We start from the raw sequence: 114,540 nt of genomic DNA on the forward strand, positions 1-114,540 counted from the left end.
GCCGTCCGTTCAGCGCGATCGCGGCACTCGTGCACGCTTGATCGCAGCAAACGCGGCGGCTCAGGAGTTCTACGCCGCTCGTCTGCGCGAACCCGATGCCCAGGCGGCTCGCGACTACCTCACCGAGAGAAACTTCGACGGTGCCGCAGCACTGCAGTTCGGGTGTGGATACGCGCCCGAAGGTTGGGACACTCTCACAAAACACTTGATGTCCAAGGGCTTCGAATTCAAGGAACTCGAAGCAGCCGGGCTGTCCAAAGAGGGGCGACGAGGTCCGATCGACCGGTTCCATCGCCGTCTTCTGTGGCCGATCCGCAGCGTCGCCGGTGACGTCATCGGCTTCGGTGCCCGCAAGCTTTTCGACGACGACACCATGCCGGGTAAGTATGTCAACACGCCGGAAACGATTCTCTACAAGAAGTCTCAGGTCTTGTTCGGCTTGGACCTCGCCAAGCGCGACATCGCCAAGGGACACCAGGCAGTAGTCGTCGAGGGCTACACCGACGTCATGGCGATGCACTTGGCCGGCGTCAAGACTGCCGTCGCTTCGTGCGGAACCGCCTTCGGTGAGGAGCACCTTGCGATGCTCCGCCGACTCCTGATGGACGACAGCTACTTTCGCGGTGAGATCATCTACACCTTCGACGGTGATGCCGCAGGGCAGGCCGCTGCGATGAAGGCGTTCGAGGGTGATCAGAAGATGGCCGGGCAGACGTTCGTCGCCGTCGCGCCCGATGGAATGGACCCGTGCGACTTGCGTCTGAAGTCTGGTGACGCCGCCGTTCGCGACCTCGTGGCACGGCGCACTCCGATGTTCGAGTTCGTGGTGAAGTCCATCCTCACCGAACACGATCTGGAGACCGCTGAAGGTCGCGTCGAGGCACTGCGTCGTACCGTTCCCGTCGTTGCGCAGATCAAGGAATCAACTCTGCGCGACAGCTATGCGAATCTGTTGTGCGGATGGGTCGGTTGGGACGATCTTCCGTCGGTTCGACGACGAGTGCGTGACGAAGCTCGCAAACGGGCGTCGACGCGCGGATCTTCGCCGGCGCCCAAGCGTCGTCAGGTTGTCGAGGCACCTGCTGCCGATGCGCTCGCGCTGCCGATCGGAATTTCCAGGCCCCGGCCCAACGATCCGGCGCTCTCGACGCAGCGAGCTGTCCTCAAGGCCGCATTGCAGCACCCTGGCATCGCCGGCAGTGTCTTCGACTCGTTGCCTCCCGAGACATTCACCCACCCCGCCTACGTTGTCATCAGACAGGCAATGGCTGACGCCGGTGGAACGAGCAAGGGGCTCGGTGGCGCCGAGTGGATCGAAGTCGTCACCAAGGGCGTCGAGGACATGACGGTGGCCTCGGTTGTATCTGAGCTGGCCGTCGAACCGATGCCGTGCGACGAAGACACGGTTCCGCGCTACATCAACGGAGTGCTCGCACGACTGCAGGAAGCGTGGGTGGGCGAGCAGGTTGCCGACCTCAAATCCAAGCTTCAGCGCGTTTCACCTGCTGCGGCCCCGGAGGAGTACAACTCACTGTTCGGAGACCTCGTGGCGCTGGAGCAGTATCGCCGACAGCTGCGTGAGCAGGCTGTCGGCGACCAAAGCGTCTGACCTAGCGGTTTTTCTTCAACTGGTCGTGGGGGACCAGAATCGTGGTCTCCTCGTTGATCGGCTTCATCGGCTCGAGCTTGGGCTGAGTACTCAGTGAGTCGGCCAGCTTCTGCCGTGACGCGTCCAACACCTTCTTTGTGGCCGGACTAGTGGCCACCGCCTTCGCGGCCCGGCTGATCTGCTCGTATCGTGCGCGGCCCGCTTTGGTTCCCAGGACGTACCCAGCTGCAACACCGATCAACAAACGCATCATTCCTGCTTCCCTCCAGCACCGATCGTCCTGACTCCATCCTGCCTGATGACTCGCTGGGCAGGCGATTTGGTACTTCGGTGGAGGATTCGCTACAGTTTCTCAGGCAACGCCGGAACGGGCGAAGCGAGCAAGACAATCCCCTGTAGCTCAATTGGCAGAGCTTCCGACTGTTAATCGGACGGTTGCTGGTTCGAGTCCAGCCGGGGGAGCAGCAAAGCCCCTCACCTGAGAAATCGGGTGGGGGGCTTTCTTGTATTCGTCGCCGCTAGTGCGTTTGCAGCAGACCCACCGATCGAAGTGCCGATCCGACGTCTGCCGCTTTGTTTGCTTGTTCTGCGAGAATTCCCAGCCGTCGAGCGCTGAGGACGTTCACCGGGTTGTCGTCGACGAAGAAGGTCTGCTGTGGACGCGCATCGAGAAACTCCAGCGCAGCCAGGAAGGCCGCAGGGGTCGGGTTTGGTAGCTCCGAGCATGCAGGAGAAAACATGCTTGTCGATTGCCACTGGAGTTACAACACTTTCGATGGCGGCCAACAGGACAGGCCCGTTGTCGTTTTCAGTGACGCCGATGGCCGCTGCACCCGTGAACGCGACGCGTAGATATTGGCGACAGATACACCAAAGCCCGACGCAAGTGTCTGCGTCGGGCTTTCGGTGGAACCGTCGAACTGTTTGACGGGTGCGCTTACTTCGCTGCGCGATCCGACGGCTCGAACAGCCGGATGATGTGGCTGGGGTTGATGTAATAGACACCATTCGGAGAATTGAGGACGAGAGTGTCTTCGGTGAAATCGGTGACGGTGCCGTTCAGCTTCGCGCCGTCGGACATGATGATCCGGATCGTGGCCTTCGAGTTCTTGAATTCGGTCAGTGCAAGCTTCATGTGGTGATCCTGTTCCGTGGGGTGTGCACTCCCACGGTATCGGCTCATCGCTCCTGTGCCGACCAACCTTGGAAGACTCGACTCGAAAGAGTGCAACGCGTCACCGCCTGCCCGATTGTGATCCGCGTCGGATGTGCCGGTAACATTCGGATTCGCCGCGATGCATCGCATCCGGATGGGGCGGTAGCTCAGTCGGTTAGAGCCGTGGACTCATAATCCATTGGTCGCGGGTTCGAGCCCCGCCCGCCCCACGTTCAGGTGCCGTGAGCCCGCGGGTCAGCCCCAATGACTTTTGTCGAAGATCATGCTGCAGACGATCGCCAAGGCGACTAGTGCGCAAAGTGCAATCACCAGGACAGTTGCCCACACGTTGTTGGGATTGAATCGCCTGGCAATGCGCCTGCGGTTGCGTCTGAGTCGAGCGTTCGTGGTCACACAACGAATCGTCGCATCATGATCGTCGATCGCAGATGAGGTGAAAGTCTCGGATCCAGATGACCAATTTCCCGACAGTGTCGGATGTGCAACGCTTCTGGACGTGACCGAGATGGCGACCACTCGGAAGACGAAGGAAAAGTAGGTACCTATCCAGGTATTTCAGCGTATGTGCTCAACCAGCCGAAGTGTCACGCTCTAGATGTACCTACGCACGGCGATCGAAGGTGATTTCGACGATCGAACTCAGGGGTCACTGAACAATTGTCTGTACCTGCCGACGCGAGCCCGGCCCACAGGTGACGACGATGCGTTCCAGTGACCCCCTGAGCGTCGACGCACGCTGGTTAAGCAGATAGCTGGCACGAAACCTTCTTCGCCTGGTGTAGGTGCAGGCAGTCGAGCCGACCCCCCGCGGCTCGGCTGCCCTCAACACGCGATGTGGGGTCCGAATGGCGGCGCCGAATTGGCGATTAGGGCGCCCGTCTGCGAACCGAATGTCAGTGAATGTAGAAGTTCTCGGAATTTCATTGGGAGACAGTAGGTTTGTTTGATCCCCAGGTTGAGGGAGTCTGGGGATCGCCTACCTGTGATTGGGGCACTCACGAACTGTGACGGAAAGGTCCGCTCCCGGATATTAGATTTACGGTGCGTCCGAACTGGCCGGAGATACTTGACGTGGAGTTTCCGGCGCCGACGTTCTACCGATATCGGGCCTTCTGCCCAGGACTCGCTTGGTGACCCATACGGCAGGTGCCGACAGGAACGGCAGATACACGAAGATATAGCTGTCGAACTCGATGCCCAACGCGAGATAAACCCCAAGGTGAAACCCGAGTAAGACGACGATCCCGATTCTGAACAAGACAGGGAAGAGCACGGCAACGATCAACCAGCCTTCAGCGAAGACAGTGGCGTAGTCGAGTGCTTTCCATAGCCACTCCGAATGGATGTCGAATAGTTCGTGGGTCAGCGGACCGAGCTTGGTGGGGTCAGCGACGTCTCGCGCAACGTAGCCCCGGGTTGCCTGCAATTCGGGGTTCAGCCAGCCCGACGCAGCTTTGGGTAGTGCCGCTGTAAACAGGGCGTAGGCGACCGTCACTGCCCAGATGAGCATGGGCAGTCCGCGGGTTTGAAGTGCTTTGCGTTGTGTGCGTGAACGTCGTGCGTCGAGGGACCATGCGGCGCCCCATCCAGCGGCTGCCATGGCCACCGGCAAGATTTCGAAAAGAATGAAGTGGTCGACCTTGCCGAAGGAATTGACCAACCCGCTGCCGGTCATGAGCGTGAGGGTCATTGCGATGGACGCGGCCGTCGTTCGATATCCGACCAAGATGGCGATCGCCAGGATGAATCGGGCGACCTCGAGTCCGACGAGGAAGTTCTCGGAGGGTAGTGACGACAGCAGGGAGAACGGACCGGATTGCGGATGAAACAGAATCGAGGGAACCTCGCCCGCCCACGTGTAGTCGATGGGAAACGCGATCACATATAGCGCGAAGAGAATTCGAATGACAGCGAGGAACCTCGCATCCCCGCGGTATGCCTCGCACAACTGATCGATGTGGTCGCGCAGGAACAACAGAGTTCCCGCACGGGCACTCAGAGATCAACCCTTGTCGTTTCGCACGGGTCAGTTGACGCATCGGTTCCGTCGGTGATGTCGATAATTGTTTTGCGCCAGCAGAACTCGATACTGTCCGGGATGGCACCACTTCCGACTTAGACGCTGCGGTTTCGGAGCCATTCGACCAATTCAGGGTCCGCGGTTCGGGTGTTTCGGTCGCCTGCCCCGCTGGGGCGGAACGCATAATCGAGTGATGCTCTCGCGGATGAGTAGCGAATATCGCCGGCGAGATCCACTGGGTTGGGACTGATCGTGGATCCGTCGGTGTAATGGAGAGTGATATCCAAGCCACTTCCACTGAACTCGCCGTCTGCATTGGGCACGCCACCGAAGCTGGGCATGCGAATTGTCGGGTACGGCTCAGGGCGGACACCGAACGAGTAGGCGCCTTGCACGAGGAGTGCGACTGCGAGTGCTGCGATCGCGATCAGTCGCCGATTGCTGCGCTTTGCTTCTGTTTCCGGCATGTCGACGTTCTTCCTGGCACCTGGTGCCGGTTTCTTCGAATGAGAAAAATAGAGGGGATTGCCGAGCGAGGGGACTGGGTGTTGTCGCGCGTCCGTGCAGATGTGCCGAAAGTAGTTGAAGTGTCGACGAAATATAGCTGCGCGATTGCCGCTTGTCGCAGTGTTGATTTGAAAATGGACTTTGGTCCGTCGAATGGGGGACGGTGTGCCCTGAATGCTTTGCCGCGCCTTAACTTCCAGCAAGCTTGGCCCCAGTCTGCTGTGAGAGCGGGATTTCACTCCTTCGTTGATGGCCGATTCAAGCGGAACGACAGATGCTTGACACTCGCTCAGAGGCAACATGATTCGACCCCGTATGTTTACGGGGTGACCAAACCCAACAAGCGAACTGTCGCCGTCATCGGTGCCATGGTTTTCACCGTCGTAGCGGTGATCGTAGGATTTGCGTACGAGCAATCCCGAGACAGTCGGGCAACTGCCTCTGTATCGCAGCCTGACAGTTCGGCGCCGGCGCTGAATGCCCCTACCGACGACTTCGACACGGTCGCAATTTTGGGGGACTCGTACTCGATTCCGAACACGACGGGAGATCATTGGCCGGCGCTGCTCGCCTTCGATCGTCGCTGGTACCTGGCAGATTTTGCGAGCGGTGGCACCGGCTACGTCCAGGGAAACGAGGAAAAAGGCAAGCTACCGTTCGGTGCGAAAATTGATCAGGTCGTTGCGGTGAATCCCGAGGTCGTCATCATCGCCGGCGGTCGGAACGATGTTTCGTACCCGCTCGAGGTGCGAGATGCGACTCGGGAGTTGTATGCGCAGCTACGAGATCGGCTTCCTCACGCCAAGGTTGTCGTCATCGGCCCCATCATGGACAACCGGCCTCCATCCGAGACCGCTGTCAATGTCAACGATCGAATCCGTTCCGCCGCTGAGCAGTACAAGCTGCCTTTCATTGATGCGCTCGCCGAGAACTGGCTGTCGGACCCGACGTTACTCAAGGAAGACGGCATGCATCCCACGCCGGCAGGTCAAAGGCTCATGTTCGAGAAGATCAGCGAGCACCTTCACTCGCTCGGTCTCTAGCTCTGAAGGAAAGCGAAGAGGACCCCGCAGGCGCGGGGTCCTCTTTTTCGTGAAAAGTATTGTCGGACTTAGGTCATCAGTAGCGAGGACTTTGGGCGCAGTCTTGGCTGGCCGGCTGCCTCGCACGGTGATGGAAAAGTTCGGGTAAGAAGGCTCTCGCGGGCTGTGTCGCCGCCCCTATCCGCGTTGCGGCTTTTGTGAATCGCAGTTCACCGCAGGTGATGCACGCGCGGCGATACCTACGCTGGGAGGTCGTCGGCGGAATGTCGTTTCTTGTGCCTTGCCGGTGGCTCGACCATCACTGCAGCCTGAACGGAGATGGAAGGGGCGGCGTAGATCATGTCGACAAGTTGGCCACCCTTGATGTTCTGCGCCACCCGTGATCAAACCGGGCAATCGGAACAAAGTGCTTGTCGAAGAGTTACAGTTGATGTTAATATGTAACGATAAGTCGCAAAATGAACATCGGCTTCGAGGTCGCGCTACCGGAAGCCGATGGGCGCCGGGGGAGATTGGTCTGCTGTCGATGGACGCGACGCCCGTTGGGTGGCACAGATCAAGGCTCTGCGAGTTGCTCCCGGTCGCACCTCTGATCAACCTGACAGACCAACGTAACGGAGAACATACTGTGGCAATCAAGAACTCGATCGCGCCTGGTGTCATAGCGGATCATGGAAACAGGCTGTTCGGCAACACTATTCGATCAGCTGAAGGTGAGGAACTCGTCCAGCGGCTGAATGCCATGTTCGAGCGAGCGAACAGCACAGGTCAGGTGGTGAATCAACGAGAACTCGCGACCGTGCTTTCTGCGCGGAGATCCGAGGATTCCCCGGGCGACCGGTCGATTCCGGCGCCTGACAGGCTGATGCATGCAACCGAGGGACTCTCGTACGAATCCCTCTCCTTGTTGATTTGTGCGGCCGAGCATTTGCTGCGTTCGGAAGGCGTACATGTCGACTCGGCGCCCTTCACCTGAGGGACGACGAGACTCGCCGAAGCCTCGGCCACGAACGCGTCACAGAATCTTCGAAAAACGAATCGAAAACCCTGGAAAATCGAAGTGGCCGGTCCTTCGCTGACGAACGAATATTTGTCACGAACGGAATGACGTTCATACGTCGTTGTTTGTAATTCCGTTGTGCGATAGGCGAATCGGACGCCCCGCGTTGCTCAACCGCAAGATCCCGATTCCGCAGCTTCGAAGGCTTCCTGGATGCGCTGACGCCCCTCAGCGTCGAATCCCCTCCAGTCGCGGTATGGTCCGCTCATGTATTCGCGGACTCGATCGATCGGTGACGCGGAATCGCTAGGAGTACGTCCCAATTCTTCGGCCAATCCGAGTATCGACTGGCAGATCTTTTCGACGGAGTCTGGTACTTCGAGCCTTCGGACCCACGTTCCGCCCGTTTCGGTTGTTGTCGTTGCGGTGTCGGGTTGCTGCACTGTCTGCGACCCGCAGCCCGCAATCAACAAGCCGGCAGCGAGAGTGGACAAGGCGAGCGAAGAGCGCATGTTTCGAATCAAACCAGATGCCGCAAACGATGATGGAAATACGGATCAACATTCGCCCCGGGCACTCGAATGAAGTGAATTGACGACCACCGCCTGCTCTTGCTGTTGCGCGGCTAGGGTGCGCCCACTTCCGCGCCACACGCGGAGAGCGTCAGCACGAAGGTAACCGCAATACCGAGCATGATTCGCTTCATCGGCCGATCGAAGCAGACTGACCCCGCCCTGGCGGACTATTCTCGATCCATGCCGATCACCCCGGATACAAAGAACTGGACCTGGGTCCTCGAACGCCCATGCGGCGAGTGCGGGTTTGATTCGTCCGCTGTTGCGTTCGCGGATGTTCCAGATCTTGTGCGTAGCAATGCCGTCTCGTGGGCCGAGGTACTGGAGCGCGAGAATGTGACGGAGCGACCGGACACCGAAACATGGTCAGCGCTGGAGTATTCCGCCCACGTACGCGACGTGTTCAGGATCTTCAAGGTGCGGTTGGAACAGATGCTCGAATTCGACGATCCGCGATTCGAGAACTGGGATCAAGACGCAACAGCTGAGGCCGAGCGGTACAACGACCAAGATCCGGCAACGGTGGCATCGGAATTGTCCGACGCCGCCGCGGAGGTCGCGAATGCCTTCGAAACCGTGCCAGAGGGTAGCCGCCAACGACGGGGTCTCCGCAGTGACGGATCGGCGTTCACCGTCGAATCGTTGGCGGCCTACTTCATTCACGATCCGATCCATCACCTGCACGACGTCTCGGCGTAGTCAGAGCCCGCGCACCTCCTCGAGGGTTCTTCTGGCTCCGACGGAGTGCAACGAGTCGAGGGTCTTTCGGAAGCTTGCGACAAATCGGCGATCGTCCACGAGATCGCCGAACACTTGGCGGTACCCGATGAAGGCCAACGGGTCGCTCGACTGTTTCTGGGCGAGCGGCACTAGAGCGTCCGACAGCTGATCGACGACGGTGATGGGATCTCCGTTCTCGTCTGTGCCCTCGGCGTAGCGGGCCCAGCTGGCGACAATTGCGGTGGACAGGTTGATCGACCCACCGGTGTCGAGTTGGGTCCGGATGACGGGCAACAGCCACTTGGGAATTCGATCGGACGACTCGGCGCACAGACGCGCAATCGTGTCGCGGACCTGGGGGTTCGAGAATCGTTCGATGAGGGTCTTCTTGTACTGATCGAGGTCGACGCCGGGTACCGGATCAAGGGTCGGCGTCGCTTCCAGATTCATGTAGTCGAGCAGGAACCCTGACAAGAGTTCGTCCTGGCATGCCTCGTGGACCAGGCGGTATCCGGCAAGGTAGCCGAAGTACGCGATGCCTTGATGGCTGGCATTGAGAAGGCGCAGTTTCATCAGTTCGTACGGGCGAACATCCGGCACGAGATTGACGCCGGCATTCTCCAGAGGTGGCCTGCCTGAGGTGAACTCGTCCTCGAGGAACCACGCGGTGAACGGCTCAGCTGCGACCGGCCACTGATCGTTCACACCAAACGTCTCGGCGATCTCGGTGGTCACCTCGGCTGTCGTGACGGGTGTGATCCGGTCGACCATGGAGTTGGGGAAGGCGCCGTTCTCTTCGATCCACTCCGCAAGTTCGGGATCCTTCAGAGCGGCGAACGCTCCGACTGCCGTCCTGGCGACCGATCCGTTGCCTTCGATGTTGTCGCAACTCATGATCGTGAACGGGGTGAGGCCCCGGTCGCGACGGAGTGCGAGTGCCGCACAAATCAGACCGAAGGTGGTGCGGGGGAGTGTTCCCGGCTCGAGATCGTGCATCACATCGGGATGGGACGCGTCGAACTCGCCCGTGGTGTGCGAGATGTTGTATCCGCCCTCGGTGATGGTGAGAGATACGATTTTCGTCGATTCGGATGCCATCTTTTCGATCACCGCCTCTGGATCCTCCGGAGCGAACAGGTACTCGACGATCGACCCGATGACCCGGCCTTGGAGGGTTCCGTCAGCATGCTTGAGCGCCAGCGTGTAGAGGCCGTCCTGCGCGCGGAGAGCGTCTTTCATTTGCTTGTCCGACGGCATCACTCCCACTCCGCAGATTCCCCAGTCGAAGGCTTCACCTCGTCGCAGGAGGGTATCGATGTACATGGCCTGGTGTGCACGGTGAAAGCCTCCGACACCGAAATGCACTATGCCGGTAGTGACTTTGCTCCGGTCGTAGGTCGGCACTTCGAGTGCAGCATCGAAGTCGAGCAAGGTCTTCGTATTGAGTTCCATGAAAGTTCTAGTCTCCTTCGGCGACGATGACTACGGCTTTGATGCTGCCGGGAATGCGATCGGCCACCAGGGCCTCTTGCGATTGTTCGAGTGAAAAGCGTGCTGTGACCATCGAATCCAGGTCGACGCGCCCGGCAGCGACCAGTGCGGCGGCGATCGGCCACGTGTTGGCGTATCGGAACACTCCGGTGAGCATCAGTTCGCGATTCTGAATGATCGGGACCGGCAACGGTATCTCGTCGGCACCCATTCCGACCAGAACGACGGTCCCAGCGGGCCGAACTGCGTGAATCCCGTCGATCACTGCGGCCGTGGCACCCGAGGCGTCGATGAACGCATCGACGGCCAGCGAGCGTACGTCGCTTTCACGAGGATCAACGACGGTTGTTGCGCCGAATTTCAGTGCCACATCACGCCGGGCCGCATCGATGTCCGAGACGATGACTTCCGTCGCGCCGAATGCCTTGGCCACCTGCGTCGTCACGATTCCTACCGGGCCGGCGCCGGCGATCAACACACGAGAGCCGGCAGTGATTCCCGCTTTCTGGGCTGAGGCGATCCCTACGGAGAGTGGCTCGAACAGCGCAGCTGCCTCGTAGGACACGGAATCTGCGATGGGATGGGCGAAGTCGGCACCGATCGTGACGTAGTCGGTCAGCGCACCGTCGATCGGCGGCGTCGCGAAGAACTCCATCTGAGGGCAGAGGTTGTATCTGCCTGCCTTGGATTCGGAACTGGTCGGATCCGGCTTCTGAGGCTCGATGGAGACGCGCTGCCCGATGCGTCTTGGGTCGACGCCGTCACCGACTGCGGCGATGCGTCCAGATGCTTCGTGTCCGAGAACGAGCGGTGAGTTGACTACGTAAGGGCCGATGCGACCTTCGTGAAAGTAGTGCGCGTCCGACCCGCACACGCCCACTGCATGGATGCGAACGAGGACTTCACCCGTCTTCGGGGACGGTCGTGGTCTCTCGACCATCTGCATCTTTCCGGTCTCAACGAGGACATTTGCCCGAATTGTCGCAGGTAGATCGACGGATTCTCCGGAAACTGTTGTGTGGGTCACAGCGTAGATGTTAGCTTAATGAGCATAAGAACATCTAGTGAGCATTTGCTCACGATCGAGAAACTTTGAACCTGATGCACAAGGAGACCGTGTGAACCAGTCGGCTCAGCCCACAGGACTCAAGTCGTCGAAGTTGCCGGCTTCCGAGGATGTGCGGCTCGCCTTGCGGGCAGCGACCATGTATCACCTCGAAGGCGCTACTCAGGCGGAGATTGCAGCGAAGTTGGGCGTCTCGCGGCCTACGGCCGGGCGGCTGTTGGCCAGGGCGCGGACGCAAGGTTTGGTCAGGGTCGAGATTATGGTGCCGCCGGAGCTCGAAGGTTCGGTGAACACGGAGTTGGAATCGAAACTGGAGAAGCACTTCGGGTTGGCCGAAGTTTTGATTGTGCCCGAAGCAAATTCGGACTCGGACGATCCGGACTTCGACGCGCTCGGCCGACGAGCAGCGGAAGTTCTGGTTCGTCGTCTGCAGCCGTCGAGCGTTCTCGGGTTTACCTGGGGTCCGGAAACCGTTGCGGTAGCAGGATCTTTGCCAGACAAGGCGGCGAAGTGCTCGGCTGTGGTACAACTTGACGGCTCCATGACGGTGACCGACTACCAAACCGGTGTCGACTTCACCATCGGCCGATGTGCACAACAGTTGCAGGCCAATCCTGTTCGCCTCAATGCTCCGCTATATGCCGACCCGGCGACTGTGGAGTCGATGCGAAACGACTCGGTCATCTCGAAGGCGCTGCAAGCCGGAACTGATTCCGACATCATGGTTTTCGGAGTCGGTGCCGTCTCGACTGCCACGACCTTGTTTGCCGGTAGCTTCGTCGACTCGACCATGCTGGACGAGTTGGAAAGTCGAGGCGCTGTCGGTGAAATCGGCGGCCGTTTCTACACGATCGACGGCAATCCAGTGGAGGGGCCACTGCCTGAGCGAACGGTCTCCGTATCGCTCGATGCAGTGAAATCCTGCGATCAGACGATTCTGATTTCGGGGGGAACACACAAACGCCAGGCCGTTCTGGGCGCATTGCACGGAGGTTTGGCAAACGTACTCGTCACCGACGTCGAGTGCGCCCAGTGGCTGCTCGAAGGCTAGCGATCTCACGAGTTTCGCTGTCCGAGCGCGCGACTGACACGCAAGTGTGAAGGAAGGTAATCCGTGAAAACAGGAAGACGAGTGTGGGGCGCTGCCGCGGCGGCGCTCTGCCTCCTGGTGTCGGGATGTGCGGGCGCTGGTGCGCTCGGTGGTTCCGGCGAACGAACAGTCACCATCGCGATGGTGTCGAACTCGCAGATGCAGGACGCCATCAAACTGGCGCCGGCTTTCGAAGCCGAGAACCCTGGCATCGACCTCAAATTCGTCAGCCTTTCCGAGAACCAGGCGCGTGCCAAGATCACAGCGTCGACGGCAACCGGCGGCGGTGAGTTCGACGTCGTGATGATCAGCAACTACGAGACACCTCAGTGGGCCGCCAACGGTTGGCTCACGAACCTGTCCGAGTATGCAGACAAGACGCCCGGTTATGACGAGGACGACTTCATACCGTCGATCAAGACTTCTCTGTCATACGAGGACAGTATGTACGCGGTCCCGTTCTACGGGGAGTCGTCGTTCCTGATGTACCGCAAGGATCTGTTCGATCAGGCGGGGATAACAGTTCCCGAAGACCCGACGTGGCAAGAAGTTGCAGGTTGGGCAGCGCAGTTCGACAACCCGGATGCCAAGATGGCGGGAATCTGTTTGCGTGGAAAGCCTGGCTGGGGTGAGGTACTCGCACCGCTGAACACCGTGATCAACACCTTCGGTGGACGCTGGTACGACGAGAATTGGAATGCGCAGTTGACCAGTCCGCAGGTCGAGGATGCGGTTCAGTTCTACGTGGACACGGTCAAGGAGCACGGTCAGCCAGGTCCTGCCACAAGCGGATTCGGTGAATGTGCAACACAATTCGCGCAAGGCAACACGGCGATGTGGTACGACGCGACGTCGGCTGTGTCGGTTCTCGAGGACCCTGCGTCGTCGAAGGTAGTCGGCAACATCGGATATGCGAAGGCCCCAAGGTCGAGAAGTCCGATCCTGGTTGGCTCTACACCTGGGCGCTCGGAATCCCGGAGTCGGCAAAGAACAAAGATGACGCCTGGAAGTTCATTTCCTGGATGACGAACAAGGACTACATCCAGAAGGTCGGAACCGAACTCGGCTGGTCGAGAGTTCCTCCGGGAAGTCGCCTATCGACCTACGAGATTTCGGAATATCAAGAGGCCGCACAGGCATTCGGTCCGATCACCCTCGAATCGATCAACAATGCAGATCCGAAGAACCCGACAGTGCAACCGGTTCCGTACACCGGCGTCCAGTTCCTCACCATCCCTGAGTTTCAGGACCTGGGCACTCGCGTCAGCCAGCAGATCAGTGCTGCCATCGCGGGTCAGAAGAGCGTGAAAGAAGCACTCGAACAATCCCAGCAGTATGCCGAGGTGGTCGGCAAGACCTATCAGGAGAACCGATGACTACGGTTGCCGAGCCCAGAACTACGGTGGACGACGCGCCACCGGTCCGTGTCGAAAAGAAGATCTCCCGCGCCGAGGGTTGGCGTCGTAGAGGTCCCCTGTTGCCGGCGTTGATCTTTTCGATCGTCGTCACCCAGATTCCGTTTCTGTTCACCCTCTACTACTCGACGCAGTCGTGGAACCTTGTCCGGCCGGGATCGCGGCACTTCAACGGGTTCGACAACTACATCGAGGTTTTCAAGGACAGTCAGTTTCGGGAAGTCGCGGTCAACACGGTCATCATGATCGTGGGTACGGTCATCGTTTCGGTGATCCTCGGACTCGCGTTGGCACTGCTACTCGACAGAGCCTTCCTCGGTCGCGGGATCGTGCGGACACTGCTGATCACGCCATTTCTCATCACCCCCGTCGCTGGCGCGTTGCTCTGGAAGACAACAATGTTCGACCCGGTGTTCGGTATCGTGAACTTTGTCCTCCAGCCGTTCGGTGTCGGCCAGGTCGACTGGGTCAGCAAGTTTCCGCTCGCCGCCGTCATGATCAATCTGATCTGGCAGTGGACGCCTTTCATGATGCTGCTCATTCTGGCCGGCTTGCAGTCCATGCCCCGAGACATCCTCGAAGCCGCACGGGTGGACGGAGCCAAGCCGTTTGCGATGTTCCGCGAACTGACACTGCCGCACCTGCGCCGCTTCATCGAACTCGGTGCAGTTCTGGGTGCGATCTACCTCGTGAACACCTTTGACGCGGTGTACATGATGACGTCGGGCGGGCCCGGCGTGGCCAGTTCGAATCTGCCGTTCTACATCTACCAGCGCGCGTTCCTCGGCTTCGACGTAGGTCAAGCTGCGGCGATGGGTGTCGTGACAGTGATCGCGACCATCATCGTCTCGACACTCGCGCTCCGATTGATCTTCAAGAGCTTCACCGGCAACGAGGAGGCGGCGTGATGACTGCCGTAGAGACGACAAGCGCGACGACCGACAAACCCGTCGTCAAGAAAAAGAAGAGCAGTAAGTTCAGTCCGTGGTCGGTCGTGGCGTGGATCGCCGCTCTCGGATTCTTCTTCCCGGTCTTCTGGATGGTCCTGACCGCGTTCAAGACCGAGGCAGACGCCTACACGGACCCGCCGAAGCTGTTCTTCACTCCCACCCTCGAACAGTTCCGTGCCGTCCTCGATTCCGGTCTGGGTACAACGCTGGCGAACTCGGCATTTGCCACAGGAATGTCGACGATTCTTGTTCTGCTACTGGGTGTTCCGGCTGCGTTTGCATTGTCTCTTCGCCCGGTGAAGAAGACGCAGGATGTGCTGTTCTTCTTCATCAGTACCAAGATGCTCCCAGTCGTCGCCGCAATCGTGCCGCTGTACGTGATCGTCAACGACATCGGATTGCTCGACAACATCTGGGCGCTGGTCATCTTGTACACATCGATGAATCTGCCGATCGCAGTGTGGATGATGCGTTCGTTCTTTCTCGAAGTCCCCGGCGAGCTTCTCGAAGCCGCCAGCATGGACGGCGCGAGTTTGTGGACCTCGGTTCGAGAGGTGATCCTCCCGCTGATCTCGCCCGGAATTGCTGCGACTGCGCTGATCTGCGTGATCTTCTCGTGGAACGAATTCTTCTTCGCAGTCAACCTGACAGCTGTTCAAGCGCAGACGATTCCGGTCTTCCTGGTCGGGTTCATCACCGGCGAGGGCCTGTACTGGGCTCGGCTCTCCGCGGCAGCGACCATGGCGGCATTGCCCGTCATCCTGGCCGGTTGGTTCGCCCAGAACAAACTGGTGCGCGGCCTGTCCTTCGGTGCAATCAAATAATTCTCCTCACCCTCTCAGGAGTTCGTCATGGCTGAAATCTCGTACCAGAAAGCGTCTTGCATCTACGAAGGTGCCGGGACCCTCGCTGTAGATTCACTCGATCTTGACATCAAGGACGGGGAGTTCATCGTGCTCGTCGGTCCGTCAGGTTCCGGAAAGTCCACGGCCCTGCGCATGTTGGCAGGGCTCGAGGACATCGATTCCGGTGCGATCACCATCAACGGCAAGGACATGACCGATGTCCCGTCGAAGGATCGCGACATCGCAATGGTCTTCCAGAATTACGCGCTGTACCCCAATAAAACCGTCGGCGAAAACATGGGGTTCGCGTTGAAGATGCGCGGTGTGCCCGTCGAGGAGCGTAAGAAGAAAGTTGCCGAAGCGGCCAAACTGCTTGACCTGACGGAATACCTCGACCGCAAGCCGGCCAAGCTTTCCGGCGGTCAACGGCAGCGAGTTGCCATGGGCCGAGCAATCGTTCGTGAACCGCAAGTGTTCTGCATGGACGAGCCGCTCTCCAACCTCGACGCAAAGCTACGCGTCCAGACCCGCACGCAGATCGCGGCGTTGCAGCGTCGTCTCGGAACCACCACCGTCTACGTCACGCACGATCAGGTGGAAGCGATGACGATGGGTGATCGCGTGGCAGTGCTCAAGGGCGGCAAGTTGCAACAATTCGCTTCTCCGACAGAACTTTACGATCGGCCGGCCAATGCGTTTGTTGCCGGCTTCATCGGATCTCCAGGTATGAACTTGGTAACGGCGCCGGTCAGTTCGGGTGGGGTGCGTTTCGGCGACGTCGAGGTTCCGCTGGACCGCGAGCAGATGGCGGCAATCGCCGCGGCCGGTCTGGCTTCGGTCACAGTAGGAATTCGGCCCGAGCAATTCCAGGTGGTTGCTGCCGGAGACGGAATCGCAGCTCAGATCGACCTGGTAGAGGAACTGGGCAACGAGTCGTACATCTACGCACACGTGCCTGGAACCGAAGCCGACCCGATCTCGCTCGTTGCACGCACCGGCGGGCGATCGAAGCTGCAGTACGGCCAGACGCTGGGCTTCGAGCGGGTGGACGGTCCTGTTCACCTCTTCGACCCGACTACGGGTGAGCGCGTGGGTAGCTGAATCCCACCACAATCGTGACCTGCTCGGCACCCGAACTCGTTCGTGCCGAGCAGGTCACATCCATCTTCGACTGGTGAGAAGGTTAGGGTCTACCGATGAGTGATACACGCGAACGATCCGTCGTGGTGTGTGGTGAGGGACTGGTTGATCTGGTTCCGGTGGGGGAGAACTTCTCACCCAAGTTGGGCGGTGGACCGTTCAACGTTGCGATCGCGGTGGGTCGACTCGGATCCGACGTGGGATTCGTCTCTCGCTTGTCCACCGACGCGTTCGGAGATCGGATGATCGACTCGCTGGCCGCGTCGAATGTCGACACGACCGGAGTCGAACGTGGGTCCGAGCCGACAACTCTGGCCGTCGTGAACCTTGCAGCGGACGGAGGTGCGCGGTATTCCTTCTACCTCGAGGGAACGGCGGATCGACAGTTCGCGCTGCCGAAACTTCCCTCTGCCCGGGCATTCTCGTTCGGAACGCTGTCGCTGGTGCTCGAGCCCGGGGCCTCCGCTTACGAAGCCATGCTGCACGAAGCACACGCCCGCGGTCGACTCACCATGGTGGACCCCAACATTCGTCCGGCGGTGATCTCGGACCCGGAAGCATATCGACGACGATTTCGTTCGTGGTTGCCTGCCATCGATATTCTCAAAGTGAGCGACGACGACGCGAAGTGGTTGGGTTCGGTCGACGGCGCCGAGTGGCTCGACGAAGGCGTCGGCGCCGTACTGCTCACCCGTGGCGGTGACGGGTTGCGGTTGATCACCAAGGAACTCGATGTTTCGGTGCCGGCGCCCGCAGTTGACGTCGCGGACACGATCGGTGCGGGCGATACCGTTCACGGAGCCCTGCTGGCCTACCTTGATCGTCACGATGCACTCGACGTCGCCGTTGTGCGTGCGTTCTCCGAGGCAGATTGGTCGGCCGCGTTGACCTTTGCCGCACGCGCGGCAGCCGTCACCGTGTCACGACCAGGGGCGGATCCGCCGTGGTCAAGGGAGTTGGGCCTGCCCGTCTAGCACTGGGGACCACCGCCCTACTGCGAGCGCAGTACGTCGAACTGCCTACCTGTGCACGATGTGCGACGGGGTCGTGTATCGGCACAGTGATACGCATGTCGATATTCCTGTACAAACTCTCGCGACTCGCGTTTCGTCGTCGCTGGGCAATGGTGGGCTTCTGGGTCGTCCTGCTGGTGGCGGGCGGAGTAGGCGCAGCAACGCTGTCCGGTCCGACCGTCAACACATTGTCGATCCCGGGCACAGAATCGCAAGCGGCACAGGACCTTCTGGCTGAACGGTTCCCGGAATCGTCCACCGGCGGAGCCAGTGCTCGCATAGTCTTCGAATCTCCGGCGGGCACGACGCTCGCCGATCCGGCCATTCGACAATCCGTCAGTGAATTGGTCTCTGCGCTCGGGAAGGACCCCGAGGTTGCAGCGGTATCGGATCCGTATGCATCCGGCGGAGTGTCGCCGACCGGGACGATCGGATACATGCAGGTCTCCTATACCGCCGACTCGATGGACTTGCCGGACAGTTCGAAAGAACTGCTCGAGTCCGCTGTCCACGACGCCTCGGATTCAGGGCTGGCAGTCGATGTTGCCGGCAACGTGCTGATGGAAAGCAGCGCCGAATCGATGGGAGAGGTGATCGGAGTCGCGATCGCCGCGGTGGTGCTGACCGTCACCTTCGGTTCCTTGGTTGCGGCGGGGCTTCCTTTGATCAGCGCGTTGATCGGCATCGGCATCGCGATCTGCACGATCACCATCGCAACTGGTTTCATCGAATTGGGTTCGAGCACAACCGTCCTGGCAATGATGCTGGGGCTCGCCGTGGCGATCGACTATTCGCTGTTCATCGTCTCGCGCTACCGCTCCGAACTACGTGACGGACATGATCCGGAAATTGCTGCGGGCCGCGCAGCGGGGACTGCGGGTTCGGCCGTAGTGTTCGCGGGGTTGACCGTCCTTATCGCACTGGCCGGACTGTTCGTCGTGAACATCCCGTTCCTGACAAGCATGGGTCTGGCTGCAGCATTCGCAGTTGCTGTTGCAGTGGTGATTTCACTGACGCTGCTGCCCGCCACACTCGGATTTGCAGGGTCGCGCGTCCTGAGTCGGTCTGATCGTCGACTGCTGGCGTCCGGCGGTGAACTGACACACCGGAAACAGTCGGAGGGGGCGGGCTCGCGATGGGCCAAGTTCGTGATCCGGCGTCGAGTTCCGGTTTTGCTCGCGTCAGTCCTCGGGTTGGGATTGCTGGCGATCCCCACCTTCGGAATCAACCTGAGTTTGGCGAGCCCACCAGTGCCCGACACAACTGCCGCCAGGGCTACCGACCGACTATCCGAGGGGTTCGGTGCCGGGTTCAGCGGTCCGCTCATGGTGGTCGTCGACGTTGCCGACGCCGCAGATCCGGCAGCGGCATTGAGCGGCGCCCAGGAAAAGCTCGGTGCTCTGCCCGACGTAGCGGCAGTGACGCCGCCAGCACTCAATCAGGCCGGCGATACAGCAGTCATCACGGTGGTTCCCTCGAGTGGCCCGGAAACCGAGGCAACAAAGGCGCTCGTCGCAGATATACGTGAGGTCGCCGGATCACTGACCGACGAGACCGGGGCCACGATGTCGGTCACCGGTCAGACAGCGTTGACGATCGACGTCTCGGACCGCTTGGCTGATGCCCTCGTTCCCTACCTCGCATTGGTCGTCGGCCTCGCCTTCATTCTTTTGATGCTGGTGTTCCGCTCGATCTTGGTACCGCTCAAGGCAACTCTCGGATTTCTGCTCTCGATCGGCGCGACGTTCGGTGTGCTGGTCGCGATCTTCCAGTGGGGTTGGTTCGCCGGCATTCTCGGAATCGAAGGCCAAACCGGATCAGTTGTGGCGATGTTGCCCATCTTCATGATCGGCATCGTCTTCGGGTTGGCGATGGACTACCAGGTGTTCCTGGTGACCAGAATGCGTGAAGCGTTCGTCCACGGTGACGGACCGGACGAAGCAGTCGTGAAGGGCTTCGACCAGGGCGCCCGAGTCGTCACGGCCGCGGCGCTGATCATGATCGCCGTTTTCGCGGGCTTCATCTTCGGCGGCGACGCCTTCATCATGCAGATCGGACTCGGACTCTCGTTCGCGGTTCTGTTCGACGCCTTCGTGATTCGTATGACCGTCGTACCGGCCGTCATGTCCCTGTTGGGCTCGAAGGCATGGTGGTTCCCCTCATGGCTGGACCGGTTGGTCCCGAACGTCGATGTCGAGGGGGAGCAGTTGACTGCGCTGCTCGCAGATTCGAAGGAATCCAGTGAACCCACGAGCGACAAGTTGTCGGTATGACCCGGATACGGTAGATCGATGACTTCGACATCGACGTGGGGTCGATGGTGTGCGGAACACCCGCGCACCATCGACCTGGCACTGACGATCCTCGTGCTCCTTGCCACGTGGACGGCGCACCGCATCGCGCTCGATGGCAATGACACCCGCGAAGTAACAGTTGTGGGAGTCCTTGTAACAGCGATCGCAGCGGCAACCATCGTATTCCGGAGGCGCTACCCGTTCTCGGCGCTGGCGGTGGCAGTACTTCTCGGCGTATTGATGATTGCACTGTCAGCGCCGCCGAATGCCGGCACAGGTTCCGCGGCGATGGTGTGCCTCTACTACGTTGCCAGCACGAGTGACCGCCGGAGGACCTTCTTCGCAGCGGCGAGCACAGTCAGCTCGCTGATGCTCGTCACAATCTTCCTGGGAGTGGGGAACAATCTCCTGCAGGAGGCACTGGGGTTGTTGGCCTGGTTGCTGATGGCAAGTTTCGCCGGCGCCGAGGTCCGTTCTCGCCGAGCCTATCTGGAGTCCGTCGAGGCGCGCGCGGTGCAAGCGGAAAGAATGCGCGAGGACGAGGCCCGACACCGCGTCGTCGAAGAAAGGATGCGGATTGCGCGAGACCTGCACGACGTTGTCGCGCACCACATTGCCTTGGTCAACCTGCAAGTCGGGGTCGCGTCGCACTTGATCGGGAAAGACCCCGAGAAGGCGACGACTGCACTACGCGGAGTGGAGGAAACGTCCAAGGCGGCACTCGATGAAATTCGGGCCACGGTCGGAGTTCTCCGTGACGCTCAGGACGGTGATCGCTCGATGAAACCGGCACCGGGGCTTTCGGATCTACCGGCACTGGTGGATCAATTCGTTAGTGCGGGAATGGAAATCGAAGTGCGCGCAGTGGGTTCGCTGCGCCCTCTCGGGCCAGCAGTAGACCTCACGGCGTACCGAATTATCCAGGAAGCACTCGTGAATGCGAGCAAGCATGCGTTGCCAGGGGCCGTCTCCGTGTCGTTGTCGTACGAAGCCGAGGTTCTGGTGCTGTCGGTCGAAAACTCCGGAACGGCAGTGCCTTCGACGTCACCGCCCGGGTACGGACTGCTGGGAATGAAGGAGAGGGCACAGGCAATGGGAGGCGAGGTCTCAGCAGGATTCCGCGCGGACGGGGGATTTCGTGTGGACGCCCAACTGCCGCTGGTCTCGGTCTCCAGCGGTTCGGAGCGTGAGGAGTCGTGAGTATTCGGGTGGTAGTGGCAGACGATCAGGCGCTCTTCCGTCAAACGCTTGCGCTGCTAATCGGTTCGGAAGACGACATGGAGGTGGTCGCCGAGGCGGCAGACGGAGAGCAGGCATTCCAGGCGGCGCTCGAGCACCGGCCCGACGTTGTTCTGATGGACATTCGCATGCCGGGCACCAGCGGAGTCGAAGCGACCGCCATGATCGCCGATCATCCGGATTTGACCGACGTACACGTACTGATCCTGACGACCTTCGAAGTGGATGAACATGTGGCACAGGCGATCCGGGCGGGAGCGAGCGGCTTCATCGGCAAAGGAATCCGAGCTGAGGATCTACTCGATGCTGTTCGGACGGTCGCAGGTGGGAACTCTTTGTTGTCGCCGATTGCGACCAGTGCGTTGATTTCTCGATTCCTTTCCACTCCGTCGCGGGCCGACTCGACTTCCGGGATTTTCGGTCAATTGACACCACGCGAACTCGAAGTGGTCACCCTCGTTGCCCTCGGGATGTCCAACGACGAAATCGCCGCGGAATTGGTGATCAGCGCGGTCACGGCAAAAACCCATGTGAACCGGGCGATGACGAAACTGGATGTCCGCGACCGCGCGCAACTGGTGGTTCTCGCCTATCAATACGGTGTGGTGATTCCGGGACGCTCGGTGGATTGACTCGAGAAACTCTTGACTCGAACGAGTGTTCGAGTATTGTTTGGGGTGGGGATCGGGGGATTCAATGAGTGTTCTGTTGTCGGATGTGGTGTCTGGTTCTGCGGTGGGGTTGCGCGGACGCCTGTGGCGGTTGTCTGCTTCTGAGTTGCGTGCTGCTGCTATCGAGGCGAGTGCGGAGGTTCTGCGTCTCGAGGCTGTGCGTGTGGCGGTGGTGGACGAGTTGTCGTTGCGGCCGGATGATCAGGTGATTGCGAGCCGCGGGGTGGGTTGCTGGTTGGCGGCGAACACGATGCTGCAGGTTCGGGACGGGAAGAAGATCGCCGCCCTGGGTGCTGCGCTTCGGCCGTTTCCGGCGGTGGCGGCCCGATTCGATGACGGGGACTGCTCGTTCGATCATGCGGTGTTGATCGTGGCGTTCTGCGAGTCACCTCCGAAGGGGATGCCGGAGGAGGCGTTGCCTCGCTGTGTCGATTTGTTGTTGGCTGCTGCGTCGGGGGTGGAGGCGACGACCACGAAGGTGCGGAGTGTGATCGCGACTTTGGAGCGAGTGTTCGAGTCCGATGAGATTCCGCCCGCCGAGGATGTGGATCGGAATGAGTTGCGGATCGCGTCGACGTTGAATGGTCGGGTGGTGGTGCGCGGTGATTTCGATGCTCTCACCGGGGAAATGTTGTTGTCGGCGTTGTCGAATCTGACGATGCCGACCCCGGCACCGGATGGAACGCCGGATTCTCGGTCGGCGGCGAAGCGGACCGCGGATGGGTTCACCGAACTGATCCGCCGGTATCTGGACTGCGCGAAAACCGGTGTCGATGGGGGTCAGCGGCCGCACGTGAACGTGCACATCAACGCCCGTGATCTGGCGGAGCACCGGGACTGCGCCGGAACACCCGCTGCTCCTGATGGTGGAGCGGCTGTGCCGGATCTCGATGTCGGGCACATGCCCTGGCTGGGGCCGCTGTCGGTGTCGCAGACCAGGCTTCTCGGCTGCGACTGCTTCCTGTCCACTGTTCTGCTCGATGATCACGGCGCACCGCTCGATGCGAAACCCGGGAAACGGTTGGTCACCGCGGAGCAGCGAGTGGCGTTGATCGCCCGCGACAAAGGCTGCGCCTTCCCGGGCTGCACATGTGTGCCTGCGTGGACGGATGCGCATCATATCCGGCACTGGGCGAACGGTGGCCCGACCGTGATGAACAACCTTGTCCTGCTGTGCCGTTCACATCACCGGCTGATGCACCGAAAAACGGGTTTCGTCGGGAAGTGGGTAATCCGCATCGGCGTCGACAACAAACCCTGGTTCATCCCGCCGACCTCGATCGACCCGCAGCAGCACCCGCGACCGGCCAACACCACCTTCAAAACCTGAGGGGTTAAACCTCACACGCACCAGAACATGGCCAGGCCTGTCTCGGACCCGCTGCTCTGTGTCCGACCGATTGGTGGGAGGTGGAGTCGAATGGGTGCGTGCTTTCGGGGCGGCTCTACTTTCGGGCGCCCGTGTGGCCTGTCCCACTCAGTGGGTCATTCTTTCGTCGTCGCCAAGCCGGTTGTGCCAGGTCATTTGGACGTCTGACCTGCAGTGCAAAATCTTTCGTTAGAACACGTTCCAATTTCGCGGATTTGTGGCTATGGTCACAGAGATAGATGCGGGTGTGCGAATGAAAGGGTGAAGTGACGTGAAGACCAAGGGTGCAATCCTGTGGGGCCTCAATGAGAAGTGGTCCGTCGAGGAGATCGAGATCGGCGAGCCGGTGGCCGGCGAAGTTCAAATTCGCATGGAAGCGGCCGGAATGTGCCACTCCGATCACCACATCGTCACCGGCGCGACCCCGATGCCGTCGTTCCCGGTCATGGGCGGGCACGAGGGTTCGGGCGTCATCACCAAGCTCGGCCCGGAGGTCAAGGGACTGGAGGTCGGCGACCACGTCGTTCTGTCCTTCATTCCGGCTTGTGGAACCTGTCCGGCGTGTTCGGCCGGACATCAGAATCTTTGTGACCTCGGGATGGGCCTCCTCAGCGGCCAAGCCATCAGCGACGGCACGTACCGGATCCAGGCTCGCGGCGAAAACGTGATCCCGATGTGCCTGCTAGGGACGTTCTCGCCCTACATGGTCGTGAACCAGTCGTCAGTGGTGAAGATCGACAAGGACATTCCGTTTGAGGTTGCCGCACTCGTCGGTTGCGGCGTCCCGACCGGTTGGGGATCGGCAACCCACATCGCCGATGTGAAGCCCGGCGAAGACGTTGTGATCATGGGCGTCGGCGGCGTCGGTATCAGTGCGCTACAGGGTGCGGTTGCATCGGGCGCCCGGTACATCTTTGCCATCGACCCCGTGCCGTGGAAGCGTGAGCAGGCTCTGAAGTTCGGCGCAACGCACGCTTTCGAAAGCGCTGCCGCTGCCATTCAGCCGATCATCGACGCCACGTACGGACGCATGGCGCAGAAGACGATCATCACCGTTGGCGAAATGAAGGGTGAGTACGTCGAAGAAGCGATGATTCTGACGGCAAAGGCCGGTCGTTGTGTTGTCACTGCAATGGGGCACCTGACGGACATGGATGTGAAGCTGAACCTGTTCCTGATGTCGATGCTTCAGAAGGACCTTCAGGGCAACATTTTCGGCGGTGGCAACGCTCGTCAGGACGTGCCTAACCTCCTCGCGATGTACAAGGCAGGCAAGCTGAACCTCGACGACATGGTCACTCGGACCTACACGCTCGAAGGCGTGAACGACGGGTACCAGGACATGTTGGATGGCAAGAACATCCGCGGCGTCATCCGCTACACCGAAGCTGACTGGTGATCGAAAGCGCAACTCTTGTGCCAGTAGTCTGATCGGGTGCCCAGTACTCACAGTCTCGACGTAATCCAGCAGTGGCCGGTCGACAATGCGGCAGCGGTCGTCCTCTCCGGGAAGAATCCGGGTGAGGGCGACCGCATTCGTGGTTTCAGCGGCGACCAGTCGCATGTTTTCCCCCTTGCTTCGGTGACAAAACTGTTGTGCGCCTACGCGATTCTGGTGGCGGTGGAGGAAGGGGCGGTCGAGTTGGAGGGGCCGGCCGGGCCGGAGGGGTCGACCGTTCGTCACCTCCTCGCACATGCTTCCGGGTTGGCATTCGCCGAACGTGTTGTTCAGGCGCCGGTGGCGTCGAAGCGGATCTACTCGAGTGCGGGATTCGAGGTGCTTGCCGAGTTGGTTTCCCGGGAGACCGAGATCGAGTTTGCCGACTATCTTGCCGAGGCGGTGTTCGCGCCGTTGGGGATGACCAGCGCGGCTCTTGTCGGTCCTGCCGGTCACGGTGCGCAGGCGTCGGCAGACGACTTGGCCAAGTTCGCGGCTGAACTGCTCTCGCCGACCCTGATCTCGACGCAGACGTTCGCAGAGGCGACAACCGTGCAGTTCCCGGGGCTCAACGGAATTCTCCCGGGTTACGGCTCTCAGCGCCCCAACGACTGGGGACTCGGATTCGAAATTCGCGGCGACAAGCGTCCGCATTGGACAGGTCTCGAGAACTCGGCCGCAACCTTCGGTCATTTCGGCCAGTCCGGGACGTTCCTGTGGGTCGATCCCACGATCGATACTGCATGCATCGTGCTAACCGATCGCGACTTCGGTGATTGGGCCAAGCCTTTGTGGACTGAATTGTCAGATGGCGTAGTCGGTGAAGTTTCGAGATAGAGCACAAATTTCTCTCCTTCCACTGGCGCAACACGGGTAACACAAGGCACACTGTTCAATCGAGCGTGCTGCACGAACTCGACAGAGGTCGTTGGGGAAGACGTCCCTCGTCGAAGCAGGAGGCTCGAGTGCGCGAAATGAATCAATTCGCGGACGTGACGACTGGTGTGGTTTACATCCACTCGTCGCCCGCGGCGCTGTGCCCGCACGTGGATTGGGCTTTGTCCGCCACGTTGGACAGCCCTGCCAAGCTCAGATGGACCTCACAGCCTGCCTACGACGGGCTTCTGCGTGCGACGACGGACTGGACAGGTCCCGTCGGAACCTGTGCCCGCCTGGTCGATTCGCTACGCGCGTGGCCGATGTTGCGGTTCGAGGTCACGGAGGACCCGAGCCATGGCGTCGACGGCGAACGGTACAGCCATGTACCCGGTCTGGGCTTGTGGCGCGGATCCACCAGTGCGAACGGTGATGTCGTCGTTGGGGAGATGAAACTGCGGTCCATCATGAATTCCGGTGGAGACATCGCCGCGGAGATCGATCGGGCGATAGGCGCACCGTGGGACGAGGAACTCGAACCCTTCCGGAGTTCAGGCGAAGGTGCCGAAGTGACATGGCTGCGAAGGCGTGTCAGCTGACCGAGGTCCATCCTGAACCCTGAGTGCTCTCGCGGATTGAACGACAAAGACTTGAATGACAAAGGTGGGCCCCGCCGTATCGGCGAGGCCCACCTTGCTATCCGGGGTTGTCAGAGCGGAATGTTCTTGTGCCGCGCACGGACAGATGGCGCAGACGCGAGCGCAGCGGTGACGATGCTGCGAGTCTTCGCCGGGTCGATTTCCTCGTCGACGACGCCGATTTCGACAGCGCGGTCGACGCCGCCTGCGATCGCCTCGTGTTCGGCAGCGAGACGGTCGTGCAATGCTTCACGCTCGTCGTCCGGTGCCGCAGCGAGAGCCCGCTTGTGCAGGATGCCGACAGCAGCCTTCGCGCCCATCACGGCCACTTCGGAGTTGGGCCAAGCGAAAACGGCCGTGGCTCCCAGTGCTCGCGAGTTCATTGCGATGTATGCGCCGCCGTAGATCTTTCGAGTGACGACGGTGACGCGGGGGACAGTCGCCTCGGCGAAGGCGTGAAGTAACTTCGCGCCGCGCCGAACCACGCCCTCCCACTCCATCGACACGCCAGGCAGATACCCGGGAACATCGACGACGACTACGAGCGGCACGCCGAATGCGTTGCACAGTCGCACGAATCGAGCGGCCTTCTCTGCACTTTCGGAGTTCAGGCACCCCCCGAGTCGCAGTGGGTTGTTCGCGATGACGCCAACCGTGCGTCCGGCCATCCGGCCGAAACCGGTGACGATGCTCCGCGCGTAATTGCCTTGCAGTTCTTCGAAGCTCGACTCGCCTTCGACGTTGTCGAGCATTTCGTGAACGATGGGACGAACGTCGTATGCACGTTTTGCGGACGCAGGCATCATGGCGCGCAGATCGCTGTCGCCGAGTTCCGCTGCCCGCTGATCGAATTCGCCCTGCTCGCACATCATCGAGACCAGGCGGCGTGCGCGGTGCAATGCGTCGGCCTCGTCGTGTGCGGCGATGTGCGCGACACCCGACTTCTTGGTGTGTGTGTCCGGACCGCCGAGTGACACCATGTCGACCTGTTCACCGGTGACACTGCGAACTACGTCTGGGCCGGTGACGAACACTCGGCCTTCCGGCGCCATGATCACGACATCGGTGAGGGCTGGACCGTACGCGGCTCCACCAGCGGCAAAGCCGAGCACGACGGAAATTTGAGGTATGAGACCCGACGCACGGACCATGGCCTCGAAGACCAGTCCGACTGCGTGGAGTGCTTCGACGCCTTCAGCCAGACGCGCGCCACCGGAGTGCCAGAGACCCACGATGGGGGACTCTTCCTCGATGGCGGTATCGATGGCTTTGACGAGGTGTTTGCAACCGTCGACGCCCATTGCGCCGCCCATGACGGTGGCATCGGAGCAGTATGCGATGGTGCGGACGCCGTCGATGTTTCCGGACGCAGCGAGCACGCCGGACTTGTCACGGGCGTGGAGCGGCACTGTTGTGCCGGGGTCGAACAGATTTTCCAGGCGCGCAAGAGGATCGCGCGGGTCTGTCGATGATTCGGACTTTGTCACGGGGGCCAGGATGGTCATCGCGTCCTCCTTCAGTACGAGCCTTGGGTGGAACGAAAGGTCGGTGTTGTCCGCGGGTGACGTTGTGTTGCAACGACACCCGCGGACAGGTGCAAACCGCGGTTCGGGCTAGGCCCGACCGAAGGCGAGCGCGACATTGTGCCCACCGAAACCGAACGAGTTGTTCAGTGCGAAATCGAAAGAGCCGGTTCGGGGTTCACCCTTGACGACATCGAGATCGATTTCTGGATCCTGGCTGTCAACATTGAGCGTGGGCGGGATGATCCCGTCACGCACCGCCAGAACCGTGAGGACTGATTCGAGGGCGCCGACAGCGCCGATCGAGTGTCCCAGCGCGGATTTCGGGCCGTACACCGCAGCGTGATTGCCGACCGCTGCGTTGATTGCCTTTGCCTCTGCGATGTCACCGATCGGCGTCGCAGTGGCGTGGGCGTTGATGTGCTTGATGTCGGACTTCGTCAGTCCGGCCATCTCGATTGCTCGGGTCATGGCTCGCGCCGCGCCCAGGCCTTCCGGATGCGGTGCCACGATGTGGTACCCGTCCGAAGTGATTCCGGAACCGAGCAGGCGGGCATGAATGGTGGCCCCGCGTGCCTTTGCGTGTTCCTCGGTTTCGAGGATCATCAGTGCGCCGGCTTCGCCGAAGACAAATCCGTCACGGTCCTTGTCGAAAGGACGTGAAGCTGCGGCCGGATTGTCGTTGTTGGTGCTCATTGCACGCATCATGGCGAAGCTCGCGATCGGAACCGCGTCGATGAAGCTCTCGACTCCACCAGCCACAACCATGTCCGCGTCACCCATGACAAGCATGCGGTGAGCGTGAGCAATTGCCTCGGAACCTGACGAACATGCCGACACCGGGGTGATGACGCCGCCGCGGGCCCCGAGTTCGAGCCCGACCGTTGCGGCCGGTCCGTTGGGCATGACCATCTGCACCGAGAACGGGGACACCTTGCGGTATCCGCCGCCACGGAGCTTGTCGACGGCGTCGATGAGAGTGTCGCCGCCGCCGAGTCCGGTGCCGATGACAACCGCGAGGCGGTCCTGATCGACTTCGGGGCTGCCGGCGTTGCTCCAGACCGTGCGACTCAACGTGAGGGCAAGGCGTTCCACCCAGCTCATCCGTCGAATTTCGACGCGGGACAAGCCCTCGTCTGGTGAAACCTTCAGGTGCCCGCCGATGCGAATGGGAAGGTCGAACTCGTCGATGAACGGGTCATCGAGGATTCCGATGCCGCTTTCGCCGGCGAGTAGCGCCTTCCACGTGCCATCCACATCACCAGCCACCGAGGTCGACGTCGCGAGGCTCGTGACGACGATGTCGGGGAATTTCCCTTTGCGGGTAGAAGCGGAAGTCACGGTCGGCTCACTCTGCGTTCTTGGCTTCGGCGCCTTCGGCTTCGAGCTTCTGGATGTACGCGACGATGTCGCCGACGGTGCGCAGGCCTGCGAGATCCTCGTCGGGGACCTTCACGCCGTACTTGTCTTCGGTCTGAACAGCGATCTCGACCATGGACAGGGAGTCGATATCGAGGTCGTCCACGAAGGACTTGTCAACGGTGACCTCGGAAGGCTCGATACCGGTGACCTCCTCCACGATCTGGCCGAGTTCCGCGATGATTTCTTCCTGAGTGTGGGCCACTGGTGTGGCTCCCTTCTTGATCGATTGAGGTGGGGTGAAACGTCCGGCCGCCGTTCGGGCTGATCGGCCGGGTGGGCGTCCGAGCTAGGTCAGCTCGGACAGTGCGGAGATATCCTCCGGGTTCTTGAGGGCCACCGTCGGTGTGCCACGCATTTCGCGCTTGGCAATTCCGACGAGGGTTCCGGCCGGCGGGAGTTCCACGATCGCGCTGACTTCTGCTGTCCGCAACGACGCGGAGCAGAGGTCCCAACGAACGGGGCGGGTTACCTGCGCGGCAAGTTTGGTGAGGGCGTCGGCGCCCGAGGAGACGGGTGCGCCATCCGAGTTGGAAAGCAGCGTGCGCGTCGGATCGGACGGGGTGATCTTGGCGGCAGCAGCTGCGACGGCGTCCTGTGCAGGTGCCATGAAGCGGGTGTGGAAAGCGCCGGCGACGGGCAGTGCGCGGACTCGGGCCTTTTCGGGTGCGTTTGCTGCGAGTTCTTCGAGCGCGGTGAGCAGTCCGGCAGCCACGATCTGGCCGGCCGCATTGCGGTTGGCCGCTTCCAACCCGAGTTCTTCGAGTCGTGCGAGCACTTCGGCTTCGTCGCCACCGAGAACGGCTGACATGCCGGTGGGCTCGAGCGCACAAGCCTTGGCCATCTCGGCGCCGCGGAGGGCGGCAAGCGCGACCGCGTCGTCAGCGGAAATAACACCGGCGACCGCAGCAGCGGCAAGTTCACCCACTGAATGGCCGGCAGCGATGACGTCGGCGCCGAGGAGCCCACGTGATTCGATTTCCTCGTACGCCAGCAGAGCAGCGGCAACGACGAGGGGCTGGGTTACCGAGGTGTCGGTGATTTCTTCTGCAGTCGCGGTCGTGCCGAGTCGGACGAGGTCAAGGCCAGCCGCCTTCGACCACACTTCGAGGCGGTCTTGCGCTCCGGGCAGTGCCAGCCATGGGCTGAGCATGCCGGGTGTCTGAGAGCCCTGTCCCGGGGCGAGCAACGAAATCACTTATTAAGAGAACACCGCCGCGAGTGACCTGCGAGATGTCGGTCGCGATGAACTCTGGCGAAGTGTTTTGTAGGGTTCCCACAAAATCCCACGTCGCGCCCGGCCATCGAAATTGGACGCTCGGGGGTTACAGGTTTGTTTGTCCGGATGTTAAAGATGTGACTGAAGTAACCGAATTGTTCGATTTGAGATCGATTTGTGTCAATCGGCCCACGGTAGCGGCGATCCGTAGTACGTATGCGTCGCGTGGATTCGTAGGATCCCGGCCGGTAACTTCCGCGATTCGCTTCAAGCGGTACCGAACGGTATTTGGATGAACAAACAGAAGACGTGCACAAGTCTCAACCGCACCTCCACAGTCGAGATAACTGTCTAAAGTATCGGTCAAGACTGTGCCGGATTCCGCTAAAGGTGCGACCAGGAAATCGCGAAGAGCCTTTACGGCAGCGTCGTCTCCCAGTAGTGCCCGTTCCGGGAGCAGTTCAGTCGCGAAAACGGGACGAGGTGCGCCGCGCCACCCGGCGACGGCCTTGATTCCCGCGAGAGCTTCGGACGCACTGAAGTGTGCTGCGCTCAACGAGGGCGTTGTCGGGCCGATCACCACCGGCTCGTCGGCGAAACTCATGAGCAGGTCTTGAAGGAATTGGCTGCCTTCCGTCTTACTGCTCAGCTCGCCGCTGACGATCATCACCAGTCGCGGACCCTGCACCACGGCGAGAACAGCGCGCCCGTGCGCGGCGGCAGTCGCGTGGACGGTGCCGGCAACCGAGACCCGCTCGTCCGGCGGGGGAGACCCGACGATGACGGTGGCCGGAGCGGTGGCGTCCCAGTTCAAGGTGGCTGCGCGGGAGAGCATGTCCGAGCCGGTGTCTCCCTGCACGACGGCGTCGACGACGAGCGCTTCCAGTCGCGTGTCCAGGGCACCCCGCGACTCGGCGGCGCTTGCGTACACCGTCGCTGCTGCGAAACCGAGTTCACGCCCGTAGCGCAGGACGGCTTCTGTCAGCGCGATCAGCTGCTGATCGTTGCGGGCGAGAGCGGGCAGCCATTTCTCGAAGAATTCCATCGCCACCCGGACCATGTCGACGGTCTGGCGCAGCGTGAGCTGTCGAGCAAGATCCTGAGGGATGACCGGAAACGACTCGTATCCGAAGCTGATCTCCGAGTCGAGTTGCCGCAGCCATTCCAGGAAATTCACCACCGACGTCTGCACCAAGAGTTGAACGTCGGCACGTTGCGACGCGTCGAGACTGTCGAAGAACGGAAGCTGCTCCTCCATCACGGTCACGGCCTCGGTGGAGAGCCGACCGGAGAACTGTTTGACGCGGCGGAGCAAGGCTTCTGGAAGTGGATCGCGAACCTGACGACGGCGGGCGAGTACAGCCTGCAACCCGGACGACTGTGGTCGAGTGCGGCGTACGCCCTCTTCGGGTTTCTCGGGATCAGGTTCGGGCATGAGAAAAACCTACGCCCATCGCCGCAGCGGATGTCGAGATGACACCCGCGGCGATGGGCGTAGGTCTGTTTTCGATCGCTGGGACTGTTGCCCTACGACTTAGGCGCTACCGGTGTCCCCGGTCTGCTCGGGAGCAGCATTCACGTCGTCGATGCGGTATCGGCTCGCTGCTTCGACGGCCTTCGACCGCTCGATCGATCCTTCCTTCGCCAAACCGATCAGCACGGCAACGACGATGGACTCGGCATCGACGTTGAAGTAGCGACGCGCTGCAGTGCGTGTGTCGGAGAACCCGAACCCGTCCGTGCCGAGCGTGGTGTAGTCGCCGGGAACCCACTGACGGATCTGATCCGAGACCGCCCGCATCCAGTCCGAAGCCGCGACGACAGGGCCTTGGGCCGAGGACAACGCCGTGGTGACGAAAGGAACCGGAGCATCCTCGGACGGATTGAGCAGCGCTTGACGTTCGCATTCGACGCCTTCGCGGCGCAGCTCACCCCAGGACGTGACCGACCAGACGTCGGCCGAGACGCCCCATTCGTCGGCGAGCAGCTTCTGCGCACGCAGACCCTCGGGCATCGCGACACCGGAGACGAGGATCTGTGCCTTCGGGCCGGCTGCTTCGGACGTCTTGTAGAGGTAGATGCCCTTGAGCAAGCCCTCGACGTCGAGACCTTCGGGCTCGGCCGGCTGAACGTACGGCTCGTTGTAGATGGTCAGGTAGTAGAAGATGTTCTCGCCACCGAAACCGTCGACGCCCTCGGTGCCGCCGTACATGCGGCGCAAGCCGTCCTTGACGATGTGCGCCAACTCGTACGAGAACGCGGCGTCGTAGGTGACAGCGGCGGGGTTGGTGGATGCCAGGAGCAGCGAGTGTCCGTCGGCGTGCTGGAGACCTTCACCGGTCAGAGTGGTACGACCGGCGGTGGCGCCGAGAACAAATCCCCGAGCCATCTGGTCGGCAGCCGCCCACAGGCCGTCGCCGGTGCGCTGGAAACCGAACATCGAGTAGAAGATGTACAGCGGAATCATCGGTTCACCGTGGGTGGCGTAGGACGTGCCGACTGCGGTGAACGATGCCGTCGAACCGGCCTCGTTGATGCCCTCGTGCAGGATCTGGCCGATCGGGCTCTCCTTGTAGGCGAGCATGAGTTCGGCGTCGACGGAGGTGTAGAGCTGTCCGTTGCGGTTGTAGATCTTCAGCGACGGGAACCACGAGTCCATACCGAACGTACGGGCCTCGTCCGGAATGATCGGCACGATCCGCTTGCCGATCTCCTTGTCGCGCAACAGTTCCTTGAGGATGCGCACGATCGCCATGGTGGTGGCGACTTCCTGCTTGCCCGAGCCCTTGCGGATGACGTCGTACGTCTTGTCCTCGGGGAGCTTGAGCGGAGCAGCGTCGGTGTTGCGGGAAGGCAGGAACCCGCCGAGTGCTTTACGACGGTCGAGCATGTACTTGATCTCGGGAGCGTCCGCGCCCGGGTGGTAGTACGGAGGCAGGTACGGATCCTTCTCGAGCTCGGCATCCGAGATCGGGATGTGCTGCATGTCGCGGAACGCCTTGAGATCGTCCAGCGTCAGCTTCTTCATCTGGTGTGTGGCGTTGCGGCCCTCGAAGTGCTTACCGAGGGTGTAGCCCTTGATGGTGTGCGCCAGGATGACCGTCGGCTGGCCCTTGTGTGCCATGGCCGCTGCGTAGGCGGCGTGGACCTTGCGGTAGTCGTGGCCACCGCGCTTGAGGTTCCAGATTTCCTGGTCTGTGAGGTCCTTGACCAGTTCCTTGGTGCGGGGGTCACGTCCGAAGAAGTGATCGCGTACGAACGCGCCGTCGTTGGCCTTGTACGTCTGGTAGTCACCGTCCGGCGTCACGTTCATCAGGTTGACGAGTGCGCCGTCGCGATCGGCGTGCAGCAGCGCATCCCACTCGCGACCCCAGACGACCTTGATGACGTTCCAGCCGGCACCGCGGAAGAACGATTCCAGTTCCTGGATGATCTTTCCGTTGCCGCGGACCGGGCCGTCGAGGCGTTGGAGGTTGCAGTTCACGACGAACGTGAGGTTGTCGAGGCCTTCGGTTGCCGCGACGTGAGCGAGGCCGCGTGATTCGGGCTCGTCCATTTCGCCGTCGCCGAGGAATGCCCACACGTGCTGATCGGTGGTGTCCTTGATGCCGCGGTCGTTGAGGTAGTGGTTGAACCGGGCCTGGTAGATGGCGTTCATCGGGCCGAGGCCCATCGAGACCGTCGGGAACTCCCAGAAGTCGGGAAGCAGCCGCGGGTGCGGGTAGGACGGCAGTGCTCCGCCGAAGTCGGCGTGGGACTTCTCCTGGCGGAATCCGTCGAGCTGTTCCGCGGGGATGCGGCCCTCGAGGAAGGCGCGTGCGTAGATGCCGGGGGAGGCGTGACCCTGGATGAAGATGTGGTCGCCACCGCCCGGGTGGTCCTTGCCGCGGAAGAAGTGGTTGAAGCCGACTTCGTACAACGCTGCCGAGGATGCGTAGGTGGAGATGTGACCGCCGACGCCGACGCCCGGTCGCTGGGCGCGGTGGACCATGATCGCGGCGTTCCAACGGATCCAGGCGCGATAGCGGCGCTCGACCTCTTCGTCGCCGGGGAACCACGGCTCGTTTTCGGTCGGAATCGTGTTGACGTAGTCGGTCGAGGTGAGCGCGGGGAGTGCGACGTGCTTCTCACCGGCGCGTTCGAGCATGCGGAGCATGAGGTAGCGGGCACGCGTGGGTCCGGATCGATCCAGAAGTCCGTCGAATGATTCGAGCCATTCGGTGGTCTCGTCCGGATCGATGTCCGGCAGGTACGACGCAACACCTTCGCGAATGACGCGAACGCGACCGTCGGTTCCCCCCGGCGTATTCGACGCGGGCGAACCCGACTCGCCGGCGGCGCCGGAATCGGCGTTCTGCCCGGACGCGGGACCCTGGATCAGGTCAGACAACGTGTGCTCCTCATTGGTTTGGGGACGCGTGGTGGGGCGTCCTTACATAGGTGATCGAGGCCTTGTTAGGTCCGACGCACTTCCATCGTGAATATGGCGCGTACCTCATCTTTCACCATCCCGGTCGGTCCGGCACACCTCGCCTCTGGTTACTCTCGGGTAGCGTTTTTCGGCGTGACGCAGGGGTGTGATGGTTCCCCGTAGTCACAGGCTTGGGGGATCGATCGGAACGTATGAAGGGGTGGGAAAAAATAAACAAAGAAATCAATTACGGCAGGGTCGGGGCGTGGGTCTCGGTCGGATCGATCGCAGTGGGACTGTCGGTGATCGTGGGATGTTCGGCGGCGGTGACCGGATCGGCAGTACCCAATGAAGCGCACGTGGCTGCATACCAATCCGAGGTGAGTATTTCGATGGCCGCCGCGTCCTCGTCGAAAGCGGCGGCAGATGCGGCAGAGGCAGCTTTCGCGATCTGTGAGGAAGCGGTCTCTCGATCGAAAAACGACGTGGTCGCGTTCAATGCCTACGTCGACGCCGGAAATCATGGTGAGACCGACCTGAGAGCCGAAGCAAGCGCTGCTGCTTCGTCGGCCAGGGACACCGCCTCGTGGTTCGACTCGGTCGCGAGTGAACTTCCAGCGCAACTTTCCGGACTGTTCGACGAATTGGCTGCGAACCTACGTTCATCTGCAGTCGTGATCGAGAGTGATCATTCGGCGGATGAAATCAATTCGATCAGCGATACGAGCAATTCGATTCGCAAGTCGATCTTCGATGAATGTGGATCCCTGTGACCTGCGGTAATCCGCAGGCGTAAGGTTCGCCGTGTGTCAGAAGACGATCTTTGGTGAAAGTTTTCGGCGTGGTCGGCTTGCGCTAACGCCTCAGACCATGTTCGCTTTCCCTAATTGATCGTCAAACGGTAGGTGTGCGGGGTCGCCACACACCATCAACAAAAGGAGGACCCCACCGTGGTCGCCGCGGCGGATGCCCAGAACTACGCTCAGAAACTCGGGATTACCACTGACATGGTGGTGCAGGAACTGGGCTGGGATGAGGATACCGACGACGGCATTCGTGCCGCGGTTGAGGAAACCATCGGCGGGGAAATGCTCGACGAGGATTCCGACGAGGTCATCGACGTTGTGCTGCTGTGGTGGCGCGACGAGGACGGTGACCTGGTGGATGCCTTGATGGATGCCATCGGGCCCCTCGCCGACGAAGGCTTCGTGTGGGTTCTCACTCCCAAGACCGGTCTCGACGGACATGTCGAGCCCAGCGAGATCGCCGAATCGGCGCCGACTGCCGGCTTGACGCAGACATCGGCAGCCAACCTCGGTGACTGGTCGGGAAGTCGACTGGTTCAGCCGAAGGCTCGTCCGGCCAACAAGCGCTGACCCGGCCCTTTCCGCACTTTCCCAAGGAATTGCACATGCCTCTCGAAGTTGGTGCCCAGGCACCGGATTTCACCTTGAAGGACCAGAACAACCAGGAAGTCTCGCTCGCAGATTTCCGCGGTAAGAAGAATGTTCTGCTGGTCTTCTATCCGTTGGCCTTCACCGGGACTTGTCAGGGGGAACTCTGCAAGGTCCGTGACGAGCTTCCGAAGTTCGAGAACGACGACACTGCCATTCTCGCGATTTCTGTCGGTGCTTCGCCGACTCACAAGATCTGGTCGGCTGAGCAGGGATACACATTTCCCTTGCTGTCGGACTTCTGGCCGCACGGTGAAGTCGCTCAGAAGTACGAGGTGTTCAACGACAAGTTGGGCTTCGCGAATCGTGGCACCTTTGTCATCGACAAAGACGGAGTCATTCGTTTTGCCGAGATGAACGGCCCCGGAGAAGCCCGTGACCACGGACTTTGGGCAAACGCGCTTGCCGCGCTAGAGTCTTAGAGCACTCCCGGTGAGGGTCTCACCGGGAGTTCGGGCGTGTAGCTCAGTGGTAGAGCTCTGGTTTTACACACCAGCGGTCGGGGGTTCGAAACCCTCCGCGCCCACCGAAGAATTCAAACCCCGATCTGCATGTCGACGCAGATCGGGGTTTTTCATTTTCGGCAACGAATTGTCCGCAATACGCCATTCTGGACGCATGTCCAGTTCTGTGATCGAAGTAGCCGTCGACCCGACGCGCGTGCATCCCACCCGTCCGCACATACATATCGCCGAGATGCCCAGTCTCAGTGTTGCGTTGTTCCCGGGGCAGACGATCCGGGTTCGTTCCCAAAGCGACGCACTGGCGACCGGGATTGCCCGAGTCTGGGAAATCAACCGAATGCACCGCTTGATCTACCTGACGATCGACTGGGACGGATAGAGCTCAGCTCGGGCAGACATGTGACGGTTGGCCAGAGAACGAGCGTCGCTGCTACAACTACGCTCGTGCAGATTTCGGTTCGTTCGTCCCAATCTCGATTCAATGCGCGAGCTGCCGGGCTTCTCCTCGGCTTCGTTGCGGATCGGGCATTCGCCGATCCGGGGCGGTTCCATCCGGTTGCCGGCTTCGGAACCGCGGCTATCGCGCTGCAGAAGATGTCCTACCGGGACTCGCGCGCGGCCGGAACACTTCATGTTGCCGTGCTCTTGGCCGGCACCGCAGGACTTGGCCTCACAGCCGAAGCAGCGTCGCGCCGGGCCGGTTGGGTGGCCGTCACGGGTACGACGGCGATAGCTACCTGGGCCGTGCTCGGCGGAACGTCGCTTGCACGCACCGGCATCGACATGGCCGCTCGATTGGAGGCGTCACAGGTCGACGGCGACCTGACGACAGCGCGTGAGCTACTTCCTTCACTCTGCGGACGCGATCCCTCGGTGCTGGGCGAGGAGGGCCTCACGCGTGCAGCGCTCGAGTCGGTTGCCGAGAACACCTCGGATGCAACCGTCGGCGCAGTGTTCTGGGGTGCAATTGCGGGCGTGCCAGGTCTGTTCGTCTACCGCGCTGCCAACACACTCGACGCGATGATCGGCTACCGCTCCGAGAAGTACCTCAGATTCGGGTGGGCTGCGGCGAGGTTCGACGACCTGGTCAACATCGTCCCGGCTCGGCTGACCGGTGCGCTGACGGCTGCGTGTGCCCCGGTGGTGGGCGGCTCGGTTCAGGAATCACTGGCAGCGTGGAAACGCGACGCAGCGGCTCATCCAAGCCCCAATGCGGGCGTCGCGGAAGCGTCGGCGGCAGGGGCGTTGGGCATTTCGTTGGGTGGTCGGACCGAGTACGCGCACGGGGTGGAGATGCGTCCCGTCCTCGGCCGCGGGCCTGTGCCGACGCCGAATGATCTGCGCCGCGCGGCGAGGCTTTCGTCGGCGGTGCAGATCAGTGCAGCTGTGGTGTCAGCGGGTATTTCAGCGGGTATTGCCGTATCGATCGGCAAGTTTGGCTTCCTGCGCCGTGAGCGGCACTGATTCCGGCTCCGGCTTCTTGCGACGGCTGAAGGTACGAGCCGGTTCGGCGGGGGGTGCGGCAGGCGCGGACACTGCCGCTTCCGGGGTCGTCTCGGCAGCGGCGTCGTCGGCTGCGAAGCCGTCCACAGCTGCTTGAGCTGCCTTTTCCTTGCGACGTTCGCGCCACTCGGCGCGAATGAAGTAAGCCAGACCGAGCGGCGCCATGATGCCGAACGCCAGCCATTGGAACCCGTAAGAGAGGTAGGGGCCCGCGTCGAGTTGGGGGAGCGGGATCGTGCCGAGACCGCCGGGCTGGTCGGGTTCGAGTTGGATGTACGCGTCGATCAGGTCCGTTCCGATGAACTCGCCGATCGGCTGTGCGTCGATGGAGTAGACCTGCTTCGCGCCGTCCTCGAACATCGGAACTCGGCCGGGAGCGGTGCCTTCCGACAGGCGCACGCGGCCGTTGAGAGTGACCGGATCGGTCGGCGGCGCAGCGATGGGCGGTGCCTCGGCGCCGTTGATCGGCCGAACGTATCCGCGATTGACGAGGATCGTGCGGCCGTCGTCCAGGCGGAAAGGCGTCAGGATCTCGTACGACGGCGCGCCCTCGATGGACTGCAGGCGGACGAGGATATCGGCGTCGGGCAGATAGGTACCTGCCGCGGTGATGTTTCGCCATTCGTCGTCCGGTGCGATCGTCGAATCGGCGATGACATCACCGATCGGCACGGTCTCCGCGTTGATCGAGTTCGAGATCAGATCATTGCGGTGCTCGGTCTTCGTGTTCTTGCCGAGCTGCCACGGAGCGAGCACGGTGAAGCACAGGTAGGCGAAGAGCCCGACCACAGCTGCCAGTACCAACCAACCGGGCCGCAACAGGAATTTCAGTCTTCGCACACGTCCACGGTATCCGTTGCCCGAACGGGAGTGAATTTTGCTCCGGGTTCAGGCTCGCTCGCGGATCCAGTCGAGTATGTCGGGAATGGCCGCTTCGATCTGGTCTCGAACCAGTTCGAAGTCCTCCTGATCCCCGTAGTACGGGTCCGGAACCGATTCTCCGTCCGCCTCGGGGTCGAACGATCGCAGTAGGCGCCGACGCTCGGTGGGCACGCCGAGATGAGCAAGCTCACGTTCGTGCCCGGTGTCGAGGGCGACGACAAGATCGGCGGCGAGATGATCTGCATTGACCCGCGCGGCGCTGTGGCCCGTCGGATATCCGGCCGCTCGGAGCACGACGTTGGTCCGCTCGTCGGCCTCGCTACCGGTGTGAAACCCCTCGGTACCGGCGCTGCTGACACGCACCCGGTCGGCTAGGCCTTCACGGCCCAGATGCGCGAGCAAGATCTTTTCGGCCATTGGTGACCGGCAGATATTGCCGGTGCACACAAACGTCACATGGAGTGGTTCAGTCACACGGAGTGGTTCAGAGGCGGCCATCGAGAAGTCCTCCCAGTTCGGATGCCGACGATACGGAGCGAAACGCTTGGCGCGCTTCCTCGGCGGAACCGTAGCCCCATTCGACGACGACGGTGGGGATGCCGTACTTCGCGGCGCCGAGCACGTCGTGATCACGATCGCCGATCATGAGCACGTCGGGGGTTCCGCCGTCGGCGGCGAGGACGGGAGTGATCCCGAGTGAAGTCAGCGAGTGCGCGATCACATCGGGTTTCGCCCGACGAGTTCCGTCGTCGCTTGCGCCGCCGATGAACTCGAAGTGCTCGGCCAGGCCGAAATGCTCGAGGATGCGAATGGCGAATCGCTCCGACTTCGAGGTGGCGACGGCCAGTCGGGTGCCGCTCGCGCGAGCCTTACCCAGGACGACGTCCATGCCCTCGTACACCGAGTTCTCCTGCCACCCGGTCGCGTCGTAACGCTCGATGTACGCGGCGATCGCCCGATCCACGTCCGCCGGGGCCATACCGAGTGACCTGAAGGTATCGACCATCGGCGGGCCGATCACCGATGCCAACATCGCTTCCGTCGGCTCCGGATGGCCGACAGTTGCCAACGCATGTCGGAAGCCGCCGTGAATGCCGGGAGCGGAATCGGTGATGGTTCCGTCCAGATCGAACAGAACTACAGGAAAACGGTCGAGGGGTGGTGTCGTCACGGCATTCATTGTCCCGGACGGCAGGGGTGATGTCCGCGCACGGTGCTCGACCGTAGGCTGACCGGGTGAGTACCGGAACGGTTGACCTGGAGAGCTTGCGACATCACGGCGATGTCGAAGTGGAGCCCGGGTTACTCGATTTTGCCGTCAACGTTCAAGGCTCCGGCCCACCGGAGTGGTTGCGGGATCGGCTGGCCGCAGGGCTGTCGACGCTCGGTTCGTACCCGTCCGCTGCAGCGGAACTGAAAGCCCGCGAAACCGTCGCGCAGCGGCACGGGCGCCGGCCCGAAGAGGTGTTGTTGCTCTCGGGTGGTGCCGAGGGATTCGCGATGCTGCCGCGCCTGGGCTCTCGTTCGGCAGCGCTGATCCATCCGTCCTTCACCGAGCCGGAACTGGCGCTGCGAGAGGCCGGTGTACCGGTGACGCAGGTGATTCTGGAGCCGCCTTTCGAGCTTCGGGCCGCGCAGGTACCAGAATCCGCGGACCTCGTCGTTCTGGGCAATCCGACCAATCCGACGTCCGTGCTTCACCCCAAGGCCGATGTGTTGGAGTTGCGTCGGCCGGGCCGGATCCTGGTGGTGGACGAGGCATTCGGCGACGCGATCCCCGGCGAAGCGGAGAGCATCGCAGGTGTCGAGTCGGCGGATGTACTGGTGCTTCGGAGCCTGACCAAGACGTGGGCACTCGCCGGATTGCGGTGTGGGTACGCGATCGGCTCTCCGGATCTTCTCGCTCGACTGGCTCACGGCCGAGCCCACTGGCCATTGGGCAGTCTGCAGATCGAGGCCATCACGGCCTGCTGCGAACCGTTCGCGGTCGAGCAGTCGAGGATCAAAGCCGAATCGATTGCCGCAGACCGCCAAGACATGTCCCGGCGACTGACCGAGATCGGGATTGCCGTGCACGAACCCGCTGCGGGGCCGTTCGTGCTCGTCGACGTCCGCGACGGCGCCTCGATGCGAGAGCACCTGCGTGCCTGCGGTATCGCCGTCCGCCGGTGCGACACCTTTCCCGGACTCGGGCCCGATCAGTTGCGCGTTGCCGTCCGTCCAGCCGAGCAGGTCTCGGTACTGATCGAAGCGATGAAGGAGATCTTGTGAGCGGCCCAATTCTTGCGGACGTCATAGCCGTGCTGGAATCTGCTTATCCGCCCGCCCTGGCGGAATCGTGGGATTCGGTCGGTCTGGTCTGCGGCGATCCTGCGGACGCGGTGACGAGAGTGGTTTTCGCGGTGGATCCGACCGAGGCAGTGGTCGACGACGCCATCGCCTCCGGTGCCGACCTTCTGGTCGTTCACCATCCACTTCTGCTGCGTGGGGTGGACACCGTCGGTGCTCACACACCCAAAGGTGCGTTGGTCCACAAGCTCATCAAGGCGGGGTGCGCACTGTTCTCGGCGCACACCAATGCGGACTCCGCCGACCCTGGAGTGTCCGACGCGTTGGCGCAGGCTCTGGGCCTGACCGTGCTGCGCCCGATCGAACCCAAGCCGACGCAGCCGCTCGACAAGTGGGTCGTCATGGTTCCGGTGGAGAATGCATCGGCCGTGCAGGATGCACTTTTCGAGGCCGGGGCTGGGCGGATCGGCGACTACAGCCAGTGCAGTTGGACGGTCACCGGTACGGGTCAGTTCTTGCCAGCCGACGGTGCGAATCCGACGATCGGGACTGTCGGCGCTGTGGAGCAGGTTCGCGAGGATCGTGTGGAAGTGATTGCCCCACGCGGAAAGCGAAGTGCGGTGCTGGGCGCATTGCGTGCCGCCCACCCGTACGAGGAACCAGCCTTCGATGTCTTCGAACTCGCAGCGTTCCCCAGTTCGCTCGGTCTGGGGCGGGTGGGTGAGCTCGAGCACCCCGAAACATTGCGAGAGTTCACGGCGCGAGTGGCGCGCTCACTGCCCTCGACCGAGTGGGGTGTTCGCGCTGCCGGAGATCCGGACGCGACCGTTCGTACCGTGGCGGTGTGCGGCGGTTCCGGCGACTCGTATCTGGACGTGGTGGCGGCGCTGGGCGCCGACGTCTACGTCACTGCGGACCTACGGCATCATCCCGCGGACGAGCATCTTCGTGCCGGTGGCCCGGCACTGGTCGACGTCGCCCATTGGGCTAGTGAATACCCGTGGTGTGCGCAGGCGAAATCGGTGCTCGACGCCGCGTTTGCCGACAATCCGGGGTGGGAAAGCCGGGTTTCGACAATTCGCACCGATCCGTGGTGTTTGAGTGCGCATTAGTGCAGCGCTCTGCAAGGTACGGTTGCACGAACAATTCAAGAGCAGTTCTTCGAGAGCCGTCCTTCGCGAGCACTGCCGACATCGGACTTACAGCAGGAGTTATACAGCGTGAACGTCGAACCACAGGTGCAATCCAAGCTTCTCGACCTCGCCGGGGTGGATGCTGAGCTCACTCGGATCACCCACCGACGCGGAGCGCTTCCCGAGCAGAAGGAAGTCGAACGTCTCGAGGCCGAGCGAATCAGCCGTAAAGATGCGTCCGTAGCCGTCGAAATCCAGATCGACGACATCGATCGCGACATCCGCAAGCTCGAAGGCGAGGTCGACGCGGTTCGTCAGCGCGAGGATCGTGACCGCACTCTGTTGCAGAGTGGGTCGGTCGGGGCGAAGCAGCTCACCGAACTCGAACACGAACTCGGCAGCCTGGTCAGGCGTCAGGGGCTCCTCGAGGACGAGTTGCTCGAAGTGATGGAGCAGCGTGAGGCGTTGCAGGCCGATCACGATCACGCCGGTGCCCAGCTGTCCCAGGCCGAAGAAGAGCTGATCGACGCCAAGCGTCGCCGCGACGACGCCGTCGCCGATCTGGACAAGGCGCAAGAGCGTTGCGCCGCCGATCGTGAACGACTTGTCGGTGAATTCCCCGCCGATTTCCTTGCTGTCTACGAGAAGCAGCGCACCCTGGGCGGACCGGGCGCGGCGCTTCTGCAGGCACGCCGATGTGGCGCTTGCCGGATCGAGATCGACCGCGGCGAGATCTCCCGAATCGCCGCGACACCGGCCGACGTCGTCGTTCGTTGCCCAGAGTGCAATGCAATCATGGTGCGTACCAAGGAGTCCGGTCTGTGACTCCCACGCAGGTCATCGTCGAGGCCGACGGTGGATCACGCGGCAACCCCGGCCCGGCCGGCTACGGCGCCGTGGTCTTCGACTCCACCCGCTCGGTGTTGGCTGAACGCAAGGAAAGCATCGGAATTGCGACCAACAACGTCGCCGAGTACCGCGGGCTGATCGCAGGGTTGGCCGCTGCCGGTGAACTCGGAGCGTCGACGGTCGACGTCCGTATGGACTCCAAGCTGGTCGTCGAGCAGATGTCCGGGCGCTGGAAGGTCAAGCACCCGGACATGATTCCGCTGCAGCGACGCGCAGCCGAGTTGGCGACGCAGTTCTCGCGAGTGACCTACACGTGGATTCCGCGCGGCGAGAATTCTCATGCCGATCGTCTTGCCAACGAGGCGATGGACGCTGCTGCCGGCATCGAAACCGCGGCCCCCGCACCAGCTGCACCCGCCGCGCCGTCAGAAGAGACGTCGGAACCGCAGATCGCCGGCTCTCCGGGATGGATCGCCACCACCGGCAAGCCGACACGAATGTTGTTGCTACGTCACGGACAGACAGCGATGTCGGTCGATCGCCGCTACTCCGGACGCGGCAATCCTGAGCTCACGGAATTGGGCCGCGCGCAGGCCGCCGGCGCGGCTGCACGCTTCGGGAACCGCGGCGGTATCGACGCCATCGTCTGCTCACCCCTCGGCAGAACCCGTGAGACGGCAGAGGCATCGGCCCGCGTGCTCGGTCTTCCCGTCGTCGAGCACAAAGGTTTGATCGAAACCGATTTCGGCGACTGGGACGGACTCACCTTCCGCGAGGCAGCCGAGCGCGATCCGGACCTGCATCGCGAATGGCTCTCGGACACTTCTGTGCGCCCACCCGGCGGCGAGAGTTTCGACGAGGTACGAGAACGAGTCGTCGCCGCGCGTGACGACCTGATCTCGACCTACGGCGGCGCGACGCTGTTGGTCGTTTCTCACGTCACCCCGATCAAGACGTTGGTGCAGCTGGCCCTCGATGCCGGGCCGTCGTTGCTGTACCGGTTGCATCTGGATCTGGCGTCGCTGAGTATCACCGAGTTCTATCCAGACGGGGGAGCCTCGGTCCGGTTGGTCAACGACACGTCACATCTTCGCTGAAAATGCCCCGACTGCTGATCAGCCGTTGATCAGATCACCAACCACAGGGCACTCACGGCGGCGAGCAGCGTCAGTGGCGTCGTGATGACCCCGAGCAGAGTGAACGTCGCCAGCGTGGGCGGTGCGCCCGCGCTGGTGGCAACTCGTCGCCAGAGCATTGTCGCGAGAGAGCCCACGTAGGTGAGGTTGGGGCCGAGGTTGACGCCGATCAACATCGCGAGCACCAGGCCTGGAGGTGCTCCCGTCCCGAGCGCCGCGATCATCAGCAAGGTTGCCGGCAGGTTATTGACGAGGTTGGACGCGAGCGCAGCGACCACGGCGACGAATAGCAGTGATCCGTAGCTGGTGTCGCCGGGCAGGATCTGCGCAATCCATTCTCCCACCGGCCCGTTCGCGACTCCGGCGACGATGATCCCGAGAACCAGGACGAACGCGCAGAACCAGAGGTCGGCAGCGTAGAGCATCTTGGCGGCGGTCGTACGGTGCCGAGCCAGAGCGATCGCTCCCAGAACACTCGCACCCACCACAGCGATCCAGGCGGGTTCGATCCCGAAGAAACCCGAAACCGCGAAACCGACCAGCGTCAGTCCGATCACCACCAGCGGCAGACTCGGCGCAGGCGAGGAAGTTTTGCTTGCCGGTGGCTCTGTGTTTTCCGAGCGGACGAGTTCGGATCGGAAGAACAGTCGGAAGATCAGATATTCGACAGCGATCGTCACGACCCACGGCAACGCCATCAACGCGGTGAAGTGCAAGAACGTCAAACCTGTTGCAGCAAAAGCGATGAGGTTGGTCAGGTTCGACACCGGCAGGAGCGTCGACGCCGAGTTCGACAGGTGCGCACTGGCATACGAATGGGGCCGCGGACTTGCTCCGATGGATCGTGCGGCCGCGATCACTGCGGGTGTCAGAAGTACGACGGTGGCGTCGAGGCTCAGGACCGCCGTGGTCAGGGCAGCCGCGCCGAATACGTAAATCAGCAACCGGTGCGGATCGGCGAGGGATTTTTGCTGCAGGATCTGGCTGACCCAGTGAAAGACGCCGAGAGCGTCCGCGGCATGAGCGAGAACCAGCACGGCAACCAGGAAGACGACGGTGGGTGCCATGCTCGTCAGTTCTTCGCGGGCTTCGTCGAGAGTGACGACACCGGTCAGGAGAACGACGACAGCTGCCGGCCCGGCGATGACGATCTCGGGAAGCCCACGTGGACGCACTATCGCGAAGACGAGGACGACGGCGACGAGCAGGATCGGTAGAAGAGTCACGCGTTGGTGCTCCGTGTCGGGGCGAGCGTCATTTGAGCAGTTTGTAGAGCGTGTTCAGGTTTCGGGTTGTGGTGAACGCCTTGAACTTCGGTTTTCCGGTGTTCCGGCCGAACGCGCTCTTGACGGTCTGCCCCTTCTCGACCTCCCAGTACAGGACTCCGTCGCCGGCCACCACGCGTTCGACCGAGGCATCGAGTTGCGCTGCCGCAGCACTCAATTCCTCGAGGATTTCCGGCTCGGAGGCAACCATCGCGTAAGCATGCCAACCCTCGCGTTCTCGGTCGAACGGGTAGTTGTCCACGATCGCTTGCAGTGTCGGAATGTCGAGGACGAATACCCAAGCCTCGTAGCCGAACTCGCGGGCGAGGGCGGATTCGATCTGTTTCTTCAGCGACGAGATGTCGGTGCTCGGACTGTCGAACAGAACGTTGCCCGAGGCCAGGACGGTTTTCACGCCTTGGAATCCGAGGTCGCCGAAGACTCTCGCGAGGTCCGCCATCTTGATGTTGATGCCGCCCACGTTGATACCGCGTAGCAGGGCCACGTACCGAGTCATAAGGTGACCATAGTGCCGGCCACCGACAGGCGCCCGGTAGCATACGGGGGCGGACGAGTTGGCCGGGCGGCCGCGGCTTCTGGAACCAGCGTGTACCACGCACAGGCCTGGGGCCGAGGAAAGTCCGGACTCCACAGAGCAGGGCGGTTGTTAACGGCAACCCGAGGCAACTCGCGGGACAGTGCCACAGAAAACAGACCGCCTGCCTTTCGAGGCAGGTAAGGGTGAAACGGTGCGGTAAGAGCGCACCAGCACCTCGGGTGACCGGGGTGGCTAGGTAAACCCCGCCCGGAGCAAGGTTGAAGGTCGCATCGCTCGCGGTGCGGCTGCGCAGGTGTTCGAGGGCTGCTCGCCCGAGCCTGCGGGTGAACCGCTCGAGGCACCCGGCGACGGTGTGCCCAGATGGATGGTCGCCACTCGGCACTTCGGTGCCGCAGGACAGGATCCGGCTTACACGCCGACTCGTCCGCCCGTGATCTGCACAGTGAGAAAAAGAAGACCCCCACCGGATCGGTGGGGGTCTTCTTTTGTTCGAAAAGCTGTCAGACAGGCTTGATGACCAGCAGCGTAGCCCAGTACGTTGCCGCGTCATGGCCCATGAGCGGGAGGAGGTAATCGTAAAGAATTGCGGACATGCGCACTCCATTTTCTGTTCGTAGCTTGTGTTGGGCATTCAAGCAGAACTCACCGTTCGAATGTCCGGTTCTCACCTGCCAGGCCAAGTAGAAAGAATATCAGCCTCACAGCGATCTACAAGCTTCTATCTCACTCTGATGTCACACTGTGGATATGACTGATGAAGATCGACTCTGGTACTTCGACGTGTCCGACGGTTCCGTCACGCAGGGAAAGGGCGCGTCCTCGTTGACGAGGATGGGGCCGTACCCTGATCGGGACTCTGCCGAGCATGCATTGAAGATCGCTGCCGAACGCAACAAAGCCGCCGATCGGGCAGACGAAGACTGGAACAACTGAGACTTGAAATAACTGAGCCTTGAAATAACTGGGACTCGAACAACTGGGACTCGAACAACTGGGACCGGTACAGCTGCTACACCGGCCCGAACCGATCATGGAGGATGCGTGCCCGCAAGTCGAATGATGGTGCAGGGAATCGACTTCGGAGTGGTTCGGGCGGAGTTCGACTTGCCGGGAGCATTCTCGGCCGCGGCGCAGGCCGAGGCCGAGAATGCCGTGGATCGTTTCGGTGCCGGGCGTGTCGACGAAACGGGTATCGCCTTCGTGACCATCGACCCTCCCGGATCGATGGACCTCGACCAGGCAGTGCACATCGAGAAGACCTCGACCGGGTACGTCGTGCACTACGCGATCGCCGACGTCGCGGCGGTGGTGACGCCGGGCGGTGCGCTCGACGTCGAAACCCGCAAGCGTGGCCAAACCTTCTATCTCCCGGACGGTTCCGTTCCGCTGCATCCTCGGGCGTTGTCGGAGGGATCGGCGAGTCTGCTGCCGGACGTGGTTCGCCCCGCCGCACTGTGGCGTATCGAGTTGGACGCCCAGGCCGAGCCCACGTCATGGCAGGTGAGACGCGCTCTGGTGAAATCGGTGGCGCGTCTGGATTATTCGACCGTGCAACGTGACGCCGACGCGGGCACCTTGCATCCGTCGATCGCCGCACTACCGGAATTCGGACGATTGCGCAGTGCCTCGGCGGTTGCCAGGGGCGCCATCGAGCTGAAACTGCCCGAGCAGTCAGTGGTTCGGGATCAGCCAGAGGACGAGTCCTCGGCTCGCTGGCGGATCGAGCTCGAGCCACGCACCGAAGCGGACGACTGGAACGCAGAAGTGTCGCTGCTGACCGGGATGTGTGCCGGCCGCATGATGATCGACGCAGGTATCGGGCTGCTTCGCACGCTGCCGCCGGCCGAGGAGTCCGCGGTTCGCACCCTGCGGAGAACTGCAGTGGCGCTGGGTATCACGTGGCCGGAGGGTCGAAGCGTCGGGCAGATTCTTGCCGGACTCGATTCCAACGAGCCGTCGACGATGGCGCTGATGTCGGTTGCGCCGTCGTTGCTGCGCGGCGCAGACTACGCGGCCTTCGACGGCCAGCTACCGGAGTTGACGGTGCATTCGGGGATCGGAGCGCCCTACGCTCATGTGACGGCTCCACTGCGCCGGCTGTCCGATCGCTTCAGCACCGAGGTGTGTCTGGCGATCACAGCTGGTACGCCGGTACCGGAATGGGTGCGCACCGCCCTTCCCGAGTTGCCCGACATCATGAGTGGGTCCGACTCACTGGCGAACAAGGTCGACCGCGCGTGCATCGATCTCACCGAGTCCACGCTGCTCGACGGTCGGGTCGGCGAGGTCTTCGACGCGGTGGTGATGCGCGCCAAGGACGGAAAGCGCTCGGCGGAAGTGTTTGTCCCGTCGGTCGCAGTGATTGCGAAATGCGTCGGAACGCCCGATGACGGTGAGCGCGCAAAGGTGCGACTCACCGCCGTCGACACGGTCAAACGGACGGTGGAATTCACGTTCCCGGCGTAGGGCGCTACCGGTACGAATCGGTGGCTTCCACCAAGTGATGTGCGATGCCGGGCTCCATCGCGGAGTGTCCCGCGTCGTCGACGATCACGAGCTTGGATTCGGGCCACGCCTTGTGCAGCGCCCAGGCGCTGGTGGCGGGGCAGACGACGTCGTAGCGGCCCTGGACGATCGTCCCCGGAATGCCGTGCAGTGCGGAGCTTTTGCGTAGGAGCTGGCCCTCGTCGAAGAATCCGCCGTTGACGAAGTAGTGGTTCTCGATACGAGCGAAGGCCAAGGCGAACCTGGTCTCGGAGTTCTGTTCGATCTTGTCCGCCTGGGGGTACAGGTAGCTCGTCGATCCTTCCCAAGCCGACCAGGCGATCGCTGCCCGGGCCGCGACGTCGGGGTCTTCGGAATGGAGCAGTTGGTGATAGACCGCGACGAGGTCTTCGCCGCGCTGCGCCTCGGGTACCGGTTCGAGGAATTTGTCCCAGCGCTCCGGGAAGATGTTTCCCGCGCCGCCGTTGTAGTACCAGTCGATCTCGCTACGACGCAGGAGAAAGATCCCGCGCAGAACCAGTTCCGTGACGCGCGTGGGAAACGTTTCGGCGTAGGCGATGGAAAGCGTGGAACCCCAGGACCCCCCGAATACCATCCACTTGTCGATCGAGAGATGTTCGCGCAGGGCTTCGATGTCGGCCAGCAGCTTGTCCGTGGTGTTCACCGACAGGTCGGCGCCGTCGGCAACGTGCGGGGTGGATCGCCCGCAGCCGCGCTGGTCGAGTAGAACGATGCGGTATGCGGCCGGATCGAAGAACTGGCGTACCGCCGGTTGTGCACCGCCACCGGGGCCACCGTGCAGGAACACCACCGGCTTGCCGTCCGGATTTCCGCTGACTTCCCAGTACATGCTTTGGCCGTCACCGACGTCGAGGAACCCGGTGACAAAGGGTTCGATCGGGGGATAGAGACTCCGCAGAGTCGACGGCTGTGCTGACGTTTCGCTCATCAGAAGCCCACCAGTCCGGAGGCGAGATCGGGGATCTCGAGTGCGGAAATCGCGCCGCCCCGGACGTCCGGGCACGCGGCCGAGGTTGCCGCGTCGATGCTTTCGCGGTTCTGGGCGAGATCGAGCAGGTTGATGCCGTTCTGCGTCGCCCACGTGATGACGATCGTGTTCAGTCCGCCCTTGCCGAGCGTCGGGGTGACGGTCCGCCAGTTCTGCAGCTGCCCTTCCATATCCGAGCACAACTGCTGGACCTGAGCGTCGGTGAACGTCGAACCGGACGCGGAGGTTGTTGCCGGCGCCGTCTTGGTGGAACTCGCGGGTGTAGTGCTGCTGGGCGCGGGAGAGTTGGTGGACCCTCCCGCGCATCCGCTCAGCACCGTGACGAGAGCTGCCGCGCCGACTACAGCTGCGGCAGTAGAACTTCGACGGTTACCGATCATTGAACGCACCCCTGGCTGGTTGAGAGACAGGCGGCGTTCGCCGGTCTCGGATCAGAAACTGTGTTCTGCGGCCGGGAAAGCGCCAGTGCGAACTTCTGATGCATAGGCTGCGGCTGCGGAACGCAGTTCGTCACCGACGTTACCGAAACGCTTGACGAACTTGGCTGTCTTACCGCTCGTGTAACCCGCCATGTCCTGCCAGACGAGTACCTGAGCGTCGCATTCGGAACCGGCCCCGATGCCGACGGTGGGGATGGTGAGTTTGCGGCTGACCTGGCCCGCAATCTCGGCCGGAACCATTTCCATGACGACGGAGAACGCCCCGGCTTCCTGGACTGCAATGGCGTCCGCCACAAGCTGCTCGGCCGCGTCGCCGCGACCCTGGACGCGGAATCCGCCGAGCGAGTTCACGCTCTGCGGGGTGAATCCGACGTGAGCCATGACGGGGATGCCGGCCGAGGTGATAGCCGCGATCTGCTTGCTCATCCGTTCGCCGCCCTCGAGTTTGACGGCGTGCGCGAGGCCTTCCTTCATGAACCGTGTCGCAGTCGCAAGGGCCTGCTCGGCGGAACCCTCGTAGGTGCCGAAGGGGAGGTCGGCGACGACGAGTGCGTGCGGGGCGCCGCGAACCACGCCACGCACGAGCGGGAGCAGTTCGTCGACGGTGATCGGCACGGTGGTGTCGTAGCCGTAGACGACGTTGGCGGCAGAGTCGCCGACCAGCAGCACCGGGATGCCTGCGTCTTCGAAGATGCGTGCCGTGGAGTAGTCGTAAGCGGTGAGCATCGACCAGCGTTCGCCGTTCTGCTTCATCTCGGCGAGGTGGTGAATGCGCGTCTTACGCTTCGGTGCATCGGTAGAGCTTGCAGTGGGTACAGAACCATAGAGAGGTGTTTCGGACATCGTTGTCCCTTTCTGGCCTCGAGGCCCTGAGCGTTGATCGCCTTCGGGTCCCCGGGTGTGGGTGATGACGTGTTCAGTCTGCCACCGGACATCGCCGACACGAATAGTTGACGGGGTGCAATGGGTCACATCGCCGCGTGCCTGTCAGTTAGGTGCCGAACCGAGGCGAACCGCTGGCTACCGAGGTTTCCTGGCACCATCAATGGCATGTCGAAGTTCGTTCGCCTCTCCGGTGCCCTCGCCGGAAGCGCAGCAGTGCTCGTGTTGGTTGTCGGTTGCACCAGTTCGGAAGGCACGCCCGAATCAGTGGAACCTGCTGGTTCTGCCGCGTCCGCGGTGCCGTCCGGCCTCGAGAAATTCTACGAGCAGACGCTCGACTGGGGTTCGTGCGACCAATTTGTCGAAGAAGGAACTGCGCCGCTGGGGCGTGGGGTCGACTGCGCCGAGGTGAGCGTTCCCGTCGACTACGCGAATCCGAACGGCGACACCGCGAAGGTGGTGATCTCGCGTTCGAAGGCAACCGGCGACCGCATCGGCTCACTGTTGCTGAACCCCGGCGGGCCGGGTGGGTCCGGGCTGTCGATGGCGACATCGGGTTCGGGCACCGAACTGCAGGAACGTTTCGACATGATCGGCTTCGATCCGCGGGGGATCGGGGCATCGACCCCGCAGGTTCGGTGTTTGACGCCGGAGGAGACCGACGCGGAGCGTGCGGAGGTCAACGTCGACATGACGCCGGAGGGCATCGCTCTCGCCGAGGCGGACAGCAAGGACTACGCCGCCAAGTGCGCTGAGCGGACCGGTACGGAGTTCCTCGCTCATGTCGGTACCTACGAGGTGGCGCGAGATATGGACGTCATTCGGGGCGTTCTCGGCGATCCGAAGATGAACTACCTCGGGTTCTCGTACGGGACCCGGCTCGGATCCACGTACGCGGAAACCTTTCCGCAGAACGTCCGAGCGATGGTCCTCGACGGCGCGCTCGACCCCGAGCAGGATCCGGTCGACGAAGTGGTCTTGCAGGGGCAGGGCTTCCAAGGCGCGTTCGACGCCTTTGTCGCCGACTGTGTCTCGCGAACGGATTGCCCGCTGGGTGATGATCCGGCGCAGGCGCAGGCACGCTTTCAGGCACTCGTCGATCCGTTGATCGAGAAGCCGGCACAGACCACCGATCCGCGCGGGCTGAGTTATTCAGACGCGATCACGGGCGTGCAGCAGGCTCTGTATTCGCCACAGTTGTGGACGCCGCTGCGTGGGGGTCTGTCGAGTCTGGCCGACGGACGCGGCGACTCGCTGCTCAATCTCGCCGACATGTACGAAGGCCGTGAAGATGACGGCAGCTACTCCAACATCAACGACGCGTTCAACGCCATTCGCTGCGTGGACGATCCGGCAACCACCGACCGCGCCGAGGCCGGCGAATCCGACACTCGGTACCGCGAGGCGGCGCCGTTCCTCGACGACGGCCGCGGGACGGGTCAAGCGCCGCTCGACCTGTGCGCGTTCTGGCCCGTTCCGGCTACCGGCAGCCCCCACGCGCTCGACCCCCAGGCGCTCGCCGATGCCGGCCTGCCTCAGTTGGTCGTCGTCTCCACGACGCAGGATCCGGCAACGCCGTATCAAGCCGGAGTGGATCTCGCCAAGCAGTTGGGCGCTGCCCTGATCACGTTCGACGGAACCCAACACACGGTGGTTCTGGACGGAAACTCCTGCGTCGACGATGCCGTCGTCGACTACTTCGTTTACTTGAAGGCACCGGAAGAGGGTCTGACATGTTAACCGGCGCGACGCCGTACGCTGCGCCTATTCGATGGTGACCAATCACTCTGTTAACCGGGACCACTGATGTAACACAGATTTAACGTGGCTTGCTTAGTCTCGCGTGCATGGATCGCCAAAAAGAATTCGTGCTTCGTACCCTGGAAGAGCGCGACATTCGGTTTGTCCGCTTGTGGTTCACCGATGTTCTCGGGTACCTCAAATCGGTGGCGATCGCCCCCGCCGAACTCGAAGGCGCCTTCGAGGAGGGAATCGGATTCGACGGTTCCGCCATCGAGGGATTCTCTCGAGTCTCCGAAGCCGACACCGTCGCTCGGCCCGACGCCTCGACATTCCAGATCCTGCCGTGGGCCCACAAGGACGGTGCGCAACATTCCGCGCGCATGTTCTGCGACATCACGATGCCCGACGGTTCGCCGTCGTGGGCCGATCCGCGCCACGTACTGCGTCGCCAGTTGAGCAAGGCCAGCGACTTGGGCTTCAGCTGCTACGTCCACCCGGAAATCGAGTTCTTCCTTCTGGAGAACGGCCCGATCGACGGCACTCCGCCGATCCCGGCCGACTCGGGCGGATACTTCGACCAGGCCGTGCACGATTCGGCTCCGAATTTCCGCCGCCACGCCATCGACGCACTCGAGTCGATGGGCATCTCGGTCGAGTTCAGCCACCACGAGGCCGCGCCGGGTCAGCAGGAGATCGATCTGCGCTACGCCGACGCGCTCTCGATGGCCGACAACGTCATGACGTTCCGATACGTCGTGAAGGAGGTCGCGATCGGTGAAGGCGTCCGGGCGAGCTTCATGCCCAAGCCGTTCAGTGATCAGGCCGGCTCCGCGATGCACACCCACATGAGCCTGTTCGAGGGCGACACGAACGCCTTCCACAATCCTGACGATCCGATGCAGCTCTCCGAGACCGGCAAGGCGTTCATCGCCGGCATCCTCGAGCACGCCAACGAGATCAGTGCGGTCACGAACCAGTGGGTCAACTCGTACAAGCGACTCGTCCACGGGGGAGAGGCACCCACTGCTGCGTCGTGGGGCCCGTCCAACCGATCGGCTCTCATTCGCGTCCCGATGTACACGCCCAACAAGGCGTCCTCGCGCCGCGTCGAGATCCGAAGCCCAGACTCGGCCTGCAACCCGTACCTGACTTTCGCGGTCCTGCTTGCTGCCGGTCTTCGCGGCATCGAGAAGGGCTACACCTTGCCGCCCGAGGCAGAAGACGACGTGTGGTCGTTGACCTCCGCCGAGCGCCGCGCCATGGGCTACAAGGAACTGCCGAGCAACTTGGACAGCGCTCTGCGCGAGATGGAGAAGTCGGAACTGGTGGCCGAAGCACTCGGCGAACACGTCTTCGATTTCTTCCTGCGCAACAAGCGTCGTGAGTGGGAGGAATACCGCAGCCACGTGACGCCGTTCGAGCTCAAGACCTACCTCGGTCTGTGACGGTGAAACCGCCCGCTGCGAGATCAGCAGTTCCAGGACCGGGTCGACTCGGGCTGGTCGAGCCCACCGCTGCCGACGAGTTGCGTCAGCTCGGTTGGGTCGACGCCGAGAGCATCGAACTCTTGTGGTCGCTTTCGCGTGCCGCGAATGCCGACCTCGCTCTGCGCGCCCTTGTGCGGATCAAGGACGGGCTCGACGACGGGTGGCGCGAACTCGATCAGGCATTGCGCAAGGACAAAAGCCTGCGAGGCCGCTTGTTCGCACTCGTGGGTGCGTCGTCGGCCTTCGGCGATCACCTGGCCGCGGATCCGATCGGCTGGAAACTGCTCGACGGAACCGCTCTGCCGACCAAGGACGAGGCCACCGCAGCATTGCTCGAGGCCGTGGGCGCCACCCTCGACGAGGGCGCTACCGAAGGCTCACTGACCTACCGCGCAACCCTGACCGGGCCGGAAGCTGTTGTTGCTCTGCGCAAGAGCTACAAGGACCAGCTGATGCTGCTGGCTGCGGCTGATCTTGCGGCGACCGTCGAGAACGAACCAGTAGTGCCGTATCAGACTGTGGGTCACCAGCTTTCCGATCTCGCGGACGCTGCCCTGACCGCCGCACTGGCGGTGGCTATCGCAACGGTGTGCCCCGAGGGAAGTTGTCCGATCCGGCTCGCCGTGATCGCCATGGGCAAATGTGGTGCGCGCGAGCTGAACTACGTCTCCGACGTGGACGTCGTGTTCGTCGCCGAACCGGCCGATGCGACGGCCAGCCGCGTTGCCGGCGAGATGATGCGTATCGGTACTTCCGCATTCTTCGAGGTCGATGCTGCGCTGCGCCCCGAAGGCAAGCGCGGAGAACTGGTTCGCTCCCTCGAATCCCACATCACGTACTACAAGCGCTGGGCCAAGACCTGGGAGTTCCAGGCACTGCTCAAGGCTCGTCCGATGACCGGCGACATGGAGCTCGGTCGCCAGTACTCCGAGGCGATGAGCCCGATGGTGTGGATCGCCTCCGAGCGCGAGGACTTCGTCCCCGAAGTCCAGGCCATGCGTCGACGCGTCGAGGAAATGGTTCCCCCCGAACTGCGTGAGCGTGAACTCAAACTCGGCCGCGGAAGTTTGCGCGACGTCGAATTTGCCGTCCAACTCCTGCAATTGGTGCACGGGCGCGCCGACAGTTCGTTGCATGTCCAGAGCACGGTCGATGCACTGACCGCATTGGCGGCGGGTGGATACGTCGGCCGCGACGACGCCGCCAACCTGACTGCGTCGTACGAATTCCTGCGCCTGCTCGAGCACCGTCTGCAGTTGCAGAAGCTCAAGCGCACACACACCCTGCCGCCGCCGGACGACGAGGAAGCGCTGCGTTGGCTGGCCCGCGCCGCGCACATGCGGCCAGACGGTCGGCTGGATTCCCTGGGAGTCCTGCGCGCCGAGATCAAGCGGAATTCGCATCGGATTCGCCGCCTGCACGCCAAGTTGTTCTACCGCCCGCTTCTCGAATCGGTGGCGCGGATGGACAAGGAAGCGCTGGTCCTGGGACCAGAAGCCGCGGTTCGGCAGTTGGCCGCTCTGGGTTACACGGCACCCGAGCATGCTCTCGGGCATCTGACTGCACTGACGAGTGGCGCTTCACGCAAGGGTCGCATTCAAGCGCTCCTGTTGCCGACTCTGCTCGAATCACTCGCGGACACACCGGATCCCGATGCAGGTCTGCTCGCTTACCGCAGGCTCTCGGACGCGCTCGTCGACCAGACGTGGTTCCTGCGCCTGCTCCGCGACGAGGCTGCGGTGGCCGAGCGTCTGATGACCGTGCTGGGCTCGTCGGCGTACCTACCCGACCTGCTCATCAAGGCTCCCGACGTGATTCGCTTGTTCGCGGATTCGCCGAGTGGACCGCGCCTTGTCGAGCCGAAGCCCGAGGACGTCGCTCGCGGAATACTCACCGCCTCAGGCCGACACAGTGATCCCAATCGTGCTGTTGCCGCGGCCCGCTCGCTGCGGCGACACGAACTTGCGCGCATCGCGTCGGCCGACATCCTCGGCATGCTCGATGTTCCCGCCGTCTGCAAGGCGCTGTCCTCGGTGTGGGCCGCGGTGCTCAATGCCTCGCTCTCCGCGGTGATCAAGGCCAGCGTCACCGAACTCGGGACCGAGGCGCCGGCCAGTTTCTCCGTCATCGGCATGGGTCGACTCGGCGGCGGCGAACTCGGCTATGGATCCGATGCGGACGTGCTGTTCGTGTGCGAACCCCGCGAGGGCGTCGACGAGACCGTTGCGGTCAAGTGGGCCAACAGCATTGCCGACAAGGTGCGCAAGCTTCTCGGGGCACCGAGCACGGATCCTCCGCTCGAAGTCGACACCGGATTGCGTCCGGAAGGCCGCAACGGACCGATGGTTCGCACGCTCGAGTCGTACGACGCGTACTACGCGAAGTGGGCTCAGGCGTGGGAGATTCAAGCGCTGCTTCGTGCGCACCCGGTTGCCGGTGATCCTGAACTGGGACTGCGGTTCCTGCACATGATCGACAAGACGCGCTACCCCGAAGGCGGCGTCAGTGACGCGGCGGTGCGCGAGATCCGGCGCATCAAGGCGCGCGTCGATTCCGAAAGGCTTCCTCGCGGAGCCGATCCGGCGACGCACACCAAACTGGGTCGCGGTGGCTTGGCCGACATCGAGTGGACTGTGCAATTGCTGCAGCTGCGCCACGCCGACAAGATCGAGTCGCTGCACAACACGTCGACGCTCGAGACTCTCGACGCCATCGGCGCCGCGGAACTGCTCAGCGAAGGTGACGTCGAACTGCTGCGTGACGCCTGGATCACCGCGACGAAGGCACGCAACTGCCTCGTTCTGGTGCGAGGCAAGCCGACCGATCAGCTTCCCGGCCCGGGCCGTGTTCTCGCGGCGGTGGCGCAGGTCGCTGGATACGGCGACGACGCAGGGGAGTTCCTCGACAACTACCTGCGCATCACACGACGGGCAAAAGCTGTGGTGGAGAGGGTCTTCGGCGGGGAGTAGCGTTTTCGCTCAGTCCTGCCGAACCGGCGCGTTAGCGGCGAACTTGCGGACTTCGGCGTCCTGCCACACGTGGGCGGGCACGCCGCCGCCGAGTAGCTCGCGCGCGAGCGCGGGTTGCCCGCCGATCGGTACGTCGCTGCCCGCGATGATCATGTTGCCGTAGCGACGGCCCTTGAGCATCGCGGGATCGGCGATGATCGCCATGTGTTCGAACTGCGCACCGATCGTTGCGGCTTCACTGCGCGCGCCCTGAAGATCCGGGGTGTCGCCGCAGTTGACGATGTAGATACCGCCCGGTGCCAGCACGCGTCGTACGTGGGTGGTGAATTGCGCTGTTGTCAGCGGAGTCGGAGTTGTGTTGCCGGCAAAGACATCTCGAATCACGACGTCTCGGGTGGACTCGGTGAGAGTTTCGGTGACGGCGCGGGCTTCACCGACACGAATGCGCAGCAGCGGTGCGCGCGGTAGGTCGAACCAATCGCGCACCAGTTCCGCCAGGGCGCCGTCGATTTCGACAACCACCTGACGCGCGTCGGGGTAAGTGGCGGCGAAGTACCTGGCCATGGAGCAGGCTCCGCCGCCGAGATGCAGAACCCGCAGACGCTCGGTCTTGTCACGTTCGGAATCGACCAGATGCGCGATCCACCGCATGTACTCGAAATCGAGCACCGTCGGATCTGCGACGTTCACGTGGGAACTGGGCACTCCGTTGATCTGGATGATCCAGCTGTCGTCGGAGTACTGGTCGCGGACAAGTTCGCACGTCCCGGTATCGATCGGAAAAGTACCGGCGACGGGACCGGACTCGCCTCGCTCGGGAGTACCGCTGCGAGTTCTTGTCTTGCGAGTTCCCTTGGCCACTGTGTTGATACTAGCCGTGCGCGTTTCCGGTAACGCCGAGTACCAAAAAGGCTCACGGACCGGCGGTATTCTCGAGTAGTTTCAGGCACACTCGTAGGTGGAGTGTGATCGGCGACACAAATGCCGGCGCGTTCTTACGTCGTCCGTGCATCACGAAGAATTTCGAGGAGTGCAGGTGAAGGTCAAGGCAGCGGTAGTCAAGGCGCCAGGTCAGGCATGGGAGATCGAAGAGGTCGAGCTGGGGGACCCGGTCTCGGGTGAGGTACAGGTCCGACTCGCCGCATCGGGGCTGTGCCATTCGGACGAACATTTGCGTACGGGCGCCAGCCCGCTGCCCTTCTACCCGGCCTTGGGCGGGCACGAAGGCGCCGGAGTGGTGACGAAGGTCGGCCCGGGTGTCGCGAGCGTCGAAGAAGGCGACCACGTGGTTCTCGCCTTCATCCCGGCGTGCGGACGTTGTCCGTCTTGCGCGAAGGGTCTGCAGAACATCTGCGACGAGGGAGCCGGCCTGTTGACCGGGCAGGCGATCTCCGACAAGACGTACCGCGTCACCCTCAACGACGAGCCGGTCATCCAGATGTGCCTGCTCGGAACATTTTCGCCGTACGTGACCGTCAACGAGGCGTCGGTGATCAAGATCGAGAAGGACATCCCGCTCGACAAGGCGGCCTTGCTCGGCTGCGGTGTTGCCACCGGTTGGGGATCGGCCACCGCGATCGGTGGAGCCAAGGTCGGTGACACGGTGGTGGTCGTCGGCGTCGGCGGCGTCGGAATCAACTCGGTGCAGGGTGCGGCGTCAGCCGGAGCACGATTTGTGATCGCGATCGATCCCGTCGAGTTCAAGCGCGACAAGGCAAAGGAATTCGGCGCCACACACACGTTTGCCTCCCTCGAGGAAGCGCTACCGGTGATCGGCGAGATCACCTGGGGCAAGATGGCCGACGTCACCGTGATCACCGTGGGCGAGATTCACGGCGACATCATTCAGCCCGCGCTCAGCGCGACGGGCAAGGGCGGGCAGGTCGTGGTCGTCGGAATGGGGCACTACGCGGATTCGCAGGTGACGCTCAGCCTCTTCGAGCTGACCCTTCTACAGAAACGTTTGCAGGGAGCCATCTTCGGCGGGGTAGGACCACGGTCCCAGATTCCCAAGTTGCTCGATCACTACCGAAGCGGCGCACTCAAACTCGACGAGTTGGTGACCAAGACCTACAAGCTCGAGGAGATCAACGAGGGTTACGCCGACATGCTCGAGGGAAAGAACCTGCGCGGAATGATCGTCTACACGGAGGACGATTACTGATCGTTCCCCCTCTGACTGAAGGGTCCGGCCCGACACCACACTTCGTGGTGTCGGGCCGGAGTCTTCTGCCCCCATGCAGATTTCTGTCGATCGATGAGTCGACTGCCCCCGTAGTGGGCACTCGCAGAGTGAGGAAACCGGGCGCCGCGTCCAGACCTCAGTCCACGACTCGACAGAGAAGAGCAGAACATGCCCTACATCACCACTTCCGACGGAACCGAGATCTACTACACCGAGCACGGCGTCGGCCGGCCGATCGTCCTCAGCCACGGGTGGCCGCTGAGTTCCGACGCGTGGCAGGTCGAGATGAAGCTGTTCGCCGACGCCGGATACCGGACCATCGCGCACGATCGTCGAGGGCACGGTCGCTCGTCGAAGACGTACACCGGCAACGACATGGATACATATGCCAAGGACCTGGCTGAGCTGATCGACACGCTCGACCTGAAAGACCTGATCGTGGTGGGCCATTCGACCGGCGGCGGGGAAGTGGTCCGCTACGCGGCGCAGCACGGCAAGGGGCGCGTGGACAAGGTGATCACCGCCGGCGCCGTTCCGCCGATCATGGTCAAGTCGGACGGCAACCCCGAAGGCACACCGATCGAGGTGTTCGACGGCATTCGTGAGGGAGTTCTGCGAGATCGATCGCAGTTCTACAAGGATCTCAGCGAGAGCTTCCACGGCGCGAACCGCGAAGGGGCCGACGTATCGCAAGGGGCGAAGGACGACTTCTGGCGACAGGGGATGTTGGTCAACCTCGCCGCGGCCTACGACTGCGTCAAGGCATTCTCGGAGACGGATCAGACCTCCGATCTCGAAGCCATCGACGTTCCGTTCCTCATCGCTCAGGGCGACGACGATCAGATCGTGCCGATCGGCGCAGCGGCGGAGAAGGCGATCAAGCTGGTGAAGAAGGGCACGCTGAAGGTGTATCCGGGCGCACCGCACGGAATTTACGGCTCGTATCAGGAGACCCTGGACCGGGACATTCTTGCCTTCATCGAGGACTGACGTCAGCGATTCGGAAGGATAAGAGTCGAACGGATCAAAGGCCATGTCCACACACGTTGCCTCGCTACGCGATGGTCCCAGTGTCTTCGAGAACGAACTCGGATCGATCTCGCAACTCGACACGAGTTCGTTGCCGATCCTGTCCGGTCTGTCGATCAAACGAATTGTTCTCGGCCCCGGTGCGATCCGCGAACCACAATGGAACGTCAACGCGAACCAGATCGCCTACGTCACCAGCGGAACCGTGCTCGTCTCGATGTTGGGCAATGCCGACGAGTTCGCCAGTTTCGTGGTGCGAACGGGGCAGATGTATCACGTCGAATCCGGCGCGATTTATCACATCGAGAATGTCGGAGAGGAGGAGGCGGAGATCATCGCTGCCCTGCGTACTTCAATCCCGCAGCACTTTTCGTTGCAGAGTAGCGTCAGCGCAATGTCGAACGCGGTGCTCGGCAATACCTACGACCTCGCCGCGTCAGCCTTCGACGTCTTCGGTAGGGCCGATGCGTCCCAGATAGTTCGGCGGGACGGCGCCGCCGTCGTTCCCGATACCGCCGGCTTTCCCAACGCGCATCTCTTCGATCTCGACGGCCAGATCGCGCCTCTCGCATACCCGTACGGACAGGCGAAAGTGGCACGCAAGCAGTATTGGGCGGCGCTGGAGGATCTTTCGATGTACTCGTTGACTATTCGCGAGAGTGGAATGCGTGAGCCACACTGGCATCCCGTCACTGCCGAAATGGGATACGTGCATCGTGGTCACGGGCGGATGACGGTCCTCGATCCGGACGGTTCGCTCGACACCTACCTACTGGAGCCCGGTCAGGTGTATTTCGTTCCGCGTGCCTACCCCCATCACATCGAGGTTCTAGGTGACGAGGACATCAACTTCCTCATCTTCTTCGACCAGCCGACGCCGGGCGACATAGGCTACCGTGCAACGGCTTCCGCGTTCTCGCGCGGCGTTCTCTCGGCCTCGTTCGGTGTTCCGGAACGCGATCTGCCGCAATTTCCTTTCACGCCGGTCGATCCGCTCATCGTCTCGCGTAACAATCCGATCGACCGCCAGCACTGACCGGCAAGGACGCCCATCATGACCGACTCGCTGATCGTGACCGATCACGGTACGACGCTCGACTTCACGTACGACGATGCTCTGCGCTATCACGGGCCGCAGGCGCCGGGAGGGGTGGCGCATGCCTACAAAGTCCTCGAGCGCGCACTCGGTGTGCTCGGCGGGGAAGGCTCTGTCGAGCGTCGCGAGTTGGTCGTCACCACTGCACACGGCGGACCAGGAGTGCGCGACGCGTTCGAGTTGGTCACGCGCGCAGTGACCGAAGGGCGGTACACCGTCGACAGTTCCCTGGCCCGGCCTGAACGAGGAAATACGCTCGCACTGTATGTCTTTCGGGTCGGCTATCGCGGCGCGAGCGCCACGCTGACTGTTCGGGAGGGATTTGTCGTCGACGAGTTGATCACTCTCTCCCGCAAGACTGACCGGACAGCCGAAGACGAGTCACGGCTGACAGTGCTCAAACAGGAGATGGCGGACCGAGTGATGTCGAGCCCGGCCGAGAGCGTGTACGACGTCGAGATCGGCACGCTCCCCGCCTGACTGACGGCGGCGTAGGCGTCAGTGTGCAGAACTCGGGGCTGTCTGAAGTCAGCGGCTGGCGAACATCCTTATCCGCTGGTCGCGACTGCGCTCGAGATGGTTGCGCATGTGGCCACGCGCGGACGATTCGTCCCTGGCGCGGATGGCGTTCAGGATCTCTTGATGTTCCGAATTGAGCAGGTCCGGTTCGCCGTAGTTCGACGGCGGGCCGCTGTCGTAGATTCGCAATTGGGTGGTGAGGCGGATCAGCAGTGCCGTGATCGTGGAATTGTGGGCGGCCTGCCAGAGGGCCTCGTGAAACTTGAAGTTCCCGGAACGCACCTCGGTGCCTTCGGTTGCAGTGCAGCAGAACTCGTGTAATCCGTCCAGGCGAGCAAGGTCGAGATCGCTGTGGCGTAGTGCCGCGGCGCCTGCCGCTTCCGATTCGAGGGCTACCCGCGCCGCGTAGATCTCGATGACGTCCTCGGGTGTGCCGGAACGGACACGAAAACCGCGAGCGGCTCGTTCGAGTAGTCCGTCGTGTGCGAGCCAGTTGAGTGCTTCCCGGATCGGGGTGCGGGATGCGCCGTACGATTCGCATAATTGAGTCTCGTGCAGCGGAGCGCCCTGGGGGAACTTGCCGGCCAGGATGTCGGCTCGCAGGCGCAGGTACTGCCGCGAGGTCTGATCGGACCGGCCGAGCGCAGCCTCCGGCACCAGCAGATCGGTGGTGCTCGTATCGGCGTCGAGATCCATGTGTCCCCATTCCTGTGCATGCAAGTAGAGCGCGTTCGATTATGCCATCGACGACGAGTGAGTACTTGCGTATACGCTAGTACTCATTTAGGTTCGTGCTTGTTCGTTTCCGAGGGAGAGGGTCCGAAGTGGCTGGAGAGACCGCGTCGCCGCTGGTGAGTGCCGCTGAACTCGACGCGATGCTGCGTGAGGGAGGCGTCGCCGTGCTCGACGCGACGGTTCATTTTCCTCCCGCGCGATTTGACGGCGACTACCGCCCGGAATCCGGGTACGGCGGCTGGGTCTCCTCGCACATCCCGGGTTCGCGACATGTCGACCTCATGGACGTCTTCTCCGAAAGGGAAGCGGCGCTGCATTTCACACGCCCGCCAACGGAGCAGTTGGTTTCCGATCTCCAATCCAGTGGTATCGAGCCGGGCGCGACAATCGTGATCTACGACCAGGGATCGACCACCTGGGCATCACGGCTCTGGTGGGTGTTTCGCAACGCCGGCATCGAAGCACGAGTTCTCGACGGTGGCCTCGCCGAATGGACTCGACGCGGCTTCGCGCTCGCGAGCGGCGACGACGAAACCCACACGTCGGCGTCGACGCGTTGGAGCGTGACGGATCTGGGTCTGTGGGTCGATTTACCTCGCGTTGCGTCGCTGTCCAGCGGAGGCGAAGCCGGAACGCTGGTGTGCGCTCTCGCGCCTGAGCAGTACGAGGGAACCGAGAAGACGCGATACTCGCGACGCGGACACATTCCGTCAAGCGTGAATCTGTCCGCGAAGAGTCTTCTCGACTCCGACTCCCGGATGCTTCCGGTCGAGAAAGTCTTGTCGAAATCGGCCGACGTTCTACCAACCGCCACCGGCCCTGTCGTGATCTATTGCGGTGGTGGAGTTTCGGCGTGTTTGACCGCACTTGCGCTGATCCGCAGCGGCCACGCGGACGTCAAAGTCTACGACGGTTCGTTGGAGGAATGGACTGCAGATCCGGTTTTGCCGATGGTTGTCGGCAGTGAGCCCGGTGGCGCGAATCCGGATGTGCGATGTCCGCGGTCCTGAATCGCCGCAGTCCCCAAATACCTCACGTCCTGAAGGAATTCTCATGTCTGACACTGTCTCTGTCGAAACCGTCGCGTCGGCGATCGACGCACTCCGCGATCAGGTACCGCTCGTCCAGTCGCTGACGAACATCGTTTCGGCGAACTTCTTGACCAATGTTCTGCTCGCTGCCGGCGCAAGCAACGCTCACATCGACAACGTTCATGAAGCGGGTGGGTTCGCTGCCGTCGCCGGGGGAGTGCTCGTCAACCTCGGAACGCCGGACGACGGGACAGCCGAAGCCTTCCTGATAGCCGCAGAAGCGGCCCGAACTGCCGGTACGCCATGGGTTTTGGATCCAGTCGGTGTCGGCGGACTACCCTGGCGGAGCGGTATCGCTGTGGATCTGCTGCGCTTTCACCCCAGCGCCATCCGCGGGAACGCATCGGAGATCATCGCTCTGGCCGGACTCGGCGGTGACACCCGCGGCGTCGACAGTGCCTCCGACTCCGCCGACGCAGTGCCCGCCGCTCTGTCACTTCTGAAGCATGCAGATGCCGTGTCGGCATCAGGCCCGGTCGACTACATCGTCGGCCGCGATGGTGGCGGCGACGTTCGGGGCATCCGAGTCTCCGGTGGCAGCGCTCTGTTGCCGCGCGTGACCAGTACCGGTTGCTCTCTGGGAGGCCTGGTCGCTGCCTACCTCGCCGTTACGCCGACCGCGCTGGACGGATTGGTTGCCGCGCATACGCATGTTGCCGTGGCATCGGAGATCGCCGAGGAAAATGCCTCAGGTCCTGGTTCTTTCGCGGTCGCGTACCTCGACGCGCTCTACAACGTGAATGCGGACACCATCCGCTCACGTGCCCGAATCGAATCGTTCGACCTGCCGGCTGGAGTGCAGAACTGATGGGCGTCAAGACATTTTGGTATCTCACCCAGGCCGACGGGGACTACCCGTGGAGCCCCGGTGGGCTGTTCCCCGTGGACGGGGCCAGGCAGATCGAGCTCGCGAAGACCATCGACGACGGCGGATTCGAAGGTGCGCTTGTTGCCACCTGGCCGAACGATCCGTTCATTTCGGCGACGTGGGCGGCAGCGCACACCACGCGCATGAAGTTCCTTGTCGCCGTCTACGCGAACATGACGCCGGCGCGACTGCTGGCGGAGAAGGCATTGACTTTCGACGCCTTCAGCGGTGGCCGACTGTTGATCAACTCGGTCAACGGACGCGAAAACATCCTGACCAAGTACGACATGAACGTGCCCCACGACGAGCGTTACGAGTTGGGGGAGCAGTACTGGGCGGACTTCCGCCGCATCTACGCCGAAGGCACGGAGTCGAACTTTCCCAACACACCACTGCGTATCGATGCGCCCGCTGGGCATCAGGTTCCGCTGTGGGGTACCGGTGATTCGCCTGCAGGCCTGGCGAATTCAGGCAAGGTGCTCGACACCTATCTGGCGATGTTGCGCGAGACTTCGTTCATCGAAGACAAATTCTCTGCCGCACGAGCGGCGGCGGAGGCAGCCGGGCGCGAGTTCACCGACTTCGGTGCGCTGACCGGTGTGATCGTTCGCCCCACCAAGGCGCAGGCGCACGACCGGTTCCGTTCGTTGTTCGAGAAGACGGGCGTCGAGCAGATCGCTCATGTCTTGGACAACGCAGTGCGTCGTCGTACTCAGGGGAAGCAAGACCTCAAGACTTTCACCGCTCGCGACGCACAGCGGCAGGGCTGGGCGGACAAGATTGCTTCCGGCCGACTTCCGGAACCGGAGGAGTTGTACGTCGGTGACGGGCTGTACGCGGGTATCACAGCGTGGTCGCCTCTCGACATCTTCGGCACCGGGTCATCGGCGGTGTACTACGTCGGCGATCCGGATTCGATCACGGACTCGGTACGCACGCTTCGCGGCCGAACCGGTTTGACTGCACTGATCCTGGCAGGTTGGCCTCTGATCGAGGAAGCGAAGTGGGTTGCGGAGCATCTTGTTCCGCGATTCGACGAACTCAGCTGACTTCGCGCCGCAAGACAGTGGTGCCGAGACCCAAAGTGTCGCGGAGAAATGCTGCGGCAGTGCCGATTTCATCGGCAGTGCAGTCGAGAAGGATCTTGACTTCCACGTCCTTCTTGTCGATGTCGGCAATAACGGCCATGGCAACAACGCCGTTGCCGACGGCAGAGCCTCGGAACAGATCGATCCCGTCGCCGTCCGCGCTGACGGTCCCGTCGAGATAGCCGTAATCGAGCGGATAAATCGCAGCGGGGTAACGCGGGTGTGCCGACCCTCGGGGGCGATCGATCACGACAGTTGACGTGGTAGCCAGGTGATCGAGGGCGGAGAACAGGTCTTCGCTCATCGTTATCGGTGCTCGCGCAGTAGCTGAGTCGGTGTCAGGCCTGTCAGTGCACGCGTATCGCGTGCGAGGTGGGCTTGGTCGGCGTAGCCGGCGCGACCGGCCAGCGACGACAGCGTGAGATTTGCATCGCGGCTGAGAGTCAACACGTCCTGGATACGTTGCACTTTCTGAATCATTTTGGGGGACAGCCCGATCGACGACGTGATCGAGCGTCGAAAATGACGTTCGGAAACACCGAGGTCTGCGGCGATCTCTCGTATCGGAGTCGAAGGGGAGGAGATGAGCGCGGAGTAACCACGCTCGATTCCGTGGTCGGGTTCCAGTCCGCGCCACAACTGGCCCAGTAGGTGAGCGTCGACTGCCTCGTGGCTAAGGGCGTCGGCAAGTACCCGCGCTTGTCTGGAAGTGAGGATGTCGTCGAAGGCGATCTTCGAATCCTGCACCGCGTCGGCCGCTGTGCCGAGCAGGCTCCGCAGAGCCGGCGGATTGATCCGGATGCCCCACATGGTTGTACCGGCGGCGACCGAAACCAGATCGGCACCGGTTGCGGGTCCGACGAGCCACGACTTTCCGGTGCTGTCGACGATGAAGTCTGCGCAGAGATCGGGAAGAATCCGCTTTGCTTCCGTGGGCGCATGGGGGTCGGTAGTGCTTTTCCACGTGCAACTGAAGAGGCCGGCCGAACCGGTGATCCGAGTCTCGACATAGGTGTGGCCGTTTTGTTCAAGACTCGACGCTACCGTCCGACTACCGTCAAGAGCGAGGGTGTCAGTGCCGGTCATCAGATCATCGTCACACACTCGCCGATCACTTCTCGACCCGAAACAGGAGAAATACCGTGTCCGTCTCTCCGAGACTCGATCTCGTCGGAATCGTCACCAACGATCTCGCGCGTTCCCTCGCGTTCTACCGAACCCTCGGGCTCGACATTCCGGAAACACCCGCTGACGCTCCACACGTGGAGTTCACTTTCGACAGTGGGCTTCGGCTGGCCTGGGACGCGCTGTCCACCATCGCGAGCTTCGATCCTGACTTCGTCGTCGGGGAAGGTCGACACCCCGTCGCTTTGGCCTTCGATTTCGGGACACCCGCTGCAGTCGACGAGGCGTATCAGCGCATCACAGCCGACTTCCCCGGACACAAAGAGCCATTTGATGCCGTGTGGGGCCAGCGTTACGCCGTTCTTCTCGATCCCGACGGCAATACCGTGGATCTCTTTGCCGCGCTCTGATTTCGAACGACGCAGGCCCCGACCGAAATTCGGTCGGGGCCTGCGATTGTCGGTGATCGAGTCGTTGTCAGTTCACCAAGCGTTGAGGGTGTCGAGGATCTGGCCTCGGGCTTTCCACAGTTCCGCGCCCCAGTACGGCCACGAGTGAGTGCCGTTGGCCGGGAAGCTGTACGTTGCCGGAATTCCCAGGGAGTTCATGCGCAGCTGGAATGCCCGTGAGTTCATCAGGGCAAGGGCTTCGAGGCCGATGGCGCTACCGGTATTCACGAAGTCGACGGGACGACGAGGTTGATCGAACTGCCCGGGTAGGCCGCTCGCGGCGGAGATGTACAGAGAGAGCCCAGCCAGTTCGGGTGCAAACACGAAGGGGTCGTTGCGGAGCCAAGCGGGGTTCCATGGCGGTCCCCACATGGCATCGACATTGAAGGACCCTGCGCTGACCATGGCCACGCGGATTGCTTCACGCATGCCGGGAGCTGAGATGTTGAGGTATCCCGAGAGCGATCCGGCGAACTTGAACTGATCGCGGTGATAAGCGGCGAGCGTCAGTGCCGCGCTGCCACCCATGGACAATCCGAGCACACCGTTGTTGGTTCGGGAGACGCCGCGCGATTCCAGATAGGCGGGAAGTTCCTGGGTGAGGAAGGTTTCCCATTTGTACGTGACCGGCTGGCGATTCAAATTGCTGTTCGCATACCAGTCCGAGTAAAAGCTGGACTGCCCGCCGACCGGCATGACCAGGGTGACGTTGTCGCCGCGATACTGCTCGAGAGCGTTGGTCTCGAAACTCCATGCGTTTCGGTCGTCGCGTGCTCGTAGACCGTCGAGAAGATAGAGCGCCGCGTTGCCGCCGCGCGAAGCCCACTGGATCTGAACCTTGATCGGCCCCATCGAGGAGTCGACGAACACTTCCTCGTATCCACCGGCCGGGGCGGTGCGCGCGGGCGCTGCGGTCGCTACTGATCCGCTGATCAGGCCTGCGGTCAGGGGGAGTGCGAGTGCTGTCGCGGCGAGGCCGAGGATCCGACGCTTGATTCGTTTCGAAATGCGGTTTCTCGAAATATCCGGGTTCGAAATATCTGGGTTCTTCGCCAAATCTGTGTGAGCCTCGTGCATGTATTACTCCCGCCCCAAAGGTGCTTGCACACCGAAATCCGACCGAGCCCCCCGAGGCACGGAATTCCTGATGACACTAAGTGGTCTGTATTGACGTCGACGGCTCCGTTACCGTTTCGTTATCAAACTGGTCTGATTCAGGTAGTGCCGTCATGCGTCGTCGACCGGAGGTTGCGCGTCGATTTGCCACCCTCCACGAATCAGGTGTTCACGTACCCGGGCGACGTCCGATTCGTGCGGAATATCGTCGGTGACCTTGGTGATGAGGACGCCGATGTCGATCGGATCGACCGGAACCGGAAAGTCGATCGGATCGACCGGAACCGGAAAGTCAGCGACGAGATCGTCGGCAAGAACGGCGATCTCGTCGTCGGACAGCTGTCGCCGGAGCAGGGCCATCAAAGGGACGTAGTCCTGCTCCGGCACGCCGTTCGGATACCCGGCACGGAGCCAGCCGAGTATCGAAACCAGAAGTGGTGGAAGACTCAACGAATCGAGCTTCAGTCGTTGTCGAGATCAGCGAGGGGCCACCCGGCGGCGGCCAGGACGGAGGCAACGCGCGCGATGTCCTCGTCCGAGGGAGTCTGGCTCGTGAGATCGGCGATCTGAGCGCTGATCTCGTCGCTAGAGATCACCTGGTCGCTGTTGACGTCGCTCAGTTCTGCGAGTGCAGCGCCGATGGCAATGTCTCGAATTTGCGCGTCCGAGAGCTTGCGTCGTAGCAATGCGACCAGCGGAATGCGGTCCTTGGGCGGTATGCCTTCGGGGTAGCCGGCGCGAAGCCATTCCAGAATGGACTGAGGAAGGGATGGAGTCGGTGCAGTCACGGTGATGTCTTTCCGCTCGTGAGGGCGCAAGGGATCAGAAGATCTCGATGCCGAATGTGTGGCTGAGGAAGCCCTGCATGATGAAGAGGATTCCGGTGACGATCGCGATGAGCACTACCGCGAAGCACACCACTGCGCCTGCCACGGCCAACGGACTGCGAGCCGCGACGGCAGTGCTCCCGCCGCCACTGCCACGTTGCCCGGCGTCGAGGGACTTCAGGCCGATTGCGAAGATCGCCGGAAGTCCGGCGCCAAGCAGGAGGCCGACAAGTACGACCTGCCAGAGCGAGTCGACGGTGTTTTTCAAGATATCCATGTCGATTCCCTCTTTCAGGCTTTGACGTCGGTGGTGACGCGGGCGTCCGGACCGGGGACCTCTGCAGGCACCAGGCCGCCGTCCCACTCGGCGTTGACGTTGCTCGGATCGATGGGCTCCTTGCGGGAGCGCAGATACATCCAACCGGCCAATGCGATGAGCACAGCGAAGACGACCAGGACACCGGGCAGGCCGCCGACGATGTTGGCCAGTCCCCAGCACAGAGCGCCGACGATCGCAGCGGACGGGAGAGTGATCAACCAGGCGACCGCCATACGTCCGGCGACGCCCCAACGAACCTCGGCGCCCTTGCGTCCCAGACCGGTTCCCATGATGGAACCCGTCGCCACATGGGTGGTCGAGAGTGGAAGACCGAGGTGGCTGGAGGTGAGAATGATGGCAGCAGAAGATGCTTCGGCTGCCATGCCCTGCGGCGCGGCGATCTCGACCAGGCCCTTGCCGAGTGTGCGGATTACTCGCCACCCGCCGAGGTAGGTTCCGGCAGCGATCGCGAGTGCGCAGGTGAGCTTGACCCAGAACGGCATGTCCGCGTCGGCGGAGATGGTTCCATGGGCGACCAAGGCGAGGAAGATGACGCCCATGGTCTTCTGAGCGTCGTTGGTGCCGTGTGCGAGGGAAACGAGTGAAGCCGAACCGATCTGGCCGAGTCGGAAACCCTTGTCCTTGGTTTCCTCACCGACGTTGGAGGTGATGCGGTAGATGAGCCAGGTTCCGGCCGCTGCAACCAAGCCGGCTACGACGGGAGCGAGAACCGCGGGGATGACAACCTTGCTGAGCACGCCGCTCCAGGCGACACCGCTCATTCCGAGGGACGCGATGGCGGCGCCGATCAGGCCGCCGAACAGTGCGTGTGAGGAACTCGAGGGGATGCCGAGCAACCAAGTTGCCAGGTTCCAGATGATGCCGCCGACAAGGCCGGCGAAGACGATGGTGAGCAGCGCTTGGCCACCCACATTTCCGAGGTTCACCACGCCCTTGGCCACGGTGGCAGCAACCTCTACCGAGAGGAAAGCTCCGACCAGGTTCAAGGAAGCAGACAGAGCGACTGCCACCTTGGGCTTGAGGGCGCCGGTTGCAATCGACGTGGCCATAGCGTTGCCAGTGTCATGAAAACCGTTGGTGAAGTCGAACCCCAGAGCGGTTACGACGACGACGAGGAGAACGATGAGTTCCGCATTCACGAGAAGTCATGTTCCAACACCTGCGGGCCACAAATCGACCTGAGACGTGGTCGTTCCGCGATATTTCCACCACTCGGCACCTGTTGTTCATCTTCGTCCGGATAATTGTCCGTTTCGAAACGCCTGAGGCAGAGAAAATTCATTCGTGTGCATGGTCGTGGAGTTTGTGGAGGCATACGCCAATTGCCGGACGGACGTATCGGGTTCTGGACTTCCTCGAAATCGGGTAAGGCCAAGCGGCTGCGGAACAACCCACGCGTCACCGTCGTGCCGTGCAACAACCACGGAAAGGTTGCCGACGGCTCTTTGCTGGTTGCCGGGACCGCTCAGTTGGTGAGCGGCGGACCTGAATTCGACGAGATCCGCAGCAAAGTGAACGCGAAATACGGTGTGATGGTGCCTATTTCGAAATTCTTCAACACCCTCGGTCACATCGGTAATGGTCCGTTCCCGTATGGCGACACCGGCGTGATCATTTCCGTCGATGCGTAGTCGGGATTGCGCAGCGGAGTAGCCTGAAAGTATGGAACCCACGACCGGGCGCCTCTGCCTGACGGTTCCACGAATCCTCCGTTAAGGAGCCTCGTCATGGCGCACATCAGCACTCTCGACTATGCAATGGAAGCGCCGCAGCGCCATGTCGGGCAACCTTTCCCGTCGCCGACGCGGACTCCGCGGTTCCTGCTTCGTGGTCAAGGCGCCGTCAAGGCATCGGTAGACGGCGCGTGGTTCCCATGGACCACCAACGTCACGGCGGAGCTTCACGATCTGATATCCGCACTTTCGCTGAGGTTGGGGCCGATCGCGCGGGTTGCGTTCGACTGGAACACGATCAGCAGCGCGCAGCGTCGTATGGACGAGGTCGACGGACTGGAAGTGCGGGGTCCGTACCCTGGCCAGCCTCACGATTTGATGTATCTCGACGACATCTATGGTCGTCAACTCGTTCTGATGATGATTCCGCCGTACACGGATCCGGACCGTGCGTACGAGATCATGCGGCGGTTGGTTGATCCTGGCCGCAGCGAAACCTATCGGGTGCAGTGAGATCTTTTCTGACGTGCGGGGTCGAATCTTTCAATTCCTGAACATGCGTCCAGTTTGTCTGGTTTGATGGTTCTCGTAACCACAATCTCAGGCGCATTCCTTCAGGTCAGCGCTTGGGCGCGGCAGCTTGACTCCCTGCCGTGTCGTCGGTCCGGCATGTCCACCACCCTCCCACTGTGCGTGAGCGCCGGATCGAATGAAGCCCCGCCCTCCCCACGGGGGTGGGGCTTCTACTTTGTTCGGGCTGGCCGGCGTTCGCATCGCCGAATCTGCCGGGCTGTTCGGCAGTTTGGGACGCGTTGCTCCGTAGCATCCTCACTGTGAACATTTCCCTACTCGGTGCGGCGGGGCTTCAGGACTGCGCCGACAGTGGAATGGACTGTATGGACGGATTTGGGGCGTTCGTTCTTCTGTACGTCGGCGGATTCACTCTCGCCTTGATATGGATTTCCCTGTGCCTTGTCGGAACGGCCGATGTGGTTTCCGTGTCCCGGCGAATCGGTGTGTGGCGAGCAGTCGCCTTCTTTTTCGGGATTTGGCTTGTGCCCATCGCCGGGTTGAGTGCATGGCTTGTTTTCCGACGCTCTCGTTGATTCCCGAAAGTGGACCCGGAGAGGTAGACGCGTTTCCGGAACCCGGTAACTTGTTGGATCAGAGGCGATTTGAAATGTGGCGAGAGCCTCTTGTCGATGCAGCAGGCGACAACGTTCATCCAGGCGATGCCGGAACTGGTTGGGCCTGGGCCAACTGGCAGTGGGTGGTCGGGACCGCCCGCTACGGCCGAGGGGGATCTGCTCGGCATCGACGAACTCGGTTACATGGAACTCGACAAACGAGGCGCCGAGCTGCTTTTTCAGGTGTTGACCGAACGGGAGGAAAAGAACTCCGTCGCCATCGCCTCCAACGCGTCGTTCTCCGGCTGGACGACAATGTTCACCGACCCACGACCTTGCGCCGCCATCGTGGATCGGCTCACCTTGCGGCGGCAACATCATCGAAACCGCCACCGACTCTTACCGACTCGTCCACATCCGAGCTCAGCAATCCGCTTGATACACACACAAGGTGGGTCCGGATCACGCCCTATCGGACTTGAATGAGACTGACATTTTCACTGAGATCCGCACCTAGCCTTGAAACTATGTGGCATCCTGCCGCTCCAGCCAGTTCAAGATCGCTTGGTTGGTCTCTTCGGGTCTTTCTTGCTGGATCCAGTGACCGCAGTCGAGATTGACTACTTCCACATTGGGCACGAACTCTGTCAGGTTCTCAGCTCTCGCGATCGCGTCACGGTCGCCGTAGATCATAAGTGCGGGCTGTTGGATAATCGGGTCCACCTCCGCCAGCAAATGCCAGTTGCGGTCAAGGTTCCTGTACCAGTTCACACTGCCCGTGAATCCTGTCGATTCGAAGGCGGAGACGAAAACGGCCAATTCGCTATCGCTCATCAGAGGCTCACCGAGTGGTGTCTCTGCTCTGGCGAGATCGATCAGCGCCATACCCGGCTGAGGCTCCCTGAGGGGTTCGTTCTTCCGGTACAGGTTGCGGAGGAACCGGAAGGTGTTGTCTTCGAACACCGCGTCCGCGACGCCCGGCTGTCGATTGAAATGGACGAAGTAGAAATCACCGCCGAGCACGGCTTCCATGAACTCAATCCAGGGCTGCTCTCCGCGATCCTGGTAGGGCAGGCTCAGGTTGATCACTTTGTTTACCCGGTCCGGGTGCAACAGGGTCAGGCCCCACACGACAAAGGCACCCCAATCGTGACCGACAAAGGTGGCATCGTCGTAGCCGTAGTGATCGAGAAGTGCGATGAGATCACCCGCCAAATGTTCGATGTCATAGTCCGTCACTTCGGTCGGACGTGATGAATTCCCGTAGCCGCGCTGGTTCGGGACGATGACGTGGTAGCCCGCCTCGACAAGGGCGGGCACCTGGTATCGCCAGGAGTACGCGTGCTCTGGCCATCCGTGACACAGCACGATGGGTTTCCCGGCATTGTGTCGCCCTGCTTCGAAGACTTCGAGTTCCACGCCGTTGACTTGGATGAGGACGGGCCTGGGGAAGTCGGATGGATTCACGGATGCTCCTTTGAGTTGACTACCGATCTCGTGTCTGGATCGACCGGTTGCTCCGACGTTAGGGAGCATCGTGGACACATAAAGTCCTAGATCGCTGGCAATCTGAAGAAATGCGGAACGATCCCACAGGCCGAGCACTGCAATTGCTCTCGCTCCTTCAGACCCATCGCTTCTGGCACTGTGCCGAACTTGCCGCACGACTCGATGTCACGCAGCGGACGGTGCGCCGCGACATCGATCGCCTACGCGACCTCGGTTATCCGGTCGATTCCACGTCCGGAAAGTACGGGGGCTACCGACTTGCAACGGGGGCACACGTGCCGCCCCTGATCCTCGACGATGACGAGTCCGTGGCGGTAGCCGTCGGACTGCGCTACGCCGCCGAGGCCGCCATCGGAGGCATCGAAGAAACATCGCTGCGCGCGCTGACCAAGATCGAAGCACTCCTGCCCCATCGACTACGCCGACGTGTGTCGGCACTGCATTCGAGCGTCAGTTCCATGCGGCGGGCAGATGACGACATCGTCGACCCCGAAGCACTCAGTGTGCTCGCTGCGGCATGTCGCGACCACGAGCACGTTCGTTTCGACTACCGGCGAGGTGACGGCGAGAGCAGCAGACGGCTCGTCGAGCCGCACCGCCTTGTCACGGCGGGACGTCGTTGGTACCTCGTAGCATGGGACCACCATCGTGCGGATTGGCGAACATTTCGACTGGACCGGCTCTCGGAGCCCTGGCTGGCAGGCAGTCATTTCACGCCACGCGAGATCCCGGGCGGTGACGCGGCAGCCTTCGTCGCGAGATCAGTCGGCTCGCCACCCCGTCACCACGATGCAAAACTCGCCATCGAAGCTACGTTCGCCGACCTCGAGGGCGTACTCAGATGGATAGACCACACACCGATCGAGGTGGCAGCGGACCGCTGCCTTGTCGAGATCCGCAGCGAAGATCTCGGCAGGCTCGCCATGACGGTTGCGCGCATTGCGCTCACCGCCCCAGTGGTCGTCATCGAACCAACCGAGCTTGCCGACACCGTCAGTCGGCTCGCCCTTCACCTCAGGGTCTCGCCACCATGACAGTCAGAAGAGGATTGTGCGACAGAACCATTCATGTCCAGGTTGCCGCGGGGACGTGTTCCCCGCGCAGGCCCCTCGTCTATCGAGACACGTATCCGTTCCCCTGTGAGCTTGGAGAGTAAGTGACCAATTCGAAATCATCGCCGGCTTCCATCCACCCCCCGACGTGGAAGTTCGACTACCCGATCATCCACGCCGAGACTCGGGAACAGTGGCGAACTTGGCTGACGGACAATCACACGTCAGGCCGAGGTGTGTGGTTGTGCTCCTGGCGCACCACCACCAGCCGACCACGCTGCCCCTACCCTCAGGCCGTTGAGGAAGCCATCTGCTTTGGTTGGATCGATTCCACCAACACCATCCTCGACGAAGAGCGCAATTTGCAACTGTTCACGCCTCGTAGACGCAAGAGTTCCTGGACCCGTCTCAACCGCGAACGCGCAGCTGATATGGAAGCGCGTGGCCTTATGACCGCTGCTGGTCGCGGTGCAATTGCTGCCGCGAAATCCACTGGTTGGTGGACGATTCTCGACCAAGTCGAAGACCTCGAGGAACCATCTGACTTGCAGGCGGCGCTGGACCTGGACCCGCAAGCTCGAAGCAACTGGGACAGTTTTCCGCCCAGCGCCCGCAAACAGATGCTGTGGTGGATAGTCTGTGCCGCTCGAGACGCAACACGGGCAGGTCGAATCGCCCATATCGTCAACAATGCGGCCATCGGCGAACGTGCTCGCTGCTGATCCGCGATTCGACCGCGTCCGGTATGAAGGCCGGTCATCATCTGTCCGAGGGGTTTCCCTCGGACCGAAACAAGTCCACCCGCCCCGCAGAAGCGGGACGGGTGGACTCGGTACTCGCAGGTCTGACTTACGTCAGGATGCGGATCACACGTCGTAGTAGAGCTCGGATTACGTTCTGCGCGTTTGTTATTGCCAACTATGTTGGCGTTGTTGGATCTAGCTGCACTCTATTGCTGGTTTCGTTTGTAGCGTCAGGGGCTGCTAGTTCTACTGCGGACGGACTGCGGACGCAATCCACCCCTTTTCCGCGGCGCCACGAATAAGGGGGCGCACTACTGCGCCCCCAAGGGTGGTCACTAGTGACAGTCCTGATCGGTGCTCAACACTGATCAGGTCGTGGCGCTGCGTATCTCGCTAAGCCCGCTCACTAGTGAGCGACCTGACCGTAGTTGAAGTACGGCCAGATGGGTGGATGGGTACTCACTAGCGAGTACCCTCGGCGTTTTTGTGGGAGCGCGCAAACCAGTTGTGTCGAAATTCGTCACAACTGGTCCGTGTCGAAATTCGACACAGTTGGACCTGATGTCAGTCGAACTGAGAGCAGGGGGTTGTCGTGATGACTATCCCTGTATGCCGCTGACTGGCTATTGGTGTCTTGCCTGCTCCTCTGCGTCGAGCGCAGCGGCCTCAGCGCCGGCAGTGAAGATTCGTCGCATCAACGAGATCTGCTCGGAGTTCCAAACGGGGAAGGTTGCGCGAACTCTCTGGAACGAAGCCTCATATTCGGCGGTCCAAGGCGCCCGCTTGGGCAGGTGTGGAGTTCTCATGCGTTGCCGTTCTGCTGCCGTTCCGCTTCTTCCCTCGCCTCGATGCGAGCTTGGGCGGCACCGAAACAGCGACGTGCCACGGCGATTTGTTCGGAGTTCCACGGCGGGAACGTGGCCAACACCTTCTGGAGATGGTCCTCGTCTTCCTGTCGCCAGGGTGCTTTTTTCGGCAGATGCGGAGTTCTCATCCGGTGAGCATGCGCTTCAACATGCCGAAAGCGTGGTGATATGACCACAGTTGGTTTGAGAAGTCCTGCTAGGACAACGCAAACCACGTGTGGAGTTCTTCTCCACACCTGGTGTCGGTTGAGGCGAGAGCAGGTCAACTCGTCTCGCCGCGGAGGAACCGATCGCAGTCGTCGCGATGGATTCGCCAGTGGCCGTTCGGCGCTTTGCGCTGATACCCGAGAAGGCGCTCGGACTCAAGATCCTTGCGGACGGTGACGGGATGCCGGCGCATGTAAGCCGCGGCCTCGTTCACGTCCATCCACGGGGTTTCGATGTTCTCAGTCATGCCTTTGCACTCTAGGGCGGTTCACCCAAGGGGGCGGTGAATCGGCGCTAGCCAGTCTCCCGCGAAAGGGTTCGGATCGTGAACTGACCATGCATTCTTACGTTGCGGCACTGCCCACTTCGGATGCCGCTGCAAGCGAGTTTGACGCCGATTTACCGGCCGGCCGAGGGATCGAACCTGGTGTTACGACTCGATCCCTCTGACCTGGTGTTTCCTAGGGCATTCTGACGGTTGCGCTGGTGCTGAAACTGCCCACCTCGCGCCCCTGGATGACCGGTGATCGTGGCCCCTGATACGTCTCAGGCCTCGATATGGCCCGTCTGGGCCCCAAACCCCCAGACCCGTAGGCGTTCCGAGACACAGAGCGTTGCGGCTTGACGATGGGGGCCGGGAGGGAGGTGTTGCCCCTACCCCTCAGACTCGGGCGGAGCGGCAGCCACAGAGCGTTGCGGCTTCTACTTGACTGATCCGGCCTCGACGTAGTTGCCGTCTTCGTCTGCGAGGCTTCCGCATTCCGAGCACATGTAGACGTCGACTTTGCGGCCGTCGACCTTGGCGTTCTCGTAGTAGAGATTCATGCTGTAGATGTCGTTGGTGTGCGGGTTCACTGGGCATGTCATAGATTCAATGTTCGCATCATGCTCACGTGCGCATAAGTGAAATGGTCAAAGCAACCCTGGATGCTTCTGGTCGATGCTGGGGTGTCGCCGCTTCTTCTGGTTGGCGCGGCGTGCTGCTGCTGATTCCTGTGCTGTCTTGTGCTTGTGGCATGTCGAGCACACGGCTTGCATGTTGGCGATGTCCTCGGCTCCACCTGATTCGATGTTCACGATGTGATCCGCTTCGGTGGCCTTGCCTGTGCATCCCTCGTAGCGAAGCTGGCAGCGTTCCTTGTCTCGTGCGAGGACTGCTGAGCGTCGGTTGCGGTGCCCTGGTGTGCGTGTGCGGTGACTGCTCCCGGTGCCCCAGTTGCTCTGCGCCATGGTCAGAACATCATCGGCATCATGCGGACGCCGCGCTTGGGGTTCCGATTGGGGCTCGACTCAGCCTTGCGTGCAGCGATGATGGCTTCCTGATCTGCCCGCTTGCGGTCCTCCCACAGTTGCACGAGCTGCTGCTTGGTCGGTACCCATACCTTGGCGTCAGAGGTGGCGAGCCATACCAACTGTGCGAGTGGATCAGCCGGCCACGGCGCAGAGATGAGACGCTCGCCGGAGATGAAGTCCCGCGGTACATCACTGGCTGCCTGTGCGCGCCAGCCTGGCCACACCTCGTCGAGGTTGGCGATGTCGGTGTCTCGTGCCAGTCGATCGTTGTCACCGGTCCGTCGAGCAGACTCAAGGATGCCCTCGTAGTTCTGTCCCATCACGACGGTCTGGGCTGTCCTGAGTGCGTCGTACTGCGCTCGCAGCGTGGGTAGTTGGCGCCATGCGTCGGATGCCTTCTTGCCGGCTGTGATGGCGTCGTCTGCGGACTGGATGCCGTCGAGGTCCTGTGCGAGCGTGCGGACCTCAGAGATGGTTGCAGTGACACGAGCATTGAGCTCGGTGAGGATGGCCGGCGCAGCTCCTGAGATGACGCTCTCGCACTGAATCACGGCGCGCTTGGCCAAGTCGTCGAGGACTGTCCGTTGGTTCTGGTGGTCTTCGATGTAGGCGCGCTGGCGGGCGAGGTGCTGGCCGAAGTCGTCGGGAACCTCTCCGGTGGTGAGGATTCGCTCGATGTCAGCTTCGGAGTCCGACTGTTCGGGGTCGAGGTGCAGGGCCTGCAGTCGATGCAGGCAGGTGTCGGCTACCTGGACAGCCTGGGTCCATCCCGGAAGCTGTGAGGCGATCTCAGCGAGGATGGTGTTGGAGGTGTAGCGGGCAATGGGGCGAAGGTAGTGGTTCATTTGGTTCCCTTTCCGAAACGGCGTTCGGCTTCTGCGGCACCGGAGGATCCGGCTTTGCGTTTGGCTTGCTGCGGTGTGACTCGGGTTCGTGCGACGAGAGCCTCGAACTCTTCGTCGGTGAGGGTGTAGAGATATTCCTCTAGGGCGAGGTCGAAATCTGCGGACATGACGTCCCTTTCGGTTGGTCTGGTGGCGTTCATCGCCCGGTGAAAGATGTGGCTTGCTGCTTCTGCCGAATGCGTTCCTTGCGGATCGCTTCATCGATGTCGGTCACGTGATAGTGGATGTGCTCTTCGATGACGCGGCCACCTTCGGCGATCGCGGACTGAATCGAGTTGGACCCCGCCTGATCCGAGACGACAGGCGCGACAGCCTGAGCTCCCTGGACGGCAGCATTGATGTCCATCGCTGCCTGCCAGTACCGGTGGTTCGGATCCAAGGGCGTGCCCTGAACTCCGAGGATCTCGGGAAGCGCCTTCTTGGCGATGTCGCCCGCTTGGGTTCCGAACTGGCTGATTCGGCCTTCGAGGTAGAGCCGCTGCTCCTCCGGGGTGAAGACGCCACCCTCGGCGAACATGCCCGCTATTTGCATGCCCATCGCCCGCTGCACACCCTCGACACCCTGCTTACGGGCAATCGAGTTCATGCCATCGACGAACGACGAACCCACAGCGCGAGTCCACTCGGGCCGCATGATCGACTCACCGCCGGAAACTCCGACCTGGAACTTGTCCTGGCCGGGGCTGTATCCGGGGATGATCCCGCCGAGTGCGTAGCCGTGCCCTTGGCCCCACATGGCCCCGAGGTCGTCGCCATACCTGGATCGGTAGTAGCGCAACGCCGCGGACATTGAAGCGTCGGGGTCGGTGCGGTCGTTCGGCAGATCCGGGTTGCGGTAGGTCGCAAAGGTTCCAGGAATGACCTGGAGTAGACCCACCGCTTCATTGCCGCCCGAGTTCACGTCCTGAACCGACTGGACGATGTTCGGGTTGCCGCCGGACTCGGACTGAATCTGTGCGAGCATCAGATTCTGATTGCGCTCGCTGGCGTCGAATCCCTCTCGCTGGAGAGCTTCGATCGCCTTGGAGCGCCATTGTTCCGCGCCGGCTCCGATGTCGAACGGTGTCGACCCTGAATCGTTCGGCCCGGAGGCGCCCCTGATTGCAGTGGTCATCGCATCCTTGATTGCGGTGAACGCAGCCTTGGGGAGTTGACCCATCAGTGTCGGCCCGAAATCTGGTATGCCGGCACCGATGCCCGACACCGTCTTGTCGAATGTCGAAGCTGCAACCGACCGAGCCGAGTTGACTGCACCGCCAAGAAGGCGGCGCACACTTCCCATAAGCCCTCCGCCATCCGCGTCGGCCGGATCGCCGCCAGGGCCAACCGGTTCCGTGACTGCCCAGTGCACATGGTTGTTGTGCTCCGCCATCGTGCCCGCGCCATAGAACCCGTAACCGTCACCGACTGGGTTTCCGGCGCCGATGTTGCGATTGAACGGATCGTGAATCAACTCGATGGTTCGACCTGCAAAGTTGTCTGCAATCCAGCCTGCGAGTTGGCGCATCTCAGGGGTTGAGGAGTAACCGTTCGAGAAGTCCGCAGCCATACCTTGCGAGTGGTAGCCGTTGTCGGTGTAGCGAAGACCGGAGGTCATTTGCATTCCGGCGCCGAACTTCTCCTGCACGGCCGACGTCATCGACTCGACGATTCCGCCGTTTGCGAAGTACTGCATTCGCTTCTTGACGCCAGCTACGCCCTCGGCTCGTGCGGCGGCATTCATGCCGTTCACGTAGCCGGAGCCCATGGCCTGGGTCCACTCCGGGCGCATTACAGCTTCGCCACCCGAAAGGTGCAGTCGCCCACCGGTTGGTGATGCAAACTCGTGCACATCACGGCCTGGGGTGTAACCCGGAAGGATGCCGCCTGTCGCGTACCCAGTCTTGCCGCCATCGTTGCCGCGAGCGTCAAGTACTTCACCGGTGCCGACTCGATCGACTCCGTCCCACTCCTTCAGTCCTGGGATGACTCTGGATACTGCATTCCACGCATTTTTAAGGGCACCATTGATGACGTTGTCGATGATCCAGTTGATCGGATCGGCGGCCATGCCCTTCAGCCGATCCCAGTTCCCGCCGAATCCTTCGACGATCCCGCGACCGAATTCGAGGAGAGTTCCGAGACCTTCCTTGAGGCCCGGGAAGATGGTTCCGGTGATGTTGCCTACGACCTCGCCGATCTTGGATCCGAGGTTGCCCCAGTTGGTTTGGCCATCCTCCGTAGTTCCAAGGATGTTCTTCGCCAGATCGCCGAGGCTGGACTTGAAATTACTGAAGTCGCCTGTGCCTAGCGAGATCAGAGCCTGAGCGGCGTTCGATCCGAAGGTCCCGAACTCACTGCTGCCGATCCGCTGAGTCTCGATCGACTTGAGCTGAAGTTCTTCGAGCTTGCGGTCGAATTCCTCGACGTCGCCGAAGGTCTTTTCCCACTCCTCGCGGGTGTACTGCTTCTGTCCACCCGATCGGCCACCGCCCACGTTCGGACCGGGAACGGTGTTCGGGAGGAAGGCAATTCCGTTTCCGTTCGTGTTCGGCGTGAACCCTTCCCCGTTTTCGGGTGACGGGAGGTTGCCGTCTCCACCGCCGTCGCCCCCGAAGAGTCCGGACAGCCAGCCCCACGTCTTCTTGATGTTGCCGATGCCCATGTTGATGGCGCCGCCGTTTGCACCGGGAACCCCGGCTGCTCGGAAGATCGATGCGTAGCTGTCGCCGGCCACTCCGCCGAGGCTTCGTAGTGCTCCGCCGAAGTCGCCCTTCGAGGCACTGTTAGCGGCACCGAAGACTCCGACCGGCGCGCCTTCTGTCGGAAAGGCTCGGTTGATCAGGTCCGTCGTCTGTGCGACCAGGATTCCGGCTTCCTTGACCAAGGTCAGGATGTCGGTGATCGTTCTGCGAACGTCCTCCCAGAAGTCGCGCATCTTCTGCTGACCTTCAGCGGTGCGCATCCAGTCGGCGAATTCACGCATCGTGTCAGTGAGGCTCTTGACCATTGACTGGCCGGCTTCGTCGGAAGTGCTGAACAGACCTCCGACTACTCGGCCGATCTCGACGAACAGATCCTTGATCTCACCGAAGGCTCTGATCGAGTCCTCCATGAAGGTGCGGATCTTGTTCTGCCCCTCCTCGGAGGCAGTCCATTCCTGGAAACTCTTCATCGTGTCCGCGAACGAACCGCTGAGGCCGGGGAGGAAATCCGAGCCGATCGAGGCGATGTTCGTCAGGCCACCAAAGAGATCCGAGAGTCCGTCGATGACAGGCTGCATCGAGATCCGGGTGTTCTCGAGAATGTTCGTCCAGTCGAGCTTGCTGGACTCGCTCGACAGATCAGCGATCGCGCCCTTGAGTCCGATATTGATCTCGGTCGCAATGCCGCCGAGGCCATTCTTGAGGATCGGGAAGTAATTCGTCGCAAGGTCGGTGATCGATCCACCGAGGCCGGCGAACAGGTTGTCCTGGATCTGAAGTCGGAGATCCTTCCAGGCATCACCGAGGCTGCGAGTGTCTTCCACGAACGCACGGGCGTTGGGCGACAGATTGGCCAAGGCTGCGGCATACTCGTCGACCGCATCGGCATTGGCTGTTGTCGCTTCAGCGGCACGTTGCTGAGCATCGATGACGGCTTCCTGCGAATCCGCAAGGTTCTGCTGCGCATCGAGAACTGCACCCTGCGCATCGGCTACCGCAAGGTGTGAATCCGCCAGAGACTTCTGCGAATCGATGACACCTTGATCTGCATCGGCGATCGCTTCTTTCGCGGAGACGACCTGCTCGGAACCTTCGACACCCGCCTGATTCGCGGCAGCGACCTCCTCGCGAAGGTCACCATTGCGCTCGCGAACCTCGTCGAGACGAAACTTCGCCTCATCGACATTGAGGGTCGCCTCAGCGACGTCATCTGGGGTGACAACCTTGTTGTCTTTCCAGAGGTCTCGGAGTTGCCGCTCAGCCCGGCGGACCGCCTGCTCGGCACCGCGCTCGTCGAGTTCAGCTCCCCTTAGGGAGAGTTTTAGATCCTCGATCTGCTCCTGAGCATCCTTGCGGGCTCGGGTCAGGCTCTTCTGGGCATCCTCTGACCGCTTCTGTGCCTGGGTAACTCCACGTTCAGCGCGCTCGACATTGTCCAGTGCTGTACCCACGCCACGCTCGGCGCGGGCGACACCGTCAGCGGCCTTCTCCACGCCACGCTCGGCGTTTGCCACAGCCTTCGCGGCCGACGCACGTTCCCGGGCCTCGGTCGCCTGCTGCTTCGCGGTCTTCGCGGCATTCTTCGCAGCTTCCTCGGCAGATTTGGAGCCCTTCGCGAAAGCGTCGAACACTCCGGTGGATCCGATGACGATGGTCGCGATACCGGCTGCGGCAGATGCGGCTACGGCAGGGAGCAGTGAAATGACTCCCGCGGCCTGGGCGAGTTGACCGATCAGCGGAACGAGGCTGACTGCGGCTAGTCCAACGAGGGCTGCGGTTGCCAGCCCAATGGGGCTGATAATCCCCGAGGCAGCTGTGCCGATTGAGCCGATGCCGCCGACACTGCCGATCCCCTGGGATGCTGCGCGAAGTGCTGCCAACTGCGCGAGTGCTGCAGTGATGTCGAGATCGAAGTCCGCGTGCATCGCGCGGCTGGCCTCGACCCGGAAGGCGCGGAGTTGTTCACGCGCCACGGTCAGGTCGAGGCGAACGGGGATAGCGACGGCGGAATCGACTGAGGTCGCCGCCAAGTCTGTACGGAGTTGCTGTCTGAATCCCGAAAGGTCTGGGGAGACCTTCACCTTCAGTGAGGCGTTGTATCTCCCCAGACCCGCTTCGAGCCGCTGCTTGAAATTATTCAGATCCGGAACAATGATGACCGGAGCTTCGACCCGCTCGGACCGGAGTTGCATCTTGACTCTTCGATGGAATCCGCTCAGATCTGGGCTGATTTTGATCGATGCGGTTCCGGCGTTGAACTGAACAGCCAAGGCAAACCTCCGGGTACTACGCCACGAGACCACCTGCCCCGTAAGCCATCACGACATTCCTGTCGAATTCGAGGGCCCCGGCGCCCGTCCTTCGACCGTCCAGCGATCTCGCGATCCGTTGAACGTGGCGTCTGCTGCACCCGAGGATTTCCGCGGCTTCAGCACTGCCTATGGATAATTGTTGTGGGATAGGCTCTTTCGCGACGTCGCCTTGTCGCCGCTTACTGAGTTCGTCAGTGGCTGCGTTCAGCCCGTGGAGCAGTTCTTGTTGCAGGTCAAAGAGCTTTGGCTCCACTTTGTAACCCTCGGTCGTCATCTTGCGGATGGCAATCGAGACCAGCAGATACATGTCGCGGACGGCTTGCCCTCGGAGCAGGATCACTCCCGCTCCGAGGTGCTCAGCGTCAGTCCTCACTGCCGAGCTCGCTAGGCCAGTCGGTGCGGCCGACTGATGCGGTCAGGGCGGTGAGGTCCAGCATCTGAGCCTCGAAGTCTTCGTCGATGTTCTTCCTGAAGATGTCCGCGAAACTGAACAGGATTGCGAACGTCAACTCCGCCAGACGATTACGCTCATTAGCCTCGTCGATCACGATCGACACCCCCTCGATGTCACCTCGCTTGGCATGGAGGATTGCGGCAAAGGTGCGGCTGAGATCCTGGGGTGCAACGATTTGGTACACCGCGTCGGGCATGGCCATGATGATTCCCTTCCGGTTGCGGTGCGTGGTCGGATTGACCACGCACCGCAAACTCAGCGGAGTGTCTTGTTGGCATTCTTGGCGGCAGCGACGAGATCAGCTCGCCTCGGAGTCTTCGCCTTGTCGCACATGACGAGTAGCGGTTCGACGACGCACTCGGCCATCAACTTCAGGGCGTGGCCGGCGACATAGCCGAACAGTTCGGGGCCGACTTCCGTCAGGTAATCCTCGTTGACCTTCCTCATGGCTTCGATGTCGTGGCTTTTGGCGGCCATGTCGTACATGAGCCGGGTGGCAGCCTTCTGGATGACGTCGATGTCGATCACGGCATCGGGGACCCCTTTGTCGTCGACGACTGTCACGAGGGCGGGTGTCTCGGGTGTCTCGTTGGTCATGATGCTGCCTTTCGTTGGGGTGTCGTGGGCGCGCGGAGGTGCGCGGCCCAAATTCCAGTGCTGTCGTGCTCTCTCGCGGCCGCATCGCACGCAAGCCTCACTGGGCATACGATGCAGACCAATCGCGCCTCACGGTGGCGCTGAGAGCGGCTCTCCATGGACTCGTCGTCAATGAAGTCATCGAAAAGCGGTGCGCGGCCCGTACAGAGCGCACCTTCGAGTCGTTCGTCGACGAGCGAGGCCAACAGCTCGAGAGGTTCTTTCTTGCGGCGGCTCATCGGATCAGCCCCTCGATGTAGTCGAACTGTTTGAGTAGATGCGGTTTACAAACCAGGCATGGCACCATCCGGCCGTCGAGATCCTCACCGAGCCATCCGTTGCGGCACCGAGGGTCATGGGAAGCAGCGACCTCGGACGAAACTTCGTCTTCCTCTTCTCCGAAGCGATCTCTCATCTTTTAACCAGCTCTCCGAGGGAGTGGATGGTTCTTTCGTCGGCGCCGACCGCGGTCGATCTCTTTCACGATCTCGTACTTGCTGTGACCGAGGGCGGCGAGTTCCTTGGCGAGGATCTCTTCGTCCTGGCTCAGATCCACGCGCATTCGACGGACTTCTTCGACCGGAGTCAGCGGTTCAGGCTCGGACTCAGGCTCGGGAGCCCATGTCGGTTCCTGTTTCTCGGGAGCCTTGAGAATCGGATCCTCGGCCGGCGTCGGCTTGAAGAGACTGCTTCCGAAGATGGATCTGAATCCTGGATCGAGTTCGTCTCGGCGTTTGTCGTCCACCACTTCAGCGTCGAGCGGTTCTTCCTCTCCGCGTGCGCTCGCGCTCGCGTTTCGGACTAGGGACGAATTATCTGGTGTGGATGCATTGGTTTGATGCCCTGGTATTAGTACCTGGTGGGGGGTAAGTGAGTTACCCCCTTCGAGGGGTGTCAATTTACCCCCTTCCGAAAATGGTTTACCCCCTTCAGGTTCCGTATTTACCCCCTTGCTACCCAAAGGGGATAAGTGAGTTACCCCCTTGGATTGGGGTGAAGGGGGTAAGTGAGTTACCCCCTTCGGAAGGGTCATCGAATAGACGTTCGCCTTGCCCTTCCAGTGCTGATTTCCGCCCTCCTCGGTCAGGACGATCCACCCCTGCTCGATGAGTTTGCGAAGCGCCTTCTTGGCTGTGGGAACGGAGACTCGCGACGACTCACAGAGCCTTGGAAGGCCAGGAAAGGCGTTCGTCAGGTCGCCGTTGGCGAACGTGCTCAGATTCAACAGGACTCGATACTCGGCATGGGTGAGATCTGCACCGCGAAGCGCTTCCATCCAAGTGAACTTGTTCAATGGCGAATCACCCATCGGCTATCGCACCTCCGCGCATCTTGTTTTGGATGCGCCGCGCAGCGCCGGTTGGGGAGTGCAAATCGCGCACACCCTTCCGGCGCCACGCGTAACGCATCGAGTCAGTCACAGATCAAGCCGCCTCGTTCACGTTGTCGGAGGTGCCGAGCGCTAGGTCCACCAGCAGCAACAAGTCGTGAGCGAGTCGAACCGCCTCTGAGACCTCCAACTCGACCTGACTGCCTTTGATCCTTTCCATGATCTGGCCATCTCCGACCTTCGCGTACTTCTCGAAGGCAATGTGCGGTTCCGCTTCTGAGAGGCGTCGTCTCAGGTCCACGCTGACGAAGGCAGGACGGATCCGGTCATCGGTACCGGTGAACTGAATTCCGTTGTGACGCCCGAGAGTTGTGTACAGCGGAACCGACATCACCATGCAGTCCTTCGCCTTGATGGTCACGAAGTCGCGGTCAGGATCGGCCCACGGCTCACGTTCGTCCGGGAACCTGGGATCCTTGCCTTCGTCGATCGGGATGTCGAAGTCTCGGCTTTCCTCATGTCGGGCGAGCACACGGTCGAGCGCGGACTCTTGCTTGACGTTGACGATCTGTCGCTTAGTCATCACGCCACCTCCGCAAAACCGGCGCCGTGAGAGAACCGAACAATCAGAGCCGAATCGCCGAGAACGGCTGCCAGCTCCTCGGCCTCGTCGAACGACAAGCGGAGAGAAGGGTTCCCGGCCCCGGGAAGCGTTACTTCGATGCCGCCGTTTTCGGTGACGCCTACGCAGACACGCTGCTTGTTGCCGATCGAGTCGCGGTGTGACCCGACTCTCACTTCACTTTCGAAGACATTGGGCACTACAATGGTGGACATAGATACTCCTTCGTAAGGGTTGGGGTTCTGAACGGCATCGGCTACACACGGAACGCAACTCCCGTAGCCGGTGTCGTTTTTGCTGTTTGCGCGTGCGCGGAGCATTAGGCGGACTGGCTTTCCTGCTCGGCGAGCCAAGTCAGGACCACGCTCTTTCGGTACACACGACGGCGCCCCAGCTTGAAGCTGGCCGGCCCTTCGTGAATGGATGCCCAGTAGCGCAGCGTCCCAGTTGGAATTGAAGTCAGCCCGCTCACCTGCTTGGCGTCGATGATGGGATCGATTTCGCCGTTGTTGTGATGGGCGGCCACCTCGACCGCCAGACCTCGAACACTCATTCGATGCTCCAATCGCATTTTTGTGTCGAATTGACAATTTCAATGCTGACCGTGCTGAGGGCGCTTGTCAAGCTGAGCTGCGTTGGTTTTTGCAGTAATGTGTGATTTATGCACCAGGAGAACGAGGCCAGTGACTTCAGAAGCGGTCCGACATGGACGGAACGTGCGGGCGGCGACTCGCAGCAGGCCGGCCGCGACAGCGGTTGGAGGAACCAGGGTTTCGGCACCGCAATCCGCGTGGCACGTGAAGAACTCGGCCTAAGCCAGAGGGGGCTGGCCGACAAATTGTCAGCAGCACCCTGGAATCTGAAGCTTGACCCTTCGGCAATTACTCGTCTGGAAAAGGGTCAACGCGAAGCGAAGCTGGCTGAGGCTCAGGTCCTGGCGGTGGTTCTCGGACTCTCACTCGATGACATCAATGATTTTGAGAGTCATCATGATTCAACGCAATTCAGTCTCAACGAGATTCGTGTGCGAAATGCTATGCGGGACGCCCGCGGAGCAATTCTTCGGGCTTTGCGCGCGTCGCAGTCAGCTGTGAATGCAATTGAGGGCGACGAGAGTGATGATCTGGCCGTCCTTGCTGAACGCAATGTCTCCACGTTCTATGACTGGATCGATAAGTTGGCCTCAGGGATGGAGCGATCCTTCCGATTTACTGATCCGAAGTATGGCGACGGTGTGTGGGTCTATGACACAGAAGCATCTCTGCGATCGGGACAGCGGATAGTGGAGGCTGTAGTCAAAGACATCTTTATTTCCGAGAAAGATTTTGCTGCAGTGGATGATTGGCATGATCAGGAGATTCGAGGCTTCTGGCTAGATCAGGCACGAGTAGCTCTTGAGGAAGCCTACGGCGAGTCAGTGGCCCGGGAGCGATTCAGCGAATTGTTCGGCAATGGCTCCTCCGAGGCGTAACCGCCGTTCCGGCGTCGAGGATCGTTGGACTAAGACGATCAAAGTCGATGACCTGGAGCAGAAAGTCCCATCTGCGAATGACGGCAAGGGGAAGCGTTGGCGTGCCCGGTATGTCGACGATCTCGGCACCGAGCATGCGAAGGGATTTGATCGGAAAGCTGACGCGCAGATCTGGCTGAATGAGGCCACGACGGCGCTCGGCACAGGCACTCACGTTGCACCACGCGATGCGCAGATGACGGTGCAGGAGTGGTGCGATCAATGGATCCTCGGATACGCCGTTCATCGCGACTCGACCGTCAGGCAGGCGCGCACTCACATAGCGCAGATAACCGCAGAGTTCGGGGAGGTCCGCCTTGCAGCTGTCCGACCATCGGCGGTCAAAGCGTGGACAGCGAAACTGAAAGCGGACAAGTTTGCGGACTCGTACATCTATGCCTTGCATTCGCGTCTGGCGCAGATCATGGGTGACGCGGTTCATGACGGGTTGCTTGGACGCAATCCGTGCTCACGTCGGACGTCGCCACCGATGGGCCGCGCCAAGGTCTACGTGATCACGACTGAGCAGCTGTGGGCGCTGCATGACGCGATGCCGGCACATTTTCGTGTGGCGATTTTGCTCGGTGCGTTCGCCGGCCTCCGGATCGCGGAAGCGGCCGCGGTACTTGTCGATGATGTCGACTTCATCAGGGGGGTGGTTCACCCGAAACGGCAGTGGCCCGACAAGCCATTGAAGACTCAGGGGAGTGACGCGGCTATACCGGTGCCACAGTCTCTCGCGCTCATGTTGTCGGCGTCAGTGCAGCAGTGGCCCCATGCGCATATGGTCACGAACGGCGAAGGGAAGGCCTCGGGGCCATGGTTGATCGAACGCGCACTGCGAGCGGTGAAGGACTCGGGGGACGTCGACCTTCCTGACGAGTTCACATTCCACGACCTGCGGCACTATCTCGCTTCGCTGCTCATCGCCTCGGGAGCTGATATCAAAACGGTCCAGGCTCGGCTGCGGCATGCGAGCGCGAAGACAACGCTCGACACCTACGGTCACCTGTGGCCGGACGCAGACGAGTCCACCCGCCTGGCGATCGATGCTGTGATCACGAAACGGATGGACTCGGCTGAAACAACTGCGGACGCTCTGCGGACGGAAGGCTAGATTAGCCGGTTCCCGCCCAGGTCAGCGACCAATGCGGATCACACGTCGTAGTAGAGCTCGAACTCGTACGGGTGCGGACGCAGGTTGACCGGAGCGATTTCCTGCTCGCGCTTGAGCGAGATCCAGGTCTCGATCAGGTCGGTGGTGAAGACGCCACCCTCGGTCAGGTACTCGTGATCGGCTTCGAGGCGGTTGATGACCGTCTCGAGGCTGGTCGGAGCCTGCGGGATGTTGCGAGCCTCCTCCGGGGGAAGCTCGTAGAGGTCCTTGTCGACCGGAGCCATCGGCTCGATCTTGTTCTTGATGCCGTCCAGGCCGGCCATCATCTGTGCAGCGAAGTTGAGGTACGGGTTACCCGAGGAGTCGGGTGCGCGGAACTCGAGACGCTTTGCCTTCGGGTTGTTGCCCGTGATCGGGATACGGACAGCGGCCGAGCGGTTCCGCTGGCTGTACACGAGGTTGATGGGGGCTTCGTAGCCCGGCACCAGACGGTGGTACGAGTTGATCGTCGGGTTGGTGAAGGCCAACAGCGACGGAGCGTGGTGCAGGATGCCGCCGATGTAGTGGCGCGCCATGTCCGAGAGGCCTGCGTAGCCGGACTCGTCGTGGAAGAGGGGCTTGCCGTCCTTCCACAGGGACTGGTGGACGTGCATGCCCGAGCCGTTGTCACCGAAGAGCGGCTTCGGCATGAAGGTTGCGGACTTGCCGTGCTGCCAGCAGGTGTTCTTGACGATGTACTTGAACAGCTGCAGGTCGTCAGCAGCTGCGAGCAGCGTGTTGAACTTGTAGTTGATCTCCTGCTGTCCGCCGGTGCCGACTTCGTGGTGGCCGCGCTCGAGCTCGAAGCCCGCGTTGGTCAGGTTGGTGGAGATTTCGTCGCGCAGGTCCACGTAGTGGTCGTACGGAGCGACGGGGAAGTAGCCACCCTTGGCGCGAACCTTGTAGCCGAGGTTCGGGGAGCCGTCGGCGTTGGTCTCTGCGCCGGTGTTCCAGGAACCGGAGATGGAATCCAGTTCGTAGAAAGCGGAGTTCATGCCGGAGTCGTAGCGAACCGAGTCGAAGATGTAGAACTCGGCCTCGGCGCCGAAGAATGCGGTGTCCGCGATGCCGGTGCTGACCAAGTACTCCTCGGCCTTGCGGGCAACGTTGCGCGGGTCGCGGCTGTAGGACTCACGGGTGAACGGGTCGTGCACGAAGAAGTTGATGTTGAGGGTCTTCGCCTTGCGGAAGGGGTCGATCTGCGCCGTGGTGACGTCGGGAAGCAACATCATGTCGGACTCGTGGATCGACTGGAATCCGCGGACCGAAGATCCGTCGAATGCGAGGCCGTCCTCGAACACGTCCTGGTTGAAAGCAGACGCCGGGATCGAGAAGTGCTGCTGGACGCCGGGCAGGTCGCTGAACCGAATGTCGACGTACTCGATGTTCTCGTCCGCGATGTACTTGATGACCTCTTCGGCCGTGGTGAACGCCACGCTTGTGCTCCTTAAGTCGCTTCAGCCAAGTGATGTCGGTTGAATCCGTCGAGGCAGACGGTAGGGAGCTGGTGTTGCCCGCTCGTCAACCCTTTGTTTCGGCAGTGTTACGCGTCGCAGCATCCTGGGGATTTCCGAAGTCCATGTGACCGGCCACACAGTTAAAACCCGGCAAATCTGGACTACGGTGCTGCGACGCCTATCCTGGACAGCATGGCACGTATCACCGGAACTTGGCTCTCTGGGCCGCAAGCAGCTTTGCCGAAGAGCACGGACGGCCGTGAGCAGTCGTACCGTGGCGAGTTCCTCGGTTTCCCTCAGGAGGGGCCGGGTTCGCTGGTCGGTTCGGGCCGTCGTATCGCCGCACTGTTGGTGGATTGGGTCATGGCCGTGGGAGTGGCCTCGCTCATCACCGGAGACTTCTTCGACGGTATGACCTCGACTGTCACGCTGATGGTGTGGTTCGCCGTCGGTGTCGTCACCGTGGCTCTGTTCAACTTCACCCCGGGGCAGTTCGTCCTCGGACTTCAGGTTGCGCGAATCGAAGGCCCGATCCGAGTGGGCTTCGTTCGCGCGTTGGGGCGTCAGGCGCTGCTGGTGTTCGTCATTCCCGCGACCATCACCGACATCGACGGTCGCGGTATGCAGGACCGCGCGACCGGCACTTTGCTCGTGAAGTCGCGCTGACACAAACTTCTCGAACGAAGAAAGACCCGGGTCCGTATGGGCCCGGGTCTTTCGTTTGCTGTGGGGGAGTGTCAGCGACGACGAATGGTTCGCTGCATTCCCTTCATCTTCGCGCCTCCGGGCATCGGGCCCTTGGGAAGCGCTGCTCCGCCGCCGCGTGCGCTGAGCGCAGCGAGGCGACCTTCGATGTTGTCCATGCGCTTGGTGTCGATGTTGCGGGGCAACTTGTTCAAGTAGCGCTGGAGCTGCGAGAGCGGAACCTGGCCCTCGTCGTTTCCGATGATGATGTCGTAGATCGGGGTGTCGCCGATGAGGCGGGCAGTCTTCTTCTTCTCCTGCGCGAGGAGGCCCTTGACGCGTTGCGGCGAACCCTCGGCGACGAGGATGACACCCGGCCGTCCGACGACGCGGTGAACGGCGTCGAGCTGGGTGGTGCCGGCGACGGCATTCGTGACGCGCCACGCGCCCTGCATGTTGTCGAGCGCCCACGCAGCGGCACCGGCCTGGCCTTCAGCCTTCTTGTACACCGATTTCTGGACGCGGCGACCGAAGATGATGAAGGCGCCGAGGAGACCGAGAACGATGCCGATCGGCAGCAGGAACCACTGAAGGCCCCAGATGAGACCGACCAGGAAGAAGACCAGAGCAGCACCGACGAGGGTGCCGATCATCAGCGGAAGGAGGAGCTTGTCGTCCTTGCGCTGCATCTGGAATGCCTGCCAGAGCTGAGTTCTACGTTCCTTGGAAGCCTGCTTGCGGGCAGCCTTCGCTGCAGCCTTTGCCTCTTTGGTGGGTTTGCCCTTACCGGATTTGCTGCCGTTCGCCATGTACCCAGGATACGTCCATTGCTGTGCGCCTTTACTAACCGCCCGCGGTTAATAAAGGCGCACAGCAAAAAGTGGATCAGCGATTCAGGCGCGCCATGAGTGAGCTGGCTTCCTGGGAAGCGTCTCCGCCCTCGGTCAGATGACGCTGCGCCTCGGGCAGTTCACGGCCGTGATGTGCCATGGCCTGCGCATACAGGCGGCCGGCGCGGTACGACGAGCGAACCAACGGACCGGCCATGACGCCGGCGAAGCCCATCTCTTCTGCAGCCTTGGAGTGTGCGACGAACTCCTCGGGCTTGACCCACCGCTCGACGGGGTGGTGCCGGGGCGAGGGTCGCAGGTACTGGGTGATGGTGAGGATGTCGCAACCGGCGGCGTGGAGATCTGCCATCGCCTCGGTGACCTCTTCAGGGGTTTCGCCCATACCGAGGATCAGGTTTGACTTGGTGACCAGTCCGTAGTCGCGTGCTGCGGTGATGACGTCGAGGCTGCGCTGGTACCGGAATGCCGGACGGATCCGCTTGAAGATGCGGGGGACGGTCTCGAGGTTGTGTGCGAGCACCTCGGGGCGTGAGGCGAAGACCTCGTCGAGCAGTTCCGGCTTGCCGTTGAAGTCCGGAACCAGGTTCTCGACGCCGGTGCCCGGGTTGAGTTCGTGGATCTTGCGGACGGTCTCGGCGTAGAGCCAGGCACCGCCGTCGGGGAGGTCGTCGCGGGCGACGCCGGTGATCGTGGAGTACCGAAGCCCCATGGCCTGAACGCTTTCCGCGACGCGCCGGGGCTCGTCGCGGTCGAGTGCTTCGGGCTTGCCGGTGTCGATCTGGCAGAAGTCGCAGCGGCGTGTGCACTGCTCGCCGCCGATCAGGAACGTGGCTTCGCGGTCTTCCCAGCACTCGTAGATGTTGGGGCAGCCTGCTTCCTCGCAGACGGTGTGCAAACCTTCACGCTTGACCAGGCCCTTGAGCTCCGTGTACTCGGGGCCCATCTTTGCGCGGGTCTTGATCCAGTTGGGTTTGCGTTCGATGGGCGTCTCCGCGTTTCGGATCTCGAGACGGAGCAGCTTACGTCCTTCTGGGGCGATAGTCACGACAGTGATCCTACGCCCGGTGATTACTGCAACGGGGTTCGGGCGAGCCCGTCAGCTGTACTGAACAGTAGTAAAAGTCGGAGTAGGCGAGGCGCTTTCGAAGGTGACGCGCTCGACGTTCCGTTCGGTGACGGGCATGGTTCCGTCGAGAGCAGCGATCACTGCCTCGGTCACAGCGGGAGTGACTTCGTCCACGGTGACGTCGCGACCGAGTTCATCCGACAGCGTCGTCACCCCGGCGTCACGGATGCCGCAGGGGATGATGTTGTCGAATCCGGTCAGGACCGAATTGCAGTTCAGGGAGAAGCCGTGCAGTGCCACGCCCCGTTGGACGCGCACGCCGATGGCGGAAACCTTGCGCTCGGGCTTCCATTGCCCGTTTGCGAGTTCGGCGGGCAGCCAGACGCCGGAGCGGCCGTCGATGCGCCCGCAGTTCAGGCCGAGGTCCGTGCACACCGTGATCAGTGCTTCCTCGATACGTCGGACATATCGCACCACGTCGATGGGCTCGGCCAGTTTCACGATCGGATATCCGACCAGCTGGCCGGGGCCGTGCCAGGTGATCTTCCCGCCGCGGTCGACGTCGATGACAGGTGTGCCGTCGACGGGACGGTCTTCGGGTTCCGTGCGTCGTCCTGCCGTGTACACCGGCGGGTGTTCGAGGAGCAGTAGCGTGTCCGGTCCGATGTCGTCTGCCCGCGCTGCCGCGAGCTCACGCTGGCGGTCCCACGCGGCGTTGTAGTCGATCAAACCGAGTTGCTCGACGGCGATCGGCAGTTTCGAGAACCGGGCGGAAACGTCAGCGCTGCTCATGGACGTAGAGATTACGCCCGACTTCGGAATCATCCGAGTGCGGCCGCCAGCGCTTCCCCGATCGTGTTGTGGCGGAAGGAGAATCCCGCCTTTTCCAAGGCCGCGGGAATGGCGCGCTGGCCACCGAGGATGCCACTCTTGGCGAATTCTCCGATCAACGCTTCAAGTGCGAACCCGGGAACGATCCAGGGAGCCGGTCGGTGGACCGCACGGGACATGGCGTCGTTGAACTGGGCGTTGGTGACAGGTGCCGGACCGGTCAGGTTGACGGGACCGGAGATTTCGGAATTCGTGAGCGCGAACTTGATCGCGTCGCACTCGTCCTCGAGTGAGATCCACGGAAAGTACTGGCGACCGTTGCCCAGTCGCCCACCGAGACCGAACGAATATAGGCGCCGAAGCCGACCGAGCATGCCGCCGTGGGGTGAAATCACGACGCCCGAGCGCAGATTGACCACGCGGGCTCCCGCCTTGCGTGCGGGCTCGGTGGCAATTTCCCAATCGCGACACGTCGTGGCGAGAAAGTCGGTGCCCGCCGGCGAATCCTCGTCGACGATCTTGTCGCCGGTGTCGCCGTAGTAGCCGACGGCGCTCGCGTTGGCGAGTACGGGAACCTTCTGACTTGCGACAGCTTCGGCCAGGACATCGGTCGCGACGATGCGGCTGTCACGGATCGCCTGCTTGTAGGAACCCGACCACCGTTTGTCGCCGATGCCGACGCCGCAGAGGTTCACGACGGCGTCAGCGCCTTGCAGGACGGAGAGGTCCAGACGGTCCTGGTCCGGGTCCCAACGCGATTCGTCGGGTCCAGCGGTCGAGCGTCGCACGAGACGTACGACGTCGTGGTTGTCGGAACGCAACGATGACACCAAGGCCGTTCCGATCAAACCGGACGAGCCGGCGATGACTACTCGCATTCGGAAAGCCTCCTTCGATTCAGCCTGCTTCGATATCCGACCGTGTATATCCGACCGTACTGAAAAAGCCGGGGCGCCACCTCCTGATGGAGATGACGCCCCGGTCGGCCGAGCAGTTGCTTACAGGCCCAGATCAGCTTCGAACGAGGCTTCTTCCAACCGCTGCTTCACAGTGGTGAGGAATCGGCCGGCGTCGGCGCCGTCGACCAGACGGTGATCGTAGGTCAGCGGCAAGTAGATCATCGAGCGAACGCCGATGGACTCGTTGCCGTTCTCGTCGGTGACCACCATCGGGCGCTTGACGATCGCGCCGGTTCCGAGCATGGCCGCCTGCGGCGGTACCAGGATCGGGGTGTCGAACAGCGCGCCCTGGCTGCCGATGTTGGTGATGGTGAAGGTTCCACCCGAGAGTTCGTCCGGCTTCAGGCCACCCGAGCGTGCACGCTTCGCGATGTCGGCGATGGCGCGAGCCAAACCGGCAAGGCCGAGATCGCCGGCGCTGTGGATGACGGGGGAGAGCAAGCCCTGATCGGTGTCCACTGCGATGCCGAGGTGCTCAGCGTCGTAGTAGGTGATCTGCTTGGCAGCCTCGTCGTAGCTGGCGTTGATGTTCGGGTGCGACTTCAGCGCCTCGACGACTGCCTTGGCGAAGAACGGAAGGAACGTCAGGTTGACGCCTTCGCGCTCGATGAAGCCGGACTTGGCGCGGGCCCGCAGGGCGACGATCTTGGTGACATCCACCTCGAAGGTCTGCGTGAGCTGAGCGGTGTTCTGCAGCGACTCACGCGTCTTGGTGGCCGTGATCTGCCGAATACGGTTGGCCTTCTGCGTGGTTCCGCGCAGGTGTGCCAGTTCCGGTCGGACGCCTGCGGCTGCGGTGGCGGCCGGTGCGGCCGCGGGTGCTGCAGCAGGAGCAGCGGCGGCGGGAGCCTTCTTGGCCTCCGCAGCGGCGAGCACATCCTGCTTGCGGATGCGGCCGCCGACGCCGGTGCCGGTGACGGTCGCGAGGTCGACGCCGTTGTCGGTGGCGAGCTTGCGCACGAGCGGGGTGACGTACGGGCTGCTGTCGCCGGAAGCTGCGGGTGCGGCCGCCGGTGCGGGAGCTGCAGCAGGCTTCGGAGCGGGTGCGGCCGGTGCGGCAGCAGGCTTGGGTGCCTCAGCCTTCGGTGCTTCTGCCTTCGGTGCTTCAGCCTTGGGTGCCGGCGGAGCGGCCGGTGCTGCGGGAGCGGCCTTGGGTGCCGGAGCCGCGGCGGGTGCGCCGGATCCGACGACGGCCAGCTGGCCACCGATCTCGACGGTGTCGTCTTCCTGCGCATTGATCTCGAGCAGGATTCCGGCGACGGGGGACGGGATTTCGGTGTCGACCTTGTCGGTCGAGACTTCGAGCAGCGCCTCGTCGACGGCAACCTCGTCGCCGACGGCCTTGAGCCAGCGGGTGACGGTGCCTTCGGTGACGGACTCGCCGAGGGCGGGCATCGTCACGGCGGTGCCTTCAGCGGAACCGCCGGAAGCAGCGGGTGCCTCGGCGGCGGGAGCTTCTTCGGCGGGAGCTTCGGCAGCCGGGGCTTCCTCGGCGGGAGCTTCCTCTGCGGCGGGGGCGGGTGCCTCTGCCTCGGGTGCTGCGGCTTCGCCGGCTTCACCGATCTGGGCGAGCTCGCCACCGATTTCCACGGTGTCGTCTTCCTGCGCGACGATCTTGGTCAGGACGCCGGCGACGGGAGACGGAATCTCGGTGTCGACCTTGTCCGTGGAGACTTCGAGCAAGGGTTCGTCGACTTCGACCGTGTCTCCTTCCTGCTTGAGCCACCGTGTGACAGTTCCCTCGGTGACGCTCTCACCTAGGGCTGGCATCTGGACGGAGAAGGCCATGTCTTTTGACTCCTCGACAGTTGTGTTCGGGTTGTTGAATTTTGTCGACTTGTGGTCGTAATGCATTGTGCTCGAGTGGCGCGCGACGTGCGGCTACTTGTAGCTATTTTGCCGATGTCGACGCGCGGGCGCGGCGTCACCGTCGTTCATCTTTCCATTGATACGCCGGGCGTGTCCGATGAGGGGGATGCCGTCCGTTTCGGGTGTGTCGGCTACTGGCGAGTAGGTATGCGTTGGGGGTCCGGCTGTAACGTCGTAAGCGGACCAAACGGTATGTCGTGCGCAGGCACAACGGACATCGCCTGGCAAACTTGACATATCGCCGGGGTGCATCCGCGGCGTCGGTACCGAGGAGGGTACGACCGTGGGACTGTTCGATCGTTTCAAGCGTCCGCCGAGTGCGGCTCAGGCCGCAGCGCAGAGTGATGCGGATCATCTGGCGAATTGGGCGCACTCGCACGAAGGCGTCGAGGCATATGTGGAACCGCAGACGACGGTGACCGAGGTGACCGTTGTCCTCGTCGCGAAGGACGGGGAGTGGACTCGTCGTCGTGTCGGCGGCGAACGTGGTGCCCGCAAATTGGGACAAGACCTGAAGATCCCCGTCTATGACGTCCGAAAAACGGGATATCCGCAGCGTATGCGCGATCACGACGAGCGTAAGCGAATCGAACGCAAGCGGGCCCGAGAGCAGGAATTGCGCGACGGCGCCTGAACTGCTGTGCGCCTTTATTAACCTCCCGCGGTTAATAAAGGCGCACAGCAAGTGGTCAGCCGTTGACCGCGATGTCCTCCAGGACCGAGATCATCGTGCGAACCGGAACGCCGGTGCCGCCCTTGCCGGTGTAACCCCACGGCCCTGACGTGTTGTACGCCGGACCTGCGACGTCGATGTGCGCCCACTGGACACCCTCGGGAACGAATTCCTTGAGGTAGTGAGCGGCGACCAGCATGCCGCCCCAGCGGTGCGGGGTGACATTGGCCATGTCGGCGACCTTGGAGTCGAGATCTCCGCGCAGTTCCTCGGGCAGCGGCATGGCCCAACCGTTCTCGCCGACGCTCTGCGAGATGGAGGCGACGCGGTCACGGAACTCGTCCGTGCCCATGACGCCGGGGGTGCGGTTGCCGAGCGCCACCATCTGCGCACCGGTGAGGGTTGCGGTGTCGATCATGTAGTCGGGGTTGTCCTCACCCGCGCGAACCATCGCGTCGGCCAGGATCAAACGGCCCTCGGCGTCGGTGTTGACGACCTCGATGGTGATTCCGCCGTACTGGGTCAGCACGTCGCCGGGACGCTGCGCGGTTGCGGACGGCATGTTCTCGGCCATCGGGACGTATGCGACGACGTTGACGGGCAGACCGAGCTTGGCGGCGAGCACGACGGTGGAGATGACGGCTGCGGCGCCGCCCATGTCCGAGGTCATGTTCTCCATCCCGGCGGCAGGCTTGATGGAGATTCCGCCGGTGTCGAAGGTGATGCCCTTGCCCACCAGTGCGACCTTGCGGGCTCCACGCTTCTTCGACGCGTATTCGAGGCGGACGAGACGCGGCTGGCGTGACGAGCCCTTGCCGACGCCGATGATTCCGCCGTAGCCACCCTTCTCGAGTGCCTTCTCGTCGAGCACCTGGACGGTGAGCCCGGCCTCGACGCCCAGTGCCTTGGCGCGCGCGGCGAACTCGGCGGGGTAGAGGTGGCTCGGGGGAGTGTTGACGAACTCGCGTGCGGTGGCGACGGCCTCGGCGATCGCTGCCGACCGTGCCAGCGTTGCCTTGGTGTCCTTGGTGCGCGGCGATGGCACCAGAAGTTCGACGCGGGCCAGTGGCTGCGAATCAGGACCGGGAGCCGTCATGGACGACTTGAATTCGGTGAAGCTGTACGCGCCCAACGCAAATCCCTCGGCGGCTGCGCCGAGATCGAGGATCGAGAGCGTGGTTGCGACGGTGTCGATGCCGGACAGTGAGCGCGCTGCAGCGCCCGCGGACTTGCGGATCTGCTCACTGTCGAGCTTGTCGGCGGAGCCGAGTCCGACGGCGAGGACGCTGGTGACCGACAGCGCGCTCGGTGCCGGGACGCGGGTGAGCTGCTCGGGCTTGCCGGTGGCGCCGACGGCGATGAGGCTGTCGAGGATCTCGGCGAGCACGTCTTCGGCGACGATGCCTTCGCTGAGTGCGATCTCGGGGCCGTCCGGACCCGACGTCAGACCGACGACCAATATCTCTGCGCGCTTGGCGACTGTGCCGGCGAGAACGAGGTCGGGTCCCAACGATCGGGCTGTGCGAGTGCTCAAGGTGTCTCCTGTGAGGTGAGTGTGCGATGCGTCCGGTTCTGGCGGATGCCTGAGTCGATGTTAGGCCCTTTGCCGTTTGCGGACGGGGCGATCGTCGCGGCCGGGTGAGCTCTCGCTGCGGACATGTTTCGATCGGCGAAGTCCGATAGGTTGTGGGCCATGACCGACGAACAACTGTTGCAGGGCCCGATCCACCCCGTCCACGTCGAACTCGGCGCGACGTTCGCGCCGTTCGGGGGATGGCAGATGCCGGTTTCGTACGCCGGCGTCGTGGCCGAACACACCTCTGTGCGTGAGAATGTCGGACTCTTCGACGTCAGTCACCTCGGCAAGGCCGTCGTGCGTGGCGCGGGCGCCGCAGAATTCGTGAACTCCGCACTGACCAACGATCTGAACAAGATCGGGCCGGGTAAGGCTCAGTACACGTTGTGCTGCAACGAGTCCGGTGGTGTCATCGACGACCTCATCGCGTACTACGTCAGCGACGACGAGATCTTCCTCGTCCCGAACGCGGCCAATACCGCGGACGTCGTTGCGGCTCTTGTCGCCCTCGCACCGGACGGAATCACCGTCGAGGATCAGCATCGTGCCTACGGTGTGCTGGCTGTGCAGGGTCCGAAATCGGTCGCGGTTCTGACGGCGCTGGGACTTCCCACCGAGATCGAGTACATGGCGTACGAAGATGCGGAATGGAACGGCGTGCCTGTTCGTGTGTGCCGCAGCGGTTACACCGGTGAGGTCGGCTACGAACTCCTGCCGCGGTGGGAGGACAGCGAGCCGTTGTTCCGTGCGCTTCTCGAGGCAGTGCGCGCCGAGGGTGGGCAGGCCGCCGGACTCGGCGCTCGTGACACTCTTCGTACCGAGATGGGTTATCCGCTGCACGGGCATGAGCTTTCGCTCGAGATTTCTCCGCTCGAAGCGCGCTGCGGATGGGCGATCGGTTGGAAGAAGCCGACATTCTGGGGCAAAGAGACCTTGACCGACGAGAAGGCTGCCGGCCCGGCTCGCAAACTCTGGGGGATCAAGGCTCTCGATCGCGGCGTGCTTCGTGCCGGCCTCGGTGTTCTGCGTGACGGCGAGGCAATCGGCGAGACCACCTCGGGGACGTTTTCGCCTTCGCTCAAAGTGGGAATTGCGTTGGCGCTCCTCGATTCCGGTGCCAATGTCTCGGCCGGCGACGAGATCGAAGTCGACGTCCGTGGTCGTGCTCTTCGGTGCGTCGTGGTGTCTCCTCCGTTCGTGGAGACCAACACCAAGTAGAGAGCTTTTTCACGTTCGATAGGATTGCGCCCATGACAGGTGCCGCCGATTTCGTTCGTGTTCAGAGCTCGTCCCCGAAGTCCGACGCCGAGCGCCGTGACATTTTGGCGGCGCCCGGCTTCGGGCGGCACTTCACCGACCACATGGTCTCGATCGACTACACCGCGGGCAAGGGCTGGCACGACGCCCAGGTGTTGCCGTACGGAAACATCGAGCTCGATCCGGCCGCAATGGTTTTGCATTACGGACAGGCCATCTTCGAGGGCCTCAAGGCATACCGTCAGCCGGGTGGCGAGATCAGCTCGTTCCGCGTCGAGGCCAACGCCGAGCGTTTCGCAGCATCTGCGCGCCGTCTGGCCATGCCGGAGCTCCCGTCGCAGATGTTCATCGATTCCATCACCGAACTGATCGACGTCGATCTCGACTGGGTTCCCGCAGCCGGTGGCGAGGACGCGCTCTACCTCCGTCCGTTCATGTTCTCCACCGAAGCCGGACTCGGTGTCCGTCCCGCCGACGAGTACCGCTACCTGCTGATCGCCTCACCCGCCGGTGCGTACTTCCCGCGCGGCGTCAAGCCGGTCAGTGTGTGGCTGTCCACCGAATACGTTCGCGCGGCCCCCGGCGGTACCGGCGCGGCCAAGTTCGCCGGCAACTACGCCGCTTCGCTCCTCGCCCAGGCGCAAGCCGCCGACGAGGGTTGCGACCAGGTGGTCTGGCTCGACGCCATCGAGCGCACGTACGTCGAGGAAATGGGTGGAATGAACCTGTTCTTCGTCTTCGGTTCCGGCCCCGACGCTCGCCTCGTGACGCCGTCGCTGTCCGGTTCGTTGCTGCCAGGCATCACGCGCAACTCGCTGCTCGCCCTTGCCGCCGATTCCGGTTTCGCCGTCGAGGAGCGCAAGATCAGCACCGACGAATGGCGCACCAAGTGCAAGAGCGGTGAAATCACCGAGGTCTTCGCTTGCGGCACAGCAGCAGTCATCACCCCCGTCGGACGCGTCAAGTCCGCCGAGGGCGAGTTCACCATCGCCGACGGCGAGCCGGGTGAAGTGACGATGGCACTGCGCGACACCCTCACGGGCATTCAGCGCGGCACCTTCGCCGACACCCACGGCTGGATGACCAAGCTTCACTGATCGCTGGTTCGTTCTGCGAGCAACCGCTCGCGGAAGAACTGCAGAATCTCGTCTCTAGCGACGGTGGTGGGCGATCCCGCCTCGTCGACGAGATGAGCCGTCACCATGCTGTGTGGATTGGCAATGACGTGTTCGAAGAATGGTGACGTTGTCGCGTTGGCCGCTTCGTCGGGCAGTACCTTTCCGACGAAGCGCTCGCCCAGGGCCTTCGAGTAGGCCGCGAATCGCTGTGCGCGGCAGAACGGGTCACCTTGAAACCGGTATGCGAGCACCGTGAGGTCTTCGGCCTCGAGTCTCGAGCGCACGGCTTCGAGTTCTTCGGGCCCGCTGTCGGTTTCGTCCGGTCGGTCGAGCGGTAACGACGGATGGGCGAGAACCGGCGCGATGACCGAGGGTTCGAGCATCATCGACAACGCGAAGTTTCCGGTGAAGCACATCCCGATCACGCCAACGCCAGGACCGCCGCACTCCTCGTGTGCCGAAGCGGCGAGTGAACGCAGCCAACGGACCGCCGGACTCGGTTCGTCGACAGCGAGGGCGCGGAACTCCGCACTGACGCAGGCTCTCTTGAACACCGTCAGCCCCTCGTCCACTGTGGGGACCGCTCCGGCGCGCCCGAACAGTGACGGCACGAAGACAGTGAAACCGGCGTCGCGCACCCAGCGGGCGAATCGCGCGACGTGCGGGCTGATGCCCGGCATCTCCGGCATGACGATTACTGCGGGACCGGTGCCGGCCACGTACACGGACTTCGCCACTGCGTCGATGGTGATCGTTCGACGGTCGAAGTCTTCGAGCGGATCGTCTTCGGTCATGCTCCGGTTCGGCACGGTGAGCCCTCTCAGTAGTCGAAACAATTCCTCTGCACAGTCTTTCGGCGCGGGATCAACTACAGAAGAGGGCGGTTCGCCACGTTTTCGGGCGGGCTCGCCACACGCCTTATCCGGTGCCGCCGTTGCGGAATCGCTTTCGGTAGTCGGCCGGGCTGATGCCGACGCGGTCGGTGAACAGGCGACGGAAGGTTCCAGGATCCTGATAGCCGATGTGCCCCAGGATCTTTCCGAGAGACCAGTCGGTCGATTCCAACAACCGTTTCGCTTTTCGGATCCGTGCACGCTGCAGATAACTGCGCGGCGATTCCCCGGTCTCGTCCTTGAACTTCCGAAGCATGGTTCGGGTGCTGAGGTGAAAAGCATCCGACAGCAGATCCAAGTCGTAAGGCGCCGCCATCCGTTCGACCAACCAACTCCCGACGTCGTCGGCGAACTGTGTGTGTTTGACGGGCAGCATCGAGTCGACGATGTACGGAGATTGACTGGTTCGGTTTTCCGGCGCCAGAGTAATTCTCGTAGTCGTTCGCGCAATCTTGTCGCCGAGATGCTCGCGCACGAGTGCTGTTGCGAGGTCGAGCGCGGCAGTGAACGCCGCAGTGGTGGTGACGCCGTCGTCCTGGACGATCAACGAGTCGGTTCGAACCGTCGCACCGGGGTAACGACTTGCGAGGTCCGCACCGTACAGCCACGACGTCGTACATCGGCGTCCGTCGAGCAGTCCCGCCTCGCCCAGCAGATACGCGCCGACGCAGACCGACGACACCCGAACGCCGCGCGCCTCGCACGCACGGATGAACTCGATTTCTCTGTCCCACAGCGACAAACGCGTCGCAGGGTCTTCGGACGGCACGAGGTCGAACCCCGGCACAACCAGGTGATCGATGTCGTGATGCCCCTCCTGCACGCCGAGCGAAAATCCACCTGCCGCAACGACGGGCGTGCCCGACGCTGCGATGACCGATACCTCGAAGGGGTCGGCGGGCGCTCCATCAGCGACCCGATTCGCGATCAGGAGAAGGTCGGTGAAAACGAAGATCTCGGCCGCGAGGCAACCTTCGTACGCAAGGACACCTACTCGCACGACGTCGGATCACAGTCCGAGAGTGAGGCCGACGGCCGTCAGCGTCACAGTGAGTTCGAGCGCGAATCCGAGAACGTCTCCGTTGAGTCCACCGAATCTACGGACGCAGTGACGCACGCACAGCACACTGATCACCAGCGCCGACGCGGTCACGAGAGGGCCGAGCCACCACCGGTCGGTGGCAAAGCCGGAAGCGGCGATCAGCGGAACCGACCACACGATTGCGGCCCACAGCGGTTGTGAATCGGCGACGAGCGCACCGAATCCGCTCGGGCTCGACGCGAGAATACCTCGGCGGCAGGCAAAAACGACGGCCACACGACCCGCAGCGACAGAAACGAGAACGGCGATCCACTGCGTGGGGGAGTCGGCAACAGCGAGGACGCCGAAGGAGACCGATTGCAGCCCAAGGAAGATCAACAGTGCCGCGACCCCGAACGGTCCGGCACCGCCGCTGTGCATGACCTCGCGGGCGCGCTCCGGTGGACCGTAACAACCCAGTCCGTCGACGGAGTCTGCCAGTCCGTCCACGTGCATCCCGCGTGTCCCGAGAGCGAGCGCACCGACCGTCAGCAAGCCTGCGAGATAGGGATTCAGGCCGATACTGGTTGTGCCCCAGAGCAGAAACGTCGCGGCAATGCCGAGAGCGATCCCGGTGAGCGGAGCTGCCGCGATGGCGCGACGACCGGCAGTTCGGTCGATGTCGGAGGGACCACGAACCGGAAGGACCGTCAGCCACGAGAAGGCCAGAGGCACTCCGGACAGCGGGCCCGCCATGCTCACTCCGCCGTATCGGTCTTGGTCAGGTCGATCGACTCGGGTTCGTCGGCAGGTGCGCTGCCCTGAGTGCTGACACCGGCTTCGGAGAATGTCGCCATCTTGCCCAGGATTGCCACTGCGCCCTGAAGAATCGGGAGCGCTGTGACTGCACCTGAACCTTCACCGAGACGCATGTCGAACTCGACGATCGGGTCGAGACCCATTCGGGTCAATGCGATGGTGTGGGCGGGTTCGGTGGAGCGGTGTCCGGCGACCCACCATTCACGTGCGCCGAAAGCCAGTTCGTCGGCAACCATGGCGGCTGCGGTGACCACTACGCCGTCGAGGATAACCGGGGTGCGACGCGAAGCTGCCTGGGCCAGAAAGCCGGCCATCGCGGCGAGGTCGGCACCCGAAGACGTGCGCAGCAGCGCGACTGTGTCGCGAACGTGCGGACGGGCACGCCGGAGAGCGTCGCGAATCGCTGCGGTCTTGCGGATCCACCCGGCGTCGTCGATACCGGTACCTCGACCCACGACCGCGACGGGTTCACTGTCCGTCAGGGCTGCGATGAGTACGGTTGCGGGCGTCGTGTTACCGATGCCCATGTCACCGGCGATGAGAAGATCTGCGCCCCCGTCGATTTCCTCGTCCGCGATCGCTCGGCCGGCGGCGATGGACTGAAGGGTTTCCTCGTTCGACATGGCGTCTTCGCGGTCGATGGACCCGGAAGACCTACGCACCTTGTAGTTCGCGACGGACGGATCGGTATCGCCGTCCACTGCGATGTCGACGACCCGTACCGTGGCGCCGGCAACCTCGGCGAGGACGTTGACTGCCGCGCCGCCCCCGAGGAAGTTGGCGACCATCTGTGCGGTCACTTCCGGCGGATAGGCGGAGACGCCGTTGCGGGCGATTCCGTGATCACCCGCGAAGACGACGACGCGAGGCCGAGCGAAAGCGTGTGGGGGACAAACTCCTTGGCAGGCTGATGCCCAGCCGGCGAGAGCCTCCAGTCGGCCCAGCGAACCGGCCGGCTTGGTCAGATCACGCTGACGCGCATCGGCCTGCGCACGCACCTCGCGGTCGGGCGGGGTGACGGGTTCGAAGTCGGCGCTACTGACTGGCGCGACGTCAGGGTTGGCATCTGGATTCGCCCCTGAAACGGCCCCTGGATTGGCCTCGGTACTCACATCGTGCCTTCCGGTTGTGCAGCAGTATCTTTCAAGATGAGCGGTAACCCTGCAACCACTAGTACGACACGATCGCACACCGCGGCGATACGAGCGTTGAGAGTGCCGATCTCGTCGCGGAACAGTCGTCCCGACCGTGTCTCGGGGATGACGGCCAAACCCACTTCGGGGCTGACCAGCACCAGGTGTCCGCGATAGTTCTCGACACTGGCGACCAGGCTGTCCGCAGCGGGAGTGACGGTGCCGCGCGGAGCGTCCCAGGCGCCTTGCCGATCGAGTTCCGTGGTCAGCCACGTTCCCAGATCGTCGACCAACGTCGCTGTGTGTGAATCGCTTTCGAGTTGCGCCGCAAGGTCACCGGCAGCTGCGGTTTCGACAGTCGACCAATGGGAAGGCCGTCTGTTGCGGTGCTGGTCGATCCGGCTTTCCCAGTCTGCGTCGGAGACATCACGTCTGGCTGTCGCCAGGTACCGGATCGGTGCCGAACTTTCGGGTAAGTGGCCTGCACAAACCAAATCCTCGGCGTGCGCGGACTTACCAGACCGCGCGCCGCCGAGGACCAAAGTTCTGTACGTGTTCGTCACGCTCAGATTGCGTCGCCCGGCCCCACACGAGGCTTCGGTGCGCGCAGCTTACGGATCTGCGACGCGCGAACGAACGCGTACCAGCCGAGCTTGAATCCGCCGTCGGTGCTGTCGGGGAAGCGCTCGGCGACGCGGTTGTTGATCATGCGACCGAGCCAGATGCCTTCACCGACCATGAAGAGCATCATCACGAGCATTGCCAGCGTGACGATCTGCTGGAGCGCGGGCGTGACGAACATCGTCATGATGAGGATCAACGCGAGCGGCATGAACAGCCCGACGAGGTTGCGGCGAGCGTCGATGAAATCACGGACGTAGGCGCGAACCGGTCCCTTGTCGCGGGGGAGCAGGTACTTGTCCTCGCCGGCGAGCATGCGGGCGCGGCGGTCTGCCGACGATGCGCGACGCTCGGCGGCTTCGGCCTTGCGGTCCTCCTTGGAGCCGCGGGTCGCCTTACGGCGGGCGCGGGCTTCCTTCGCGGTCAGCGGGGCAGGGGCAACGGGGCCACGCCTCTTCGCCTCGGCGTCACGACGCTTGGGTGTGGGGCGGCCCTTGCCCACCTGCTCGATGGGCGCCTCTTCGGAGGCCGAGGATGCCTCAGTGCCCTCGACGTCACGTTTGTCGGAGTTGTCTGAGTCACCGCGGCGTAGCAATTTCACACCTCCAGGCTATTGGATAAGTGCACGGTCTGGGAAACCGACCTCGGTCTTTCTGAAAAACCCGATCGCCCGAGGCACTGAAACGCGCGAGATCGTGAAACATCGGGGTCATTCGGGACTCTTAGACTTCCGCTATGCGGGTAATAGTTGCTCCAGATTCGTTTGGTGAGACGTTGACGGCCGTCGAGGCGGCTGAGTCCATTTCTGCCGGTTGGCGACGTGGCCGACCCGAAGACGACGTCGTCACCGCGCCACAATCCGACGGTGGTCCGGGTTTCGTCGACGTCTTGGCCACGGCTGGGGGCGACATCCGGACCGCACGGGTGCCTGGGCCACTGACCGTGGGCGTCGACGCCGCGTGGCTGTTGGATTCGGACACGGCGTACATCGAGTCCGCCGAGGCTGTCGGGCTCGGTCTGCTCGGAGGTCCGCCGACACGGGACAGCGCACTCGCCGCGCACAGTTGCGGTGTCGGAGAACTGATCGCTGTCGCGCTCGAGGCAGGCGTGAAGACGATTGTCGTCGGACTCGGCGGGAGTTGCTGCACCGACGGGGGACGTGGGCTGGTGGAGGCGCTGGGCGGTCTGGAGGCCGCAACGGCGGCTACGGCGGGCATTGCGTTGGTCGCGGCCACCGACGTCGAACACGTACTTCTCGGCGAGCACGGTGCGGCAGCGGTGTTCGGCCCGCAAAAGGGCGCCGACGCCGATGCCGTCGCTGTCCTCGAAGCGAGAAACGCGAGATGGGCCGAACAGTTGGAGTCCGCCACCGGAAAACGAGTGTCGGATTTTCCGGGTGCCGGCGCCGCGGGTGGTATCGGTGCTGCGCTGTTCGCCCTCGGTGCGCAGCGGAGATCGGGGGCTGACGTCGTCGCCGATCGCACCGGCCAGGCGGCGCTATTGGCTTCCGCTGACCTGGTGATCACGGGCGAAGGTAAGTTCGACCACCAATCTCTGCGCGGCAAACTCGTCACGACGCTTGCTTCGGCCGGGGCGGCGCACGGAGTTCCGACGCTCGTCTTTGCCGGTCAGGTGACGCTCGACGCGGCGGACTATTCGTCAACCTCGATAGTCGCGACGAAATCGGTGACGGAGTTCGCCGGGTCGGTGGAACGTGCGATGGAGGAAGCGTCGGCGTGTCTCGAGGGACTCGCCGAACACACGGCACGGGAGTGGAAGATCTGGCGCGGCGCCCGGAGCTGAGGATCCACAAGCGTCGACGCGCCGTTGCCGTGTCGGGAAGACCGGATAGGATGAAGACGAATCGCACCCGGTAAGGACTGGCGGGAATAAGTCGGCAGCGGCGTACCGTTGAAGCGTTCACGGGTTGGTACGAACATTAGGGAGAGCCCATGACTGTGCAGAACGAGACCGCCACCCACGGCGTCAAGATGACCGAGGCCGCATCCGCCAAGGCGAAGGCACTCTTCGATCAGGAGGGTCGCGACGACCTCGCGCTGCGTATCGCAGTGCAGCCCGGCGGCTGTGCCGGACTGAAGTACCAGCTGTTCTTCGACGACCGCACGCTCGACGGTGACCTCACCGTCGACTTCAACGGCGTCAACCTGGTTGTCGACCGGATGAGCGCGCCGTACGTCGAAGGTGCGTCCATCGACTTCCTCGACACCATCGAGCAGCAGGGCTTCTCGATCGACAACCCCAATGCAACAGGTTCCTGCGCCTGCGGTGACTCGTTCAACTGAGTCTGTCGATCACAACTCAATTCACAAACAACTGACGCGGAACCGACATTCGGTTTCGCGTCAGTTGTTTGTGGTGACTCGCCTGCAGACCGTTCCGATCTGACGGCTCGGGCGCCGATGACGGCGCTACGGGCGGTAACGTGAACTTTTGCTCCTCTTTCATTCTTGTACTCACTTCGCTGAAAGGCCACGATCCGTGACTATTGCGGTAACCGGTTCCATCGCCACCGACCACTTGATGCGCTTCCCCGGCCGCTTCGCCGATCAGCTCCTCGCCGATCAGCTCGCCCACGTTTCGCTGAGTTTCCTGGTGGACGATCTCGTGATTCGCCGCGGTGGTGTCGGCGGCAACATCGCTTACGCCATGGGCGTGCTCGGTGGGTCCCCGCTACTCGTCGGCGCAGTCGGTGCCGACTTCGCCGAGTACCGCACGTGGCTCGAGGACAACGGCGTCGACTGCAGTGCGGTCCGTATCTCGGACAAGGCACATACGGCGCGTTTCGTGTGCACCACCGACGAGGACATGGCGCAGATCGCGTCGTTCTACCCCGGTGCGATGAGCGAGGCCCGCGAGATCGAACTCGCGGCAGTGGCCAAGACTGCGGGCGCAGTCGAACTGGTGCTGATCGGCGCCAACGACCCCGAGGCCATGGTTCGCCATACCGACGAATGCCGTCTGCTCGGAATCCCGTTCGCAGCGGATCCGTCGCAGCAGCTTGCTCGCCTGTCCGGTGACGAGGCCAAGGCGCTCATCCACGGTGCGAAGTACTTGTTCACCAACGAGTACGAGTGGGGTCTGCTTCAGCAGAAGACTGGTCTGAGCGAGGAAGAGATCCGCGCGCAGGTCGGCATCCGTGTCACCACCCTCGGCTCCAAGGGTGTGGAAATTGTTGACGCCGAAGGTAATTGGGTGCGCGTCGACGTAGTGCCCGAGACCGGCAAGGTGGATCCGACGGGCGTTGGCGACGGCTTCCGCGCCGGGTTCCTGCTCGCACACGGCGCTGGCCTGAGCTTCGAGCGCGCCGCTCAGCTGGGATCTTTGGTCGCTGTGCTGATCCTCGAGACCGTGGGAACACAGGAGTGGGTGTTCAATCGCGACGAGGCCCTCAAGCGCCTTACCGACGCTTACGGCAGTGCGGCTGCGGACGAGATCGCGACGATCCTGCCGAAGTAGGACTCCGCCCCGTGAGTGGTTGAGGAGTCCGGAGACTCCCTGACCACTCACGGGGCCGAAGGCCTAGATGTTGACCGGGTACACCGGTTCCTGGATCTGCGGCACGATGCGCTTCTCCACGAAGATCCCGTGCCAGACCATGAACGTCAGCACGGTCCACAGGCGTCGACTGTGGTCGGAAACGCCCTCGCGGTGATCGTTGAGCATCTTCACGACGGCCTGCTTGTCGAAGATGTGGTCGGTACCCGACTCCTCGATCTGCAGATGTGCCCAGTCGAAGAGTTCGGTGCCGCGCAGCCAATGGCGCAGGGGAACCGGGAACCCGAGCTTCGCACGGTGCAGAACATGGTGCGGCACAATGCCTTCCAAGGCCTGACGCAGTGCGTACTTGGTTGTGTCCTTCGTGATCTTCTGATCGAGCGGTACGCGTGACGCTACGTCGAAGACCTCGGGATCGAGGAACGGCACACGCAGTTCCAGCGAGTTGGCCATCGTCATCTTGTCGGCCTTGACGAGGATGTCGCCGCGAAGCCAGGTGAACAGGTCGAGATGCTGCATCCGCGCAACCGGATCCCAGTCCCGTGACTGCGCGTAGATCGGCGCGGTGACGTCCTGGTGCGTCCACTCGGGGCGGAAATCGCGAAGGACGGCGCGGAGCTGAGCGTCGTTGAAGCTACGAGCATTGCCGTAGTAGCGCTCCTCGAGGGTCAACGAACCGCGATTGAGCAGACTCTTGCCGCGAGTACCGTCCGGGATGCGTTCGGACAACTTGCCCGCAGCCCGACGCAATCCCTTGGGGAGGTACTCGAAAGGCTTGAGCGACAACGGCTCACGGTAAATCGTGTAGCCGCCGAACAGCTCGTCGGCACCCTCGCCGGACAGCACGACCTTGACGTGCTTGCGGGCTTCCTTCGCGATGAACCACAGCGGAATCAATGCCGGATCGGCTACCGGGTCGTCGAGGTACCAGACGATCTCGGGAATGGCAGCGGCGAACTCGGCGGGGGAGACCACCTTGACAACGTGCTTCGCGCCGATCGCCGCGGCAGATTCTGCAGCGACGTCGACCTCGGAATAGCCCTCACGTTCGAAACCGGTCGTGAAGGTGATCAGGTTGGGGTTGTGGCGCATCGCCAGCGCCGCGATCGCCGTGGAGTCGATACCGCCGGACAAGAACGAACCGACGGTGACGTCGGCGCGCATGTGCTTGGCGACCGAATCCTCGAGTGCCTCGGCGATTTCCTGGTAGCGCGCCTTCTCGGTGCCAGGTGCAAAAGGCTTGGCCGGGAACTTCGGCGTGAAGTACCGCGTGAACGTGGGTTCCTCGCCCGGACGCACCCGAGCGAAGCTGCCCGACTCCAGGCGTCGGATCTCCTTGTGCAATGTTTCCGGCTCCGGGACGTACTGCAGAACGGTGTAGTGCTCGATGGCGCGCGGATCCAGCTCGGTACCGATGCCGATCAGATCGGTGAGTTCGAGCAGGCTCTTCTTCTCACTGCCGAACGCGGTGCCGCCGGCGCCGGTAGCAATGAACAGCGGCTTGATCCCGAACGGATCGCGCGCGATGAACAGCTCGCGTGTGTCGGTGTCCCAGATCGCGAACGCGAACATTCCGCGTAGGCGCCGGACCGCATCCTCACCCCAGTAGTGGAATGCAGCGACGATGGCCTCGGAGTCGCCCTCGGTGAAGAACTTGGCGTCGTGGTCCTTGACCAGTTCGGCGCGGATCTCCAGGTAGTTGTAGATCTCGCCGTTGAACGTGAGCGCATAACGCTCCGGGTTCTCCGGCGGGCCCCAACGCAGCGGCTGGTGGGAATGAGCGATGTCGATGATCGCCAGGCGGTTGAACCCGAAGACGAGGTGGTCGTCGTTCCACGTCCCGTGTTCGTCCGGCCCGCGGTGACGAAGGCAATGCATCGCCTGGTCGACCCGCGAGACGGCGTCCTCGCTGGTTCCGCCAGATGTCAGTAGCCCGAGCAGTCCACACACAGCGTCCGGTTCCTCGATTCAGAATTTTTGTAGAGAAGGCTCCCGGACACGAGTGTCGGGGAGAGGTCAACGAACTCTTGTCGAAAGTATGCCGCAGATCGACGTCCCTGCCGATCGCGGCGGAACGAATCGACGTGATGTGCGTCGCCGAAACGACCTGAGCCGTTCCTGAGCAGCACCTGAGAGAGCTGTGTGACGTCCGCCGCGACACGGGCGAGGACCCGAGGATGGATAGCGCCCGGCTTTGGTCTACGCTGCGTAGTAATTGGGCCTTCCCTCCGGGCATGCCCTAGTTGAATTTTGTGGCGATCAGGAAGGCGTGAACGTGGCGCAAGGTCGGATCCTTCGGCGAGCGGGGCTGGCAGTATCTCTGGGCATTGCTGCCTTGCTGCTGTCGGGTTGCTCCATCGACAACGAAGTGCTTCGTTTCGGGTGGCCTTCGGGCATCACCCCGGAGGCGACGCGCATGCGTGAGCTGTGGACGTGGTCGGTTGTAGCCGCCCTCGTCATGGGTGTGCTGGTGTGGGGACTGGTCTTCTGGGCCGTCATCTTCCACCGCAAGAAGAAGGACTCGCCGGAATTCCCGCGTCAGACGGCATACAACGTGCCTCTCGAACTCGGTTACACGGCAGTTCCCTTCGTCATCATCGCGGTTCTCTTCTACTTCACCGTCATCGTCCAGAACCATGTTCTGGACAAGACGGACAACCCTGACGTCGTCGTAGACGTCACGGCATTCCAGTGGAACTGGAAGTTCGGCTACCGCTCCATCGAGTTCGGTGACGGCAGTGCCAAGTACAACGGCATCGACGTCGAAGCCGAAGAGGCTGCCAAGGCCGAGGGCTCCACTGTCAACGATCACGGCGAAGAAGTTCCCGGCCCGATCCACGGCAACAGCACCGAGGACCTGAGCTACCTGCACTACGACAAGATCGAGACTGTCGGCTCCAGCCAGGAGATCCCGATCCTCGTTCTGCCCACCGGCAAGCGGATCCAGTTCGAACTCGCTTCCTCGGACGTCATCCACGCCTTCTGGGTGCCTGAGTTCCTGTTCAAGCGCGACGTTCTCCCGAACCCCAAGGAGAACCACTCGGACAACATCTTCCAGATCAGTGAGATCGAGAAGGAAGGCGCGTTCGTCGGGCGTTGTGCAGAAATGTGTGGCACGTTCCACGCGATGATGAACTTCGAGGTTCGTGCGGTTTCGCCCGAGGACTTCGCCAAGTACATCGAACTGCGTAAGGGTGACGCGGAGGGCAAGGGTGGTCTGACGACCGCCGAGGCCCTGCAGGCAATCGGTCAGTCGCCGGTGGCTACGTCGACCACGCCGTTCAACACCGACCGCGAGTACCGTCAGGCAACCGTCGCCACTGCAGGCAACTGAGCCGGCCAGCCTCTTCACTGAACAAGGACAAGTGCTGATATGAAGATCGAAGCCAAGCTCTTCGAGATCCTGACGATGTTCTTCATTCTCGTCGCGATCATCTACGGAGTGTTCACCGCTCTGTCACGCACAGGTATCGAGTGGGCCGGACTGACGGCCATCGTCCTGTCTGCAGGTCTGACGCTCATCGTGGGTACCTACTTCCGCTTCGTTGCCCGTCGTCTGGACACCCGTCCCGAGGACTACGACGACGCAGAAATCTCGGATGGTGCAGGAGAACTGGGCTTCTTCAGCCCGGGTAGCTTCTGGCCGATCCTGCTTGCCGCCGCAGCTGCACTCGCGGCAGTGTCGCTGGCGTACTTCCAGCCGTGGCTCATCGCAGTCGCAGTTGTCTGTGTGCTCGCCGCAGCTGCAGGCTTGGTGTTCGAGTACTACACCGGACCCGAGAAGCACTAGTTTCACCCGCACTCCAACAGAGGCGCCGCACCCACCCGGGTACGGCGCCTCTGTTGTCGTATCTACGAGTTGCGGTACGAGGGTGCCGATTACCCAACCGCTCTTTGTCAATCGTGGAGCGAGTATCCGAGGTCGTAGCGGTGCAGACCGTCGACGATCTCTAGCTCGAGAGTGCCCGAGATGCCCTTCAGCTCGCCGGTTCCGGACCCCGGCACGATCTCGTACAGCAGCTTCTGCGTTCCGTTGATCATCTGACCGAACTGCTGCAGGGCGAACGATCCCACAGCTTCGTCGACCTGCCCGGTGACAAACTCCAAAGCGACGTAGCCCGCTTCACCGGTTGTCGGATCGCCCGCGGACAGCATGAGTCCGGTCGATGTTCCTTCGACGCCGCCGATGAACGTCTTGTCGAACTCGAAGCGCCCGACGCGTCCGGAGAGCTCAGGATCGGCGGGGCGGAGATCGATCTCGAAGGTGCCGCGTGCATGGGATGTCATGGTCCGAGTATCTCACCAGGCGGCAACGCCTCGAG

General features: G+C 62.2%; 114 protein-coding genes, 3 tRNA genes, 1 other RNA gene and 3 pseudogenes (1 of these 121 running past the window's edge). 58 read left to right on the top strand and 63 right to left on the bottom strand.

The window, feature by feature from the left end:
* Window positions 1-1,609, top strand: the 3' portion of a protein-coding gene (gene dnaG, locus H351_RS14535; RefSeq protein ID WP_003941578.1) for a DNA primase. Its footprint begins 311 nt before the window's first position; only the last 1,609 of its 1,920 coding nucleotides appear in the window; the start codon falls outside the window, past its left edge; it ends in the stop codon at window positions 1,607-1,609.
* A 1-nt stretch (window position 1,610) separates the two neighbouring features.
* On the opposite strand, the gene H351_RS14540 is transcribed toward dnaG, so the two are convergent.
* The gene (locus H351_RS14540; protein ID WP_003941570.1) at window positions 1,611-1,862 is read right to left on the bottom strand and encodes a hypothetical protein; all 252 of its coding nucleotides are present in this window, start codon (window positions 1,860-1,862) and stop codon (window positions 1,611-1,613) included.
* 136 nt (window positions 1,863-1,998) lie between these two features.
* Between H351_RS14540 and H351_RS14545 the strand changes: the two genes are divergently transcribed.
* Window positions 1,999-2,071, top strand: a tRNA-Asn gene (locus tag H351_RS14545).
* A 56-nt stretch (window positions 2,072-2,127) separates the two neighbouring features.
* On the opposite strand, the gene H351_RS14550 is transcribed toward H351_RS14545, so the two are convergent.
* Complete coding sequence (locus H351_RS14550) at window positions 2,128-2,349, bottom strand: HAD-IA family hydrolase (RefSeq protein ID WP_020969948.1); 222 nt, start codon at window positions 2,347-2,349, stop codon at window positions 2,128-2,130.
* A 197-nt stretch (window positions 2,350-2,546) separates the two neighbouring features.
* Complete coding sequence (locus tag H351_RS32530; protein ID WP_003941659.1) at window positions 2,547-2,744, bottom strand: hypothetical protein; 198 nt, start codon at window positions 2,742-2,744, stop codon at window positions 2,547-2,549.
* A gap of 177 nt (window positions 2,745-2,921) precedes the next feature.
* On the opposite strand from H351_RS32530, the gene H351_RS14560 reads away from it, so the two are divergent.
* Window positions 2,922-2,995 (top strand) — tRNA-Ile (locus H351_RS14560).
* 827 nt (window positions 2,996-3,822) lie between these two features.
* Here the strand turns inward: H351_RS14560 and H351_RS14565 are convergent.
* Together H351_RS14565 and H351_RS32100 are read right to left on the bottom strand one after the other, a co-directional pair.
* The gene (locus H351_RS14565; protein WP_029255628.1) at window positions 3,823-4,761 is read right to left on the bottom strand and encodes an HTTM domain-containing protein; all 939 of its coding nucleotides are present in this window, start codon (window positions 4,759-4,761) and stop codon (window positions 3,823-3,825) included.
* Window positions 4,762-4,901: 140 nt separating this feature from the next.
* Window positions 4,902-5,273 (bottom strand): hypothetical protein, encoded by a 372-nt coding sequence (locus H351_RS32100; protein WP_029255627.1) that lies wholly within the window; start codon window positions 5,271-5,273, stop codon window positions 4,902-4,904.
* A 366-nt stretch (window positions 5,274-5,639) separates the two neighbouring features.
* Between H351_RS32100 and H351_RS32105 the strand changes: the two genes are divergently transcribed.
* A complete protein-coding gene (locus tag H351_RS32105) occupies window positions 5,640-6,356 on the top strand; it encodes an SGNH/GDSL hydrolase family protein (RefSeq protein ID WP_024487644.1) in 717 nt (238 codons plus the stop codon).
* A 1,170-nt stretch (window positions 6,357-7,526) separates the two neighbouring features.
* Here H351_RS32105 and H351_RS32535 read toward each other — a convergent pair.
* Complete coding sequence (locus H351_RS32535) at window positions 7,527-7,868, bottom strand: hypothetical protein (protein WP_020969943.1); 342 nt, start codon at window positions 7,866-7,868, stop codon at window positions 7,527-7,529.
* Window positions 7,869-8,111: 243 nt separating this feature from the next.
* Between H351_RS32535 and H351_RS14590 the strand changes: the two genes are divergently transcribed.
* Window positions 8,112-8,630, top strand: a complete 519-nt coding sequence (locus tag H351_RS14590) for a DinB family protein (protein WP_020969942.1) — start codon at window positions 8,112-8,114, stop codon at window positions 8,628-8,630.
* Here H351_RS14590 and H351_RS14595 read toward each other — a convergent pair whose 3' ends face one another.
* Both H351_RS14595 and H351_RS14600 read right to left on the bottom strand, forming a co-directional pair.
* A complete protein-coding gene (locus H351_RS14595) occupies window positions 8,631-10,103 on the bottom strand; it encodes a mannitol dehydrogenase family protein (protein ID WP_020969941.1) in 1,473 nt (490 codons plus the stop codon).
* Window positions 10,104-10,110: 7 nt separating this feature from the next.
* Entirely contained in the window at window positions 10,111-11,121 is a 1,011-nt protein-coding gene (locus tag H351_RS14600; RefSeq protein WP_029255625.1) for an NAD(P)-dependent alcohol dehydrogenase, read from the bottom strand.
* A 139-nt stretch (window positions 11,122-11,260) separates the two neighbouring features.
* On the opposite strand from H351_RS14600, the gene H351_RS14605 reads away from it, so the two are divergent.
* The 13 genes and pseudogenes from H351_RS14605 to H351_RS14665 all read left to right on the top strand — a co-directional run bounded on the left by H351_RS14605 (window position 11,261) and on the right by H351_RS14665 (window position 26,147).
* Complete coding sequence (locus H351_RS14605; RefSeq protein WP_029255624.1) at window positions 11,261-12,259, top strand: sugar-binding transcriptional regulator; 999 nt, start codon at window positions 11,261-11,263, stop codon at window positions 12,257-12,259.
* A gap of 63 nt (window positions 12,260-12,322) precedes the next feature.
* Window positions 12,323-13,674 (top strand): annotated as a pseudogene (locus H351_RS14610) (ABC transporter substrate-binding protein).
* Window positions 13,671-14,621, top strand: coding sequence for a carbohydrate ABC transporter permease (locus H351_RS14615; RefSeq protein WP_019748978.1), 951 nt, complete (start codon window positions 13,671-13,673; stop codon window positions 14,619-14,621). Before H351_RS14610 ends, H351_RS14615 begins: the two are co-directional and overlap by 4 nt.
* A complete protein-coding gene (locus tag H351_RS14620; RefSeq protein WP_020969937.1) occupies window positions 14,621-15,487 on the top strand; it encodes a carbohydrate ABC transporter permease in 867 nt (288 codons plus the stop codon). The genes H351_RS14615 and H351_RS14620 overlap by 1 nt, the downstream gene beginning before the upstream one ends.
* A gap of 27 nt (window positions 15,488-15,514) precedes the next feature.
* Window positions 15,515-16,609 carry an ABC transporter ATP-binding protein gene (locus H351_RS14625; RefSeq protein ID WP_019748976.1) on the top strand — a complete coding sequence of 365 codons (1,095 nt, stop codon included), beginning with the start codon at window positions 15,515-15,517 and terminating at the stop codon, window positions 16,607-16,609.
* Window positions 16,610-16,704: 95 nt separating this feature from the next.
* Entirely contained in the window at window positions 16,705-17,622 is a 918-nt protein-coding gene (locus H351_RS14630; RefSeq protein WP_029255623.1) for a carbohydrate kinase family protein, read from the top strand.
* Between the two features lie 95 nt (window positions 17,623-17,717).
* Entirely contained in the window at window positions 17,718-19,934 is a 2,217-nt protein-coding gene (locus H351_RS14635) for an MMPL family transporter (protein ID WP_024487648.1), read from the top strand.
* Window positions 19,935-19,952: 18 nt separating this feature from the next.
* Window positions 19,953-21,155, top strand: coding sequence for a sensor histidine kinase (locus tag H351_RS14640; RefSeq protein WP_029255622.1), 1,203 nt, complete (start codon window positions 19,953-19,955; stop codon window positions 21,153-21,155).
* Window positions 21,152-21,826, top strand: coding sequence for a response regulator transcription factor (locus H351_RS14645; RefSeq protein ID WP_029255621.1), 675 nt, complete (start codon window positions 21,152-21,154; stop codon window positions 21,824-21,826). Before H351_RS14640 ends, H351_RS14645 begins: the two co-directional genes overlap by 4 nt.
* A 64-nt stretch (window positions 21,827-21,890) precedes the next feature.
* A complete protein-coding gene (locus H351_RS14650; RefSeq protein ID WP_029255620.1) occupies window positions 21,891-23,195 on the top strand; it encodes an HNH endonuclease signature motif containing protein in 1,305 nt (434 codons plus the stop codon).
* A gap of 310 nt (window positions 23,196-23,505) precedes the next feature.
* The gene (locus H351_RS14655) at window positions 23,506-24,633 is read left to right on the top strand and encodes an NDMA-dependent alcohol dehydrogenase (protein WP_019748970.1); all 1,128 of its coding nucleotides are present in this window, start codon (window positions 23,506-23,508) and stop codon (window positions 24,631-24,633) included.
* A gap of 36 nt (window positions 24,634-24,669) precedes the next feature.
* Window positions 24,670-25,509, top strand: coding sequence for a serine hydrolase domain-containing protein (locus tag H351_RS14660; protein WP_029255619.1), 840 nt, complete (start codon window positions 24,670-24,672; stop codon window positions 25,507-25,509).
* A 128-nt stretch (window positions 25,510-25,637) separates the two neighbouring features.
* On the top strand, window positions 25,638-26,147 hold the full coding sequence (locus H351_RS14665) for a DUF3145 domain-containing protein (RefSeq protein WP_003941617.1): 510 nt from the start codon (window positions 25,638-25,640) through the stop codon (window positions 26,145-26,147).
* Between the two features lie 110 nt (window positions 26,148-26,257).
* Here H351_RS14665 and H351_RS14670 read toward each other — a convergent pair whose 3' ends face one another.
* The 6 genes from H351_RS14670 to aceE all read right to left on the bottom strand — a co-directional run bounded on the left by H351_RS14670 (window position 26,258) and on the right by aceE (window position 34,737).
* On the bottom strand, window positions 26,258-27,691 hold the full coding sequence (locus tag H351_RS14670; RefSeq protein ID WP_003941597.1) for an acyl-CoA carboxylase subunit beta: 1,434 nt from the start codon (window positions 27,689-27,691) through the stop codon (window positions 26,258-26,260).
* A gap of 108 nt (window positions 27,692-27,799) precedes the next feature.
* Window positions 27,800-29,050: a KasA/KasB family beta-ketoacyl-ACP synthase gene (locus H351_RS14675; RefSeq protein WP_003941591.1), complete on the bottom strand. Its 1,251-nt coding sequence runs from the start codon at window positions 29,048-29,050 to the stop codon at window positions 27,800-27,802.
* 7 nt (window positions 29,051-29,057) lie between these two features.
* Entirely contained in the window at window positions 29,058-29,333 is a 276-nt protein-coding gene (acpM, locus tag H351_RS14680; protein WP_003941649.1) for a meromycolate extension acyl carrier protein AcpM, read from the bottom strand.
* A gap of 84 nt (window positions 29,334-29,417) precedes the next feature.
* The gene (locus H351_RS14685) at window positions 29,418-30,326 is read right to left on the bottom strand and encodes an ACP S-malonyltransferase (RefSeq protein ID WP_020908154.1); all 909 of its coding nucleotides are present in this window, start codon (window positions 30,324-30,326) and stop codon (window positions 29,418-29,420) included.
* A gap of 127 nt (window positions 30,327-30,453) precedes the next feature.
* Window positions 30,454-31,782 carry a PucR family transcriptional regulator gene (locus H351_RS14690; RefSeq protein ID WP_019748966.1) on the bottom strand — a complete coding sequence of 443 codons (1,329 nt, stop codon included), beginning with the start codon at window positions 31,780-31,782 and terminating at the stop codon, window positions 30,454-30,456.
* Window positions 31,783-31,881: 99 nt separating this feature from the next.
* Entirely contained in the window at window positions 31,882-34,737 is a 2,856-nt protein-coding gene (gene aceE, locus H351_RS14695) for a pyruvate dehydrogenase (acetyl-transferring), homodimeric type (RefSeq protein WP_007735476.1), read from the bottom strand.
* Between the two features lie 233 nt (window positions 34,738-34,970).
* Here aceE and H351_RS32540 point away from each other — a divergent pair, with 233 nt between their 5' ends.
* The 6 genes from H351_RS32540 to H351_RS14725 all read left to right on the top strand — a co-directional run bounded on the left by H351_RS32540 (window position 34,971) and on the right by H351_RS14725 (window position 38,140).
* Window positions 34,971-35,531 carry a hypothetical protein gene (locus H351_RS32540; RefSeq protein WP_020969928.1) on the top strand — a complete coding sequence of 187 codons (561 nt, stop codon included), beginning with the start codon at window positions 34,971-34,973 and terminating at the stop codon, window positions 35,529-35,531.
* Between the two features lie 177 nt (window positions 35,532-35,708).
* Window positions 35,709-36,134, top strand: a complete 426-nt coding sequence (locus H351_RS14705; RefSeq protein ID WP_003941575.1) for a DUF3052 domain-containing protein — start codon at window positions 35,709-35,711, stop codon at window positions 36,132-36,134.
* A gap of 35 nt (window positions 36,135-36,169) precedes the next feature.
* Window positions 36,170-36,634, top strand: a complete 465-nt coding sequence (locus H351_RS14710; protein ID WP_019748962.1) for a peroxiredoxin — start codon at window positions 36,170-36,172, stop codon at window positions 36,632-36,634.
* Window positions 36,635-36,666: 32 nt separating this feature from the next.
* Window positions 36,667-36,738: transfer RNA gene (locus tag H351_RS14715), tRNA-Val, on the top strand.
* A gap of 92 nt (window positions 36,739-36,830) precedes the next feature.
* Window positions 36,831-37,055 (top strand): hypothetical protein, encoded by a 225-nt coding sequence (locus tag H351_RS14720; RefSeq protein WP_003941648.1) that lies wholly within the window; start codon window positions 36,831-36,833, stop codon window positions 37,053-37,055.
* Window positions 37,056-37,120: 65 nt separating this feature from the next.
* Window positions 37,121-38,140 carry a cobalamin biosynthesis protein gene (locus H351_RS14725; RefSeq protein ID WP_020908150.1) on the top strand — a complete coding sequence of 340 codons (1,020 nt, stop codon included), beginning with the start codon at window positions 37,121-37,123 and terminating at the stop codon, window positions 38,138-38,140.
* On the opposite strand, the gene H351_RS14730 is transcribed toward H351_RS14725, so the two are convergent.
* Genes H351_RS14730 through H351_RS14740 form a run of 3 tightly spaced genes read right to left on the bottom strand, consistent with a single transcriptional unit; the run spans window position 38,081 to window position 40,241 of the window.
* Window positions 38,081-39,019, bottom strand: a complete 939-nt coding sequence (locus H351_RS14730) for an SURF1 family cytochrome oxidase biogenesis protein (RefSeq protein ID WP_020969922.1) — start codon at window positions 39,017-39,019, stop codon at window positions 38,081-38,083. The two genes, H351_RS14725 and H351_RS14730, sit on opposite strands and share 60 nt — an antisense overlap.
* Window positions 39,020-39,067: 48 nt before the next feature.
* Window positions 39,068-39,559 carry a low molecular weight protein-tyrosine-phosphatase gene (locus tag H351_RS14735; RefSeq protein WP_029255616.1) on the bottom strand — a complete coding sequence of 164 codons (492 nt, stop codon included), beginning with the start codon at window positions 39,557-39,559 and terminating at the stop codon, window positions 39,068-39,070.
* Window positions 39,546-40,241, bottom strand: a complete 696-nt coding sequence (locus tag H351_RS14740) for an HAD hydrolase-like protein (protein WP_021334192.1) — start codon at window positions 40,239-40,241, stop codon at window positions 39,546-39,548. Before H351_RS14740 ends, H351_RS14735 begins: the two co-directional genes overlap by 14 nt.
* A 56-nt stretch (window positions 40,242-40,297) precedes the next feature.
* Here H351_RS14740 and cobC point away from each other — a divergent pair, with 56 nt between their 5' ends.
* The 4 genes from cobC to H351_RS14760 all read left to right on the top strand — a co-directional run bounded on the left by cobC (window position 40,298) and on the right by H351_RS14760 (window position 44,429).
* Window positions 40,298-41,332, top strand: a complete 1,035-nt coding sequence (cobC, locus tag H351_RS14745; RefSeq protein ID WP_029255615.1) for an Rv2231c family histidinol phosphate aminotransferase CobC — start codon at window positions 40,298-40,300, stop codon at window positions 41,330-41,332.
* Window positions 41,329-42,462: a Nif3-like dinuclear metal center hexameric protein gene (locus H351_RS14750; protein WP_019748956.1), complete on the top strand. Its 1,134-nt coding sequence runs from the start codon at window positions 41,329-41,331 to the stop codon at window positions 42,460-42,462. Before cobC ends, H351_RS14750 begins: the two co-directional genes overlap by 4 nt.
* Before the next feature lie 108 nt (window positions 42,463-42,570).
* Window positions 42,571-43,308 carry a zinc ribbon domain-containing protein gene (locus H351_RS14755; protein ID WP_020908144.1) on the top strand — a complete coding sequence of 246 codons (738 nt, stop codon included), beginning with the start codon at window positions 42,571-42,573 and terminating at the stop codon, window positions 43,306-43,308.
* Window positions 43,305-44,429 (top strand): bifunctional RNase H/acid phosphatase, encoded by a 1,125-nt coding sequence (locus H351_RS14760; protein ID WP_020969918.1) that lies wholly within the window; start codon window positions 43,305-43,307, stop codon window positions 44,427-44,429. Before H351_RS14755 ends, H351_RS14760 begins: the two co-directional genes overlap by 4 nt.
* Window positions 44,430-44,458: 29 nt before the next feature.
* Here the strand turns inward: H351_RS14760 and H351_RS14765 are convergent, their stop codons facing one another.
* Both H351_RS14765 and H351_RS14770 read right to left on the bottom strand, forming a co-directional pair.
* Window positions 44,459-45,694: an SLC13 family permease gene (locus H351_RS14765; protein WP_029255614.1), complete on the bottom strand. Its 1,236-nt coding sequence runs from the start codon at window positions 45,692-45,694 to the stop codon at window positions 44,459-44,461.
* A 28-nt stretch (window positions 45,695-45,722) separates the two neighbouring features.
* Entirely contained in the window at window positions 45,723-46,250 is a 528-nt protein-coding gene (locus H351_RS14770) for a DUF1697 domain-containing protein (RefSeq protein ID WP_019748952.1), read from the bottom strand.
* A gap of 54 nt (window positions 46,251-46,304) precedes the next feature.
* On the opposite strand from H351_RS14770, the gene rnpB reads away from it, so the two are divergent.
* The 3 genes from rnpB to H351_RS14780 all read left to right on the top strand — a co-directional run bounded on the left by rnpB (window position 46,305) and on the right by H351_RS14780 (window position 48,758).
* Window positions 46,305-46,719, top strand: an RNA gene (rnpB, locus tag H351_RS28640) — RNase P RNA component class A.
* Window positions 46,720-47,039: 320 nt separating this feature from the next.
* Window positions 47,040-47,225 (top strand): hypothetical protein, encoded by a 186-nt coding sequence (locus tag H351_RS14775; protein WP_007735457.1) that lies wholly within the window; start codon window positions 47,040-47,042, stop codon window positions 47,223-47,225.
* 123 nt (window positions 47,226-47,348) lie between these two features.
* Window positions 47,349-48,758 (top strand): RNB domain-containing ribonuclease, encoded by a 1,410-nt coding sequence (locus H351_RS14780; RefSeq protein WP_029255613.1) that lies wholly within the window; start codon window positions 47,349-47,351, stop codon window positions 48,756-48,758.
* 4 nt (window positions 48,759-48,762) lie between these two features.
* Here the strand turns inward: H351_RS14780 and pip are convergent, their stop codons facing one another.
* Genes pip through panB form a run of 3 tightly spaced genes read right to left on the bottom strand, consistent with a single transcriptional unit; the run spans window position 48,763 to window position 51,089 of the window.
* Complete coding sequence (pip, locus tag H351_RS14785; protein ID WP_029255612.1) at window positions 48,763-49,746, bottom strand: prolyl aminopeptidase; 984 nt, start codon at window positions 49,744-49,746, stop codon at window positions 48,763-48,765.
* Entirely contained in the window at window positions 49,746-50,186 is a 441-nt protein-coding gene (locus tag H351_RS14790; RefSeq protein ID WP_020969914.1) for a hypothetical protein, read from the bottom strand. Before H351_RS14790 ends, pip begins: the two co-directional genes overlap by 1 nt.
* A gap of 51 nt (window positions 50,187-50,237) precedes the next feature.
* Window positions 50,238-51,089 (bottom strand): 3-methyl-2-oxobutanoate hydroxymethyltransferase, encoded by an 852-nt coding sequence (gene panB / locus H351_RS14795; protein ID WP_003941624.1) that lies wholly within the window; start codon window positions 51,087-51,089, stop codon window positions 50,238-50,240.
* Window positions 51,090-51,296: 207 nt separating this feature from the next.
* On the opposite strand from panB, the gene H351_RS14800 reads away from it, so the two are divergent.
* From H351_RS14800 to H351_RS14810, 3 genes are all read left to right on the top strand, one after another.
* Entirely contained in the window at window positions 51,297-52,868 is a 1,572-nt protein-coding gene (locus H351_RS14800; RefSeq protein WP_019748947.1) for an alpha/beta hydrolase, read from the top strand.
* Between the two features lie 107 nt (window positions 52,869-52,975).
* Window positions 52,976-54,316 carry a glutamine synthetase family protein gene (locus tag H351_RS14805; RefSeq protein WP_003941637.1) on the top strand — a complete coding sequence of 447 codons (1,341 nt, stop codon included), beginning with the start codon at window positions 52,976-52,978 and terminating at the stop codon, window positions 54,314-54,316.
* Window positions 54,313-57,327: a bifunctional [glutamine synthetase] adenylyltransferase/[glutamine synthetase]-adenylyl-L-tyrosine phosphorylase gene (locus H351_RS14810; protein ID WP_029255611.1), complete on the top strand. Its 3,015-nt coding sequence runs from the start codon at window positions 54,313-54,315 to the stop codon at window positions 57,325-57,327. The genes H351_RS14805 and H351_RS14810 overlap by 4 nt, the downstream gene beginning before the upstream one ends.
* A 9-nt stretch (window positions 57,328-57,336) precedes the next feature.
* Here H351_RS14810 and H351_RS14815 read toward each other — a convergent pair whose 3' ends face one another.
* Window positions 57,337-58,197, bottom strand: a complete 861-nt coding sequence (locus H351_RS14815) for a spermidine synthase (RefSeq protein ID WP_029255610.1) — start codon at window positions 58,195-58,197, stop codon at window positions 57,337-57,339.
* Window positions 58,198-58,363: 166 nt separating this feature from the next.
* On the opposite strand from H351_RS14815, the gene H351_RS14820 reads away from it, so the two are divergent.
* From H351_RS14820 to H351_RS14835, 4 genes are all read left to right on the top strand, one after another.
* On the top strand, window positions 58,364-59,491 hold the full coding sequence (locus H351_RS14820) for an NDMA-dependent alcohol dehydrogenase (protein ID WP_020908136.1): 1,128 nt from the start codon (window positions 58,364-58,366) through the stop codon (window positions 59,489-59,491).
* Window positions 59,492-59,680: 189 nt separating this feature from the next.
* A complete protein-coding gene (locus H351_RS14825) occupies window positions 59,681-60,502 on the top strand; it encodes an alpha/beta fold hydrolase (RefSeq protein ID WP_029255609.1) in 822 nt (273 codons plus the stop codon).
* 43 nt (window positions 60,503-60,545) lie between these two features.
* Window positions 60,546-61,577, top strand: a complete 1,032-nt coding sequence (locus tag H351_RS14830) for a cupin domain-containing protein (RefSeq protein ID WP_029255608.1) — start codon at window positions 60,546-60,548, stop codon at window positions 61,575-61,577.
* 18 nt (window positions 61,578-61,595) lie between these two features.
* A complete protein-coding gene (locus H351_RS14835; RefSeq protein WP_029255607.1) occupies window positions 61,596-62,117 on the top strand; it encodes a hypothetical protein in 522 nt (173 codons plus the stop codon).
* Between the two features lie 48 nt (window positions 62,118-62,165).
* Here H351_RS14835 and H351_RS14840 read toward each other — a convergent pair whose 3' ends face one another.
* Window positions 62,166-62,852, bottom strand: coding sequence for a GntR family transcriptional regulator (locus H351_RS14840; protein WP_029255606.1), 687 nt, complete (start codon window positions 62,850-62,852; stop codon window positions 62,166-62,168).
* Between the two features lie 128 nt (window positions 62,853-62,980).
* Between H351_RS14840 and H351_RS14845 the strand changes: the two genes are divergently transcribed.
* The 3 genes from H351_RS14845 to H351_RS14855 are packed head-to-tail and all read left to right on the top strand — an operon-like array spanning window position 62,981 to window position 65,899.
* Window positions 62,981-63,901: a sulfurtransferase gene (locus tag H351_RS14845; RefSeq protein ID WP_029255605.1), complete on the top strand. Its 921-nt coding sequence runs from the start codon at window positions 62,981-62,983 to the stop codon at window positions 63,899-63,901.
* Window positions 63,902-63,944: 43 nt separating this feature from the next.
* The gene (gene thiM, locus H351_RS14850) at window positions 63,945-64,790 is read left to right on the top strand and encodes a hydroxyethylthiazole kinase (protein ID WP_020969906.1); all 846 of its coding nucleotides are present in this window, start codon (window positions 63,945-63,947) and stop codon (window positions 64,788-64,790) included.
* Window positions 64,790-65,899 carry an LLM class flavin-dependent oxidoreductase gene (locus tag H351_RS14855; RefSeq protein WP_020908129.1) on the top strand — a complete coding sequence of 370 codons (1,110 nt, stop codon included), beginning with the start codon at window positions 64,790-64,792 and terminating at the stop codon, window positions 65,897-65,899. Before thiM ends, H351_RS14855 begins: the two co-directional genes overlap by 1 nt.
* Here H351_RS14855 and H351_RS14860 read toward each other — a convergent pair.
* Both H351_RS14860 and H351_RS14865 read right to left on the bottom strand, forming a co-directional pair.
* Complete coding sequence (locus H351_RS14860) at window positions 65,892-66,242, bottom strand: inorganic pyrophosphatase (protein WP_029255604.1); 351 nt, start codon at window positions 66,240-66,242, stop codon at window positions 65,892-65,894. The genes H351_RS14855 and H351_RS14860 overlap by 8 nt on opposite strands.
* A gap of 2 nt (window positions 66,243-66,244) precedes the next feature.
* A complete protein-coding gene (locus tag H351_RS14865) occupies window positions 66,245-67,024 on the bottom strand; it encodes a helix-turn-helix domain-containing protein (protein ID WP_244891358.1) in 780 nt (259 codons plus the stop codon).
* Between the two features lie 56 nt (window positions 67,025-67,080).
* On the opposite strand from H351_RS14865, the gene H351_RS14870 reads away from it, so the two are divergent.
* Window positions 67,081-67,473, top strand: coding sequence for a VOC family protein (locus tag H351_RS14870; RefSeq protein WP_019748934.1), 393 nt, complete (start codon window positions 67,081-67,083; stop codon window positions 67,471-67,473).
* A 72-nt stretch (window positions 67,474-67,545) separates the two neighbouring features.
* Here the strand turns inward: H351_RS14870 and H351_RS14875 are convergent, their stop codons facing one another.
* From H351_RS14875 to H351_RS14895, 5 genes are all read right to left on the bottom strand, one after another.
* Window positions 67,546-68,589 carry an alpha/beta hydrolase gene (locus H351_RS14875; RefSeq protein ID WP_019748933.1) on the bottom strand — a complete coding sequence of 348 codons (1,044 nt, stop codon included), beginning with the start codon at window positions 68,587-68,589 and terminating at the stop codon, window positions 67,546-67,548.
* Between the two features lie 150 nt (window positions 68,590-68,739).
* Window positions 68,740-69,078, bottom strand: a complete 339-nt coding sequence (locus H351_RS14880) for a DUF3349 domain-containing protein (protein WP_029255601.1) — start codon at window positions 69,076-69,078, stop codon at window positions 68,740-68,742.
* Between the two features lie 11 nt (window positions 69,079-69,089).
* The gene (locus H351_RS14885; RefSeq protein WP_020908123.1) at window positions 69,090-69,416 is read right to left on the bottom strand and encodes a DUF3349 domain-containing protein; all 327 of its coding nucleotides are present in this window, start codon (window positions 69,414-69,416) and stop codon (window positions 69,090-69,092) included.
* Window positions 69,417-69,450: 34 nt separating this feature from the next.
* The gene (locus H351_RS14890) at window positions 69,451-69,732 is read right to left on the bottom strand and encodes a hypothetical protein (RefSeq protein ID WP_003941641.1); all 282 of its coding nucleotides are present in this window, start codon (window positions 69,730-69,732) and stop codon (window positions 69,451-69,453) included.
* Between the two features lie 14 nt (window positions 69,733-69,746).
* Window positions 69,747-70,934, bottom strand: coding sequence for an inorganic phosphate transporter (locus tag H351_RS14895; protein WP_003941590.1), 1,188 nt, complete (start codon window positions 70,932-70,934; stop codon window positions 69,747-69,749).
* 183 nt (window positions 70,935-71,117) lie between these two features.
* Between H351_RS14895 and H351_RS14900 the strand changes: the two genes are divergently transcribed.
* The 3 genes and pseudogenes from H351_RS14900 to H351_RS14915 all read left to right on the top strand — a co-directional run.
* Entirely contained in the window at window positions 71,118-71,426 is a 309-nt protein-coding gene (locus H351_RS14900) for a PNPOx family protein (protein WP_029255599.1), read from the top strand.
* A 96-nt stretch (window positions 71,427-71,522) separates the two neighbouring features.
* On the top strand, window positions 71,523-71,981 hold the full coding sequence (locus H351_RS14905) for a DUF5994 family protein (protein WP_029255598.1): 459 nt from the start codon (window positions 71,523-71,525) through the stop codon (window positions 71,979-71,981).
* A gap of 788 nt (window positions 71,982-72,769) precedes the next feature.
* Window positions 72,770-73,034, top strand: a pseudogene (locus H351_RS14915) (ATP-binding protein); the annotation flags it as partial.
* Between the two features lie 86 nt (window positions 73,035-73,120).
* On the opposite strand, the gene H351_RS14920 reads toward H351_RS14915, so the two are convergent.
* The gene (locus H351_RS14920; protein ID WP_029255595.1) at window positions 73,121-74,062 is read right to left on the bottom strand and encodes an alpha/beta fold hydrolase; all 942 of its coding nucleotides are present in this window, start codon (window positions 74,060-74,062) and stop codon (window positions 73,121-73,123) included.
* 110 nt (window positions 74,063-74,172) lie between these two features.
* On the opposite strand from H351_RS14920, the gene H351_RS14925 reads away from it, so the two are divergent.
* On the top strand, window positions 74,173-75,138 hold the full coding sequence (locus H351_RS14925) for a helix-turn-helix transcriptional regulator (RefSeq protein WP_020969896.1): 966 nt from the start codon (window positions 74,173-74,175) through the stop codon (window positions 75,136-75,138).
* Between the two features lie 122 nt (window positions 75,139-75,260).
* Entirely contained in the window at window positions 75,261-75,878 is a 618-nt protein-coding gene (locus tag H351_RS14930; protein ID WP_029255594.1) for a YdeI/OmpD-associated family protein, read from the top strand.
* Window positions 75,879-76,701: 823 nt separating this feature from the next.
* Here H351_RS14930 and H351_RS14935 read toward each other — a convergent pair.
* The 16 genes and pseudogenes from H351_RS14935 to H351_RS14995 form a co-directional block, all read right to left on the bottom strand.
* Window positions 76,702-76,893 (bottom strand): hypothetical protein, encoded by a 192-nt coding sequence (locus tag H351_RS14935; protein WP_029255593.1) that lies wholly within the window; start codon window positions 76,891-76,893, stop codon window positions 76,702-76,704.
* 134 nt (window positions 76,894-77,027) lie between these two features.
* Window positions 77,028-77,219: a helix-turn-helix domain-containing protein gene (locus H351_RS14940; RefSeq protein WP_029255592.1), complete on the bottom strand. Its 192-nt coding sequence runs from the start codon at window positions 77,217-77,219 to the stop codon at window positions 77,028-77,030.
* A 455-nt stretch (window positions 77,220-77,674) separates the two neighbouring features.
* On the bottom strand, window positions 77,675-77,839 hold the full coding sequence (locus tag H351_RS32110) for a hypothetical protein (RefSeq protein ID WP_158510644.1): 165 nt from the start codon (window positions 77,837-77,839) through the stop codon (window positions 77,675-77,677).
* A gap of 45 nt (window positions 77,840-77,884) precedes the next feature.
* The gene (locus H351_RS14945) at window positions 77,885-78,202 is read right to left on the bottom strand and encodes an HNH endonuclease (protein WP_051636482.1); all 318 of its coding nucleotides are present in this window, start codon (window positions 78,200-78,202) and stop codon (window positions 77,885-77,887) included.
* Between the two features lie 2 nt (window positions 78,203-78,204).
* Entirely contained in the window at window positions 78,205-79,110 is a 906-nt protein-coding gene (locus H351_RS14950) for a hypothetical protein (protein ID WP_029255590.1), read from the bottom strand.
* Window positions 79,107-79,277 (bottom strand): hypothetical protein, encoded by a 171-nt coding sequence (locus H351_RS32115; protein ID WP_158510645.1) that lies wholly within the window; start codon window positions 79,275-79,277, stop codon window positions 79,107-79,109. Before H351_RS32115 ends, H351_RS14950 begins: the two co-directional genes overlap by 4 nt.
* A gap of 29 nt (window positions 79,278-79,306) precedes the next feature.
* Window positions 79,307-84,046, bottom strand: a complete 4,740-nt coding sequence (locus H351_RS31410) for a transglycosylase SLT domain-containing protein (RefSeq protein WP_144440110.1) — start codon at window positions 84,044-84,046, stop codon at window positions 79,307-79,309.
* Between the two features lie 94 nt (window positions 84,047-84,140).
* Window positions 84,141-84,506 carry a hypothetical protein gene (locus tag H351_RS14960; RefSeq protein WP_144440111.1) on the bottom strand — a complete coding sequence of 122 codons (366 nt, stop codon included), beginning with the start codon at window positions 84,504-84,506 and terminating at the stop codon, window positions 84,141-84,143.
* A gap of 22 nt (window positions 84,507-84,528) precedes the next feature.
* Window positions 84,529-84,864 (bottom strand): hypothetical protein, encoded by a 336-nt coding sequence (locus tag H351_RS14965; RefSeq protein ID WP_029255587.1) that lies wholly within the window; start codon window positions 84,862-84,864, stop codon window positions 84,529-84,531.
* 11 nt (window positions 84,865-84,875) lie between these two features.
* Entirely contained in the window at window positions 84,876-85,217 is a 342-nt protein-coding gene (locus tag H351_RS14970; RefSeq protein WP_029255586.1) for a hypothetical protein, read from the bottom strand.
* On the bottom strand, window positions 85,214-85,495 hold the full coding sequence (locus tag H351_RS32925) for a WhiB family transcriptional regulator (protein WP_081051158.1): 282 nt from the start codon (window positions 85,493-85,495) through the stop codon (window positions 85,214-85,216). Before H351_RS32925 ends, H351_RS14970 begins: the two co-directional genes overlap by 4 nt.
* 179 nt (window positions 85,496-85,674) lie before the next feature.
* Window positions 85,675-86,001, bottom strand: coding sequence for a hypothetical protein (locus H351_RS32545; RefSeq protein ID WP_029255584.1), 327 nt, complete (start codon window positions 85,999-86,001; stop codon window positions 85,675-85,677).
* A 357-nt stretch (window positions 86,002-86,358) separates the two neighbouring features.
* Window positions 86,359-86,565 (bottom strand): annotated as a pseudogene (locus H351_RS32930) (helix-turn-helix domain-containing protein); the annotation flags it as partial.
* Between the two features lie 115 nt (window positions 86,566-86,680).
* A complete protein-coding gene (locus tag H351_RS14985) occupies window positions 86,681-87,169 on the bottom strand; it encodes a hypothetical protein (protein ID WP_029255583.1) in 489 nt (162 codons plus the stop codon).
* The gene (locus tag H351_RS14990) at window positions 87,169-87,423 is read right to left on the bottom strand and encodes a hypothetical protein (RefSeq protein WP_059016342.1); all 255 of its coding nucleotides are present in this window, start codon (window positions 87,421-87,423) and stop codon (window positions 87,169-87,171) included. The genes H351_RS14985 and H351_RS14990 overlap by 1 nt, the downstream gene beginning before the upstream one ends.
* A 104-nt stretch (window positions 87,424-87,527) precedes the next feature.
* A complete protein-coding gene (locus H351_RS14995) occupies window positions 87,528-87,761 on the bottom strand; it encodes a helix-turn-helix transcriptional regulator (RefSeq protein WP_037119569.1) in 234 nt (77 codons plus the stop codon).
* A 108-nt stretch (window positions 87,762-87,869) separates the two neighbouring features.
* Between H351_RS14995 and H351_RS15000 the strand changes: the two genes are divergently transcribed.
* Together H351_RS15000 and H351_RS15005 are read left to right on the top strand one after the other, a co-directional pair.
* Complete coding sequence (locus H351_RS15000; RefSeq protein WP_029255580.1) at window positions 87,870-88,679, top strand: helix-turn-helix domain-containing protein; 810 nt, start codon at window positions 87,870-87,872, stop codon at window positions 88,677-88,679.
* Window positions 88,660-89,835 (top strand): tyrosine-type recombinase/integrase, encoded by a 1,176-nt coding sequence (locus H351_RS15005; RefSeq protein ID WP_029255579.1) that lies wholly within the window; start codon window positions 88,660-88,662, stop codon window positions 89,833-89,835. Before H351_RS15000 ends, H351_RS15005 begins: the two co-directional genes overlap by 20 nt.
* Before the next feature lie 38 nt (window positions 89,836-89,873).
* Here the strand turns inward: H351_RS15005 and glnA are convergent, their stop codons facing one another.
* Entirely contained in the window at window positions 89,874-91,310 is a 1,437-nt protein-coding gene (glnA, locus tag H351_RS15010; RefSeq protein WP_003941609.1) for a type I glutamate--ammonia ligase, read from the bottom strand.
* A 213-nt stretch (window positions 91,311-91,523) separates the two neighbouring features.
* Between glnA and H351_RS15015 the strand changes: the two genes are divergently transcribed.
* Window positions 91,524-91,997: an RDD family protein gene (locus H351_RS15015; RefSeq protein WP_019748923.1), complete on the top strand. Its 474-nt coding sequence runs from the start codon at window positions 91,524-91,526 to the stop codon at window positions 91,995-91,997.
* Window positions 91,998-92,068: 71 nt separating this feature from the next.
* Here the strand turns inward: H351_RS15015 and H351_RS15020 are convergent, their stop codons facing one another.
* The 5 genes from H351_RS15020 to sucB form a co-directional block, all read right to left on the bottom strand.
* On the bottom strand, window positions 92,069-92,824 hold the full coding sequence (locus H351_RS15020; RefSeq protein WP_003941625.1) for a DUF4191 domain-containing protein: 756 nt from the start codon (window positions 92,822-92,824) through the stop codon (window positions 92,069-92,071).
* Between the two features lie 76 nt (window positions 92,825-92,900).
* On the bottom strand, window positions 92,901-93,911 hold the full coding sequence (gene lipA / locus H351_RS15025) for a lipoyl synthase (RefSeq protein ID WP_003941610.1): 1,011 nt from the start codon (window positions 93,909-93,911) through the stop codon (window positions 92,901-92,903).
* A 51-nt stretch (window positions 93,912-93,962) separates the two neighbouring features.
* On the bottom strand, window positions 93,963-94,724 hold the full coding sequence (gene lipB, locus H351_RS15030; RefSeq protein ID WP_020969894.1) for a lipoyl(octanoyl) transferase LipB: 762 nt from the start codon (window positions 94,722-94,724) through the stop codon (window positions 93,963-93,965).
* Window positions 94,725-94,753: 29 nt separating this feature from the next.
* Complete coding sequence (locus H351_RS15035) at window positions 94,754-95,641, bottom strand: TIGR01777 family oxidoreductase (protein WP_019748921.1); 888 nt, start codon at window positions 95,639-95,641, stop codon at window positions 94,754-94,756.
* Window positions 95,642-95,761: 120 nt separating this feature from the next.
* Window positions 95,762-97,510: a 2-oxoglutarate dehydrogenase, E2 component, dihydrolipoamide succinyltransferase gene (gene sucB, locus H351_RS15040; RefSeq protein WP_029255578.1), complete on the bottom strand. Its 1,749-nt coding sequence runs from the start codon at window positions 97,508-97,510 to the stop codon at window positions 95,762-95,764.
* Window positions 97,511-97,874: 364 nt separating this feature from the next.
* On the opposite strand from sucB, the gene H351_RS15045 reads away from it, so the two are divergent.
* The gene (locus H351_RS15045) at window positions 97,875-98,225 is read left to right on the top strand and encodes a hypothetical protein (protein WP_003941713.1); all 351 of its coding nucleotides are present in this window, start codon (window positions 97,875-97,877) and stop codon (window positions 98,223-98,225) included.
* A gap of 55 nt (window positions 98,226-98,280) precedes the next feature.
* Here the strand turns inward: H351_RS15045 and H351_RS15050 are convergent, their stop codons facing one another.
* Complete coding sequence (locus H351_RS15050; protein ID WP_029255577.1) at window positions 98,281-99,798, bottom strand: leucyl aminopeptidase; 1,518 nt, start codon at window positions 99,796-99,798, stop codon at window positions 98,281-98,283.
* 159 nt (window positions 99,799-99,957) lie between these two features.
* Here H351_RS15050 and gcvT point away from each other — a divergent pair, with 159 nt between their 5' ends.
* Both gcvT and H351_RS15060 read left to right on the top strand, forming a co-directional pair.
* The gene (gene gcvT, locus H351_RS15055; protein ID WP_003941726.1) at window positions 99,958-101,058 is read left to right on the top strand and encodes a glycine cleavage system aminomethyltransferase GcvT; all 1,101 of its coding nucleotides are present in this window, start codon (window positions 99,958-99,960) and stop codon (window positions 101,056-101,058) included.
* A gap of 32 nt (window positions 101,059-101,090) precedes the next feature.
* On the top strand, window positions 101,091-102,194 hold the full coding sequence (locus H351_RS15060) for a branched-chain amino acid aminotransferase (RefSeq protein WP_003941766.1): 1,104 nt from the start codon (window positions 101,091-101,093) through the stop codon (window positions 102,192-102,194).
* Here H351_RS15060 and H351_RS15065 read toward each other — a convergent pair.
* From H351_RS15065 to H351_RS15090, 6 genes are all read right to left on the bottom strand, one after another.
* Entirely contained in the window at window positions 102,188-103,009 is an 822-nt protein-coding gene (locus H351_RS15065; protein ID WP_029255576.1) for a dienelactone hydrolase family protein, read from the bottom strand. The genes H351_RS15060 and H351_RS15065 overlap by 7 nt on opposite strands.
* A 124-nt stretch (window positions 103,010-103,133) precedes the next feature.
* A complete protein-coding gene (locus tag H351_RS15070) occupies window positions 103,134-104,108 on the bottom strand; it encodes a GlxA family transcriptional regulator (protein ID WP_029255575.1) in 975 nt (324 codons plus the stop codon).
* A gap of 9 nt (window positions 104,109-104,117) precedes the next feature.
* The gene (locus H351_RS15075) at window positions 104,118-104,885 is read right to left on the bottom strand and encodes an adenosylcobinamide-GDP ribazoletransferase (protein WP_029255574.1); all 768 of its coding nucleotides are present in this window, start codon (window positions 104,883-104,885) and stop codon (window positions 104,118-104,120) included.
* Window positions 104,886-104,887: 2 nt separating this feature from the next.
* Entirely contained in the window at window positions 104,888-105,946 is a 1,059-nt protein-coding gene (gene cobT, locus H351_RS15080) for a nicotinate-nucleotide--dimethylbenzimidazole phosphoribosyltransferase (protein WP_244891497.1), read from the bottom strand.
* Window positions 105,947-106,056: 110 nt separating this feature from the next.
* Entirely contained in the window at window positions 106,057-106,644 is a 588-nt protein-coding gene (gene cobU / locus H351_RS15085; protein ID WP_020969887.1) for a bifunctional adenosylcobinamide kinase/adenosylcobinamide-phosphate guanylyltransferase, read from the bottom strand.
* A 2-nt stretch (window positions 106,645-106,646) separates the two neighbouring features.
* Window positions 106,647-107,303 carry a DUF3043 domain-containing protein gene (locus H351_RS15090; protein ID WP_007730051.1) on the bottom strand — a complete coding sequence of 219 codons (657 nt, stop codon included), beginning with the start codon at window positions 107,301-107,303 and terminating at the stop codon, window positions 106,647-106,649.
* Window positions 107,304-107,437: 134 nt separating this feature from the next.
* Between H351_RS15090 and H351_RS15095 the strand changes: the two genes are divergently transcribed.
* The 3 genes from H351_RS15095 to H351_RS15105 all read left to right on the top strand — a co-directional run bounded on the left by H351_RS15095 (window position 107,438) and on the right by H351_RS15105 (window position 110,179).
* Window positions 107,438-108,505, top strand: coding sequence for a glycerate kinase family protein (locus tag H351_RS15095; RefSeq protein WP_029255571.1), 1,068 nt, complete (start codon window positions 107,438-107,440; stop codon window positions 108,503-108,505).
* A 149-nt stretch (window positions 108,506-108,654) separates the two neighbouring features.
* A complete protein-coding gene (locus H351_RS15100) occupies window positions 108,655-109,005 on the top strand; it encodes a HesB/IscA family protein (RefSeq protein ID WP_007730053.1) in 351 nt (116 codons plus the stop codon).
* A 196-nt stretch (window positions 109,006-109,201) separates the two neighbouring features.
* Window positions 109,202-110,179, top strand: coding sequence for a carbohydrate kinase family protein (locus H351_RS15105; protein WP_003941700.1), 978 nt, complete (start codon window positions 109,202-109,204; stop codon window positions 110,177-110,179).
* Between the two features lie 63 nt (window positions 110,180-110,242).
* Here the strand turns inward: H351_RS15105 and asnB are convergent, their stop codons facing one another.
* A complete protein-coding gene (gene asnB / locus H351_RS15110) occupies window positions 110,243-112,168 on the bottom strand; it encodes an asparagine synthase (glutamine-hydrolyzing) (RefSeq protein ID WP_019748911.1) in 1,926 nt (641 codons plus the stop codon).
* A 319-nt stretch (window positions 112,169-112,487) separates the two neighbouring features.
* On the opposite strand from asnB, the gene ctaC reads away from it, so the two are divergent.
* Complete coding sequence (gene ctaC, locus H351_RS15115) at window positions 112,488-113,552, top strand: aa3-type cytochrome oxidase subunit II (RefSeq protein WP_019748910.1); 1,065 nt, start codon at window positions 112,488-112,490, stop codon at window positions 113,550-113,552.
* Between the two features lie 39 nt (window positions 113,553-113,591).
* A complete protein-coding gene (locus H351_RS15120) occupies window positions 113,592-114,008 on the top strand; it encodes a cytochrome c oxidase subunit 4 (protein ID WP_003941723.1) in 417 nt (138 codons plus the stop codon).
* Window positions 114,009-114,115: 107 nt separating this feature from the next.
* Here H351_RS15120 and H351_RS15125 read toward each other — a convergent pair whose 3' ends face one another.
* On the bottom strand, window positions 114,116-114,505 hold the full coding sequence (locus tag H351_RS15125) for a DUF3224 domain-containing protein (protein ID WP_029255570.1): 390 nt from the start codon (window positions 114,503-114,505) through the stop codon (window positions 114,116-114,118).
* Window positions 114,506-114,540 lie beyond the last annotated feature (35 nt).

The organism is Rhodococcus erythropolis R138 (assembly GCF_000696675.2).
In the GTDB taxonomy this organism is placed as follows: Bacteria; Actinomycetota; Actinomycetes; order Mycobacteriales; family Mycobacteriaceae; genus Rhodococcus_F; species Rhodococcus_F erythropolis.

Bases quoted from the DNA above. Each gene is read 5' to 3' on its own strand.
- H351_RS14805 (WP_003941637.1), top strand. From the start codon at position 52,976: ATGGATCGCCAAAAAGAATTCGTGCTTCGTACCCTGGAAGAGCGCGAC.
- H351_RS14985 (WP_029255583.1), bottom strand. From the start codon at position 87,169: ATGACTAAGCGACAGATCGTCAACGTCAAGCAAGAGTCCGCGCTCGAC.
- H351_RS15015 (WP_019748923.1), top strand. From the start codon at position 91,524: ATGGCACGTATCACCGGAACTTGGCTCTCTGGGCCGCAAGCAGCTTTG.
- thiM (WP_020969906.1), top strand. From the start codon at position 63,945: ATGTCTGACACTGTCTCTGTCGAAACCGTCGCGTCGGCGATCGACGCA.
- H351_RS14825 (WP_029255609.1), top strand. From the start codon at position 59,681: ATGCCCTACATCACCACTTCCGACGGAACCGAGATCTACTACACCGAG.
- H351_RS32925 (WP_081051158.1), bottom strand. From the start codon at position 85,495: ATGAGCCGCCGCAAGAAAGAACCTCTCGAGCTGTTGGCCTCGCTCGTC.
- H351_RS14890 (WP_003941641.1), bottom strand. From the start codon at position 69,732: ATGGATATCTTGAAAAACACCGTCGACTCGCTCTGGCAGGTCGTACTT.
- H351_RS14625 (WP_019748976.1), top strand. From the start codon at position 15,515: ATGGCTGAAATCTCGTACCAGAAAGCGTCTTGCATCTACGAAGGTGCC.
- H351_RS14855 (WP_020908129.1), top strand. From the start codon at position 64,790: ATGGGCGTCAAGACATTTTGGTATCTCACCCAGGCCGACGGGGACTAC.
- H351_RS14950 (WP_029255590.1), bottom strand. From the start codon at position 79,110: ATGAACCACTACCTTCGCCCCATTGCCCGCTACACCTCCAACACCATC.
- H351_RS14630 (WP_029255623.1), top strand. From the start codon at position 16,705: ATGAGTGATACACGCGAACGATCCGTCGTGGTGTGTGGTGAGGGACTG.
- H351_RS14860 (WP_029255604.1), bottom strand. From the start codon at position 66,242: ATGAGCGAAGACCTGTTCTCCGCCCTCGATCACCTGGCTACCACGTCA.
- H351_RS15005 (WP_029255579.1), top strand. From the start codon at position 88,660: ATGGCTCCTCCGAGGCGTAACCGCCGTTCCGGCGTCGAGGATCGTTGG.
- gcvT (WP_003941726.1), top strand. From the start codon at position 99,958: ATGACCGACGAACAACTGTTGCAGGGCCCGATCCACCCCGTCCACGTC.
- H351_RS14720 (WP_003941648.1), top strand. From the start codon at position 36,831: ATGTCCAGTTCTGTGATCGAAGTAGCCGTCGACCCGACGCGCGTGCAT.
- H351_RS14770 (WP_019748952.1), bottom strand. From the start codon at position 46,250: ATGACTCGGTACGTGGCCCTGCTACGCGGTATCAACGTGGGCGGCATC.
- H351_RS14830 (WP_029255608.1), top strand. From the start codon at position 60,546: ATGTCCACACACGTTGCCTCGCTACGCGATGGTCCCAGTGTCTTCGAG.
- H351_RS15000 (WP_029255580.1), top strand. From the start codon at position 87,870: ATGCACCAGGAGAACGAGGCCAGTGACTTCAGAAGCGGTCCGACATGG.
- H351_RS15065 (WP_029255576.1), bottom strand. From the start codon at position 103,009: ATGACCGAAGACGATCCGCTCGAAGACTTCGACCGTCGAACGATCACC.
- panB (WP_003941624.1), bottom strand. From the start codon at position 51,089: ATGTCCGAAACACCTCTCTATGGTTCTGTACCCACTGCAAGCTCTACC.
- H351_RS14740 (WP_021334192.1), bottom strand. From the start codon at position 40,241: ATGAATGCCGTGACGACACCACCCCTCGACCGTTTTCCTGTAGTTCTG.
- H351_RS32535 (WP_020969943.1), bottom strand. From the start codon at position 7,868: ATGCGCTCTTCGCTCGCCTTGTCCACTCTCGCTGCCGGCTTGTTGATT.
- H351_RS14940 (WP_029255592.1), bottom strand. From the start codon at position 77,219: ATGACTGAGAACATCGAAACCCCGTGGATGGACGTGAACGAGGCCGCG.
- H351_RS32530 (WP_003941659.1), bottom strand. From the start codon at position 2,744: ATGAAGCTTGCACTGACCGAATTCAAGAACTCGAAGGCCACGATCCGG.
- H351_RS14790 (WP_020969914.1), bottom strand. From the start codon at position 50,186: ATGATCGGTAACCGTCGAAGTTCTACTGCCGCAGCTGTAGTCGGCGCG.
- H351_RS14735 (WP_029255616.1), bottom strand. From the start codon at position 39,559: ATGGCCGCCTCTGAACCACTCCGTGTGACTGAACCACTCCATGTGACG.
- H351_RS14945 (WP_051636482.1), bottom strand. From the start codon at position 78,202: ATGGCGCAGAGCAACTGGGGCACCGGGAGCAGTCACCGCACACGCACA.
- H351_RS14865 (WP_244891358.1), bottom strand. From the start codon at position 67,024: ATGACCGGCACTGACACCCTCGCTCTTGACGGTAGTCGGACGGTAGCG.
- H351_RS15020 (WP_003941625.1), bottom strand. From the start codon at position 92,824: ATGGCGAACGGCAGCAAATCCGGTAAGGGCAAACCCACCAAAGAGGCA.
- H351_RS14710 (WP_019748962.1), top strand. From the start codon at position 36,170: ATGCCTCTCGAAGTTGGTGCCCAGGCACCGGATTTCACCTTGAAGGAC.
- H351_RS14650 (WP_029255620.1), top strand. From the start codon at position 21,891: ATGAGTGTTCTGTTGTCGGATGTGGTGTCTGGTTCTGCGGTGGGGTTG.
- H351_RS32110 (WP_158510644.1), bottom strand. From the start codon at position 77,839: ATGACATGCCCAGTGAACCCGCACACCAACGACATCTACAGCATGAAT.
- sucB (WP_029255578.1), bottom strand. From the start codon at position 97,510: ATGGCCTTCTCCGTCCAGATGCCAGCCCTAGGTGAGAGCGTCACCGAG.
- H351_RS14640 (WP_029255622.1), top strand. From the start codon at position 19,953: ATGACTTCGACATCGACGTGGGGTCGATGGTGTGCGGAACACCCGCGC.
- H351_RS14905 (WP_029255598.1), top strand. From the start codon at position 71,523: ATGGCGCACATCAGCACTCTCGACTATGCAATGGAAGCGCCGCAGCGC.
- H351_RS14995 (WP_037119569.1), bottom strand. From the start codon at position 87,761: ATGAGTGTTCGAGGTCTGGCGGTCGAGGTGGCCGCCCATCACAACAAC.
- H351_RS15035 (WP_019748921.1), bottom strand. From the start codon at position 95,641: ATGCGAGTAGTCATCGCCGGCTCGTCCGGTTTGATCGGAACGGCCTTG.
- H351_RS15075 (WP_029255574.1), bottom strand. From the start codon at position 104,885: ATGGCGGGCCCGCTGTCCGGAGTGCCTCTGGCCTTCTCGTGGCTGACG.
- H351_RS14550 (WP_020969948.1), bottom strand. From the start codon at position 2,349: ATGTTTTCTCCTGCATGCTCGGAGCTACCAAACCCGACCCCTGCGGCC.
- H351_RS31410 (WP_144440110.1), bottom strand. From the start codon at position 84,046: ATGCAACTCCGGTCCGAGCGGGTCGAAGCTCCGGTCATCATTGTTCCG.
- H351_RS32540 (WP_020969928.1), top strand. From the start codon at position 34,971: ATGAAGGGGTGGGAAAAAATAAACAAAGAAATCAATTACGGCAGGGTC.
- H351_RS14635 (WP_024487648.1), top strand. From the start codon at position 17,718: ATGTCGATATTCCTGTACAAACTCTCGCGACTCGCGTTTCGTCGTCGC.
- H351_RS14540 (WP_003941570.1), bottom strand. From the start codon at position 1,862: ATGATGCGTTTGTTGATCGGTGTTGCAGCTGGGTACGTCCTGGGAACC.
- H351_RS14595 (WP_020969941.1), bottom strand. From the start codon at position 10,103: ATGGAACTCAATACGAAGACCTTGCTCGACTTCGATGCTGCACTCGAA.
- H351_RS15120 (WP_003941723.1), top strand. From the start codon at position 113,592: ATGAAGATCGAAGCCAAGCTCTTCGAGATCCTGACGATGTTCTTCATT.
- H351_RS14840 (WP_029255606.1), bottom strand. From the start codon at position 62,852: ATGGATCTCGACGCCGATACGAGCACCACCGATCTGCTGGTGCCGGAG.
- H351_RS14935 (WP_029255593.1), bottom strand. From the start codon at position 76,893: ATGAGAACTCCGCATCTGCCGAAAAAAGCACCCTGGCGACAGGAAGAC.
- H351_RS15060 (WP_003941766.1), top strand. From the start codon at position 101,091: ATGACAGGTGCCGCCGATTTCGTTCGTGTTCAGAGCTCGTCCCCGAAG.
- H351_RS15125 (WP_029255570.1), bottom strand. From the start codon at position 114,505: ATGACATCCCATGCACGCGGCACCTTCGAGATCGATCTCCGCCCCGCC.
- H351_RS15100 (WP_007730053.1), top strand. From the start codon at position 108,655: ATGACTGTGCAGAACGAGACCGCCACCCACGGCGTCAAGATGACCGAG.
- H351_RS14615 (WP_019748978.1), top strand. From the start codon at position 13,671: ATGACTACGGTTGCCGAGCCCAGAACTACGGTGGACGACGCGCCACCG.
- H351_RS14780 (WP_029255613.1), top strand. From the start codon at position 47,349: ATGATGGTGCAGGGAATCGACTTCGGAGTGGTTCGGGCGGAGTTCGAC.
- pip (WP_029255612.1), bottom strand. From the start codon at position 49,746: ATGAGCGAAACGTCAGCACAGCCGTCGACTCTGCGGAGTCTCTATCCC.
- lipB (WP_020969894.1), bottom strand. From the start codon at position 94,724: ATGAGCAGCGCTGACGTTTCCGCCCGGTTCTCGAAACTGCCGATCGCC.
- H351_RS32115 (WP_158510645.1), bottom strand. From the start codon at position 79,277: ATGTCCGCAGATTTCGACCTCGCCCTAGAGGAATATCTCTACACCCTC.
- H351_RS14800 (WP_019748947.1), top strand. From the start codon at position 51,297: ATGTCGAAGTTCGTTCGCCTCTCCGGTGCCCTCGCCGGAAGCGCAGCA.
- H351_RS14925 (WP_020969896.1), top strand. From the start codon at position 74,173: ATGCGGAACGATCCCACAGGCCGAGCACTGCAATTGCTCTCGCTCCTT.
- H351_RS14620 (WP_020969937.1), top strand. From the start codon at position 14,621: ATGACTGCCGTAGAGACGACAAGCGCGACGACCGACAAACCCGTCGTC.
- H351_RS15095 (WP_029255571.1), top strand. From the start codon at position 107,438: ATGCGGGTAATAGTTGCTCCAGATTCGTTTGGTGAGACGTTGACGGCC.
- H351_RS14970 (WP_029255586.1), bottom strand. From the start codon at position 85,217: ATGACCAACGAGACACCCGAGACACCCGCCCTCGTGACAGTCGTCGAC.
- H351_RS14690 (WP_019748966.1), bottom strand. From the start codon at position 31,782: ATGCCCGAACCTGATCCCGAGAAACCCGAAGAGGGCGTACGCCGCACT.
- H351_RS14835 (WP_029255607.1), top strand. From the start codon at position 61,596: ATGACCGACTCGCTGATCGTGACCGATCACGGTACGACGCTCGACTTC.
- H351_RS14590 (WP_020969942.1), top strand. From the start codon at position 8,112: ATGCCGATCACCCCGGATACAAAGAACTGGACCTGGGTCCTCGAACGC.
- H351_RS14875 (WP_019748933.1), bottom strand. From the start codon at position 68,589: ATGCACGAGGCTCACACAGATTTGGCGAAGAACCCAGATATTTCGAAC.
- H351_RS14670 (WP_003941597.1), bottom strand. From the start codon at position 27,691: ATGACCATCCTGGCCCCCGTGACAAAGTCCGAATCATCGACAGACCCG.
- H351_RS14775 (WP_007735457.1), top strand. From the start codon at position 47,040: ATGACTGATGAAGATCGACTCTGGTACTTCGACGTGTCCGACGGTTCC.
- H351_RS32100 (WP_029255627.1), bottom strand. From the start codon at position 5,273: ATGCCGGAAACAGAAGCAAAGCGCAGCAATCGGCGACTGATCGCGATC.
- H351_RS14990 (WP_059016342.1), bottom strand. From the start codon at position 87,423: ATGTCCACCATTGTAGTGCCCAATGTCTTCGAAAGTGAAGTGAGAGTC.